This window comes from Enterobacter sp. PGRG2 (assembly GCF_030291195.1).
Lineage (GTDB): Bacteria > Pseudomonadota > Gammaproteobacteria > Enterobacterales > Enterobacteriaceae > Enterobacter_D.
In genome coordinates, this window is the sequence record NZ_CP127837.1 from 1,559,323 (window position 1) to 1,642,869 (window position 83,547).

General features: G+C 57.1%; 78 protein-coding genes and 3 tRNA genes. 54 read left to right on the plus strand and 27 right to left on the minus strand.

What is annotated here, in order from left to right:
- The 4 genes from QRD42_RS06735 to aspA all read right to left on the minus strand — a co-directional run.
- The coding region (locus QRD42_RS06735; RefSeq protein ID WP_321988469.1) for a protein-disulfide reductase DsbD domain-containing protein at positions 1-422 on the minus strand (422 nt) is incomplete at its 3' end.
- Entirely contained in the window at positions 398-721 is a 324-nt protein-coding gene (gene cutA / locus QRD42_RS06740) for a divalent cation tolerance protein CutA (protein WP_321988470.1), read from the minus strand. The genes cutA and QRD42_RS06735, both read right to left, overlap by 25 nt.
- Positions 722-814: 93 nt before the next feature.
- Positions 815-2,116 (minus strand): anaerobic C4-dicarboxylate transporter, encoded by a 1,302-nt coding sequence (locus QRD42_RS06745; RefSeq protein WP_318364131.1) that lies wholly within the window; start codon positions 2,114-2,116, stop codon positions 815-817.
- A gap of 111 nt (positions 2,117-2,227) precedes the next feature.
- Positions 2,228-3,664 carry an aspartate ammonia-lyase gene (gene aspA, locus QRD42_RS06750; RefSeq protein WP_072570240.1) on the minus strand — a complete coding sequence of 479 codons (1,437 nt, stop codon included), beginning with the start codon at positions 3,662-3,664 and terminating at the stop codon, positions 2,228-2,230.
- A gap of 337 nt (positions 3,665-4,001) precedes the next feature.
- Between aspA and QRD42_RS06755 the strand changes: the two genes are divergently transcribed.
- Entirely contained in the window at positions 4,002-4,472 is a 471-nt protein-coding gene (locus QRD42_RS06755) for an FxsA family protein (RefSeq protein WP_318375659.1), read from the plus strand.
- A 93-nt stretch (positions 4,473-4,565) separates the two neighbouring features.
- On the opposite strand, the gene yjeH is transcribed toward QRD42_RS06755, so the two are convergent.
- Positions 4,566-5,804 carry an L-methionine/branched-chain amino acid transporter gene (gene yjeH / locus QRD42_RS06760; protein WP_072570242.1) on the minus strand — a complete coding sequence of 413 codons (1,239 nt, stop codon included), beginning with the start codon at positions 5,802-5,804 and terminating at the stop codon, positions 4,566-4,568.
- Between the two features lie 251 nt (positions 5,805-6,055).
- Here yjeH and QRD42_RS06765 point away from each other — a divergent pair, with 251 nt between their 5' ends.
- The 4 genes from QRD42_RS06765 (at position 6,056) to QRD42_RS06780 (ending at position 11,826) form a co-directional block, all read left to right on the plus strand.
- Positions 6,056-6,349 (plus strand): co-chaperone GroES, encoded by a 294-nt coding sequence (locus QRD42_RS06765; protein ID WP_072570243.1) that lies wholly within the window; start codon positions 6,056-6,058, stop codon positions 6,347-6,349.
- A gap of 43 nt (positions 6,350-6,392) precedes the next feature.
- The gene (gene groL, locus QRD42_RS06770; protein WP_072570244.1) at positions 6,393-8,039 is read left to right on the plus strand and encodes a chaperonin GroEL; all 1,647 of its coding nucleotides are present in this window, start codon (positions 6,393-6,395) and stop codon (positions 8,037-8,039) included.
- 388 nt (positions 8,040-8,427) lie between these two features.
- Positions 8,428-11,355, plus strand: a complete 2,928-nt coding sequence (locus QRD42_RS06775; protein WP_321988471.1) for an autotransporter outer membrane beta-barrel domain-containing protein — start codon at positions 8,428-8,430, stop codon at positions 11,353-11,355.
- Between the two features lie 117 nt (positions 11,356-11,472).
- A complete protein-coding gene (locus QRD42_RS06780; RefSeq protein WP_321988472.1) occupies positions 11,473-11,826 on the plus strand; it encodes a DUF4156 domain-containing protein in 354 nt (117 codons plus the stop codon).
- Between the two features lie 46 nt (positions 11,827-11,872).
- On the opposite strand, the gene yjeJ is transcribed toward QRD42_RS06780, so the two are convergent.
- Together yjeJ and epmB are read right to left on the minus strand one after the other, a co-directional pair.
- A complete protein-coding gene (gene yjeJ, locus QRD42_RS06785; protein WP_321988473.1) occupies positions 11,873-12,694 on the minus strand; it encodes a YjeJ family protein in 822 nt (273 codons plus the stop codon).
- A 124-nt stretch (positions 12,695-12,818) separates the two neighbouring features.
- A complete protein-coding gene (gene epmB, locus QRD42_RS06790; RefSeq protein ID WP_321988474.1) occupies positions 12,819-13,847 on the minus strand; it encodes an EF-P beta-lysylation protein EpmB in 1,029 nt (342 codons plus the stop codon).
- A 40-nt stretch (positions 13,848-13,887) separates the two neighbouring features.
- Here epmB and efp point away from each other — a divergent pair, with 40 nt between their 5' ends.
- On the plus strand, positions 13,888-14,454 hold the full coding sequence (gene efp, locus QRD42_RS06795) for an elongation factor P (protein WP_072570249.1): 567 nt from the start codon (positions 13,888-13,890) through the stop codon (positions 14,452-14,454).
- A 148-nt stretch (positions 14,455-14,602) separates the two neighbouring features.
- On the plus strand, positions 14,603-14,749 hold the full coding sequence (gene ecnB, locus QRD42_RS06800) for a lipoprotein toxin entericidin B (RefSeq protein ID WP_039055654.1): 147 nt from the start codon (positions 14,603-14,605) through the stop codon (positions 14,747-14,749).
- Here ecnB and QRD42_RS06805 read toward each other — a convergent pair.
- On the minus strand, positions 14,733-15,380 hold the full coding sequence (locus tag QRD42_RS06805) for a helix-turn-helix transcriptional regulator (protein WP_321988475.1): 648 nt from the start codon (positions 15,378-15,380) through the stop codon (positions 14,733-14,735). The two genes, ecnB and QRD42_RS06805, sit on opposite strands and share 17 nt — an antisense overlap.
- 259 nt (positions 15,381-15,639) lie before the next feature.
- On the opposite strand from QRD42_RS06805, the gene sugE reads away from it, so the two are divergent.
- The gene (gene sugE / locus QRD42_RS06810; RefSeq protein ID WP_321988476.1) at positions 15,640-15,957 is read left to right on the plus strand and encodes a quaternary ammonium compound efflux SMR transporter SugE; all 318 of its coding nucleotides are present in this window, start codon (positions 15,640-15,642) and stop codon (positions 15,955-15,957) included.
- Here the strand turns inward: sugE and QRD42_RS06815 are convergent.
- The 5 genes from QRD42_RS06815 to frdA all read right to left on the minus strand — a co-directional run bounded on the left by QRD42_RS06815 (position 15,954) and on the right by frdA (position 19,888).
- Positions 15,954-16,484 (minus strand): lipocalin family protein, encoded by a 531-nt coding sequence (locus QRD42_RS06815; RefSeq protein ID WP_072570252.1) that lies wholly within the window; start codon positions 16,482-16,484, stop codon positions 15,954-15,956. The genes sugE and QRD42_RS06815 overlap by 4 nt on opposite strands.
- Positions 16,485-16,594: 110 nt before the next feature.
- Positions 16,595-16,954, minus strand: coding sequence for a fumarate reductase subunit FrdD (gene frdD / locus QRD42_RS06820; RefSeq protein WP_318377044.1), 360 nt, complete (start codon positions 16,952-16,954; stop codon positions 16,595-16,597).
- A 10-nt stretch (positions 16,955-16,964) separates the two neighbouring features.
- Positions 16,965-17,360, minus strand: coding sequence for a fumarate reductase subunit FrdC (gene frdC, locus QRD42_RS06825; RefSeq protein ID WP_321988741.1), 396 nt, complete (start codon positions 17,358-17,360; stop codon positions 16,965-16,967).
- Positions 17,361-17,370: 10 nt separating this feature from the next.
- Positions 17,371-18,105 (minus strand): succinate dehydrogenase/fumarate reductase iron-sulfur subunit, encoded by a 735-nt coding sequence (locus QRD42_RS06830; RefSeq protein ID WP_318372893.1) that lies wholly within the window; start codon positions 18,103-18,105, stop codon positions 17,371-17,373.
- On the minus strand, positions 18,098-19,888 hold the full coding sequence (gene frdA, locus QRD42_RS06835) for a fumarate reductase (quinol) flavoprotein subunit (protein WP_321988477.1): 1,791 nt from the start codon (positions 19,886-19,888) through the stop codon (positions 18,098-18,100). Before frdA ends, QRD42_RS06830 begins: the two co-directional genes overlap by 8 nt.
- A gap of 282 nt (positions 19,889-20,170) precedes the next feature.
- Between frdA and epmA the strand changes: the two genes are divergently transcribed.
- Positions 20,171-21,148: an elongation factor P--(R)-beta-lysine ligase gene (gene epmA / locus QRD42_RS06840; protein ID WP_072570257.1), complete on the plus strand. Its 978-nt coding sequence runs from the start codon at positions 20,171-20,173 to the stop codon at positions 21,146-21,148.
- A gap of 50 nt (positions 21,149-21,198) precedes the next feature.
- Here epmA and mscM read toward each other — a convergent pair whose 3' ends face one another.
- From mscM to rsgA, 3 genes are all read right to left on the minus strand, one after another.
- Positions 21,199-24,534, minus strand: a complete 3,336-nt coding sequence (gene mscM, locus QRD42_RS06845; RefSeq protein ID WP_072570258.1) for a miniconductance mechanosensitive channel MscM — start codon at positions 24,532-24,534, stop codon at positions 21,199-21,201.
- A gap of 18 nt (positions 24,535-24,552) precedes the next feature.
- Positions 24,553-25,515 (minus strand): archaetidylserine decarboxylase, encoded by a 963-nt coding sequence (gene asd / locus QRD42_RS06850; protein ID WP_072570259.1) that lies wholly within the window; start codon positions 25,513-25,515, stop codon positions 24,553-24,555.
- A gap of 98 nt (positions 25,516-25,613) precedes the next feature.
- Positions 25,614-26,666, minus strand: a complete 1,053-nt coding sequence (rsgA, locus tag QRD42_RS06855; RefSeq protein ID WP_072570260.1) for a small ribosomal subunit biogenesis GTPase RsgA — start codon at positions 26,664-26,666, stop codon at positions 25,614-25,616.
- Positions 26,667-26,773: 107 nt separating this feature from the next.
- Between rsgA and orn the strand changes: the two genes are divergently transcribed.
- From orn to QRD42_RS06875, 4 genes are all read left to right on the plus strand, one after another.
- Complete coding sequence (gene orn, locus QRD42_RS06860) at positions 26,774-27,319, plus strand: oligoribonuclease (protein WP_321988478.1); 546 nt, start codon at positions 26,774-26,776, stop codon at positions 27,317-27,319.
- A 192-nt stretch (positions 27,320-27,511) separates the two neighbouring features.
- Positions 27,512-27,587: transfer RNA gene (locus QRD42_RS06865), tRNA-Gly, on the plus strand.
- Positions 27,588-27,673: 86 nt separating this feature from the next.
- A tRNA-Gly gene (locus QRD42_RS06870) sits at positions 27,674-27,749 on the plus strand.
- Positions 27,750-27,786: 37 nt separating this feature from the next.
- Positions 27,787-27,862 (plus strand) — tRNA-Gly (locus tag QRD42_RS06875).
- Positions 27,863-28,131: 269 nt separating this feature from the next.
- On the opposite strand, the gene queG is transcribed toward QRD42_RS06875, so the two are convergent.
- Positions 28,132-29,271: a tRNA epoxyqueuosine(34) reductase QueG gene (gene queG, locus QRD42_RS06880; protein WP_321988479.1), complete on the minus strand. Its 1,140-nt coding sequence runs from the start codon at positions 29,269-29,271 to the stop codon at positions 28,132-28,134.
- Here queG and nnr point away from each other — a divergent pair.
- The 25 genes from nnr to rlmB all read left to right on the plus strand — a co-directional run bounded on the left by nnr (position 29,270) and on the right by rlmB (position 56,101).
- On the plus strand, positions 29,270-30,796 hold the full coding sequence (gene nnr / locus QRD42_RS06885; RefSeq protein ID WP_321988480.1) for a bifunctional ADP-dependent NAD(P)H-hydrate dehydratase/NAD(P)H-hydrate epimerase: 1,527 nt from the start codon (positions 29,270-29,272) through the stop codon (positions 30,794-30,796). The genes queG and nnr overlap by 2 nt on opposite strands.
- Positions 30,789-31,250 (plus strand): tRNA (adenosine(37)-N6)-threonylcarbamoyltransferase complex ATPase subunit type 1 TsaE, encoded by a 462-nt coding sequence (gene tsaE, locus QRD42_RS06890; protein WP_072570264.1) that lies wholly within the window; start codon positions 30,789-30,791, stop codon positions 31,248-31,250. The genes nnr and tsaE overlap by 8 nt, the downstream gene beginning before the upstream one ends.
- Before the next feature lie 16 nt (positions 31,251-31,266).
- Positions 31,267-32,613: an N-acetylmuramoyl-L-alanine amidase AmiB gene (gene amiB, locus QRD42_RS06895; protein WP_072570265.1), complete on the plus strand. Its 1,347-nt coding sequence runs from the start codon at positions 31,267-31,269 to the stop codon at positions 32,611-32,613.
- A gap of 9 nt (positions 32,614-32,622) precedes the next feature.
- On the plus strand, positions 32,623-34,491 hold the full coding sequence (mutL, locus tag QRD42_RS06900) for a DNA mismatch repair endonuclease MutL (protein WP_321988481.1): 1,869 nt from the start codon (positions 32,623-32,625) through the stop codon (positions 34,489-34,491).
- Positions 34,484-35,434 carry a tRNA (adenosine(37)-N6)-dimethylallyltransferase MiaA gene (miaA, locus tag QRD42_RS06905; protein WP_072570267.1) on the plus strand — a complete coding sequence of 317 codons (951 nt, stop codon included), beginning with the start codon at positions 34,484-34,486 and terminating at the stop codon, positions 35,432-35,434. The genes mutL and miaA overlap by 8 nt, the downstream gene beginning before the upstream one ends.
- Positions 35,435-35,530: 96 nt before the next feature.
- On the plus strand, positions 35,531-35,839 hold the full coding sequence (hfq, locus tag QRD42_RS06910) for an RNA chaperone Hfq (protein WP_072570268.1): 309 nt from the start codon (positions 35,531-35,533) through the stop codon (positions 35,837-35,839).
- A 75-nt stretch (positions 35,840-35,914) separates the two neighbouring features.
- Complete coding sequence (hflX, locus tag QRD42_RS06915) at positions 35,915-37,195, plus strand: ribosome rescue GTPase HflX (protein WP_072570269.1); 1,281 nt, start codon at positions 35,915-35,917, stop codon at positions 37,193-37,195.
- 67 nt (positions 37,196-37,262) lie between these two features.
- A complete protein-coding gene (gene hflK, locus QRD42_RS06920) occupies positions 37,263-38,519 on the plus strand; it encodes an FtsH protease activity modulator HflK (protein WP_072570270.1) in 1,257 nt (418 codons plus the stop codon).
- A 2-nt stretch (positions 38,520-38,521) separates the two neighbouring features.
- Positions 38,522-39,526: a protease modulator HflC gene (gene hflC, locus QRD42_RS06925; RefSeq protein ID WP_072570271.1), complete on the plus strand. Its 1,005-nt coding sequence runs from the start codon at positions 38,522-38,524 to the stop codon at positions 39,524-39,526.
- 81 nt (positions 39,527-39,607) lie between these two features.
- On the plus strand, positions 39,608-39,805 hold the full coding sequence (locus tag QRD42_RS06930; protein WP_072570272.1) for a DUF2065 domain-containing protein: 198 nt from the start codon (positions 39,608-39,610) through the stop codon (positions 39,803-39,805).
- Between the two features lie 102 nt (positions 39,806-39,907).
- Entirely contained in the window at positions 39,908-41,206 is a 1,299-nt protein-coding gene (locus QRD42_RS06935) for an adenylosuccinate synthase (protein ID WP_072570273.1), read from the plus strand.
- Between the two features lie 166 nt (positions 41,207-41,372).
- On the plus strand, positions 41,373-41,798 hold the full coding sequence (nsrR, locus tag QRD42_RS06940) for a nitric oxide-sensing transcriptional repressor NsrR (RefSeq protein WP_072570274.1): 426 nt from the start codon (positions 41,373-41,375) through the stop codon (positions 41,796-41,798).
- 38 nt (positions 41,799-41,836) lie between these two features.
- Positions 41,837-44,305, plus strand: a complete 2,469-nt coding sequence (gene rnr / locus QRD42_RS06945; protein ID WP_318364484.1) for a ribonuclease R — start codon at positions 41,837-41,839, stop codon at positions 44,303-44,305.
- Positions 44,306-44,482: 177 nt separating this feature from the next.
- Positions 44,483-45,484 carry a D-cysteine desulfhydrase gene (locus QRD42_RS06950; protein ID WP_318376454.1) on the plus strand — a complete coding sequence of 334 codons (1,002 nt, stop codon included), beginning with the start codon at positions 44,483-44,485 and terminating at the stop codon, positions 45,482-45,484.
- Positions 45,481-46,197 carry an aspartate/glutamate racemase family protein gene (locus QRD42_RS06955; protein ID WP_321988482.1) on the plus strand — a complete coding sequence of 239 codons (717 nt, stop codon included), beginning with the start codon at positions 45,481-45,483 and terminating at the stop codon, positions 46,195-46,197. Before QRD42_RS06950 ends, QRD42_RS06955 begins: the two co-directional genes overlap by 4 nt.
- 90 nt (positions 46,198-46,287) lie before the next feature.
- Positions 46,288-47,295, plus strand: a complete 1,008-nt coding sequence (locus QRD42_RS06960) for a glycine betaine ABC transporter substrate-binding protein (protein WP_083580979.1) — start codon at positions 46,288-46,290, stop codon at positions 47,293-47,295.
- Positions 47,292-48,062 (plus strand): ABC transporter permease, encoded by a 771-nt coding sequence (locus tag QRD42_RS06965; protein ID WP_088220546.1) that lies wholly within the window; start codon positions 47,292-47,294, stop codon positions 48,060-48,062. Before QRD42_RS06960 ends, QRD42_RS06965 begins: the two co-directional genes overlap by 4 nt.
- A complete protein-coding gene (locus QRD42_RS06970) occupies positions 48,062-48,841 on the plus strand; it encodes an ABC transporter ATP-binding protein (RefSeq protein ID WP_321988483.1) in 780 nt (259 codons plus the stop codon). The genes QRD42_RS06965 and QRD42_RS06970 overlap by 1 nt, the downstream gene beginning before the upstream one ends.
- A 37-nt stretch (positions 48,842-48,878) precedes the next feature.
- Positions 48,879-50,096, plus strand: coding sequence for a M20 family metallopeptidase (locus QRD42_RS06975; RefSeq protein ID WP_321988484.1), 1,218 nt, complete (start codon positions 48,879-48,881; stop codon positions 50,094-50,096).
- A 23-nt stretch (positions 50,097-50,119) separates the two neighbouring features.
- Positions 50,120-51,679 carry an ABC transporter substrate-binding protein gene (locus QRD42_RS06980; RefSeq protein WP_321988485.1) on the plus strand — a complete coding sequence of 520 codons (1,560 nt, stop codon included), beginning with the start codon at positions 50,120-50,122 and terminating at the stop codon, positions 51,677-51,679.
- A gap of 12 nt (positions 51,680-51,691) precedes the next feature.
- On the plus strand, positions 51,692-52,651 hold the full coding sequence (locus tag QRD42_RS06985; RefSeq protein ID WP_321988486.1) for an ABC transporter permease: 960 nt from the start codon (positions 51,692-51,694) through the stop codon (positions 52,649-52,651).
- Entirely contained in the window at positions 52,648-53,499 is an 852-nt protein-coding gene (locus tag QRD42_RS06990; protein ID WP_072570283.1) for an ABC transporter permease, read from the plus strand. The genes QRD42_RS06985 and QRD42_RS06990 overlap by 4 nt, the downstream gene beginning before the upstream one ends.
- Positions 53,492-54,487 (plus strand): ABC transporter ATP-binding protein, encoded by a 996-nt coding sequence (locus QRD42_RS06995; protein WP_321988487.1) that lies wholly within the window; start codon positions 53,492-53,494, stop codon positions 54,485-54,487. Before QRD42_RS06990 ends, QRD42_RS06995 begins: the two co-directional genes overlap by 8 nt.
- Positions 54,484-55,293, plus strand: a complete 810-nt coding sequence (locus QRD42_RS07000; protein WP_321988488.1) for an ABC transporter ATP-binding protein — start codon at positions 54,484-54,486, stop codon at positions 55,291-55,293. The genes QRD42_RS06995 and QRD42_RS07000 overlap by 4 nt, the downstream gene beginning before the upstream one ends.
- Positions 55,294-55,369: 76 nt before the next feature.
- Positions 55,370-56,101 (plus strand): 23S rRNA (guanosine(2251)-2'-O)-methyltransferase RlmB, encoded by a 732-nt coding sequence (rlmB, locus tag QRD42_RS07005; protein ID WP_072570286.1) that lies wholly within the window; start codon positions 55,370-55,372, stop codon positions 56,099-56,101.
- Between the two features lie 62 nt (positions 56,102-56,163).
- Here rlmB and glgX read toward each other — a convergent pair whose 3' ends face one another.
- The 3 genes from glgX to treZ are packed head-to-tail and all read right to left on the minus strand — an operon-like array spanning position 56,164 to position 62,558.
- The gene (gene glgX, locus QRD42_RS07010; protein ID WP_318364483.1) at positions 56,164-58,239 is read right to left on the minus strand and encodes a glycogen debranching protein GlgX; all 2,076 of its coding nucleotides are present in this window, start codon (positions 58,237-58,239) and stop codon (positions 56,164-56,166) included.
- A gap of 15 nt (positions 58,240-58,254) precedes the next feature.
- Entirely contained in the window at positions 58,255-60,774 is a 2,520-nt protein-coding gene (treY, locus tag QRD42_RS07015) for a malto-oligosyltrehalose synthase (RefSeq protein ID WP_321988489.1), read from the minus strand.
- Positions 60,771-62,558, minus strand: a complete 1,788-nt coding sequence (gene treZ / locus QRD42_RS07020; protein WP_321988490.1) for a malto-oligosyltrehalose trehalohydrolase — start codon at positions 62,556-62,558, stop codon at positions 60,771-60,773. Before treZ ends, treY begins: the two co-directional genes overlap by 4 nt.
- Positions 62,559-62,801: 243 nt before the next feature.
- Here treZ and QRD42_RS07025 point away from each other — a divergent pair, with 243 nt between their 5' ends.
- Positions 62,802-64,421, plus strand: a complete 1,620-nt coding sequence (locus tag QRD42_RS07025; RefSeq protein ID WP_321988491.1) for an isovaleryl-CoA dehydrogenase — start codon at positions 62,802-62,804, stop codon at positions 64,419-64,421.
- Here the strand turns inward: QRD42_RS07025 and QRD42_RS07030 are convergent.
- The 3 genes from QRD42_RS07030 to bsmA form a co-directional block, all read right to left on the minus strand.
- Positions 64,418-66,343, minus strand: a complete 1,926-nt coding sequence (locus QRD42_RS07030) for a methyl-accepting chemotaxis protein (protein ID WP_321988492.1) — start codon at positions 66,341-66,343, stop codon at positions 64,418-64,420. The two genes, QRD42_RS07025 and QRD42_RS07030, sit on opposite strands and share 4 nt — an antisense overlap.
- A 165-nt stretch (positions 66,344-66,508) precedes the next feature.
- Entirely contained in the window at positions 66,509-66,784 is a 276-nt protein-coding gene (yjfN, locus tag QRD42_RS07035) for a DUF1471 family protease activator YjfN (RefSeq protein ID WP_072570292.1), read from the minus strand.
- 152 nt (positions 66,785-66,936) lie between these two features.
- Entirely contained in the window at positions 66,937-67,266 is a 330-nt protein-coding gene (bsmA, locus tag QRD42_RS07040; protein WP_072570293.1) for a biofilm peroxide resistance protein BsmA, read from the minus strand.
- Positions 67,267-67,452: 186 nt separating this feature from the next.
- Here bsmA and yjfP point away from each other — a divergent pair, with 186 nt between their 5' ends.
- Positions 67,453-68,175, plus strand: coding sequence for an esterase (gene yjfP, locus QRD42_RS07045; protein WP_072570294.1), 723 nt, complete (start codon positions 67,453-67,455; stop codon positions 68,173-68,175).
- On the opposite strand, the gene ulaR is transcribed toward yjfP, so the two are convergent.
- Positions 68,172-68,927 carry an HTH-type transcriptional regulator UlaR gene (gene ulaR / locus QRD42_RS07050; RefSeq protein WP_072570295.1) on the minus strand — a complete coding sequence of 252 codons (756 nt, stop codon included), beginning with the start codon at positions 68,925-68,927 and terminating at the stop codon, positions 68,172-68,174. The genes yjfP and ulaR overlap by 4 nt on opposite strands.
- 121 nt (positions 68,928-69,048) lie before the next feature.
- Positions 69,049-70,113 (minus strand): L-ascorbate 6-phosphate lactonase, encoded by a 1,065-nt coding sequence (gene ulaG / locus QRD42_RS07055; protein WP_072570296.1) that lies wholly within the window; start codon positions 70,111-70,113, stop codon positions 69,049-69,051.
- 347 nt (positions 70,114-70,460) lie between these two features.
- Between ulaG and ulaA the strand changes: the two genes are divergently transcribed.
- The 11 genes from ulaA (at position 70,461) to QRD42_RS07110 (ending at position 77,579) form a co-directional block, all read left to right on the plus strand.
- Entirely contained in the window at positions 70,461-71,858 is a 1,398-nt protein-coding gene (ulaA, locus tag QRD42_RS07060; protein WP_321988493.1) for a PTS ascorbate transporter subunit IIC, read from the plus strand.
- Positions 71,859-71,871: 13 nt separating this feature from the next.
- Positions 71,872-72,177: a PTS ascorbate transporter subunit IIB gene (gene ulaB, locus QRD42_RS07065; protein ID WP_072570298.1), complete on the plus strand. Its 306-nt coding sequence runs from the start codon at positions 71,872-71,874 to the stop codon at positions 72,175-72,177.
- Between the two features lie 9 nt (positions 72,178-72,186).
- Positions 72,187-72,654 carry a PTS ascorbate transporter subunit IIA gene (ulaC, locus tag QRD42_RS07070; RefSeq protein WP_321988494.1) on the plus strand — a complete coding sequence of 156 codons (468 nt, stop codon included), beginning with the start codon at positions 72,187-72,189 and terminating at the stop codon, positions 72,652-72,654.
- Positions 72,655-72,666: 12 nt separating this feature from the next.
- Positions 72,667-73,317: a 3-keto-L-gulonate-6-phosphate decarboxylase UlaD gene (locus QRD42_RS07075; RefSeq protein WP_072570300.1), complete on the plus strand. Its 651-nt coding sequence runs from the start codon at positions 72,667-72,669 to the stop codon at positions 73,315-73,317.
- Between the two features lie 9 nt (positions 73,318-73,326).
- Positions 73,327-74,181, plus strand: coding sequence for an L-ribulose-5-phosphate 3-epimerase (locus QRD42_RS07080; protein ID WP_072570301.1), 855 nt, complete (start codon positions 73,327-73,329; stop codon positions 74,179-74,181).
- Entirely contained in the window at positions 74,181-74,867 is a 687-nt protein-coding gene (locus QRD42_RS07085; RefSeq protein WP_321988495.1) for an L-ribulose-5-phosphate 4-epimerase, read from the plus strand. Before QRD42_RS07080 ends, QRD42_RS07085 begins: the two co-directional genes overlap by 1 nt.
- A 180-nt stretch (positions 74,868-75,047) precedes the next feature.
- Positions 75,048-75,443 carry a 30S ribosomal protein S6 gene (gene rpsF / locus QRD42_RS07090; protein WP_072570303.1) on the plus strand — a complete coding sequence of 132 codons (396 nt, stop codon included), beginning with the start codon at positions 75,048-75,050 and terminating at the stop codon, positions 75,441-75,443.
- 6 nt (positions 75,444-75,449) lie between these two features.
- The gene (gene priB, locus QRD42_RS07095; RefSeq protein ID WP_072570304.1) at positions 75,450-75,764 is read left to right on the plus strand and encodes a primosomal replication protein N; all 315 of its coding nucleotides are present in this window, start codon (positions 75,450-75,452) and stop codon (positions 75,762-75,764) included.
- Positions 75,765-75,768: 4 nt separating this feature from the next.
- Entirely contained in the window at positions 75,769-75,996 is a 228-nt protein-coding gene (gene rpsR, locus QRD42_RS07100) for a 30S ribosomal protein S18 (protein WP_000135199.1), read from the plus strand.
- Between the two features lie 41 nt (positions 75,997-76,037).
- On the plus strand, positions 76,038-76,487 hold the full coding sequence (gene rplI, locus QRD42_RS07105) for a 50S ribosomal protein L9 (RefSeq protein WP_072570305.1): 450 nt from the start codon (positions 76,038-76,040) through the stop codon (positions 76,485-76,487).
- 156 nt (positions 76,488-76,643) lie between these two features.
- Positions 76,644-77,579, plus strand: a complete 936-nt coding sequence (locus tag QRD42_RS07110; RefSeq protein WP_318364471.1) for a DMT family transporter — start codon at positions 76,644-76,646, stop codon at positions 77,577-77,579.
- 29 nt (positions 77,580-77,608) lie between these two features.
- Here the strand turns inward: QRD42_RS07110 and QRD42_RS07115 are convergent, their stop codons facing one another.
- Positions 77,609-78,256 carry a LysM-like peptidoglycan-binding domain-containing protein gene (locus QRD42_RS07115; RefSeq protein ID WP_321988496.1) on the minus strand — a complete coding sequence of 216 codons (648 nt, stop codon included), beginning with the start codon at positions 78,254-78,256 and terminating at the stop codon, positions 77,609-77,611.
- A 232-nt stretch (positions 78,257-78,488) separates the two neighbouring features.
- Between QRD42_RS07115 and fklB the strand changes: the two genes are divergently transcribed.
- Both fklB and cycA read left to right on the plus strand, forming a co-directional pair.
- Positions 78,489-79,109, plus strand: coding sequence for an FKBP-type peptidyl-prolyl cis-trans isomerase (gene fklB / locus QRD42_RS07120; RefSeq protein WP_199775950.1), 621 nt, complete (start codon positions 78,489-78,491; stop codon positions 79,107-79,109).
- A 317-nt stretch (positions 79,110-79,426) separates the two neighbouring features.
- Positions 79,427-80,839, plus strand: a complete 1,413-nt coding sequence (cycA, locus tag QRD42_RS07125; protein WP_072570309.1) for a D-serine/D-alanine/glycine transporter — start codon at positions 79,427-79,429, stop codon at positions 80,837-80,839.
- Between the two features lie 95 nt (positions 80,840-80,934).
- Here the strand turns inward: cycA and ytfE are convergent, their stop codons facing one another.
- Positions 80,935-81,597: an iron-sulfur cluster repair protein YtfE gene (ytfE, locus tag QRD42_RS07130; protein WP_321988497.1), complete on the minus strand. Its 663-nt coding sequence runs from the start codon at positions 81,595-81,597 to the stop codon at positions 80,935-80,937.
- Positions 81,598-81,857: 260 nt separating this feature from the next.
- On the opposite strand from ytfE, the gene QRD42_RS07135 reads away from it, so the two are divergent.
- Positions 81,858-83,507, plus strand: a complete 1,650-nt coding sequence (locus tag QRD42_RS07135; protein ID WP_321988498.1) for a methyl-accepting chemotaxis protein — start codon at positions 81,858-81,860, stop codon at positions 83,505-83,507.
- Positions 83,508-83,547: the final 40 nt, after the last annotated feature.

The window sequence follows — 83,547 nt, forward strand, 5'->3', positions numbered from 1 at the left end:
ATTTCCGTCAGCGGCACCGTTTTGGTTTCCGGCGGATAGCACAGCCCGGCCTCGGCGCAGCCCTGGTAAGTCACGGTGAGCGTGGCATTTTTACCCGCGGCATTCACCGTCACCGGCACATCCAGGCGCTGGCGATACACTTCGCTTTTACCGAAGAACTCATCTTCGTGCATCTCGCCCGCAGGCAGTTGCGGCGGAGCGATCTCCGCACCGGCAGGGGTGATTTTGATCTGCTGGCGATAGAGGTAGTAGCCCTCTTTCACCTGCCAGTGCAGCGTCAGGTCGTGCTGGTTTTGCTGAAAATCAAAGGCAAAGGCCTGGTCGGCAGGCACAAAAGTAGAGCGGCCAGGCGCGTCAAACAGTCCGGCGAAGACTGAGGTGCTGCACAGCAGCAGGATCAGCGTAAGGAAGCGTTGAGCCATGAGAGGTAATCACTATCTCCGTGTGTAACCGGTAAAACCAGTAATTCGGGGGTCTGATAAGGGTGGTGCGATTTCAGGCAGGCGAGCAGCGCCTTCTGATGGGCGAGATCGCTTTTCAGCAGCATCTGCACTTCATATTCCTGCTCCAGTTTCCCTTCCCAGTAATAGAGCGAGGTCGCGCCCGGCAACAGGGTGACACAGGCAGCGAGTTTATCCGCAAGGACTTTGGCAGCCAGATCCTGGGCAGTGGCTTCATCCGGGGCGGTACAGAGCACAACAACAGCGTCAGGCGTGTTCATCGTCAATCTCGACTCGGCGAAAACAGGCACTATAGCAGGTGACGGGCGGGGATTCATGCAACGGGCCGCGAGACGGCCCGTTTTTAACGAGATTTACAACAGGATGCCGCCGACGATAAAGCCGAGGATCACGCACAGCGTGATGGCAATAACGCCGGGGATCAAAAAGGCATGGTTAAAGACATATTTGCCGATACGGGTGGAGCCGGTGTCGTCCATTTCCACCGCAGCCAGCAGCGTTGGATAGGTGGGCAGCACAAAGAGCGCCGACACCGCCGCGAAGGACGCGATGGCGGTGAGCGGGCTGACGCCCAGCAGCAGGGCGGCAGGCATCAGCGCTTTGGTGGTCGCCGCCTGGGAGTAGAGCAGCGTGGCGGCAAAGAACAGCACCACCGCCAGCATCCACGGGTAGTTATGCAGCAGATCGCCCGCCACCATCTGAATATCTTCAATGTGATGTTTCACGAAAGTGTCGCCCAGCCAGGCCACGCCCAGTACGCAGACGCAGGCGCTCATGCCGGATTTAAAGGTGCTGGCGTTAAGGATCTCGCCGGTATCAATTTTACAGGTCAGGCAGATGAGCGTGGCGATGGTCAGCATAAACACCACAATGGCTTCGTTACGCGGCAGCACCGGGTTGGCGATAAGCCCTACCGTCGGGCTGATGGCGGTGGCGTAAACCATAACCGCGACGATGCCGATTAAAAACAGCATCAGCGAACGCTTCGCATGAGGTTTGATGTTAAACACCTGGCTGCCGCGCAGGCTGACTTCGCCTTTCGCCAGTCGCTCCTGATACACCGGATCGTCTTTCAGCTCGCTGCCGAGGAAGTTACACACCACGGCGGTAAGCATCACCGCAACCAGCGTGGTGGGGATACAGATCGCCAGCAACGTCAGATAGCTGACGCCCAGCGGTTCAAGGATGCCGGCAAAGAACACCACGGCGGCGGAAATCGGCGAGGCGGTGATGGCGATCTGCGAGGCGACCACGGCGATGGATAATGGGCGGGACGGGCGGATGCCCTGTTCTTTCGCCACTTCGGTGATCACCGGCAGCGTGGAGAAGGCGGTGTGCCCGGTGCCCGCCAGAATGGTCATAAACCAGGTGACCAGCGGCGCTAAAAAGGTGATGTATTTGGGATGCCGACGCAGCATTTTTTCGGCGAGGCTGACCAGGTAATCCATGCCGCCTGCGACCTGCATCGCGGCGATGGCGGCGATAACCGCCATGATGATTTCGATAACGTCAAAGGGGATCGCGCCAGGCGGGATTTGAAAAAAGAGCGTCAATACGAGTACGCCCAATCCTCCGGCCAGCCCAATGCCGATCCCGCCAAGTCTTGCCCCTAAATAAATCGCCAGAAGGACGATAACAAGTTCTGCACCAAACATAGTTGCCTGCCTTGTTTATTAACAAGTTGATATTAGATTGTTGTATTTTAGTAACTCTTAAAAAGCAAAAAGGCACGTCATCTGACGTGCCTTTGTTTGCGTGGCGAACAATTACTGCTCGCTTTCATCGGTGTAGCGTTTGGCCTTATAGACCGGATGCATCAGGTTATGCGGCGAGAAGATGTCATCCAGTTCTGCTTCAGTCAGCAGACCGCGCTCCAGCACCACTTCCCGTACGCTCTTACCGGTCTCCGCACAGATCTTACCAACAATATCACCATTGTGGTGGCCGATAAACGGATTGAGATAAGTGACGATGCCGATGGAGTTGTAAACGTAGCTTTCGCAGACGGCGCGGTTAGCGGTAATGCCGTTGATGCATTTTTCCAGAAGGTTGTAACAGGCGTTGGTCAGGATGTGGATGGATTCAAACATCGCCTGGCCAATCACCGGCTCCATCACGTTCAGCTGCAACTGACCCGCTTCGGAAGCCATGGTCACGGTGGTGTCGTTACCGATCACCTTGAAGCATACCTGGTTTACCACTTCCGGCACCACCGGGTTCACTTTGGCTGGCATGATCGAGGAGCCTGCCTGCAGTTCCGGCAGGTTGATCTCGTTCAGACCTGCACGCGGCCCGGAGGAGAGCAGACGCAGGTCATTACAGATTTTGGAGAGTTTCACCGCCAGACGTTTCAGCGAGCTGTGCACCATTACGTAAGCGCCGCAGTCGGAGGTGGCTTCGATGAGATCTTCCGCCGGGACGACCGGCAGGTTACTGACTTCCGCCAGCTTCTGCACCGCCAGCTGCTGGTAGCCGTCCGGGGTGTTCAGACGGGTGCCGATGGCGGTTGCGCCGAGGTTCACTTCCAGCAGCAGTTCCGCAGTACGACGCAGGTTTTTGGTCTCTTCGTTCAGCAGCACGTTAAAGGCATGGAACTCCTGGCCCAGCGTCATCGGCACCGCGTCCTGCAACTGGGTGCGGCCCATTTTCAGTACGTCCTGGAACTCAACGGCTTTATTCTGGAAGCCTTCGCCGAGCTGGTGGATGGCATCGATCAGTTTTTCGATCGAAGCGTATACCGCGATACGGAAGCCGGTCGGATAGGCGTCGTTGGTGGACTGGCATTTGTTAACGTGATCGTTCGGGTTGAGGTACTGGTACTCACCTTTCTGGTGGCCCATCAGCTCAAGGCCGATGTTCGCCAGCACTTCGTTGGTGTTCATGTTGACGGAAGTGCCCGCGCCGCCCTGATAAACGTCAACCGGGAACTGATCCATGCATTTGCCGTTATTCAGGACTTCATCACATGCGGCGATAATGACATTAGCCACGTTCTTCGGGATGGTCTGCAACTCCTTGTTGGCCATTGCTGCCGCTTTCTTAACCATCACCATGCCGCGCACAAACTCAGGGATGTCACTGATTTTGCTGTTACTAATGTAAAAGTTTTCAATCGCTCTCAGAGTGTGGACGCCATAATAGGCATCCGCTGGTACTTCCCTTGTGCCCAACAAATCTTCTTCGATACGAATGTTGTTTAACATGTGAACCTTCTTAAATTAAAGCTACGAATGAATGCACCAAACACACAGGAGATCTGTGGTTATGTGTGATTACTGACCGACGATTATTTCCTTAATCAGCCACGTAACCGGGATCATATGCTGATCATAGCGAATTGCCGTAACCTGGATCACTTATTATCTTAGCTGATACGGTACTTTTATTGATTTGTGAAATACATCACCGGATCAATCATTGCCAAAAAATAGTCGCGCATTCCGATTGAATTCTGGCATGAAGCCTCCATTACAGGATCATGCGTGTCGCAAAATTACACTGACCGTGGCGCGAAAGCCGCGGTTTACACAGGAGAAGCCAGTGCGCTGGATACCGTTAATTGCCGTATTTTTATATGTTTACATTGAGATTTCGATTTTCATTCAGGTCGCCCAGGTCTTAGGCGTCCTGTTAACTCTGGTGCTGGTGATCTTCAGTTCCGTGGTCGGGATGTCGCTGGTGCGTAACCAGGGCTTCAAGAATTTACTGCTGATGCAGCAGAAAATGGCGGCGGGTGAAAGTCCGGCAGCAGAAATGATCAAGAGCGTGTCGCTGATCATCGCCGGGCTGTTGCTGCTGTTGCCGGGCTTCTTTACCGATTTCCTCGGTCTGTTGCTGCTGTTGCCGCCGGTACAGAAACTGCTGACCCTGCGCCTGATGCCGCATCTGCGTTTTTCCCGTATGCCGGGGGGCGGTTTCAGCGCCGGTACCCAGGGCGGGCAGACCTTTGATGGCGAATACCAGCGTAAAGACGATCAGCGTGACCGTATCGAACATAAAGACGATCAATAATTACTTTTGCCCGGTGGCGCTGCGCTTACCGGGCCTACAAATTACCCGTTCCAGCAATTGTAGGCCGGGCAAGCACAGCGCCGCCCGGCATGTTTAATCCACGCGCCGTTTGGGTAAAAACAGCCACAGCGCCGCCAGCATGATGATGGCGTAAAGGCTCTTCCAGCCGACCATCGCCAGCAGCAGTAAACAGAGCACCCCGCCAAGCGCTGCCAGCGCACGATAACGCCCGGTCAGCAGCCGACATCCCGCCAGCATACACAGCAGATAGATCATGATGAAAATGCCGTTGGCATAGACAATCAGCGCATCCAGATTGATATCCAGCAGATAGATACCCAGCGTGCTCAGCATGCAGCAGCCGATCACCGCGCTGAGGGCGTTACGCGGAATGTGGTTTTTCGAAAGGCGCGCCAGATAGCTGTCCGGCAGGTGCTGCGCCTGCGACCACACCAGCCGCGCGAAGCTCTGGATATAAATGTTCAGACTGGCAAAGCAGGCCAGATAACCAATGACGCAGGCGATCCACAGGGCTTTCACGCCAAACAGCTGCACGACGATGCCCGGCAATGAAGTCGCGGCGGCGCGATCGGCGCTGTAGGCATTAAAATGCAGCACCAGCACGGTACAGGCCCAGTATACGGTTCCCGCCAGCAGCAGGCCAATCATCAGCGCGCGGGGAAAATCGCGCTCCGGCTGTTTGAATTCTGACGCCAGATGCGCAAAAGCCTCAAGCCCGACGAAGCACCAGAACATCACCGACAGCGCGGCGAACAGCTGCGGGGTATCCACCTCCGGCAGCGCCGGGAAGGGAATGGCCGCGAGGGTAATATCGCCATAGATCCAGATCGCTACAATCAGGGCGACGATCAAAATCGCCACCAGGGTTTGCAGGTTGGCGCTGGAGCGCGCGCCCCGGGAGCCAATCCACCAGATGATGGCGAGGGTGCCCAGCTCCGCCAGCAATAACTGGCTGTCGTGCCAGCCGAACAGCGACTGCCCAAAACCGGTGGCGATGTGCAGCGCGGCGGGTAATCCCACCGGGATCACCGACAAAAATAGCCAGCCGGTGACGCGCGCCAGCCGGGGGCCAAAGGCCAGGGCGACAAAATGCGCCACGCCGCCTGCGCTGGGAAAATGTCGGCCAAGCAGGGCAAAAACAATGGCGATGGGAAACACCAGCACGATCAGCGCAGGCCAGGCCCACAGGCTGTTGTCGCCTGCTACCAGCGCCGCCAGCGCAGGAACGGCAAACACGCCGGTGCCTAATAATGAAGTAGAGAGTAAGCCCACCCCTTGCGCTAATCCCAGTTCCTGTTTTAATCCGCTCATTACCCTGTCCTGCCGCCATCAAAGAGCGGCGATAGTAGCATAAGCAGGCCTTATCAGCGCCGCGCGTTCCCTCCCCACTTCTTGCAGGACGTTGTTTCAGGCAACTTTTTATCGCCCTTAAGAAAATTTTTTTCTTTTTGCCCCTTGAAGGCTTGATCAAGCACCCCCATCTCTGACGTCACCAGCCGGGAACCACCTTTAGGCCGGCGTCATCCATAACCGATACTGACTTTCTCAAAGGAGAGCTATCAATGAGTATTCGTCCGTTGCATGACCGTGTCATCGTCAAGCGTAAAGAAGTTGAGTCCAAGTCTGCGGGCGGCATCGTACTGACCGGAAGCGCTGCTGGTAAATCGACTCGTGGCGAAATCATCGCTGTCGGTAAAGGCCGCATCCTGGAAAACGGTAGCGTGCAGCCACTGGACGTTAAAGTTGGTGACATCGTCATTTTCAACGATGGCTACGGTGTGAAATCTGAAAAGATTGACGATCAAGAAGTGCTGATCATGTCCGAAAGCGACATTCTGGCAATTGTTGAAGCGTAACCCACCCGCGAACTGAACCTACGAATTTAAGGGAAAGAAGAAAATGGCAGCTAAAGACGTAAAATTCGGTAACGACGCTCGTGTGAAAATGCTGCGCGGCGTAAACGTACTGGCAGACGCAGTGAAAGTTACCCTTGGCCCGAAAGGCCGTAACGTTGTTCTGGATAAATCTTTCGGTGCACCGACCATTACTAAAGATGGTGTTTCTGTAGCACGTGAAATCGAGCTGGAAGACAAGTTCGAAAACATGGGCGCGCAGATGGTGAAAGAAGTTGCCTCTAAAGCGAACGACGCGGCAGGCGACGGTACCACCACTGCAACCGTACTGGCACAGTCCATCATCACCGAAGGCCTGAAAGCTGTAGCGGCTGGCATGAACCCGATGGATCTGAAACGCGGCATCGACAAAGCGGTTATCGCTGCGGTTGAAGAACTGAAAGCCCTGTCTGTACCTTGCTCCGATTCCCGAGCCATTGCTCAGGTTGGTACCATCTCCGCTAACTCCGATGAAACCGTGGGTAAACTGATCGCGGAAGCCATGGAGAAAGTGGGTAAAGAAGGCGTTATCACCGTTGAAGAAGGCACCGGCCTGCAGGACGAGCTGGACGTGGTAGAAGGTATGCAGTTCGACCGTGGCTACCTGTCCCCGTATTTCATCAACAAGCCGGAAACTGGCTCCATTGAACTGGAAAGCCCGTTCATCCTGCTGGCTGATAAAAAAATCTCCAACATCCGCGAAATGCTGCCAGTACTGGAAGCCGTTGCGAAAGCCGGTAAACCACTGCTGATCATCGCTGAAGATGTGGAAGGCGAAGCGCTGGCAACCCTGGTGGTTAACACCATGCGCGGCATCGTGAAAGTGGCTGCGGTGAAAGCACCGGGCTTCGGCGACCGTCGTAAAGCTATGCTGCAGGATATCGCTATCCTGACCGGCGGTACCGTGATCTCTGAAGAGATCGGTATGGAGCTGGAAAAAGCGACCCTGGAAGACCTGGGTCAGGCTAAACGCGTTGTGATCAACAAAGACACCACCACCATCATCGATGGCGTGGGTGAAGAAGCGAGCATTCAGGGCCGTGTTTCTCAGATCCGTCAGCAGATCGAAGAAGCGACCTCTGACTACGATCGTGAAAAACTGCAGGAGCGCGTAGCTAAACTGGCTGGCGGCGTTGCGGTAATCAAAGTCGGTGCTGCTACCGAAGTTGAAATGAAAGAGAAGAAAGCCCGCGTAGAAGATGCCCTGCACGCAACCCGTGCTGCGGTTGAAGAAGGTGTGGTTGCAGGCGGCGGCGTTGCGCTGATCCGTGTTGCTTCTAAACTGAGCGAACTGCGTGGCCAGAACGAAGATCAGAACGTCGGTATCAAAGTTGCGCTGCGCGCAATGGAAGCACCGCTGCGTCAGATCGTGCTGAACTGCGGCGAAGAGCCGTCTGTTGTGGCTAACACCGTTAAAGGCGGCGACGGTAACTACGGTTACAACGCAGCGACCGAAGAATACGGCAACATGATCGACATGGGTATCCTGGATCCGACTAAAGTGACCCGTTCTGCTCTGCAGTACGCGGCCTCTGTTGCCGGTCTGATGATCACCACCGAGTGCATGGTGACCGACCTGCCGAAAGCTGATGGCCCTGATTTAGGTGCTGCTGGCGGTATGGGCGGCATGGGTGGTATGGGCGGCATGATGTAATCATGTTGTTCTGCATCCCGCAGAAATAAGAAAACCCCCGGTCAGCAATGTCCGGGGGTTTTTCTTTGCGCGGCGTATAACTTCTCTAAATATATATCATTATTATAATATTGGATTTGTGATTATTAACAGATGAACCCATAATTCCAGGAACATATTTTGACAAACACAGAAATGCCAACAAAATGAATGTGCTAACTCATTATTTTAAGGATGTTCTTAAATTAAAGTGAGTGCTACGGTAAATTCATATATTCTGAAATGATTCATATTGTCTATAACATTTTATGTTAATACACGCATCCTTCATGCTAATAACCTTTTGCAGCTAATAATATGCGTTTGCTTATTTATACCACTCGCAAATATATTCAGGAGAAGGGATGCAATGAAAACGAATTATCTCGCCATGTGCGTCGCGCTGGCGTTGGGCGGCACGGCGCACGCGAATGCGCTTTACGATTATACCAGCGGTAATAACGGCAACATTTATGAATATTACAATGGTGGCGGATCGGCTGAAATGAAAATTTCAGGGAGTGTGACTTATGATAGTCGCGTCGACACCGACGTCGACAATAACAATATAGGTATCTATTTCGGCCGGAACGTTCCCGATTCCGAAGAACCCGGAATACTTATTATGAATGTTGACTCGGCGAATATTGAATTAGCTGAAACCCAAATAGGTATCTACGCTGGGGGCGACGATGGCGGTGGCGCTATAGTGAATGTTAACGATAGCGTAATGAATATTACCAGTGATAACGATTATGCGGCAGGTATTGACATCGCTGATGATAAAATTGCGGAGTTACACATTGATAATACTGCTTCTGATATTACGCTGACGGGTACTGGTAGCATCGGTATTACTGCCTACGGCTATCAGTCTTTGACGGTAGATATTGACTCTCCGGATTTATTCATTAATGTTGGCGACGCGTCTGCGGGCAATAGTATTGGCATAAAAGCCGAGGCATTAGGGGCATTCGCTTCAGAGCCAGCTAACACAAATATAGCTTTGGATGTGCTGGCCAACATCAATGTGCAGGGCTTTAATGCAATCGGTATGTCCGCTTATGCAGCGGAAGGTCAAAATAATAATGTGGCAATTAACAGTTCAGGGGTAATTACTGCGCAGGGAACGGGGGCAAAAGGTATTCAGGCCCAAGTCTATAACGATGTTCTCAACGACGGTAATAGCGGTATTACCATTGACACCTTAGATCTGCAATTAACCGCTTCCGGGGAAGGGGCGCAGGGTATTAACGCATTCAGTGAAAATAGCGGCGATATTGTTATTAATCTTGGGGGCAATACCCAGACCAGCGGCGGTTGGGGAGCGGATGCCACGGGCGTCAGCGCCACTAGCCAGAAAACCGTGACGATGAGCATAGAGGATACTGCTACGCTCGGCGCGATGAATGACAGCGCGATGGTCATTACCGCGCCGACGGTGACGGTCACCAACAAGGGCACGCTCACTGGTAATCTGACCCTCAGCGGCGATGACGTCACCCTGAATAACAGCGGCAACCTGCATTTACGCAATTGGCAGGATACTGACGGCGACGGTACACGCGATACCAAAGCCGTGGCAGTGTCCAGTTTTGGCGGTAACGGGGTATTTAATAATACCGGCACGATCGTGCTCGACAGCGTGGCAGACAGCGACGTCACCAGCACCAACACCTCAAACGAATATGCCACGGGTTACAGCGTTAACAGCACCAGCAACGACGGCATTATGCAGGCGCAACTGCTGGGCCTCAGCACCTTTACCAACAGCGGCACCATTGATATGAGCGCTAATGGTAAAGCGGGGGATACGCTCGTTATCAGCAGCAGCACTGACGCCGGGGTTGCCGGTAACAGTACGTATGTCTCCAATGGCGGCACCATCGCCATGGATGTGGTGCTCAACGAAGGTGGCGCGAATTCGCAGAGCGATATGCTGATTGTTGATAACGTCGAAATGGGCAGCGCGAAAACCGATCTGCTGTTTACCAATACCGGCAGCGACAGTGATGCGGCATTGACCACCGGCGACGGTATTAAAGTGGTGGATGTGCGCGGCAGCACGTCGGAAGATGCCTTTGAACTGGCGGGACAAACTCACACCATGAGCGCCGGACAGTATATTTATCGTCTGGAGCAGAATACCGCCGATACCGACTGGTATCTGGTCAGCGATGAGGCAAATCCTGAACCAGCGCCGGATCCTGAGCCGACACCGGATCCCGATCCCACGCCCGATCCAGCCCCCAATCCTGATCCTACCCCCGATCCGACACCAGATCCGGATCCCGCCCCTTCACCAGACAATGGTGATGATAATGGGTCAATGATCCGCCCGGAAGTGGCCGGTTATCTGGCGAACCAGACGGCGGCAGTCGAAATGATGATCCAGACATACCACGATCGCCATGATGGACAACAGCCGGGCGGTGAAGGCGCGCCTGCGCTCTGGGGACGCATTACCGGCGGTCAGACTAACCATAACAGCGCAGGCGGTCAGTTCAATGTCGATCAGGAAAGCGTCCGGGTACAGCTGGGCGGCGATCTCTTACGCCTGACCAGCAACGGCAGCGATGATATACGTTTTGGCGTGATGGGCAGCTGGCAGCGCAGCGATGCAGACAGTGATAAATACTATCGCGTCAGCAATGGCGCAGGAAAAACGCGCTTTAACATGGATGCGAGCGTGGAAGGCTACAGCGTCGGTCTCTACGGCACCTGGCTGAGTGACGTGAAACAGCCGGAGCACTTGTATGTCGACAGCTGGTTACAGTATGGCTGGTACGATAACAGCGTCAGCAGCAGGCAGTCAGGCGTCGGGGATGATGAGTACGACTCCAGCGTCTGGAGCGGTTCGCTGGAAGCGGGTTACGGCTTTGTGCTGTCGGAAAACGCCGCGCAGCAAAGTCAGGTGATCCTGCAACCGCAGGCGCAGATCATTTACAGCGCCTACGATGCTGACAGCCACAGCGACGGCGCGGGTATGTCCGTCAGCGGCTACGATGCCGACGGCGTAACCAGCCGCCTCGGGGTGCGTCTGTGGCGGCAAAGCCCGCAGCAGGTGGTGCAGCCCTTTATGGAAATCAACTGGTGGCATGGCACGGCGGATAACAGCCTGGAAATTGACAATACCCGTTATGACGATGATACACCTGCTGATCGCTATGAAATGAAAATGGGACTGTCAGGCAATATTACGCCGGGCCTGAAGGCGTGGGGCAGTCTGACGATGGCGACCGGTGACAACAGCTATGACAATTATGGCGGCATGATCGGTGTGAAATACAGCTTCTGACGTGATATGACCAACAAACCCCCGGACAGAAATGCCTGGGGGTTTTTCTTTTGGTCATCTTTTTAGTATAAGGTTCAGACACGGACAACGTTGTCCAGCTATTACATGAGGAATAACATGCGCGTTTACGTCGGTGCAGGGATTGTCGGAACAGCGTTGCTGCTGGCGGGTTGTAGCGCCAGCAACGATCTGACCGCGGGTGGGCAAAGCGTTCGTTTTGTTGAAGAGAAACCGAGTGAGCAGTGTCGTTTACTGGGCACCGCAACCGGTACGCAAAGCAACTGGTTGTCGGGTCAGCATGGCGAAGAGGGCGGCTCAATGCGCGGCGCGGCAAATGCCCTGCGTAACGAAGCGGCAAAAATGGGCGGCAACGTGATTTTCAATGTCAGCAGCCCGACCCAGGGATTCATGTCGAGCTTTGTGCCGACCGCCAGCGAAATGAGCGGCCAGGTATACAAGTGCCCGAACTGATCGCCGGCATCTGATAAGATGAACCCCGCGCAGGGGTTCACTGTTTTCAGGCCGCCGATTTCTCCACATGTAACCGCAGATTATGCACCGCATGCAGGCACTGCGCCTGTGTCAGCGTGACCTTATTTCCCGCCGCCAGTGTTCTGACAAATACCTTGCAGGGTGTGTCATCCAGCTTGCGCAGACGCTTGCTGAAGCGCAGCAGACGTTTCACGATGCCCTGGGTTTCTTGTGACGCGGAAGGGGATCGCGTTTTAATGACCGAGCCGCTGGTATGTAATTCTCCTGCGGTATTTTTATACTGATAGATCACCACCAGATGATGGGTGAACAGGCGGTATTTCCACTCAGGATGCTGATAAGCGTCGTATTCCAGCTGTGCGTTATCCCGGCTGTCCACGTCATACAGCGGCAGGAAATCCAGCACAGAAGACACGCTTTCCACCAGCGCTCGTAGCCCGGCATTGTTCATTGCATGAATAATCAGTTTCACCAGCGCCGGGATTTGCGTATCCGCAATATTCAGGGTCAGCGTCTCGCCCGTATTCAGGGTGAAGGCTATCGTCAGGCTGTTGCCTGTATCATCAAGTAGCGTAACGCCTTCCACCCGCAGGCGCACATCCGCATTTCTCAGTTCATCTTCGACCAGCGCCGGCGCGTTGCTGTGCAGCGTGCTGCCAGCGTCATCGGGTACGCTTTTCACGGGAAGATGATATTCAAGACACAGCAGCAGATCTTTCAGGGGTAACAGCGGAAGAAACAGCAGGCTGTCATTATTCGCCTCGTGTTTAATTTTCAGGGCCAGCGCAGCAAAATCATTGTCATGACGAATAACGCCAGCGTTCAGTCCATGAATAGTTAAGGGCATTTATATTCTCCATGAGGGGCGGCAATATACCGGATGAAGGGCACAGATTTGGCAAGAAAACGCGGGGCAGTATAAGGGGAGATGAGGGGTAAAAAGAGTCCGAATGCGGACTCTTGAAGAAGGCTTATTGCTGGCGCAATTGCAAATCCAGCGGCGTTTTACTCGGCTCGCCGCCGATTTCACGCGCCAGGCGCGGCACCATATAGCCGGATACCAGGGTCAGCAATTCACGCACAATCTGACGCGCTTCGTCATCGCTCACCATAAAATGCGCCGCGCCCTGGACTTTATCCAGTACGTGCAGGTAATAGGGCATCACACTCGCATCAAACAGGGCATTGCTGAGATCCGCCAGCGTCTGCGCGTTGTCGTTCACGCCGCGCAGCAGCACGCTCTGATTGAGCAGCGTGACGCCCGCCTGCCGCAGCTGCGTCATGGCCGCGCGGAAAGCGTCGTCAATTTCCCGGGCATGGTTGATATGGTTCACCAGCAGGATCTGCAATGAGGATCGCGCCAGGCGGGCCGCCAGCGTATCGGTAATGCGCGCCGGGATCACCACCGGCAGACGGCTGTGAATGCGCAGACGCTTAATATGCGGGATCGCCTCCAGCTCGCCGATCAGCCAGTCCAGCTCATGATCTTTCGCCATCAGCGGATCGCCGCCGGAGAAAATGATCTCATCCAGCTCCGGATGCAGCGCAATATAGTCGAGCGCGGCCTGCCAGTTACGCTTATTGCCCTGATTATCGGCGTACGGGAAGTGACGGCGGAAGCAATAGCGGCAATTTACCGCGCAGCCGCCCTTAACAAGCAGCAGCGCCCGGTTACGGTATTTATGCAGCAATCCCGGCACCACGCTGTGCTGTTCTTCGAGCGGATCGGTGGTAAAGCCGGGGGCGGCGATAAACTCTTCCTGCGCGGTAAGTACCTGACGCAACAGCGGATCGTTCGGGTTGCCTTTTTCCATGCGCGCCGCAAATGCGCGGGGGACGCGCAGGGCGAACAGCCGACGGGCTTCGCGTCCCGCGAGCAGCTCTGCGCTGGCGTCTATATTTAAAAGCTGCAGAAGTTCATCAGGATCGGTTATTACATCGGCAAGTTGCAATAACCATTCTTCTCTGGAAGGGGTGTTTAGGGTTACAATGTGTGCCATTTTTTGGCTAATACCAGTTAACAATATTTCAGAGGGCCTTATGGCGACTTACTATAGCAACGATTTTCGTGCCGGTCTTAAAATCATGTTCGAAGGCGAACCTTACGCGGTTGAATCCAGTGAATTCGTTAAGCCGGGTAAAGGTCAGGCGTTCGCACGCGTTAAGCTGCGCCGTCTGCTGACCGGTACTCGCGTTGAGAAAACCTTCAAATCCACCGATTCCGCTGAAGGCGCTGACGTTATCGATATGAACCTGACTTACCTGTACAACGACGGTGAGTTCTGGCACTTCATGAACAACGAAACCTTCGAACAGCTGTCTGCGGACGCTAAAGCCATCGGCGACAGCGCCAAATGGCTGCTGGATCAGGCTGAATGCATCGTAACCCTGTGGAACGGCCAGCCGATCGCCGTGACCCCGCCGAACTTCGTTGAACTGGAAATCGTGGAAACCGATCCAGGCCTGAAAGGCGATACCGCGGGTACCGGTGGTAAACCTGCCAAACTGAGCACGGGCGCCGTGGTTAAAGTACCGCTGTTCGTACAGACCGGCGAAGTCATCAAAGTGGACACCCGCTCTGGCGAATACGTTTCCCGCGTTAAGTAATTCCTGCCTTATCTTCAGCGGTGTGGCGCGATGCCATGCCGCTGACTTCAAATCGTCCTAAAATATCGCCTTTTTCTCCACAGCCCGGAATTTTGTCTATGCTTAACAGGCTATACACAAATAACACTGGCTATAAAAGGAATATATTATGGTTAAGAAAACAATTGCTGCGATCTTTTCGGTACTGGTTCTTTCTTCTGTGTTGACCGCGTGTAACACCACGCGTGGCGTAGGCGAAGATATTTCTGATGGCGGCAGCGCGATCTCTGGTGCAGCCACTAAAGCTCAGCAGTAACAGCAGCGTACGGTACGGCCTCTGCCGTACCGTTGCTTCCGCTTTCCGGCAGTGACAAAAACGGCGTAAAACGATTCCCCATGCCCAGCTTCATGCGGATATTTCGTTTATAGGTATAAACCGTTTTGCCATTAATACCGAGCCGGTGAGCGATACAATGGTTATTAGTGCCGTCCATCCACAGTGATAATACTTTCTCTTCCTGCCGCGTCAGCAGCGGTGTCACCGTCTGATTCACATCTTCTGTTGGTCGTGAGCACAGCGCCCCGTTAATGCTACGGGCAAGCGCGTCAAGCGGTACAGACTTATCTAATCGACCCCAGAGCGGGAACTGCTGGCAATAGCTTTCCATCTGCGCATCATGCCCGGAAGATAATAACAGCAGCGGGCTTTGGCTACAGATGTGTAATAACGAGGCTAATTGCTGCACGTGATGTAATTCACTCGCAAAACCATAGAGATCGGCAATCACCAGATCCGGCTGCCATTGGGCGGCATGTTCTTTGGCGAGCATTAAATTGTTCAGCCCGGTTATCACCACCGGCCCCGGAAAGATCTCACTTTGATTGAGCCAGCTCTCAAGCCCGAAGCGGGCGAAGCAACAACGGTCAATCAATAAAATTTTGAACATGTTTGGTTTCGCAGTCAGAATGGGTGACGGCTTTCATTTATCTGAAAGTACACCATCATAGTGGGAAGACAAAAAAGGTAAATGACGGAACTCCGCTGCGAACTGCACCTATTTCTTGCTTTAAGCCGTTAAAATTTTGGATAAATAAAAAAGTTGAAATAGTAATGCCTGACGGTAAGAATACGCTTCTACATAAGCCTTGCAGGACGACCTGTAAGCGCCATCTTCAACGGGGACGGCCCCATCTCAGGAGCCAACTATGTCCTGGTTCGTTTTACTTATTGCGGGTTTACTTGAAGTTGTCTGGGCCATCGGCCTGAAATACACCCATGGTTTCACCCGTCTCACGCCCAGTATCATCACCGCCAGCGCCATGATCGTCAGTATTGTTATGCTGTCGTGGGCGATGAAAACGCTGCCGGTCGGCACCGCGTATGCGATCTGGACGGGAATAGGCGCGGTCGGCGCGTCCATTACCGGCATGATATTGCTGGGTGAATCCACAAGCCCGGCGCGCATCATCAGCCTGGTGCTGATTGTCGCCGGGATCATCGGGTTAAAACTCAGCACCCATTAACGGTTTTGCGCCACCCAGATGAGTTTCTCCACCGCAAAGCCCTGTTGTTTTGCGGTGTTCACCAGATCCTGTTTCACGTTATCCGGAATAGTGCGGGTGCGGGACAGGATCCACAGGTAATCGCGGTCCGGTCCGCAGACCAGCGCGTGGCGATAATCTTTATCCAGCGCAATGACGTTATAGCCGCCGTAAAAGGGGCCAAAAAACGATACCTTCAGCGCCGCACGGTTTTTAGATCCCGTAAAGTAAGCCCTGCCATCCGTGGATTGCCACATACCCCGCGACGGGTTATAGCCTTTGTTAATGACGTTCAGCCCGCCGTCTTCCCGCAGGCTGTAGGTGGCGGTGACGTTATCCAGCCCGCGCTCAAAACGGTGATCCAGACGGGCGATTTCATACCAGGTACCGAGATAGCGTGTGGTATTAAAATTTTCCACGACGGTGACGCCGGGAGGAGGAGTGGGAGACTGGCAGGCCACCATCAGAAGCGCGGCGGAAACGACGGCAACGACAGGCAATATACGCATGGTATTTTCCTTCCAGGATTTACAGATAAGTGTAAAGCGTCACCGGAAGTTTGCCCGGCTTGCCGTTGCGAAGCGTGACCGGGTCTGCAACATCAGACCCGGCGCTGTACTTAAAGGAAAATCACCCCGACCAGCGTTACCACGCTCAGGATGGCGGCAAGGCCGTAAAACACCCATTTACCGTTGGGTACGTGGATTTTCAGGTCATGCATCAGGTGATGGATGCGGTGCAGGCCGCACCACAGCGGCAGCACAATCATCAGGAAGATAAAGGCGCGTCCGATCAGGCTCTGGGCAAAGGCCAGTACCCGCTCAAAGCCGAGCGCGTCGCCGGGATACAGCCCCAGCGGCAGCAGCACGCCAACCAGCAGCACGATGACCGGCGCAAAGAACGCGCCCCACATGCCGCCTGCGCCAAACAGCCCCCAGAAAACAGGTTCGTCAGAGCGTTGTGGATTTGGATTAATCATTCTTGCCTCCTTACCAGTACAGGGCGACAAACAGCACCACCAGCGTCACCAGCGCCGTGACAACCCACAGCCCTTTGATGATCGGCTGCGGTCCCATTTTCTCGTCTTTGACGATGATATTCGCGGCTTTCGGCGCCAGCTCAAACCAGGTTTTGGTGTGCAGCAACGCCCCTGCCAGCGTGATGAGGTTAAGGATCACCACCACCGGGTTTTGCAGGAAGCTCACAAACCCCGCCCAGCTTTCAGCGCCATGCTTCAGCGCAAACAGGCCATAAATCAGTACGATGCTGAACCACACGGTAGTGATTGCCGTGCCTTCGCGCAGCATATAAAAGCGATAAAACGGCAGGTTTTTCCACCAGTTTGACGGCACCGGCCGCACGTAAGGTTTACGTTTCGTTGTCATCATGCGCTCCTTAGCGTGGTTTCAGGGTGGCGATAAGAAAGTCTTTCGAACTTTCCACTTTCCCCTGCTGAATGGCCGCCGCCGGATCGACGTGCTTCGGACAAACGACAGAGCAATAGCCCACAAACGTACAGCTCCAGACGCCGTTCTGGCTGTTAAGCTGCGCCATACGCTCTTTCTTGCCGCGATCGCGGCTGTCTTCGTTATACCGGTGCGCCAGGGTGATCGCCGCCGGGCCGATGAATTCCGGATTCAGACCGAACTGCGGACAGGCGGCATAGCACAGACCACAGTTGATGCAGCCGGAGAACTGATGGTATTTCGCCATCTGCGCCGGGGTCTGGGTATTTGTCCCCTGATCCGGTGTGCGCGGATTGCCGATAATGTAGGGTTTAATGGCTTCCAGGCTTTCGATAAAGTGCGTCATATCGACCACCAGGTCGCGCTCAATCGGGAAGTTCGCCAGCGCCTCCACCTTCATGCCTTGTTCGTATTCGCGCAGGAAAGTTTTACAGGCCAGCTTCGGCACTTTGTTGACCATCATGCCGCAGGAGCCGCAAATCGCCATGCGGCACGACCAGCGGTAGCTGAGATCCGGCGCGAGGTTATCCTTGATATAGCCCAGTGCGTCCAGCAGTGAGGTTTGCTCATCAAAGGGCACCTCGTAAAACGCGCTGTGCGGGGCGCTGTCCACTTCCGGGTTATAGCGCACCACCTCGATTTTCAGGGTTTGTAGCTCAGCCATTCGCCTTCTCCTTATTCTCGGCTGCTTCCGCTTCGCCGCCATACATGCGTTTCGCCGGCGGCAACGTGGTGATCTTCACGTCGCTGTATTCCAGACGCGTCGTGCCGTCAGCATCGCGATAAGCGAGCGTATGTTTGAGGAAGTTGACGTCATCGCGTTCGGTACAACCTTCATCCAGACGCTGATGCGCGCCGCGCGACTCTTTACGGGCCATTGCCGAGTGCGCCATACACTCCGCCACGTTCAGGCCATGCTTTAGTTCAAGGGTATAGAGCAGATCGGTATTGAACACGCTGGAGGTGTCGGTGATGCGCACGCGTTTGAAGCGCTCCTGCAACTCCGCCAGCTTATCGATGGTTTTCTGCATCAGTTCCGGCGTACGGTAGATGCCGCAGCCTTCTTCCATCGCCATGCCCATTTCGTCGCGCAGATGCGCCCAGTTTTCACTGCCTTCCTGGTTAACGAGATCTTTCAGGCGCTGTTCCACATCACCGGCCTGGGCGTTCAGCGCCTTATCGTCAGGCTGATGTGCGCCCATGGCATGTTCCATGGCTTTTTCACCGGCGAGGCGGCCAAAGACCACCAGTTCGGCCAGCGAGTTCGAGCCAAGACGGTTCGCGCCGTGCAGCCCGACAGACGAGCATTCGCCCACCGCGAACAGGCCTTTGATGCGGGTTTCGCAGTTTTGATCGGTTTCGATGCCGCCCATGGTGTAGTGCGCGGTCGGGCGTACCGGGATCGGATCTTTCACCGGATCGACGCCGACATACGCTTTGGCAAGCTCACAGATAAACGGCAGACGTTCGAGCAGCTTTTTCTCACCCAGATGGCGGAGATCCAGATGGACCACGTCGCCGCGTGGCGTCGAAATGGTGTTGCCCTTGCGCCACTCATGCCAGAAGGCCTGGGAGACTTTATCGCGCGGCCCCAGCTCCATATATTTGTTTTTCGGCTCGCCGAGGGGCGTTTCCGGGCCCATGCCGTAATCCTGCAGATAACGGTAACCATCTTTATTCACCAGAATACCGCCTTCGCCACGGCAGCCTTCGGTCATCAGAATGCCGGATCCCGGCAGGCCGGTCGGGTGGTACTGTACAAACTCCATGTCGCGCAGCGCTACGCCATGGTTCAGCGCAATGCCCATGCCATCGCCGGTGACGATGCCGCCGTTGGTGTTGAAGCGGTACACGCGCCCGGCGCCGCCGGTTGCCATGATCACCGCATTGGCGCGGATCTGCACCAGCGACCCTTCCATCATATTCATGGCGACAAGGCCGCGCACCGCGCCGTCATCCACCAGTACATCGAGGACAAAATGCTCGTCAAAGCGCTGGATCTGCGGAAACTGCAACGAGGTCTGGAAAAGGGTGTGTAGCATGTGGAAGCCGGTTTTGTCGGCGGCAAACCAGGTGCGCTCAATCTTCATGCCGCCGAAGCGACGCACGTTGACGGAACCATCCGGGCGGCGGCTCCACGGGCAGCCCCACTGTTCCAGCTGGATCATTTCGGTCGGGCAATGGTGCACGAAATAATCCACCACATCCTGCTCGCAAAGCCAGTCTCCACCGGCGACGGTATCGTGAAAATGGTAATCGAAGCTGTCATGATCCTGCGCGACGGCGGCAGATCCCCCTTCCGCGGCCACGGTATGGCTGCGCATGGGGTAGACTTTTGAGATCAGGGCGATTTTAGCGTTGGGATTCGCTTGCGCCGCAGCTATCGCGGCGCGTAATCCGGCACCACCTGCGCCAATTACGGCAAGATCGGCTTGAAAGGTTTGCACGACATTCCTCCAGGTTTTAGTTATTCCGCTTCGCGTTTAACGGGCGTCGCGAAAGCATGTCCACTGCTCCATTATGGGGAGGCAGTATAACCTTGCGGGAGGAAGGGAAATTTGATGCGTTCGATTTTTTTGCCGATCTTCCGCGTGATTTATCACTCTGTTTGATGGATCCGGCCCTTTGTCTTATTTGTCCGCCGCGAGCAACAAATTACTGTGCAAAATTTGTCTCTCTGGCGGGTTACGGGTAGACTTCGTGCCCTTATCAGCATACGGAGAATTACCATGAGCGAGACGGCAACCTGGCAGCCGAGCGCGTCCATCCCCAATTTACTGAAACGCGCCGCGAAGATTGCGGAGATCCGTCGTTTCTTTGCCGACCGCGGTGTACTGGAGGTGGAAACGCCCTGCATGAGTCAGGCGACGGTGACGGATATTCATCTGTTCCCGTTCGAAACCCGTTTTGTAGGCCCCGGCCATTCTCAGGGGATGAACCTCTATCTGATGACCAGCCCGGAATACCATATGAAGCGTCTGCTGGTGGCGGGCTGCGGTCCGGTGTTCCAGCTGTGTCGCAGCTTCCGCAATGAAGAGATGGGGCGTCACCACAATCCGGAATTCACCATGCTGGAATGGTATCGTCCGCATTACGACATGTACCGCCTGATGAATGAAGTGGACGATCTGCTGCAACAGGTGCTTGAGTGCCCGGCAGCAGAATCCCTGTCTTATCAGCAGGCTTTCCAGCGCCATCTGGAAATCGATCCGCTCTCTGCCGATAAGCAACAGCTGCGCGACGCGGCGGCGAAGCTGGATCTGAGCAATATTGCCGACACGGAAGACGATCGCGACACGCTGCTGCAATTGCTGTTTACCATGGGCGTCGAGCCGCACATTGGTAAAGATCGCCCGGCCTTTGTCTATCACTTCCCGGCAAGCCAGGCTGCGCTGGCGCAGATCAGCACTGAAGATCACCGCGTGGCGGAGCGCTTTGAGGTCTATTTCAAAGGGCTTGAGCTGGCGAATGGTTTCCACGAGCTGACGGACGCCCGCGAGCAGCAGCAACGCTTTGAGCAGGATAACCGCAAGCGCGCCGCCCGCGGCCTGCCGCAGCAGCCTATTGATGTGAATCTGCTGGAAGCGCTGAAAGTAGGGATGCCGGATTGCTCCGGCGTGGCGCTGGGCGTTGACCGCCTGATCATGCTGGCACTGGGCGCGGAAAACTTAAGTGAAGTGATCGCCTTTACCGTCGACAGAGCGTAAGGCTTAACGGTCCCGGCCCTCTTTCTGAAAAGAGAGCCGGGGTGAGGGGTTTACAAACTTCCCGCCGGGCGGCCACGTCCGGCAGAGGTCAGCGTTCTGTTCGTTGCTTTACCGCCCAGGGTTTCCAGACGCATCTGGAACGGCGGGAACGGCATATCAATACCGTGTTCACGGAAGCCCGCCAGGATCAACTGATGGATCTCATGGCGCAGCGGCATCCGGTGTCCCATCTCCGCAGCGTAAATACGCAGTTCAAACAGCTGAATGCCCTGCTGTAAATCCACCAGGAACACTTCGGGCGGCGGGTTATCGATCACCAGCGAGCAGCGTTCCGCAGCGGTATACAGCAACTGCGTCACTTCCTCACTATTGGCATCCGCCGGCGCAGGCACCGTCAGCACCACACGGGTTACCGAATCCGACAGCGACCAGTTGATAAACTGCTCGGTGATAAACGCCTTGTTCGGCACGATGATCTCTTTGCGATCCCAGTCGCTGATCGTCGTGGCGCGGGTATTGATTTTGGTGATGCTGCCGGTCAGATCGCGGATCGTTACGGTATCGCCGATGCGGATCGGTTTTTCGAACAGAATGATCAGGCCCGAGATGAAGTTGGCGAAAATCTCCTGCAAACCAAACCCGAGCCCGACACCGAGCGCGGCCACCAGCCACTGCAATTTTGACCACTCAATACCAATCATCGAGAAGCCCACCAGACCGCCAAACAGCATCAGCAGATATTTGGTGATGGTGGTAATGGCGTAGCCGGTGCCCGGCGTCAGATCGAGGTGCTGCAACAGCGCCAGCTCCAGCAGGGCAGGGAGGTTACGCACCAGCTGCGTGGTGATGATAAACACCAGAATCGCGATCAGCACCGCGCCAAGGGTAATCGGCTCAAGGCTTTCCACGCCCTGCACGGTGGAGGTGACATCCCACAGGGAAATATTTTCCAGGAAGCCAAACGCGGAGTGGATTTCCGACCACAGCACAATCACCGACAGCAGGGCGATCAGCATCAGGATGGAACGCACCAGGCGCAGCGACTGGGTACTGATGGTATCCAGATCCACTTCGCTCTCGTCCACTTCCACCAGCCCTTCGGTGCTGGTAGTGTGATGCGGATCTTCTTCCCCCCGCGCACGCTGGGCAAGGATCTCGGCGCGGCGATGTTTGGCGCGATCAAAGGCCAGCCGACGACGCTGGATCAGCATCCAGCGGCGAATGATGTGATACACCACCAGCAGCAGGAACCAGATGGCCACCGAGGTCTCCAGCCGCGCCAGCAGTGCCTGCGCTGTCGCCAGATAACCGACCATTGCCGCCAGCATCGCCACCAGCGGGGCGCTCAGCAGCAGGTTCCACAGCAGATGGTTGCCCATGTTGTCGCTGCTGCCAGTTTTGTCGACATACAGCGGGATCCCGGCGCGTTTCAGGCTCAGGGTGACCATCGCCAGCGCGCCGCAAATCAGCATAAAGCACAGTCGTCCGAGGGAGCCGGAGAACTCACGGTCATTAAGATTATCGAACATGATCAGCGCCATAATCAGCGGCACGATCAGGCCAATACACAGCAAATAGTTGCGCATACCGCGCGCCACACGCGCCCGCGGCCACGCAAAATGCGCGACAAACAGACCGTTGGGGCGGGCAAAGGTGGCGCAAATCATCACCGCCCACAGCATCGGCACGGTCGCGGTGACGCCATCGCCAATCGCCACCGCCAGCGGATACGGCCAGGCCTCACGCAAACCATAACCCAGGGTAGCCCACAGCACCGGCAGCGGCGAGGCCACCAGAATCGACCAGAATACCGTGCGCAGCGTCAGCCAGAAGTGATCCTGAGTCACCTTGCCGACGCGGGCGGACGAACGCTCCAGAAAGCGGGTAAAGTGCTTACGCGAGTACAGGCTGAAGCCGACAAGGAACAGGGCGGCAAACAGCGGCAGCAGCGTTTCTTTGGTGGTCAGCATCATCAGCGTGGCTTTGCCCAGCTGGCTGAAGGTATCCAGCGAGATCAGACGGCGCAGATCCTGCACGATGTCGATCGGCCAGCTGAGATTGATGGGGCTGACGTCCGAGGTCCAGAACAGGTAACGGTGCGTCGCCTCGTTCACCTCTTTCAGCGCGTCCTCCAGCTGCGTGTGCGACACCTTGAGTTTGGTGAGTTCAAGGATCAGCGTGTCGCCGCCCTGCAACAGCGACGTCAGCAGTTCGCGCTGAGTGCGCAGCTGGGCGTCAAGAATACGGCTCTGTTCGCGGGTCAGCGGCTGGCCGTCAACCTGACGGATCTGCCGCAGTTGCGGCTGCTTGTTCAGCAGATCTTCATAGCGCATACGGTGCACGCGCAGCTGCGCCATTTCGGTGTCCAGCTGCTGTGGTTTCGGCATTTCCGGCAGACGGGCGACCTGCGCGCGCAGCGCTTCGCCAAGCATGTTGGATGCCCCCAGCCACTGGGACTGCTCGCGCAGGGTGTTGAGCGCCTGACGTACCTGTAACGTCTGACCGGTGGCCTGCCGTTGCTGAGAGGCGACCAGATCCATCCGCTGCGCCTGCTGGTTGAGCGCCTGGGAGAGTTCGCGGTTGATTTTAAACTGATCGACAATGCCGACCGGCAGGTTGGCGCTGTTTTCCGCCAGCATTTCGGTGCTTTCCAGCGCCTGCTCGGCTTCACGCTGCCGCTGGCTGTTGAGCTGATTACGCAGCGCCTGTAAGTAAGTATCCAGCTGCGCCGCCTGCTTTTGCGCCAGCTCGGAGCGCATACGCGCCAGTTCCTGGCGGTTGTTGGCGGACAGTTGCGCCAGCTCCAGTTCATCCACCAGCGCTTTCAGCCTGGCAGATTCCGCCTGAGCGCTGAGCAGCTGCGCCTGGGCCAGCGCGGTGGTACCGGCTGGCGTACCGGCGCGGCGTTCCACCTCATTGAGCTGGCGGCGGGCATCGGTTTGCTGCTGCGGCAGCTGGCTTAAGGAATCGCTGATTTCACGGGCGCGCTCCTGCTCCTGCTGCGCCAGGCGCGTCTTATCCAGCAGTTGGCTGCTGACCTGCAAAATTTCCTGATTGAGGGCGTCAGAACTCAGGTCGGTGGGAATGGCGCGCGGCTCGTCGCGCATACTGTTCAGCTGTGCGCGTAAGGTCTGGGAGGTTTTGGCGAAGTCGTCAATGACCTGCTGATACTGCTTTGCGCGCTCAAGCGAGCCGTTACGCTCGTCGAGCGCGTTCAGCGCGGCCTGGAGCACCTCAACGGTTTCGGCCTGATCCGGGGCATTTTTCGCCCCTTTAGCCTGCTCCAGTTCCTGCGCGATTTGTTTAGCGTCGGGGGCCGTCGCAGCGGACGCCCCCATACTGAGACTGAGGCACCAGGCCATCAGAAAAGCGATAATCAGGCGCACATCAGTTACCTTTTAAAATCAGACAGGGTCTTTCTTGTCGTCCACCAGCGGGTTGGCGTCGTGCTCGGCGTCGATCTCTTCCTGCGGCAGCGGGGTCGGCTCCGGCATCACAATGGCCTCGGTGGAGACCGCCAGCGGTTCGCCGATTTTGGTCACCGACAGGCTTTGCAGCTGTTCAACCAGTTCCACTTTGCCCGGCGCGAACAGGTTAATCACCGTAGAACCAAGCTTAAAGCGGCCCATTTCCTGGCCTTTCAGCAGGGCGACAGCGCCATCGCTTTCACCCGCGGGCCAGGTCCAGCGTTTGATGATGCCTTCGCGCGGCGGTGTGACGGTGCCCGCCCAGACGGTTTCGATGCTGCCAACGATAGTCGCGCCGACCAGGATCTGCGCCATCGGGCCGAACTCGGTATCAAACAGGCAGATCACGCGCTCGTTACGGGCAAATAAGTTTGGCACATTGCGCGCGGTCAGGTGGTTGACCGAGAAAAGATCGCCCGGCACGTAGATCATCTCACGCAGAATACCGTTACACGGCATATGGACGCGGTGATAGTCGCGCGGCGACAGGTAAGTGGTGACAAAGGAGCCGTTGCGGAACAGATCCGCCATCAGGTAATTCCCGGCCAGCAGCGCTTCAAGGCTGTAGTTATGGCCTTTTGCCTGCAACAGTTTGTCGTTTTCGATGCTGCCCAGCTGGCTGATCACGCCGTCGGCAGGCATCACCAGCACGTTCGGATCGGTATTGAGCGGACGCACTTCATCACGCAGCGGGCGGACAAAGAAGTCGTTAAAGGTGCGATAGCTGGCGGTATCCGGCTTTTGCGCCTCGTTCATATCGACCTTGTAGTATTTGACGAACAGATCGATAACCAGTTTGGTCAGCCAGCCTGCGCGTTTTCTTGCGCCCCAGCCCGCGAGGCGAGTCAGCCACAGTTTAGGCAGAATGTATTGAAGCGAAAGTTTAAATGAGTCTAACAAGGTAGCCTCCAGGCTAATATTTTTTACCGTTCCCGATCCCCGTATTACCGGCGGATCTTTTAAAAGGGTGACAATTCTGGCGATGCTTAGCTTAAATGTCAGCTATCGGTATCAGAAAAGTTTTTACGCGTTTTTACCTGCGACATGCTTTCCAGAATGCGATGATAATTTTCGAAGCGTGATTCGGCGATTTTACCTTGCTCAACCGCCTCGCGGATAGCGCATCCCGGATCGGTATCGTGCTTGCAGTCACGATATTTGCAGTGGCCTAAATAATCATGGAAGTCGATAAAGCCCCGGGTAACCTGCTCAGGCTCCAGATGCCACAGACCGAACTCACGTACGCCAGGAGAGTCAATAACGTCGCCGCCGTGCGGGAAGTGGTACAGGCGTGAGGCGGTGGTGGTGTGCTGACCAAGACCGGAGTTATCGGAGACGTCGTTAACGAGGATCTCCGTCGGCAGGCCTAAGAGCGAATTCAGCAGGCTGGATTTGCCCACGCCGGACTGGCCGGCAAAGATGCTGATACGATCGGTCAGCGCCTCTTCCAGCGGTTTCAGGCCGTCCTGGGTGTAGCTGGACACCATCAGCACGCGATAACCAATGTGGCGATAGATATCCATCTGCTCATTCACAAACGCCATGCCTTCCGCATCCAGCAGGTCGATTTTATTCAGCACGATGATGGGTTCAACGTCCAGGGTTTCGCATGCCACCAGGTAGCGGTCGATGATGTTAAGCGACAGCTCCGGCAGGATAGCCGAGACGATGACAATCTGATTGATGTTCGCCGCGATGGGTTTTACCCCGTCGTAAAAGTCCGGGCGCGTCAGAACGGAAGTGCGCTCATGCACCGCCTCGACGATCCCTTTCACGTTAACGCCTTCCGCGGCGGCTTTACCCGGACGCCAGACAACGCGGTCGCCGGTGACCAGCGAACGAATCGTGCGACGAATGTTACAGCGGTGAGTTTCACCGTCTGCGGATTCCACGTCGGCATGCATGCCAAAACGGCTGATTACGATGCCTTCAGCCGCTTCGCCAAACAGGTTGTCGTCAAGGTCCGGTTTCTCCACAGACGTTTTTAGCCGCCGCTGGTGATTGGCGTTGACGCGGCGCTGCTGGCCTTTGGAGAGTTTATTTTTACTCAATCGTGCTGACTCCTGGTCGCCCCTGGTGGGCAAAACCTCTATGATACACGCTATTTTATACTAGTTAACCAGATGTGGCTGGTTATGCGAGAAGGGTGGAAAATAGCATGAGTGCAAATGAAAACAACCTCATTTGGATCGATCTGGAAATGACCGGCCTCGATCCAGAGCGCGATCGAATCATCGAAATCGCGACGCTGGTCACCGATGCGAACCTGAACATTCTGGCAGAAGGTCCGGTTATCGCCGTGCACCAGTCAGATGAACAGCTGGCGCTGATGGATGACTGGAACGTACGTACCCATACCGGCAGCGGTCTGGTGGATCGCGTGAAGGCCAGTACCCAGGACGATCGCGCCGCAGAGCTGGCGACGATTGAATTCCTGAAACAGTGGGTGCCGGCAGGCACATCGCCGATTTGCGGTAACAGTATCGGCCAGGATCGCCGTTTCCTGTTTAAATACATGCCGGAGCTGGAAGCGTATTTCCATTACCGCTATCTGGACGTCAGCACCCTGAAAGAGCTGGCTAAGCGCTGGAAGCCGGAGGTGCTGGCCGGCCTGAAAAAGCAAAACACGCATCAGGCGCTGGACGATATCCGCGAATCGATCGCGGAACTGGCCTATTACCGCGAGCATTTCATCAAACTGTAACTTTTTTTTGGCCCCTGTCTTTCGCAGGCGAGGGGCCATAATGCGGATTTTGATGGGAAAATAATCATCTTGCCGATTAAAGCAGCACTTGAACAAAAAATTTAAATTTTTCAGTTTCAGGGCTTGCAGCTAAAATGAATTCTCGTATAATGCGCCTCCCGTACCGATGCAGAAATTGCAAAGTTACGCAGAGCGGGAATAGCTCAGTTGGTAGAGCACGACCTTGCCAAGGTCGGGGTCGCGAGTTCGAGTCTCGTTTCCCGCTCCAAAATTTGAAATGGCTTTTACAGCCACGCAGTATCCAGATTCAAGGATTTCATGTTGCAACCAGGCAGCCTGAAAGACGACGAATATGCGGGAATAGCTCAGTTGGTAGAGCACGACCTTGCCAAGGTCGGGGTCGCGAGTTCGAGTCTCGTTTCCCGCTCCAAAATTTGATTGGCTTTTTACAGCCACGCACCACCCAAGCGGGAATAGCTCAGTTGGTAGAGCACGACCTTGCCAAGGTCGGGGTCGCGAGTTCGAGTCTCGTTTCCCGCTCCAAATTTCTTCTCTGAATAAATTATCCACAGCGGGATCCCTTGCCGCAGACGATTTGTTTCCGCTTTGACATATTCTTGTGAACAGACTTATCCACAGGTTTGTTATTTCTGCCTGTCCCGGTAAATGATTCAGGATGTGAATGAATTTCTGATAACTGCCTGATATGTTTCACAAAAATTTCATTTCAAAATGTTAATCCTGTCCCTTGACGAACATCTCCGCCTTGATTAGCAATGTGTTTTTATTTTTATGCACAAGCTGTGGAAAGGTCAGGCGTCGCGTTTCAGCCCTTTTTCAATTACCCGCACCAGCCGCAATTTCTGCGGTAATTGCACCTCGACAACACAGGCATTCCGCTTATCAATTTGCTGCGCAATCGCCCATTCTATGTGCTCATCAAGAAGTGGGTGCTCACCTCTGCGCTGTTCCAGCGCGCGAATGTTAGCTTCATCCCATGGCGCGTTCCCCAGCGCGACGGCGATATTTCTCAGCCAGCGTAAATGACCGATACGGCGGATCGCCGATCCTTCGGTGACTTTCAGGAAGTGGGTTTCGCTCCAGCCGAACAGCATAATAAGCTCGGGCGCGTGCAGCGCTTTGCGCGGGCTGAAGTCCTCTTCGTCCGTCAGTTGCGAGTAGCGGTTCCACGGGCAGATTAGCTGACAGTCGTCGCAGCCGTAGATGCGGTTGCCCATCAAGGGGCGAAATTCTTCCGGGATCGCGCCTTCCAGCTCAATCGTCAGGTAAGAGATACAGCGGCGCGCATCGACCGTATAGGGCTCGACAATCGCGCCGGTCGGACAGATGGTCATGCAGGCCACGCATTTACCGCAGCCTTCTTCCACCGGCTGATCAACCGGCAGCGGCAAATCGATCAGCAGCTCGCCAAGGAAGAAAAACGAACCGGCTTCGCGATTAAGAATAAGTGAGTGCTTACCTGTCCAGCCAAGCCCGGCTTTTTCCGCCAGCGGGCGTTCAAGAATGGGCGCAGAATCCACAAAGGGTCTAAAATTCAGCGATACGCACTGTTCCTGGATCTTTTCACCGAGCTTTTTTAAGCGGTTACGCAATAACTTATGGTAATCGCGGCCCAGCGCATAGCGGCTGACATAGCCCAGCGACGGGTTTTTCAGCGTGCTGGCGAAGGCGGCGTTAGCGGGCAGGTAATTCATGCGCACGCTGATCACGCGCAGTGTACCGGGTAAAAGCTCATGCGGACGGGCGCGCATCATACCGTGACGCGCCATCCAGTCCATTTCGCCGTGATATTGCTTATCCAGCCATGCCTGCAGTTTGGGTTCGGCGGCGGTGAGATCGGTGTCGGTGATACCGACCTGCTGAAAGCCCAGTTCAGTGCCCCACTGTTTAATGTTTTGCGCTAACTGATTGAGATCGAGGGGCTGTGACATGACGGACCATACATTGAAGAAAAACCCCGCAAGTATACCACACTCCATCTGGCCTGCGGATGAACTCAAACGCGCGGAACAGGAGGCGGCCGACAGCCTCGGCATCACGCTGTATGAACTGATGCAGCGCGCTGGTCAGGCGGCCTTTACTGTCGCGCGGGAACATTACCCCGGGGCGCAGCACTGGCTGATCCTCTGCGGCCACGGTAACAACGGCGGCGATGGCTATGTGGTGGCGCGTCTGGCCGCCGCTGCGGGCATTGAGGTGACGCTGCTGGCGCAGGAAAGCGATAAACCTTTGCCGGAGGAGGCCCATGCCGCGCGTGAGGCGTGGCTTGATGCCGGGGGCGCCATTCATGCGCCGACGCTGGCCTGGCCGGAAGGCGTGGATCTGATTATCGACGGTCTGCTGGGCACCGGACTGACCGATGCCCCGCGGGAGCACATCGCCGCGCTTATTGAACATGCCAATCAACATCCCGCGCCGGTGCTGGCGCTGGATATCCCGTCTGGCCTGCTGGCACAAACGGGCGCGACGCCTGGCGCGGTGATCAACGCCGCGCATACCCTGACTTTTATCGCCCTTAAGCCTGGCCTGCTGACCGGTAAAGCGCGCGATATGGTAGGGCAGCTGCATCATCATGCGCTGGGACTGGAAAGCTGGCTGGCGGGACAGGAAACTAAAATAACCCGTTTCGATGCCACACAGCTGGCAGACTGGTTACCCCCCAGACGACCAACCTCGCATAAAGGCGATAACGGACAGCTGGTGATTGTCGGCGGCGATCACGGTACGGCGGGGGCTATCCGTATGACCGGAGAAGCCGCGCTGCGTACTGGCGCAGGGCTGGTTCGCGTACTGACGCGCAGCGAAAATATCGGCCCTATCATCACCGCCCGCCCGGAACTGATGGTGCATGAACTCACGGCGCAAAGCCTGGATGAAAGCCTCGAATGGGCGGACGTGGTGGTCGTGGGGCCGGGTCTCGGGCAACAGGCGTGGGGCAAAGACGCCCTGCGTAAAATTGAGAATTTTCGCAAACCCATGCTGTGGGACGCTGACGCACTGAACCTTCTGGCAATCAATCCCGATAAACGTCACAATCGCATCCTGACGCCGCACCCCGGCGAAGCCGCACGGCTACTGAACTGTAGCGTTGCAGAAATTGAAAGTGATCGCTTACTTTCAGCCCGACGTCTGGTAAAACGTTACGGGGGTGTTGTGGTGCTGAAAGGCGCGGGCACGGTTATCGCCTGCGAAAACGGCGAGACGGGCATCATTGATGCCGGAAACGCCGGGATGGGCAGCGGCGGCATGGGCGATGTGCTCTCTGGTATTATTGGCGCGCTCGCAGGGCAAAAATTCTCCCTGTACGATGCCGCCTGTGCAGGCTGCGTAGCACATGGCGCCGCTGCCGACAGGCTCGCGGCGCGTTATGGCACGCGCGGCATGTTAGCGACCGATCTTTTTTCCACGCTTCGGCGTGTAGTTAACCCGGATGTGATTGACGTAAACCATGATTAATCGAGTGATCCCTTTACCTGACGAAGAAGCAACCTTAGATCTTGGCCAGCGCGTGGCGCAGGCCTGCGATGGCGCGACGGTCATCTATCTATATGGCGATCTGGGGGCGGGTAAGACCACGTTCAGCCGGGGCTTTTTGCAGGCGCTCGGGCATAACGGCAACGTGAAAAGCCCGACCTATACGCTGGTCGAGCCTTATACCCTCGACAAACTGATGGTCTATCACTTTGACCTGTACCGGCTCGCCGATCCGGAAGAACTGGAATTTATGGGTATCCGCGACTACTTTGGCCGCGACGCGATCTGCCTTGTCGAATGGCCGCAACAAGGCGCGGGCGTGCTGCCTGAACCGGATATCGAAATCCATATGTCATACCAGGCACAAGGGCGTGAGGCGTGCATTTCTGCCGTTTCCTCATCGGGTAATTCGTTACTGGCGCGACTGGCCGGTTAACTGTAGGAATGGCGGGATGATCAATCGCGTTAAAAGCTGGTTCGCGACAATACTGCTGCTGGCCTGTACCCAGGCAGGAGCAGCAACCTTATCCGATATTCAGGTGTCCAATGGCAATGATCAGGCGCGCATCACCCTGAGCTTTATGGGCGATCCGGAATACGCCTTTTCCCAGGACAGCAAACGCAGCGTGGCGCTGGACATCAAACAGACCGGCGTGATCCAGGGGTTGCCGCTGCAATTTAGCGGTAATAACCTGGTGAAGGCTATCCGCTCTGGTACGCCGAAAGATAATCAGTCCCTGCGCCTGGTGGTCGACCTGACGCAGAACGGTAAAACCCGTGCGGTGAAGCAGCAAAACGGCGCCAGCTATACCGTGGTCTTTACCATTAACGCCGATGCACCACCGCCCCCTCCGCCTCCGCCGCCGGTTGTGGTGAAGCGCGTCGAGACGCCAGCCGTTGCGCCCGCTATTGCGCCGCGTCCGGCAGAGCCTGCCCGCAATCCTTTTAAAAATGAAAACGACCGCGTAACGAGCGTGACCAGCAGTAATACGGTGACCCGCCCGGCCATGCGTTCGCGCAGCGCGTCCGGTGACAAAGTGATCATCGCCATTGATGCCGGACACGGCGGCCAGGATCCGGGCGCTATCGGCCCTGGCGGCACGCGTGAGAAAAACGTCACCATGGCGATTGCCCGCAAACTGCGCGCGTTGCTTAATGACGATCCGATGTTTAAAGGCGTGCTGACCCGCGACGGCGATTACTTTATTTCGGTGATGGGCCGCTCCGACGTGGCGCGTAAACAGAACGCGAACTTCCTGGTGTCGATCCATGCGGATGCCGCGCCGAACCGTGACGCCACCGGCGCGTCCGTGTGGGTGCTGTCTAACCGTCGCGCCAACAGCGAAATGGCCAGCTGGCTGGAGCAGCATGAGAAGCAGTCCGAGCTACTGGGCGGAGCAGGGGATGTGCTGGCGAACAGCCAGTCCGATCCCTACCTGAGCCAGGCGGTGCTGGATTTGCAGTTCGGTCATTCCCAGCGTGTCGGGTATGATGTCGCCGTGAATATGCTCGGTCAGCTACAGCGCATTGGTTCGCTGCATAAACGCCGCCCGGAACATGCCAGCCTCGGCGTGCTGCGCTCGCCGGATATTCCATCGGTGCTGGTGGAAACGGGCTTTATCAGTAACAACAGCGAAGAGCGCCTGCTGGGCAGCGATGACTATCAGCAACAGCTGGCGGAAGCGATTTATAACGGTCTGCGCCAGTACTTCCAGGCGCATCCGATCCAGTCGGCCCCGCAGGGCGGTGCCGGCCAGACGGCGAGTGCCGCCTCCTCGGGCGGCGCGTTCTTTAATTAAGGAGATTTCATGCCGATTCAGGTTTTGCCGCCACAGCTTGCGAACCAGATCGCCGCAGGCGAAGTGGTGGAACGTCCTGCGTCGGTTGTGAAAGAGCTGGTGGAAAACAGCCTTGATGCCGGGGCGACCCGCATTGACATTGATATCGAACGCGGCGGCGCGAAGCTTATCCGCATCCGCGATAACGGCTGCGGCATCAAAAAAGATGAGCTGGCGCTGGCGCTGGCGCGTCATGCCACCAGTAAAATCGCCTCCCTCGACGATCTGGAAGCCATTATCAGCCTTGGCTTTCGCGGCGAGGCGCTGGCCAGCATCAGCTCGGTATCCCGCCTGACGCTGACCTCGCGCACAGCAGATCAGCCCGAAGCCTGGCAGGCTTACGCCGAAGGGCGCGACATGGACGTAACGGTCAAACCCGCCGCGCATCCGGTGGGGACGACGCTGGAAGTGCTGGATCTCTTTTATAACACCCCCGCCCGCCGCAAATTTATGCGTACCGAGAAGACCGAATTCGGACATATTGATGAGGTGATCCGCCGCATCGCGCTGGCGCGTTTTGACGTCACCATCAACCTGAATCATAACGGCAAAATGGTGCGCCAGTATCGCGCCGTCCCACCAGGCGGGCAGAAAGAATGCCGTCTGGGGGCGATCTGCGGCGTGCCTTTTATCGAGCAGGCGCTGCAAATAGAATGGCAGCACGGCGATCTGGGGATGCGCGGCTGGGTGGCGGATCCGCAATCCACCACCTCCGCCTTCGCCGAGATCCAGTACTGCTACGTCAATGGCCGCATGATGCGCGATCGCCTGATCAATCATGCGATCCGCCAGGCCTGTGAGGATAAACTCGGCGCCGATCAGCAACCGGCGTTTGTGCTCTATCTGGAGATCGATCCGCATCAGGTGGACGTCAACGTCCATCCGGCCAAGCATGAAGTGCGTTTCCACCAGTCGCGGCTGGTACATGATTTTATCTATCAGGGCGTGTTGAGCGTCCTGCAACAACGGCTGGATAAGGCGCTGCCGCTGGCCGACGCGCCGGAACCGCGCAGTATGCCGGAAAACCGCATCGCGGCGGGTAAAAACCAGTTCGCCAGCCCGGCGGTCGCCCGCGAGCCTGCGCCGGAGCGTTATACCGCACCGGCTGCCACGCCACGCGGTGGACAGGGTAGCGGGCAAAGCAGCGGCGGCGCAGGCTGGCCGAACGCTCAGCCGGGCTATCAGAAACAGCAGGGGGCGTTGTATCGCCAGTTGCTGGAGACGCCAGCCGTTGAGCGTAGCGCGCCAGCCCCCGAACCCACACCCTCCGCCGTTGACGCGCACAGCCAGAGCTTTGGCCGCGTGCTGACGATTATCGGCCAGGATTGCGCCCTGCTGGAGCGCGACGGGGCGTTATTCCTGCTGGCCTTGCCGGTGGCGGAGCGCTGGTACAAACAGGCACAGCTGACGCCGGGTAATACAGCGGCCTGCGCACAGCCGCTATTGATCCCGGTTCGCCTGAAAGTCAGCGCTGACGAGCGCGCGGCGCTGCAACGTGCACAGGCAATGCTGGCCGACATGGGCATCGAATTTCTGTCCGATGCCCATCATGTGACCATTCGCGCCGTGCCTTTACCCTTACGCCAACAAAATTTACAAATCTTGATTCCTGAACTGATAGGCTACCTGGCGCAGCAAACAACGTTAGACGCGGCGAACACCGCCCAGTGGATTGCCCGTAAGCTTGAGAGCGTCCACCCGCAGTGGAGTGTGGCCCAGGCCATCACGGTGATCGCTGATGTCGAACGTCTTTGCCCGCAGCTGGTGAAAACCCCGCCGGGTGGCCTGGTTCAACCTGTTGATTTACATTCGGCGATGAACGCCCTGAGACATGACTGACCAGAGTATGGCGAGCCTGCCTAAGGCAATTTTTTTAATGGGGCCAACAGCCTCCGGCAAAACGGCGTTAGCCATTGAGTTGCGTAAAGTTTTGCCAGTAGAGTTGATAAGCGTCGATTCTGCCCTTATTTATCAGGGAATGGATATCGGCACCGCAAAGCCGGATGCCGACGAATTACGCGCGGCGCCGCACCGGTTGCTGGATATTCTCGACCCGGCGCAGGCCTATTCTGCGGCTGATTTTCGCCGCGATGCCCTGGCGCATATGGCAGAGATCACCGCCGCCGGGCGTATTCCGTTACTGGTGGGCGGCACCATGCTCTATTTTAAGGCGCTGCTGGAAGGGTTATCTCCCTTGCCGTCAGCGGATCCGGCGGTAAGAGCTAAAATTGAACAACAGGCGGCCGAGCTAGGATGGGACGCACTGCACAGGCAACTGCTGGAGATAGATCCGGTGGCCGGTGCGCGAATTCATCCAAATGATCCGCAAAGGCTTTCCCGGGCACTGGAAGTTTTTTTCATTTCGGGTAAAACTTTAACGGAACTGACGCAAACGTCAGGAGAGGCTCTGCCGTATCAGGTGCATCAGTTCGCCATCGCCCCGGCGAGCCGTGAACTGCTCCATCAGCGAATTGAGCAGCGTTTTCATCAGATGTTGGCTTCAGGTTTTGAAGCAGAAGTGCGGGCGCTTTTTGCCCGTGGAGATTTGCATACGGACATGCCTTCCATTCGTTGTGTGGGATACCGCCAGATGTGGTCTTACCTTGAAGGCGAGATCTCATATGATGAAATGGTTTATCGAGGAGTTTGCGCCACGAGACAGTTAGCGAAGCGTCAGATCACCTGGCTGCGTAGCTGGGACGGGGTTCACTGGTTAGACAGCGAATCGCCCGAACAGGCAAGAGATGCGGTATTACAGGTAGTTGGTGCTAACGCAAACTGAATGTGTACAATTACATCGTATCGTGCGCAAAATTTTACGCAGTTTTCAGGGCCTCCGGGTTCTAAGTACAAAACAAGCATATAAGGAAAAGATAGAATGGCTAAGGGGCAATCATTACAAGACCCGTTTTTGAACGCACTGCGTCGTGAACGTGTTCCGGTTTCTATTTATTTGGTGAATGGTATCAAGCTGCAAGGTCAAATTGAGTCTTTCGATCAGTTCGTGATCCTGTTGAAAAACACGGTCAGCCAGATGGTCTATAAGCACGCAATTTCTACTGTTGTCCCGTCTCGTCCGGTTTCTCATCACAGCAACAACACGACCGGCGGCTCCAGTAACTATCATCATGGCAGTAACGCGCAGGGGTCCTCTGCGACGCAACAAGACAGCGACGACGCCGAGTAAGGTTAGTTGTTGTTAATCCATGCCGGGGAGCCAGATTATCTGAGTTCCCCGCTGGTATTTTAAGAGGGTTTACGCTTGTTTGACCGTTATGACGCCGGTGAGCAGGCGGTTCTGGTACACATCTATTTTTCGCAAGACAAAGATATGGAAGATCTCCAGGAGTTTGAATCCCTGGTCTCTTCAGCTGGTGTCGAAGCAATGCAGGTGGTTACCGGTAGCCGTAAAGCACCGCACCCAAAGTATTTTGTTGGTGAAGGTAAGGCAGTTGAAATAGCGGAAGCCGTTAAGGCAACAGGGGCATCGGTCGTACTTTTTGATCATGCGCTGACCCCTGCTCAGGAACGTAATCTTGAACGGTTATGCGAATGTCGTGTTATTGACCGCACCGGCTTGATTTTAGACATTTTTGCCCAACGTGCACGTACCCATGAAGGTAAGTTGCAGGTTGAGCTGGCGCAGCTGCGCCATATGGCTACGCGTCTGGTGCGTGGCTGGACCCACCTTGAGCGACAGAAAGGCGGGATTGGTTTGCGTGGTCCGGGGGAAACCCAGCTCGAGACCGACCGTCGTTTACTGCGCAATCGTATTATGCAGATCCTCTCGCGGCTTGAAAAAGTTGAAAAGCAGCGTGAGCAGGGACGTCGCTCCCGTCAGAAAGCCGATATTCCGACCGTATCCTTGGTGGGATACACCAACGCCGGCAAATCGACGCTGTTTAACCAGATCACCGAGGCCCAGGTTTACGCCGCAGACCAGCTGTTTGCGACCCTGGATCCGACGCTGCGCCGTATCGACGTGGCGGACGTGGGCGAAACCGTGCTTGCGGATACCGTAGGGTTTATCCGCCATTTGCCACATGACCTGGTGGCCGCGTTTAAAGCCACGTTGCAGGAAACCCGTCAGGCCACGCTGCTATTGCACGTTGTCGACGCAGCGGATGTCCGCTTGCAGGAAAATATCGCCGCGGTGGATACGGTGCTCGAAGAAATCGACGCGCACGAAATCCCCACGCTGATGGTCATGAATAAAATCGATATGCTCGACAGCTTTGAGCCGCGTATCGATCGTGACGATGAAAATAAACCGATTCGGGTCTGGCTTTCTGCCCAGACCGGCGTCGGCGTACCACTGTTATTCCAGGCGTTAACCGAACGGCTTTCCGGAGAAGTCGCGCAGCACACGTTGCGTCTGCCTCCCGAAGAAGGGCGTTTGCGAAGCCGGTTTCACCAGCTTCAGGCGATAGAAAAAGAGTGGATGGAGGAAGACGGCAGCGTGGGTATGCAGATACGCATGCCGATTATTGACTGGCGTCGACTCTGTAAACAAGAACCGGCATTGGTGGACTACGTGGTCTAACCGGCGTATCACCTGAAGACATTTCCCCTCTGGGGATATCACCGCATAACAAATATGGAGCACAAACATGGCGTGGAATCAGCCCGGTAATAACGGACAAGACCGCGACCCGTGGGGGAGCAGCAATAAGCCCGACGGTAACTCTGGGGGAAATAAAGGCGGTCGCGAACAGGGGCCGCCTGATTTAGATGATATTTTCCGTAAGCTGAGCAAAAAGCTCGGCGGCCTGGGCGGCGGTAAAGGTACCGGTTCAGGCGGCGGAAGTTCCGCGCCAGGCCCTCGCAGTCATATGGGAGGACGAGTGGTCGGTATCGTCGCTGCGGCCGCCGTCATTATCTGGGCTGCCAGCGGTTTCTATACCATTAAAGAAGCCGAGCGCGGTGTGGTCACCCGTTTCGGTAAATTCAGCCATCTGGTGGAGCCGGGCCTTAACTGGAAGCCGACGTTTATTGATAACGTGACGGCGGTAAACGTCGAATCCGTGCGTGAACTGGCGGCTTCCGGCGTGATGCTGACGTCCGACGAAAACGTGGTGCGTGTGGAAATGAACGTGCAGTACCGCGTTACCGATCCGCAGCACTATCTGTTTAGCGTGACCAGCGCGGACGACAGCCTGCGTCAGGCCACCGACAGCGCCCTGCGTGGCGTGATCGGCAAATACACCATGGACCGTATCCTCACCGAAGGCCGTACCGTTATTCGTAGCGATACCCAACGTGAACTGGAAGAGACCATTCGTCCGTACAACATGGGTATCACCCTGCTGGACGTCAACTTCCAGGCCGCGCGTCCGCCGGAAGCCGTACAGGCCGCCTTTGATGATGCGATTGCCGCGCGTGAAAACGAACAGCAATCTATCCGTGAAGCGGAAGCCTACGCGAACGAAGTCCAGCCTCGTGCGAACGGTCAGGCCCAGCGTATTCTTGAAGAAGCCCGCGCATACCGCACGCAGACCATCCTGGAAGCCCAGGGTGAAGTGGCGCGTTTTGCCAAACTTCTGCCGGAATATAAAGCCGCACCGGAAATTACCCGTGAACGTCTGTATATCGAAAGCATGGAAAAAGTGCTGAGCCACACCCGCAAAGTGCTGGTTAACGATAAAGGCGGCAACCTGATGGTGCTGCCCCTGGATCAAATGCTGAAGGGCGGTAACGCCAGCGGAGCAAAAAATGAGACCAGCGGAGCCAACAATCTGTTGCGCCTGCCGCCTGCCTCAAACTCCGGCAGCAATGCCAGCACCGCACCGACTGCCAGCCAGGGTGACATTATGGACCAACGCCGTGCCAACGCGCAGCGTAACGACTCACAGCGTCAGGGGGAATAACGATGCGTAAGTCTATTATTGCGGTAATTATTATCGTGCTGGTCGTGCTCTATACGTCTATTTTCGTGGTGAAAGAAGGCGAGCGCGGCATTACCATGCGTTTCGGTAAAGTCCTCCGTGACGATGAAAACAAACCGCTGGTCTTTGAGCCGGGTCTGCATTTCAAACTGCCGTTTATCGAAGCCGTGAAAATGCTCGACGCCCGTATCCAGACGATGGATAACCAGGCTGACCGCTTTGTGACTAAAGAGAAGAAAGACCTGATTGTCGACTCTTACATCAAGTGGCGCATCAGCGACTTCAGCCGTTACTACCTGGCAACCGGTGGTGGCGATGTCTCTCAGGCGGAAGTGCTGCTGAAACGTAAGTTCTCTGACCGTCTGCGTTCTGAAATCGGCCGTCTTGATGTGAAAGACATCGTGACTGACTCCCGCGGTCGTCTGACGCTGGAAGTGCGCGATGCCCTGAACTCCGGTTCTGCCGGCACCGAAGATGAAGTGGCCACGCCTGCTGCCGATGACGAAATCGCGAAAGCCGCGAAACGCGTTACGGCGGAAACCAACGGTAAAGTGCCGGTGGTGAACCCGAACAGTATGGCGGCCTTAGGTATTGAAGTTGTCGACGTGCGTATCAAGCAGATCAACCTGCCGAACGAAGTGTCGGAAGCGATTTACAACCGTATGCGCGCTGAGCGTGAAGCGGTTGCCCGTCGCCACCGTTCACAGGGTCAGGAAGAAGCGGAGAAGCTGCGCGCGGCCTCCGATTACGAAGTGACCAAGACGCTGGCGGAAGCGGAGCGTGAAGGTCGTATCCTGCGTGGTGAAGGTGATGCCGAAGCGGCTAAACTCTTTGCCGACGCCTTTAGCCAGGATCCTGACTTCTACGCCTTCATCCGTAGCCTGCGTGCTTACGAGAACAGCTTCCAGAGCAACCAGGACGTTATGGTGCTCAGCCCGGACAGCGATTTCTTCCGCTACATGAAGACGCCGGGCAACGCCGTACGCTAACCCCGGTCAGGCTGTTTAATCTGCTAAAAACCACCGTGTTCCTCAGGAGCCGGTGGTTTTCTCATTCAGGGACATCTAAAAATGAACACCACCATCTGGCTGGCACTGGCCCTCGTTCTGGTACTGGAAGGCCTCGGACCAATGCTTTATCCTCGTGCATGGCGACGTATGATCGGCGCGCTCATTCAGCTTCCTGATAACATTTTACGGCGTTTTGGCGGCGGTCTAGTGGTTGCTGGCGTCGTTGTCTACTACATGTTGAGGAAAACGATTGGCTGAAGACAAAGCACGCCGGTTTGCCGAAATTAGGCGACAAAAAGTGCTGATTATCAGAAAAAGCGATGGTAGAATCCTTTTTTAAGCAAACGGTGATTTTGAAAAATGGGTAACAACGTCGTCGTACTGGGCACCCAATGGGGTGACGAAGGTAAAGGGAAGATCGTCGATCTCCTGACTGAACGGGCTAAATTTGTTGTACGCTACCAGGGCGGTCACAACGCAGGCCATACTCTCGTAATCAACGGTGAAAAAACCGTTCTCCATCTTATTCCATCAGGTATTCTCCGCGATAACGTCACCAGCATCATTGGTAACGGCGTGGTGCTGTCTCCTGCTGCGTTAATGAAAGAGATGAAAGAACTGGAAGACCGCGGTATCCCGGTTCGCGAGCGTCTGCTGCTGTCTGAAGCCTGCCCGCTGATCCTCGATTATCATGTGGCGCTGGACGTAGCGCGTGAAAAAGCGCGCGGCGCGAAAGCGATCGGCACCACCGGTCGTGGCATCGGTCCGGCCTATGAAGATAAAGTAGCCCGTCGCGGTCTGCGCGTTGGCGACCTGTTCGACAAAGACACCTTCGCTACCAAACTCAAAGAAGTGCTGGAATACCATAACTTCCAGCTGGTTAACTTCTACAAAGTTGACGCTGTTGACTACCAGAAAGTGCTGGACGATGTGATGGCGGTTGCCGACATCCTCACTTCCATGGTGGTGGACGTCTCCGATCTGCTCGACCAGGCGCGTAAACGTGGTGATTTCATCATGTTCGAAGGCGCGCAGGGTACGCTGCTGGATATCGACCACGGTACCTATCCGTATGTAACCTCCTCCAACACCACCGCCGGTGGCGTGGCGACAGGTTCCGGTATCGGTCCGCGCTATGTGGATTACGTGCTCGGCATCATCAAAGCTTACTCCACCCGCGTTGGCGCAGGTCCGTTCCCGACGGAGCTGTTTGACGACATCGGCGAGTTCCTGTGCAAACAGGGTAACGAGTTCGGCGCTACCACCGGCCGTCGCCGTCGTACCGGCTGGCTGGATGCGGTTGCCGTGCGCCGTGCGGTGCAGATCAACTCCCTGTCTGGCTTCTGCCTGACCAAGCTGGACGTGCTGGATGGCCTGAAAGAAGTGAAAATCTGCGTGGCCTACCGTATGCCGGACGGCCGCGAAGTGACCACCACGCCGATGGCTGCCGACGACTGGGAAGGCATCGAGCCGATCTACGAAACCATGCCGGGCTGGTCAGAAACCACCTTCGGCGTGAAAGAGCGTAGCGGCCTGCCGCAGGCTGCGCTGAACTACATTCAGCGTATCGAAGAATTAACGGGCGTACCGATCGATATTATCTCTACCGGTCCTGACCGTTCTGAAACCATGATCCTGCGCGATCCGTTCGACGCATAATCACGCCAGGGGCGCCATCACAGCGCCCCTTGTTTTGCCTTTATTACTTCTTCCCATCACCGTTCATTTCTAAATAAATTAGCAGCCTGACTGGTGGCTGGTTTATCATCAATAGTGTCAATACACCACGGGTGTCCCGCGTTTTTTCTTATTTCCTGAGGTTGATGTGCAGTTAACGAGTTTCACCGATTACGGATTGCGAGCCTTAATCTATATGGCGTCGCTGCCGGAAGGACGAATGACCAGTATTTCTGAAGTGACAGAAGTGTACGGTGTGTCCCGTAATCACATGGTCAAAATCATCAACCAGCTGAGCCGGGCAGGCTACGTCACGGCCGTCAGGGGCAAAAACGGCGGGATCCGGCTGGGTAAGCCAGCCCGTGCTATATGTATAGGTGATGTAGTGCGTGAACTGGAGCCGCTGACGCTGGTCAATTGCAGCAGCGCATTTTGTCATATCACGCCCGCCTGCCGCCTGAAAAAGGCCCTTTCCCAGGCCGTGCAGAGCTTTCTTAAGGAGCTGGACAGCTACACGCTGGCAGACCTGGTTGAAGAGAATCAACCGCTTTATAAATTATTGCTGGTGGAATGACAGACTTTTCCGCCAGAGCTGACAACGGAGGAACCGCAATGTCACAAGATCCTTTCCAGGACCGCGAAGCTGAAAAGTACGCCAACCCTATTCCCAGTCGTGAATTCATTCTCGATCACTTATCCAAACGCGAAAAACCCGCTAACCGCGAAGAACTGGCGGTTGAACTCAATATCGAAGGCGAAGAACAGCTTGAAGGGCTGCGTCGTCGCCTGCGCGCCATGGAGCGCGACGGGCAACTGGTCTTCACCCGCCGCCAGTGCTATGCGCTGCCGGAGCGCCTCGACCTGCTGAAAGGCAAGGTAATCGGTCACCGCGACGGCTTCGGCTTCCTGCGCGTGGAAGGCCGTAAAGACGATCTCTATCTCTCTTCTGAACAGATGAAAATGTGCATGCACGGCGATATCGTGCTGGCGCAGCCGCTCGGCGCTGACCGTAAAGGTCGCCGCGAAGCGCGTATTGTGCGCGTGCTGGAGCCGCGTACCGGGCAGATCGTCGGCCGCTACTTCACCGATGCCGGTGTGGGCTTTGTGGTGCCGGATGACAGCCGCCTGAGCTTCGACATCCTTGTGCCGCCGGAAGAAGTCATGGGCGCGCGCATGGGCTTCGTGGTGGTGGTTGAACTCACCCAGCGTCCTACCCGCCGCACCAAAGCCATTGGTAAAATTGTTGAAGTGCTGGGCGATAACATGGGCACCAGCATGGCTGTCGACATGGCGCTGCGCACCCACGAAATCCCTTACGTCTGGCCGAAAGCGGTGGAAGACGAGATCGCCAGCCTCAGCGAACAGGTGCCGGAAGCGGCGAAATCAGGCCGCGTTGACCTGCGTAACCTGCCGCTGGTCACCATCGACGGCGAAGACGCCCGCGACTTCGACGATGCGGTTTACTGCGAGAAAAAACGTGGTGGCGGCTGGCGTCTGTGGGTGGCCATTGCGGACGTCAGCTACTACGTGCGCCCTGGCACCGCGCTGGACGACGAAGCGCACAACCGCGGCACCTCGGTCTACTTCCCGTCGCAGGTGGTGCCTATGCTGCCGGAAGTGCTCTCCAACGGCCTGTGCTCGCTCAACCCGCAGGTTGACCGCCTCTGTATGGTCTGCGAGATGACCATCTCCACCAAAGGGCGCTTAACCGGCTACAAATTCTATGAAGCGGTGATGAGCTCCCACGCGCGTCTGACCTACACCAAGGTCTGGCATATGCTGGAAGGCGATCAGGAGCTGCGTCAGCAGTACGCTCCGCTGGTCAAACACATCGAAGAGCTGCACAACCTCTACAAAACCCTGAACCAGGCGCGCGAAGAGCGTGGCGGCATCTCTTTCGAGAGCGAAGAAGCCAAGTTCATCTTCAACGCGGAACGCCGTATTGAGCGCATCGAGCTGACTGAGCGTAACGACGCCCACAAGCTGATCGAAGAGTGCATGATCCTCGCCAACATCTCGGCGGCGCGTTTTGTCGAGAAAGCGAAAGAACCGGCGCTGTTCCGTATTCACGATCGTCCGACTAACGAAGCCATCACCTCCTTCCGCTCGGTACTGGCTGAGCTGGGCCTGGAGCTGCCGGGCGGCAGTAAGCCGGAGCCGGGTGACTACGCGGCGCTGCTGGAATCCATCGCCGATCGTCCCGATCATGAAATGCTGCAAACCATGCTGCTGCGCTCCATGAAACAGGCGATTTACGATCCGGAAAACCGCGGTCACTTTGGTCTGGCGCTGCAACAGTACGCACACTTCACCTCGCCGATCCGTCGTTATCCCGATCTGTCGCTACACCGCGCCATCAAATACCTGCTGGCGAAAGAGCAGGGGCACGAAGGCGACAGCACCGAAACCGGCGGCTGGCACTACAGCGTGGAAGCGATGCTGCAACTCGGTCAGCACTGTTCTATGGCCGAACGCCGTGCCGACGAAGCCACGCGCGACGTCGCCGACTGGCTGAAGTGTGACTTTATGCAGGATCAGGTGGGCAATACCTTCTCCGGGGTGATTGCCAGCGTCACCGGCTTTGGTTTCTTCGTGCGTCTGAACGAGCTGTTCATCGACGGTCTGGTGCACGTGTCCTCCCTCGACAACGACTACTACCGTTTCGACCAGGTTGGTCAGCGTCTGATCGGCGAATCCGGCGGCCAGACCTATCGCCTGGGCGACCGTGTGGAAGTGCGTGTGGAAGCGGTCAGCATGGACGAGCGTAAAATCGACTTCACGCTGATCTCCAGCGAACGCGCGCCGCGTAACGTCGGCAAAACCGAACGCGAAAAAGCCAAAAAAGGCGCGCCGGGACGTAACGCCAGCCGTCGTCGTCAGGTGGGCAAAAAAGTAAACTTCGAGCCGGATAGCGCATTCCGTGGCGAAAAAGGCAAATCAAAAGCCAAAGCTAAAAACCCGGACAGCGCGCAGCCGAAAGCGAAGAAAGAGAAAAAGCCAAAGGCGCCTTCTGCGAAAACGCAAAAAATCGCGGCGGCGACCAAAGCAAAGCGCGCAGCGAAAAAGAAAGTCGCTGAATAACGCAGGCTCTGCGCAATAAATAAAAGCCTCTTATAATAAGGGGCTTTTTTTTATTTTCGCGGTTAGTTAATTTTCAGCAATAGATATTTATTATTTGTCATTAGGCTCAAAGCCCGGCGGTGTAGAGTAGCTCAATAATTATTATTTTGCTGATGAGCAAATTCTCAAGGAGCTACTATGCATCTGGCCCGTTTTCCGCGCCTCTCGTTAGGTCATTTCCCCACGCCGCTCGAACCTTTAGATAATCTGAGTAAATTACTGGGCGGACCGAAAATATGGATCAAGCGCGATGACGCCACCGGACTTGCCACCGGGGGAAATAAAACCCGCAAACTGGAATTTTTGCTGGCCGACGCGCTGCAAAAAAACGCCGATGTGATTATTACCCAGGGCGCAACCCAGTCGAATCACGTGCGCCAGACTATTGCCGGCGCGGCAAAATTAGGCTTACCGGCGAAAGTGCTGCTCGAAAAGCGCGTCACCGATTTCGGCGAAGATTACCAGCGATCCGGTAACGTTTTGCTTGATGAACTGCTCGGCGGCGAGATAGTCGCCCATCTGCCGGGCGGCACCGACATGCAGCAGGCGATGGACGACTATGCCGCCAGGCTGCGCGAACAGGGCTTTAACCCTTATGTCATCCCCGGCGGCGGCTCTAACCCCATAGGCGCGCTGGGCTACGTGGCCTGTGCCGAGGAGCTGCTTTACCAGTCCTCCCAATTACGCTTACGCATCGATCACGTGGTGCACGCCACCGGCAGCACCGGCACCCAGGCGGGCCTTGTCGCCGGATTTACTGCGACCAATAGCCATGTGCCCGTGCTCGGCATCAGCGTGCGCGCGCCGAAAGAGAAGCAGGAAGAGAACGTATGGAACCTGGCCTCCCGCACCCTTGCGCTGCTGGGTGTGGCGGGCGAGCTGCCGCGTAACCGGGTGGTTGCCAACAGCGATTACGTGGGCGACGGCTACGGTTTACCTACTGACGGCATGACAGAAGCGCTGCGCCTGCTGGCACGTCACGAAGGCATTCTGCTGGATCCGGTCTATTCCGGGAAAGGCTTTGCCGGGCTGGTGGATCTGATCCGCAACGGTCATTTCCGCCAGGACGAAAACGTGGTGTTTATCCACACCGGCGGTTCGGCGGGGCTGTTTGGTTATCGTCAGGTGCTGGAAAAATGACACCCTTCCTGCTCGGCGTGCTGGGCGGCATGGGGCCGCTGGCCACGGTAGATTTTATGGCAAAGCTGCTGGAGGCCACGCCTGCGCAGCGCGATCAGCAGCAGATCCCGGTGCTGGCGTGGAACGTGCCGCAGATCGCCGACCGGCAACAGGCGCTGGCGGGCACCGGCCCGTCGCCCTTGCCGCAGTTGCTCAACGGTATCAACACTTTAAACGCCGCAGGGGCGAGCCACATCGCCATCCCCTGTAACACCGCCCATCACTGGTTTGCGGCATTGCAGGCGGCAAGCGCCGCGCCGCTGGTGCATATCGTTGAGGCCACCCTCACGCAGATCCGCCCTGAGCACGCTACGCGCGTTGGAGTGATCGCCACCAAAGGCACGCTCGACGCGGGCTGGTATCAGCAGGGGCTGCGCCGTCTGGGCATCACGCCGGTGCTGCCCGACACTCATGAGCTGGAAACGCTGTTTGTACCGGGCTGCTACGCGGTTAAACGCGGTGCGCTGCGTGAAGGCGGCGAGTTACTGGCGCGCCAGGCGCAGGCGCTGGTTGAACGCGGGGCGCAGCAATTAATCCTCGCCTGCACCGAAGTGCCGGTCGCCCTGAAGGCCATTGACTCCCCCTTTCTTTCCCACGCCGTCGATCCGGCGCAGGCGCTGGCGGAGCGCTGTTCCGCCCTCTGGCAGGATTATCGCCATTCCTGTTGTGAATAAATGCTTAGCAATAATCCGTATAAATAAATCAACGTCGGCTGAATATACTGGTCGGGCGCTAAATAATTAATTTCCTCACAGGATAATAAAATGAAAAAAAGTCTCTGCTTATTACTGGCAGCGGGTAGCTTATGGTCGCAGATTTCTTTTGCCGCCACGCCGGAAGAAGTCCGTATTGCTTATAGCGGCGGTTCGCAGGTATTAATGCTGGCAAAAGCCGATGGTTCTCTGGATAAAGCGTTAAACAGCAAAGTGAAATGGGTGCAATTTGCTTCCGGAGCCGATGCATTAACCTATTTCGCCAGTAATGCTATTGATATTGCCAATTTTGGCTCCAGCCCGGCGACGGCGGGTATTGTGCGTAAATTACCGGTGGAAATAATCGGCGTGTCCGGCGTGATCGCCAGCTACGAACGCTTAATCGGCAAAGAGGGCATCACCCGCATTAATGATATTGAAGGCAAACGTGTGGGCTATCCGCCAAACTCCACCGCGCAATATGCGCTGGAGGCGGCGATCAGCGTCAACAAACTCGACCGCAGTAAAATTACCCTGTTGCCATTGCGTCCGGCGGAAATGGTTGCCGCATGGAAGCGGGGCGATATTGACGCGGGCTACGTCTGGGCGCCCTTCGCCCAGGAGCTGGAGTCAGCTGGCGGGCACCAGGTGTTCGCCACCAAAGATCTGCAACAGGCGGGCTACCTGATCTACAACAACTATGTGGTGCGTAAAGCCTTTGCCGAACAGTACCCGGAGGTGGTCAGCGCCTTCCTGCGCGTGCATCAGGAAAAGGTCAATGAGTTCAAAAAAGATCCTGAACGTGCCGCCGCCATCGTGGCGAAAGAAGTGGGCGCGCCTGTGACCACCGCCGCCAATACGCTGGGCGGTCTGGAATACCCGACGCTGAGCGAACAGGGCACCGCCGCCTGGCTGGGCGACGGTACGCACAGCACCGACAGCGGCATCGGCAAAGCGCTGACCAAAACCTCAAACTTCCTCGCCGGAATTGGCGAGATCCGCAAGCGTGACATCCCCGCGAACTGGGACGCGGCCATCAACTCCCGTTACCTTCGCGATGCGGCGGTGAACGCAAAATGAGAGTAAGTCAGCACATCGCCATCAGCGTGCTGTCGGTGGCGATCTTTTTTATCCTTTGGCAGGTGGCGGCGACCCGGCAATGGGTGGATCCGCTGCTGCTGCCGTCGCTGACGGACATCGGTCTGACCACGGAAGAGCTGCTGGCTGACGGTTACCGGCAGGTTCCGCTCTGGCAGCATATCGCCGTCAGCCTCGCGCGGGCGCTCAGCGCCTTTGCGGTGGCGATTGTGATCGGTATTCCGCTCGGCCTGTTGATGGGCCTGTCCGACGGGCTGGCGGCAGTGCTTAATCCCTTCGTGCAGTTTCTGCGTCCGCTGCCGAAAATCGCGCTGATCCCGCTGGCGGTGGTATGGCTCGGCATCGGTGAAAGCTCGAAATTCTTTCTGATTTTCATCGCCACCTTCCTCAGCGTGGTGGTGGGGGCCAGCGCGGCGGTGGAGCGCATTGGTCGCTCGCGCATTCGCGTGGCGCAGACCCTCGGCGCTTCCCGACAACAAATTTTCCTGCGCGTGGTGTTGCCGGATGCGCTGCCGGATCTGTTTACCACCGTCAGGCTGTCGATTGGCATTGGCTGGACGTCGCTGATCGCCGCCGAAATGGTCGCCGCCAGCTCAGGTCTGGGCTGGATGGTGATCAACGCCAGCTCTTACTTACGCACCGATATCGTCATGCTGGGCATCCTGCTGCTCGGCGGTATTGGCTATCTCCTTGATTTACTTATCCTCGGCCTGCAACGCGTGTTTGTGCCCTGGGCAGGAAAAGAATAATGACTGTACAGATTGCGCTGGAGCAGGTGTCCCTGCAATTTGCGGCGAAACCGCATCCCTTTACCGTGCTGGAAGACGTCTCCCTGTCGCTTGCGAAGGGCGAATTTGTGGTGCTGTTGGGGCCGTCGGGCTGCGGCAAATCCACTATTCTTAATCTTGTGGCCGGCTTTACCCGGCCTGACCGCGGGCGGGTTCTGAGCGGCGGCGAGCCGGTACGCAAGCCCGGGCCTTCCCGCGGGATGATTTTCCAGCAGCCGAATCTGTTCCCCTGGCTGTCGGTGCTGGATAACGTCACCTTTGGCCCGCGCCTCGGCAGCCACCGCAAAGACGACGTGAACGCGAAGGCGCTGGACTGGCTGGCCCGCGTCGGGCTGAAAGGCTTTGAACATCACGCCCCCTGGCAGTTGTCGGGCGGCATGAAACAGCGCGTGGCGCTGGCGCGCGCCTGGCTGCCGGAACCGGAAGTGCTGCTGCTTGACGAGCCGTTCGGCGCGCTCGACGCCCAGACGCGCCTGATGATGCAGGAATTGCTGCGCAACGCCTGGCTGGAAACGGACACCACGCTGTTATTTGTCACCCACGACGTGGAAGAAGCGCTGTTCCTCGCCGATCGCATTCTGATCATGTCGGCAAAACCCGGCAAGATCGTGGAAGAAATTGCCAGTCCCTTCGGTCGCGAGCGCGACATTGAATCCCTGGTGGAACACCCGCGCTACGGCGAAATCAAGCATCACGTTCTGCATCGCGTCCGTCAGGAGGCAAAGCGTCATCTGAGTTAACCCCTTCATCAACCGACATCACAAAAAGGTGGAAGCAATGAGCAATAGCGAGTTAACCGCACGACTGGAACAGAGCCTTAATCAACACCGCGACGAGTACATCGCCATCTCAAAAGATATTCATGCGCACCCGGAAACCGGTAACAATGAATATTACGCCAGCGGCCTGCTGACCGCGCTGCTGGCGAAAAACGGCTTTACCGTCACGGCCAACGTCGCCGGTCACGAAACCGCCTTCTATGCGGTAAAAGAGAGCGGCAGGCCAGGACCGACCATTGCTTATCTCGCCGAATTTGATGCGCTGATCGATATCGGCCACGCCTGTGGACATAACATCATCGGCGTTTCCAGTATCGCCGCCGCCATTGCCCTTAGCCAGACGCTGGATAAAACCGGCGGCAAAGTCGTGGTGCTGGGCACGCCGGCGGAAGAGGGCGGGCTGCGCGGTAAAGGCGGCCCGAACGGCAATGTGAAAGCCCGCTTTGTTGAGCACGGATTCCTGCGGGATGTAGACGCGGCGATGATGGTGCATCCGGGCGGCAGAACACGCCTGACCGGGCCATTCCTCGCCAATAACCACCTCTACTTCCACTTTTACGGAAAACCCTCCCACGCGGGCAGCTCGCCGCACAAAGGGGTCAACGCACTGGACGCGCTGGTACTGCTCTATAACGGCATCAGCGTGCTGCGCCAGCAACTGCCGGACGGCGTGCGCATCCATGGCATCATCACCAATGGCGGCCAGGCGCCGAACGTGATCCCTGAATACGCCTCGGCGCATTTTTATATCCGCGCGGAAAGCCGTGAAGCCGTTGAAGCGCTGGAGCCACGCATCCGGGCGATTGCCGAAGGCGCTGCGCTGGCGACCGGCGCGACGGTGAAAATTGAGCATCAGGTCGGTCCGCGGGATTTCAACATCAATGACACGCTGAATAACCTGTTTCTTGAGGAGTTCACGGCCGTGGGCGAACCGGTGGATCTCAGCGCCAAAGAGGGCAAAGGATCGACGGACGTCGGCGACATCAGCCATGCGGTGCCCACTGCGCATCCGTCCATCAAGATTGGCCCGGACGATTTGATCGGCCACACGGTCGCCTTCCGCGAAGCCGCCAACTCCGAAAAAGGGTACGAAGCCTTAATCACCGGGGCGCTGGTGCTGGCGCGCGCCGGGCTACGGCTGCTCACCGAGCCTGCGCTGCTTCAGGCGGCGAAGGATGAATTTGCCGGACGACCTACCACCTCAAACGCGGCCTGATCGCCACCGGAGCCAGAAAAACAATGAAAATGACATTCTCTGCCGCCGCACTGCTGCTGGCGGCGGCTTTACCCTGGGGAAGCGCACTGGCCGAAGCCGTGAACCGTAATGCGACGCTGAACATCGCCTATGGTAACCGGCCCGGCACCCTCGATCCGTATCTCACCACCAATAACGCCACCTCTGATGTGGATCGCCATATCTTTGAAGAGCTGTTCACCATCAACGATAAGTTTGAGCCGGTGCCGGATCTGGTGGCGTCCTATACGCTGAGTGACGATCGCAAAACCTACACCTTCGTGCTGCGCGACGACGTGAAGTTCCACGATGGTCAGCCGCTCACCGCCGATGACGTGGTGGCTTCCATGACGCGCTGGCTGGCGGTATCGACGCAGGGTAAAGCTAACCTGCCGGGGGCGCAGTTCAGCAAGGTGGACGACAAAACCGTGCGCCTCACGCTGCCGGAGCCTTCACTGATCGCCCTCAACGTGCTGGCGGACGTGAAAAACATCGCCGCCATCATGCCCAAACGCCTGATCGACCAGGCCAACAGCAGCAAAAAACCGGTCACCGAGCTTATCGGTACCGGGCCATACAAACTCGCGGAGTTTAAACAGGGCGAGTATTTACATCTGACGCGCTATGACGGCTTTATGTCGCGCAAAGAGCCGTCCAGCGGACTTTCCGGCGCTAAGCCAGCCAACGTAAAAGACATCTGGTTCCGCTATATCACCGATGAGTCCACGCGGCTGGCCGGAGCGATGACCGGCGAATACGACATTGTGTTTAACCTGCCGAAAGACAATATCGATGCCCTTACCAACGCGCCGGATCTGAGCCTGGCGCGGCCCGAAAGCGGCGGTTCGCTGATCACCTATCTGTTCAACAAACAGCAAGGGCCGTTCGCTGACCTAAAGCTTAGACAGGCGTTTAACCTTGCGCTCGACGTGCACCAGACGCTGCTGGCGGGCTACAGCGATCCGCGTTTCTTTAAAGAAGATCCATCTCTGGGATTCCCGAATCAGGTGGACTGGTACAGCGAGGCGGGCAAGCCATTCTGGAACCAGCATAAACTCGAGGAGGCTCGCAAACTGGTTAAAGAATCCGGTTATAAGGGCGAAGAAGTGGTGATTATCGCCACCAAAGAGTATGCAGAGCTGTATAACCTGGCGATTGTCGCCCAGCAGGTGCTGAAACAGATCGGCGTCAAATCCCGGCTGGACGTCTACGACTGGCCGACGGTGCTGCAACGCCGTCAGGATCCGAAGAACTTCGATCTGTGCGCGCTGGAGTTCTCCATGCGTCAGGTGCTGCACCAGTATCCCTTCCTCGACTCGCGGGCGAAGTTTCCGGGTCTGAGCAACAGCCCGGAAATCGATGCGGCGCTTGATGGCATCAAGCAGGCGGCATCGCTGAAAGAAGCGCGGCCACTGGTGGATAAACTGAACGTGCTGACCTGGCAATATCTGCCGGTTATCGTGCTTGGTCACACCACGCCTGAGCCGGTCGCCCTGAAGAAAAACGTGCACGGCTACCATGATCTGATTGGGCCGGTGCTGTGGAATGTTACCGTCACGCCGTAACCGGAGACGTCTATGAAGTGGTTCTTGTTTCACCGGCTGATGGCGCTGCTGCCCGTGCTGCTGGTGGTATCGCTGGTGGTGTTTTGCCTGGTGCATCTTGCGCCGGGCGATCCGGTGCTGGTGATCCTCGGCAATGACGCCAGCCCGCAGGACATTGCCGCGCTGCGCCAGCAGATGGGGCTGGATCAGCCGCTGCTGATGCAATTTGTGCGCTGGGCGGGCGCGGTGTTGTCTGGCGATCTGGGCCACTCGCTGTTTCTCAATGCCAGCGTCAGCGAGCTGTTTTTACAGCATCTCACCCCGACGCTGGCCCTTGCGCTGTACGCGCAGCTGATCGCGCTGGTGCTGGGGCTGGGGAGCGGGGCGATCAGCGCCTGGCAGCATGGCGGCATGGCCGACCGGATCATTCGCGCGCTGGCCACCCTCGGTATGTCGGTACCGGGCTTTCTGCTTGGCCTGTTCCTGATCTTCTTTTTCGCCGTGCAGCTGCGCTGGTTCCCGGTAGTGGGCTATCGCTCCACCAACGAAAACGGGCTGCAAAACCTCTGGTATCTGACGCTGCCCGCCATTGCGCTCGGTTTTCGTATTGCCGCGCTGATCTCACGCATGACCCGCGCGGTAATGCTCGACGTGCTGCAGGAGAATTTTATTCATACCGCCCGCGCCAAAGGCGTGCCCGAGCGCATGGTGCTGCTGCGCCATACGCTGAAAAACGCCCTGATCCCGGTGCTGACCATCTGCGGGGAATCCTTCGCCTCGCTGGTCACCGGCACCATCGTCATCGAAAGCGTATTCGGCATTCCCGGCGTCGGCTCGCTGGTGGTGGACTCCATCGAGCGGCGGGATTTCACGGTGATCCAGGGCGTGGTGCTGCTGATCACCGTCTGTTACGTGCTGATTAATCTGGCGGTGGACGTGCTCAGCTATATGGTCGATCCACGCCTGTCCGTCGAGGGGAGTGAAAGCGCATGACGCGAAACAAACTCTGGCTATGGTGCGGCGTGCTGGCGGGCATTGTGCTGCTCTCGGTGTGCGGCACCTTTTTCAGCCCTTACGATCCTTATGCTATCGATCCGCTCAGCCGCCTGAAGGCCCCCGGCGCGGCGCACTGGTTTGGCACCGATAACTTTGGCCGCGATCTGTTTGTGCGCGTGGCGCTGGCGGTGCGGGTATCGTTTTCCGTCGGGGCGGCGGTGGCGGTAATAGCCGGGGCGATCGGCATGCTGACCGGGCTGCTCTGCGCCTGGTATCGCCCGGTGGATCGCATTCTGATGCGCGTCTGCGACGGGCTGTTCGCCTTTCCGTCGTTGTTGCTGGCTATCGCTATTGTCGGCGTGCTGGGGCCGAACATCGCTAACGTTGTGCTGGCGCTGTCGCTGGTATACGTGCCGTCCATTGCGCGGGTGATCCGCGGCGCGGCGCTGGTTATCAAAGAGAAAAATTTCATTGAAGCCCTGCGCGCGCAGGGGGCCTCCCCGGCGCGCATTATCTGGCTACATCTGCTGCCGAACGTGCTGTCGCCGCTGATTGTGCAGGTCACCTGGGTGTTCTCGGTGGCTATTCTGACCGAGGCCGCGCTGAGCTTTCTGGGTTCCGGCGTGCCTGCGCCCACGCCCAGCCTCGGCAATCTGTTGCTGGAAGGAAAAGCAGTGATCTTTACCGCCTGGTGGATGACCTTTTTTCCCGGCATCGCCATTGTGCTGCTGATCCTCGCGCTGAATATTATCGGCGACGACCTGCGCGACAGCGCCGAGCCGGGGCTGAAACCGCTGCCGCAGCGTGTCCTGCGCCTGCTGAAAAAAGGGGAGCAACATGGTTAATCCGCCGCCGCTGTTAAGCGTCAAAGATTTGCGGGTGAATTTCGCCACGCCGCAGGGCGTGGTGGCTCCGGTGCGCGGCGTCTCCTTTACCGTGCATCATCATGAAACGCTGGGCATCATCGGTGAATCCGGCTGCGGGAAAAGCGTCACCGCGCAGGCGCTGATGGGGCTATTGTCCCCGCGCACCAGCCGCACCGAAGGTGAAATCGCCCTCGGCGGCCAACGCCTCGACACGCTCCCGGCAACGGCACGCCGCCAGCGCAGCGGCGGCGAGATGGCGATGATTTTCCAGGATCCGCTCTCCAGCCTGAACCCGGTGCTGACTATCGGCTTTCAGATTGAAGAAAGCCTGAAGCTGCATACCGCGTTAAACCGGGCGCAGCGCCAGCAAAAACGGCTGCGCCTGCTGGAGCAGGTGGGCATTGCTGATGCCGCCCGCTGCGTCAACGCCTGGCCCCATGAGCTTTCCGGCGGCATGCGCCAGCGGGTGATGATCGCCATGGCGATCGCCAGTGCGCCGTCGCTGCTGATTGCCGATGAGCCGACCACCGCGCTGGACGCCACTATCCAGGCGCAAATCCTGCAACTGCTGGACGACATCAAACAGCAGAGCGGAATGGGGATCATCTTTATTACCCACGACCTGAGCGTGGTGGCGCGACTGTGTCAGCGCGTGGTGGTGCTCTACGCCGGGCAGGTGGTGGAAGAAACAGACGTGATGACGCTGTTTGAAAATCCCCGCCATCCCTATACCCGCGCGCTGCTGGCGGCGCGGCCCTCGCTGTCCCACACGCCAAAGACGCGGCTGGAGGAGATCCGCGGCAGCGTCCCGGCGCTGGATGCGCTGCCGGGCGGCTGTACCTTTGCCGATCGCTGTCCGCTGGCGACCGCCACCTGTCGCGCACAGCCGCCGCAACTGCGCCCGCTCGGCGGTCACGGTCATCAGGTGCGCTGCTGGCGCGCAGAAGAAACGGGAGTCATGCCATGAATCAGCCGTTGCTGAACGTACAGCATCTGTCCAAAACCTTTACCCGTCGCGGGCATAGCGTGCAGGCGGTGCAGGACGTCAGTTTTAACATCCATGCCGGGGAAACCTACGCGCTGGTCGGCGAATCCGGCAGCGGTAAAAGCACCACCGGGCGCACCCTTCTCGGTTTAACCCCGGCCTCCGGCGGGCGGGTGGATTTCAACGGCCAGTCGCTGCTGGATCTCAGTGCCGCCGGATGGCGCAGCGTGCGCAAAGACATTCAGATGATCTTCCAGGATCCGCTCTCCACGCTCGATCCAAAGCGCACCATTGGCTACAGCATTGAGGAGCCATTGATCATTCACGGCGAACGCGATGCGCAGCGTCGTAAAAAAGCGGTGGCGGCGATGCTGGAACAGGTCGGTCTGCGGGCGCAGGATGCCGGACGTTATCCGCAGGCGTTTTCAGGCGGACAGCGCCAGCGTATCGGCATCGCGCGGGCGCTGATCCTGCGTCCGAAGCTGATCATCTGCGATGAACCGGTGTCGGCGCTGGACGTTTCCATTCAGTCGCAGGTGCTGAATCTGCTGATGGATTTGCAGCGCGACTATGGCCTCGCCTACCTGTTTATCTCTCACGATCTCAATGTGGTGCGTCACGTGGCGGATCGGGTAGGCGTGATGTATCGCGGACAGCTGGTGGAAGAGGCGGCCAGCGCGCAGCTTTTTGCCCATCCGCAGCATGACTACACGCGCTGGCTGCTGTCGGCGATACTGCCTGCGCATCCCGCAGAAAAAAACCGGCTTCCTGCGGCGGTGAATGCGTAACGGGGAAGGACGTCCGGGGGCGTCGTGGGTTATAATGGGCGGGAAACACCCTTTTAACCTCTACTGAGTACCCTTCATGAGTGAAATGATTTATGGCATCCACGCGGTGCAGGCACTGCTGGAACGCGCCCCTGAGCGCTTTCAGGAAGTTTTTATTCTGAAAGGACGCGAAGATAAGCGCCTGATGCCGCTGATCCATGCGCTGGAAGCGCAGGGCGTTCCGGTTCAGGTGGCCTCCCGTCAGTTTCTGGACGAGAAAAGCGAAGGCGCGGTACACCAGGGGATCATTGCGCGCGTGAAGCCGGGTCGTCAGTATCAGGAAAACGATCTGCCGGATCTGATCGCAAGCCTGGATAAGCCATTCTTCCTGATCCTTGATGGCGTCACCGATCCGCACAACCTCGGGGCCTGCCTGCGCAGCGCCGATGCGGCGGGCGTCCATGCGGTGATCGTGCCGAAAGACCGCTCTGCGCAGCTGAACGCGACGGCGAAAAAAGTCGCCTGTGGCGCGGCAGAAAACGTGCCGCTGATCCGCGTCACCAACCTGGCGCGCACCATGCGCGTATTGCAGGAAGAGAATATCTGGATCGTCGGCACTGCGGGCGAAGCGGACCACACCCTGTTCCAGAGCAAAATGACCGGCGCGATGGCGCTGGTGATGGGCGCGGAGGGCGAAGGTATGCGTCGTCTGACCCGCGAGCATTGCGATGAGCTGATCAGCATTCCGATGGCGGGCAGCGTCTCCTCGCTGAACGTGTCGGTGGCGACCGGCATCTGCCTGTTCGAAGCGGTACGCCAGCGCGGCTAACTGTCTGCGAATAATAAAAAGGGCCATCAGATGATGGCCCTTTTTTCTGGCTGTAAAACGGCTTACGGCCTTCTGAACAGCGCGATACTGCGGCCTTCCAGTTCGAATTCCTTCTCTTTGGTAATGATCAGCCCGCGTTTGGCGGTATCGGACGTAGTCAGCTCCAGCATCCAGCCCTCATCCGTGGACTGCGGGATCAGGAAGGGCACGTTACCTTCGAACGGGTTAAACAGCACCAGCACTTCGTGCCACAGGCCTTCTTCATCATGCAAATCGTGGCGGGTCAGTGAAACGCCCAGCGTCGAGCCTTCATCCCACTGCTCCGGTTGCTGATAGCCGCCACCGGCGTTGAACCACTTGATCTCGGTGCCGTCGCGCCAGCTTTCACGGCGCAACAGCGGCTGCTTCGCGCGCATTTTGATCAGATGACGGGTGAACTCGCGCAGCGCCTCACTGCTTTCCGGCAGGTTATCCCAGTGAACCCAGGAAATCTCGCTGTCCTGGCAGTAGCCGTTATTGTTACCCATCTGACTGCGGCCAAACTCATCCCCTGCCAGCAGCATTGGCGAACCGTGGGACAGGAACAGCGTGGTGAGGAAGTTACGCTTCTGCCGTTCACGCACGTTGTTGATGCCTTCGTCGTCCGTCGGGCCTTCCGCGCCATAGTTGTAGGAGCGGTTATCGTTATGGCCGTCGTTATTGTCTTCGCCGTTATCGTCGTTGTGCTTCTCGTTATAGGACACCAGATCGTTAAGCGTGAAGCCGTCGTGGGCGGTGATAAAGTTGACGCTCGACCACGGACGGCGGCCGCGCAGATCGTAAATATCGCCGGAGCCTAACAGACGCGCAGCAAAGTCGGTGGAAACGTTGATACCTTTCCAGTATTCGCGCACCGTATCGCGGTATTTATCGTTCCATTCCGCCCAGCCCGGCGGGAAGCCGCCCACCTGATAGCCGCCCGGTCCGATATCCCAGGGCTCGCCGATTAGCTTCAGTTTCGACAGCACCGGATCCTGCATAATGGCGTCAAAGAAGCCGCCGCGCTGGTCAAAGCCTTCCGGCTCACGACCGAGAATGGTGCCTAAGTCGAAGCGAAAACCGTCGATATGCATTGATTCCGCCCAGTAACGCAGGGAATCCATGATCATCTGCAATACGCGCGGATGCGAGGTGTTAACGGTGTTGCCGGTGCCGGTATCGTTGATGTAATAACGATGCTGATCCGGCATGGTGCGGTAGTAAGAGAAGTTGTCGATGCCCTTAAAGGAGAGCGTCGGGCCGAGTTCATTACCCTCTGCCGTATGGTTGTACACCACGTCGAGGATCACTTCGATGCCCGCATCGTGGTACGCGCGCACCATGTCGCGGAAACCCTGAATACCGTTCGGGCCGAAATAGCGCGAAGCAGGCGCGAAGAAACCGAGGGTGTTATAGCCCCAGAAGTTCTTCAGCCCCTTATCCAGCAGATGCTGATCGTCCGGGAACCAGTGCACCGGCAGCAGTTCCACCGAGGTCACGCCCAGGCTCTTGATGTACTCCACCGTCGCCGGATGTCCCATGCCTTCATAGGTACCGCGCAGTTCTTCCGGAATCGCGGAATTGAGCTGCGTAAAGCCCTTCACATGGGTTTCATAGAGCACCGTTTGCGACCACGGAATGTTCGGACGGTTTTCATCTTTCCAGTCGAATTCATTGGGATCGATGACACGGCATTTTGGCGTAAAGGGCGCGCTGTCCTGGGTATCAAAGGTCAGATCTTTATCTTCATGCAGCAGCTCGTAGGCGAAATGCGCGTCATTCCACTCGATATCCCCCGCCAGTTCACGGGCATAGGGATCGAGCAGCAGTTTGTTGGGGTTAAAACGATGGCCGTTTTCCGGATCGTAGGGACCATAGACGCGATAGCCGTAGAGCGCGCCGGGTTGCAGGCCAGGCACGTAACCGTGCCAGATTTCATGGGTATATTCCGGCAGATCCAGGCGGGCGATCTCGGTTTTCCCGTCCTGATCAAACAGACAGAGTTCAACCCGTTCTGCGTGTGCAGAGAAAAGCGCAAAGTTGACACCCTCGCCATCAAAATTGGCGCCAAGACATTCGCTGGTTCCCGCCAGAATTTCAAAGCTATTATTGTTAGACATTTATTCCCTCTTATATCATATGGTTACGTATATGACAGACGAACAGCAATCGACATTTTCAAGGTGGATCTGGTCGGTAAGCGCCACTTCTTCTCCGGTAAGAAGATCGCGATAACGACGGTTAGCCAGGGCCGCAGCCAGGTTGACCGCCGTCTGTGGCCAGCGTTGCGGGGCAGTCAGCGCGTCGCCCGCCTGCTGCATTGGCAGCACCAGCCGCGGCGCGATAACAATCAACGCATCATTACCCTGCTGACGGGCGAAGGCGATCAGGTGATCGGCGTTATCGCCTTTTGCCGCCAGCGGCACATAGTCGCCACGGCGGAACAGATCGGGTTTACGCTGGCGATAATGCAGCACATGGGTGATCACCTGCTGCTTGAGCGCGCCGCTCATCCAGTCTGCTTCTGAGGTCGGCACAGGCTCGTCATCGCTGAACAGATGCTGCTCAAGGGCGGCAAAGTCCGGCTCGCGGCGGTTATCCGGATCGACGAGGCTGAAGTTAAGGGTTTCGCTGCCCTGATAAATATCCGGCACGCCGGGAGCGGTAAGCTTGATCACCGTCTGGGTCAGACTGTTGACAAGGCCCGCGCGGACAAAGGGTTGCAGCGTCTGGTAAAAATCTTCCAGGAAAGCCTGGTTGTCCGGGGAGAGCAGATGACGGGCATAGTCGAGCACCACGGTTTCATAGACGTCGTTGCTGTCGGCCCAGTCAGTGCGCAGCTTCGCTTCACGCAGCGCCTTTTCCACGAACGGAATAAAGCGTTCTTCCAGCGCCGCTAAACCGGCGGTGTCCTGGGGCGTCAGGGTGACCGGCCAGACGCCCGCCAGCGCCTGGTACAGCATCCAGGCGAGTTCCGGTTTTGGCGTCGGGCCATCGAACAGCACGGTGACTTTGCTGTCGTTCATCTGATGCCAGCGCGCTACGTGCGCCGCCCATTCCTCCGGCGCTTCGGTAAGGGTATAGAGCCGTGCGCGGGCATCTTCACCGCGTTTGGTGTCATGGGTCGAGGTGCCCGACAGCGCATCCGGCTGTCGTTCAAGACGGGTTTTCATCTCGGCGTGGAAACGGTCAAGGGAGAAGACGCGCGGCAACGGTTCAGCGCCCACTTCGTTAAGCGCCAGATCCAGGTGCTGACGGAAGAACAGCGTGTCTTCCACCGATTTTGCCATCAGCGGCCCGGTAAGCTGCTGGAAACGGGTGCGGAAAGTGGCAGCAGCCGGATCAGCGCTGGCAAGAATGCCCGCCACGAAATCAAGCGCTTCGGTATCCGGGGCGTAATCGCTGTTTTTTACCCGCGCAACCACTTTTTGCAGCAGTTGCTGACTGGCCTGCGGCAGGCCGCTGGCGGTGCCATAGGTACGGTAAACCGGGAAGGCCACCAGCAGTTCGCGCAGGGCCGCGCGCACCAGGCTTTCATCCAGCGTGCGGTTTTGCGTGGCGGCGATCTCCATCGCCAGGCGCAGCAGAGTGGTGAATTCCCCTTCGAAATTGCGATCCGCCATCAGCAGCTTGGCGGCGCGCAGTTCGGCTTTCATGTCCACCGGTTTGCCGACCGCCTCGTCGTAGGCCTGACGCAGCGCGTCCAGCTTATCGTCATCCACCAGCACGTCAGAGAGTGCGGCAATAAACTCATAGCCAGTGGTGCCGGAGATCGGCCAGTCTTCCGGAATGTGCTCGCCCTTGCCGAGGATTTTTTCGACGGTGATGTAGCACTCCGGTCCGGCGGTCTCACGCAGCCGCGCCAGATAGGCCTGCGGATCCGCAAGGCCATCCACATGATCCACCCGTAGTCCGTCCACCGCGCCGGAATGCACCAGTTCGAGGATCAGCCGGTGGGTATCATCAAATACGGTGTTATCTTCCACGCGCACACCGGCCAGCCCGGTGATCTCAAAGAAGCGGCGATAGGAGAGGTCGCGCGGCGCATCGCGCCAGGACATTAACCGCCACGGCTGCTGATCGTGCAGCGCGGCGATGTCAGCCTTGTCGGTCAGCGCCAGCACTTCCGCTTCGCGCCCCTGCCAGCTGGCGGGCGTCAGCGGGTAAAAGTTGTCGAAATAGGCCAGCGCCGGACGTCCGGTTTTCGGATCGGGCTTGACGCTGATCTCATCGTTCGCCAGCACCGCTTCAAAGGTATCGCCGAGGAACGGCAGGGTCAGGCGGCGCGACCAGTCGATATCGAAATGCCGCGCGTAACGGCTGTCTTCGCCATGTTCGATCACATCGCGCCACCAGGGATTTTCCAGCGAGGCGGCCATATGGTTCGGCACGATATCGAGGATCAAACCCAGACCGGCGGCTTTCAGCGCCTGCGCCATGCGGTCAAAGCCTTCGCGCCCGCCAATGGTCGGATCGATTTCGTTGGCGTCGGTCACGTCGTAGCCGTGGGTTGAGCCGCTGGTGGCGGTAAACACCGGTGAAGCATAGAGATGGCTGATGCCGAGCCGTTTCAGGTAGGGCACCAGCGCGGCGGCACGATCAAAGGTCATGCCGTTGCGGAACTGAATACGGTAAGTCGAGGTTGGGATACTCACGATATATCTCCCGGGGCAAGACGGACAATAATGGAATCAGGCGGCAGATCCGCCGCCGGGGAGCGCCAGACATAGATGGTCTCGCCGGGTTGATCCGGCAGCGGCTGATGCCGGTCGCTGATATTGAGCGCCATGGAGAGCGTACCCTGCGGGAAGCGCCAGCTGACGGCGAGATAACCTTCAGCCGTCTCCACCACCTTACCGCTGTTGCCGCCCGCCGTTGCCAGCAGCGGGACAATATACTGCTTACGCACATCCAGCAGCGCCTGGGTAAAGGCCAGCCACTCCTCGCCTTCCGGCGTGTCCAGCTTCTGCCAGTCAAGTTTTGAACGGGCAAAGGTCTGCTCCGCATTCGGATCCGGCACGCTTTCGCCTTCATGACCCGCATGGCCTTCAAACTCTTTCGCGCGGCCTTCCCGTACCGCTTTCGCCAGATCGCCATGGAAATCGGTGAAGAACAGGAACGGCCTGGTTTCGCCGTACTCTTCCCCCATAAACAGCAGCGGAATATGCGGCGATAATAGCAGCATCGCCAGCAGCACGCGGGTGCGCTCTGCGCCCGCCAGGGAAATCAGACGGTCGCCCTGGGCGCGGTTGCCGGTCTGGTCATGATTCTGGATGAAATCCACAAAGGCGGTCGGCGGCTGGCCGGTACTTTTCACGCCGCGCGGCTCGCCGGACTGCACCGAAACTTCACCCTGATAGGCAAAGCCTTCCGCCAGCGTACGCGCCACCAGCTTTTCCGGCTCGCGGGCAAAATCCTGGTAATAGGCGTGGGTTTCGCCGGTGGCGAAGACGTGCACGGCATTGTGGAAATCGTCGTTCCATTCGCCGGTAAACAGCGGCACCGAACCGTCTTTTTCGCGCGGATGCAGGAAGGTGACGTTACGGCAGTCTTCGGTGGTCAGATGCACTGGCCGATCGGTGATGCGCTCGCGGATGCGTTCAGCAATCTCAATCAGCAGATGTTTCTCTGAGGTATCTTCGATCTGATCGATGGCGTCAAAGCGCAGGCCGTCGAGGTTGTACTCTTCCAGCCAGTAGAGCGGCGCTTCCAGCATATAGCGGCGGGCGGCGTCCACATCATAGGCGATGCCTGCGCCCCAGGGCGTATGGCGCTCTTTATGGAAGAACTCCGGCGACAGCAGCGGCAGATAGTTGCCTTCCGGCCCGAAATGGTTAAGCACAATATCCAGCACCACCGACAGCCCGTGGCCGTGGGCGGCGTCGATAAAGGCCTTGAAATCGTCCGGCGAACCATAGGCCGCATGGGGGGCGTACAGCAGCACGCCGTCATAGCCCCAGCCGCGGTTGCCGCCAAACTGCGAGACGGGCAGCACTTCGATCATGGTGATGCCGGTTTGCGCGAGGTACGGCAGTTTGTCGATGGCGGCGCGGAAAGTGCCCTCCGGCGTAAAGGTGCCGATGTGCATTTCGTACACCACGCTTTCTTCCCATGCCCGGCCCTGCCAGTCGGTGTTCTGCCAGGCATAGTGTGCCGGATCGACGACCAGCGACGGGCCGTTCACATCGGCTTTTTGCGCGCGGGAGGCGGGATCCGGCACCGCCATGCCGTCAGGCAGCACATACTGGTATTCCGCGCCCGGCGCGACGCCCGGCACCGTCAGTTCAAACCAGCCGTCGCCCACCGCGTTCATTTCTTTGTCTTCCCCGGCAAGCCGGAGCATTACCCTCGGGTGACCGGAAGCCCACAGACGAAAACGCACGCCATTGGCCTCTGTGTATTCGGCCCCCCAACTCTTCGTAAAGGTCCTGGACGACATACAATTACCCCGTATAGCTCATCAGTGAGCACAGAATTGATGTGCAATGGTCACGTTCCCCACAGCAGTTGCAAATCAATCATAGTTCAGATACGGCAACTGAAAGGGCTTCTGATAAAGAAGAGATCCGGGCGGCCGGACGGCGTCTGTGGGGGCGGATGGCGCTTTTGTGATAAAGCTCCGGACCAAAAACCTTACCGCTATCCATACTTACCGGCGATGCCAATGAAGGAGGGACACAGAATGCGCTGGCAAACCCACACCGTTTTTAATCAGCCGTTGCCGCTCAATAACAGCAATCTTTTTCTTTCAGACGCCTCGCTGCGTGACGCCGTGGCCCGTGAAGGCGCGGGCTGGGACACCGAGCTGCTGGCAAGTATCGGTCAACAACTGGGCACGGCGGAGTCTCTTGAACTGGGGCGTTTAGCTAACGTTAACCCACCCGAACTGCTGCGCTATGACGCCACCGGCGAGCGGCTGGACGATGTCCGTTCCCACCCGGCCTGGCACCTGCTGATGCAGGGGCTGTGCGCCAACCGGGTACATAATCTGGCGTGGGAAGATGAGGCGCGGGCGGGATCGTTCGTCGCCCGCGCGGCGCGCTTTGTGCTGCATGCGCAGGTGGAGGCGGGCACCCTTTGCCCGGTAACCATGACCTTTGCCGCCACGCCGCTGCTGCAACAGACGCTGCCCGCGCCGTTTCGCGACTGGTTAAAACCGCTGTTAAGCGATCGCTACGATCCGCATGTCCTGCCCGGCGCGCAAAAACGTGGCCTGTTGATCGGCATGGGAATGACGGAAAAGCAGGGCGGATCCGACGTGTTGAGCAATACCACGCGGGCGGAAAAAAGCGGTGATGTTTACCGGCTGGTGGGCCATAAATGGTTTTTCTCGGTGCCGCAAAGTGATGCGCATCTGGTGCTGGCTCAGGCCAGCGGCGGTCTGTCCTGCTTCTTCGTGCCGCGTTTTCTGCCGGACGGCACGCGCAACGGCGTACGCCTTGAGCGGCTGAAAGACAAGCTCGGCAACCGCTCGAACGCCAGCAGCGAAGTGGAATTCCATGACGCCTGCGGCTGGCTGCTGGGCGAGGAGGGGGACGGCGTACGGCAGATACTCAAAATGGGCGGACTGACGCGCGTTGACTGCGCGCTGGGCAGCCACGGCCTGATGCGCCGCGCCTTTTCCGTGGCCCTCTATCATGCGCACCAGCGCCAGGCGTTCGGCAAAAATCTGGTCGATCAGCCGCTGATGCGTGACGTGCTCAGCCGGATGGCGTTACAGCTGGAAGGGCAGACCGCGTTTCTGTTCCAGCTGGCGGGCGCGCTGGATCACCGCACCGATCCCGAGGCGGCGCTGTGGGCGCGACTGTTCACGCCGGTGGCGAAATTCGCCGTCTGTAAGGCGGGCATTCCTTTTGTGGCGGAAGCGATGGAAGTACTTGGCGGCATTGGTTATTGCGAGGAGAGTGAACTGCCGCGCCTGTACCGCGAAATGCCGGTCAACAGCATCTGGGAAGGCTCCGGCAATATCATGTGTCTGGACGTGCTGCGCGTGCTGGCAAAACAGCATGGCGTGATGGATCTGCTGACGCAGGCGTTCGGGGAGGTGAAGGGCCAGGATCGGCATTACGACCGTGCCTGGCGGCAGTTGCAGCGGCTGCTGCGTAAGCCGCAGGAAGCCCGGGCCCGGGAGATCGCGCAACAGCTTTACCGGCTGGCGGCCGGGGCGCAGATGCTGCGCCACGCATCGCCGCCGCTGGCGCAGGCCTGGTGTCAGATGATGCTGGATACCCGTGGCGGCGCGCTGATAAACGAGCAGGTGCAGAATCACCTGCTGTCGCGCGCCACGGGCGGCGTGGGTTAAAGGCGGAACAGGCTGACCAGCTGGCTCAGATGGCTGCCTTTTTCCCGCAGCGTGCGGGCAATATCTTCACTGCGTGATGCACGATCGGCGGTGATGTGCGTGGCTTCGCCAATGTGCGTCATCGCCAGATTCACCTGGCCGATACCGGCAGACTGTTCCCGTGAGGCGTGGTTAATCTCGGTCACCAGCTGATTAATGTTGCCCATATGATCGATGATCGCCGACATCGCCTTCTGCGTCTGTTCTGACAGGGCGTGGCCTTCCGACACTTTCGCCAGCGTATCGGCGATCAGCTCCTCGATCTCTTTCACCGCCTGCGCACTGCGCGCCGCCAGCGCCCGCACTTCCTGCGCCACCACGGCGAACCCTTTGCCATGCTCGCCTGCCCGCGCCGCTTCCACGGCGGCGTTCAGCGCCAGAATGTTGGTCTGGAAGGCAATGGATTCAATGACCTGAGTAATGGCGGCGATACGCTGGGAGGCGTCACGAATATCGTTCATGGTCGCCACCGCGCGGCTGACGGTCTGGCCGCCCTGCTGCACAGCGCCAGAGGTGTCATGCACCAGACGCTGGGTCTGATCCATGTTTTCCGCGGTTTGCTGTACCGTGGCCGCCAGCTGTTCCATGCTGGCGGAGGTTTCTTCCACGCTGCTGGCCTGCTTGTTGATCTGCTCGGTGATCTCTCCGCTGTCGGCAGCCAGGGTGGTGGTGCCCTGATTAATCTCACCTGCGGCTTCGCGTACCTGATGCACCATGTTTTGCAGACCGTGACCGATGCCGTTAATGGCCTCGATCAGCTGGCCCACTTCATCCTTGCTTTTCACTGCCAGCGTGGCGCGTAAATCACCCGAGGCATAGTGCTGCGCCAGCTGAATAACATCCCGCAGCGGGCGGGTCAGCCAGCGGCGGATGATCACCACAAAGAGCGCGGCAAACAGCAGCGAGATCACCACGCCTGCGATCAGGAACTGGTTACGCATGGTGTTAACATCGCGTAGTAGCACGGCTTTGTCCACTTCCCCGACAATCGTCCAGTTCCAGCCGGGCAGGGCGATCCACGACATCATCAAAGTCCGGCCATCGGCATCAGTGCGCGCCAGCGTACCGGATTCGCTGCCGAGCAGCGCTTTCTGCGTGGCGTCATCCCACTGGGGGCGCTTTCCTTCTTCGCGCGGATGGAACAGGTAATTGCCATAATTTTTACCGGCGTTGCGATCCAGTACGTAGAAATGCCCGCTCTCGCCGAGACGGCGTTGCAGGATCTTATCGCGCATGATGCCCCAGGAACGGCTGATATCCACGCCGACGAAGAGAATGGCGATGATATTGCCGCTGGCGTCTTTTACCGGCTGATACTGGGTGATATAGCGTTTGCCGAACAGCAATGCCAGACCGCGATAGGCCTCGCCACGTATGACGGGAGCCAGCACCGGGCTGGCGCTGTCCAGCTTCGTGCCGATGGCGCGATCGCCGTTTTCTTTACGCAGCGAGGTCGCCACGCGCACGAAATCATCGCCGCTGCGCACGAACAGCGTCGCAATAGCGCCGGTACGGTTCAGAAAATCGTCCGGTACGGCATTATTTTCGTGCAGCTCAATCTCACCGCCTTTTAGCAGCGGCACCGTTATGCCCTGAATAGTGCGGGTTTGCGTGGTATCCACGCTGATCGGCTGCGGAATAAAACTGGTGAATAAACGCGTGTAGCTCTCAACTTCTTCACTGAGGCTGGTATTGAACATCTCGACCATATCCACTACACCGGTGGACTGACTGTGAAGATCTTCAACGGCGAGGGTTTCGAGCTGTTGGCTGGCGTTACGACTCATCAGGAAGGTGAACAACAGGAAAAGCACAGCAACGCTCACGCCTGTCATCAGAGAAAGCCTGGTGCCCAGACCGGCATGGCGAAAAGACGCGTTCATAAAATATCCATTGATCGAAAGGTGTGCGTCGTTCAACGGCAGCTACGCGCTAATATTTAGTGAATCTATGTAACAAAAAGTAACAAGAAATTATTGACTTAGTAACAGTAGGGTAATTAAAAACCAACAAAAAGAAAAGCCACCATTAAAGGTGGCTTCGGAGAGCTACGCATAAAGTATGGCCTGCACGCGCCAGTTATCGGCCCGTCGATCCTCCTGCATCGCAATAATGCGATACCAGGACGCGCCCTGCTCATCCGCCTTAAAGGCGATGACCCGTTCTACATCCTGTGCACTGCCATAAACATTATTTACTGAGATCAGGCCGATTTCATTCAGCCCGGTGACGCAATCGGCACTGGCGAATTCGGCGGACTGCGCCGTTGTGCTCACTAAACCCAGTGAGAGCAGCAGCGTGGTTAAGGCAAGCGATCGTTTCATTTGTCAGCTCCATTTAACGTTACCCTGAGTCATGGCAGGGCAATCCATCGCGTATAAATCCTCTCCCTTGCCGAAGCATCGAATTTATTGTGCACAGGAATACGTCTAAAGGTGCAAAGCAGTGTAAATCAACCTTAAAAAACAATGCGCCGTTACTGACGATACAAAATGGCCTGAGAATACCACTGGCCGGTAAAAACAGTATCGTCATTGAGAAGAATGACGTAATAATCCGCTTTAGCTGCGGCGGCTTTGGCTTTGATTTCCGCCTCCGCATCCATCGGAGAGCCTTTAACCATCACGCTGATGGTGCCTAAACGCTGTAAACCTTCAGTCTGATTGCGGCTGATCTCCTGCGGCTCACTCTTCGCCGGAGGCGGGGGCTGCGGTGTACCCTGTAATGCGCTACAGCCGCTCAGTAATAATGCCAGTACAACAGGGGCGAACCGGCTCATTGTTGTTTCTCGTTTCCTGATTGGCATAGTGTAGTTCCTCGTGAATTTCCCTTTGGGGGAATGTTCCCGAAATGTTATCTGAAACGTGATTTTTGACTAAAAATCACCCGAAAGCGTAATGGACGTCTCACCATTATGGCAAAACATCGTCGATCGTGGTTTGTGTGACGTCACCCTGCGTGGCATATCGGCAAAATAAAGCAGGAGAGCCTGATGATTGAACTGGAAACGCGGCAGTTTGCCGGCATTGAAACCCTTCACGCCACGCCTGCCGGACAGCGCGCTCAGCCGCTGCCGACGGTGGTGTTTTACCACGGCTTTAGCTCATCGAAACTGGTGTACAGCTATTTTGCCGTCGCGCTGGCGCAGGCGGGCATAAGGGTGGTGATGCCGGACGCGCGGGATCACGGCGCGCGCTTTAACGGCGACGCCACGGCGCGGCTCGGACAGTTCTGGCAGATCCTGCACAGCAATTTACGGGAGTTTGACCCGCTGCAAAGGGCGCTTTACGACGCCGGGCTGATTAAGGATGCCCGGCTGGCGGTGGGCGGCGCGTCGATGGGCGGCATGACGGCGCTGGGCATCATGACGCGGCATCCGGAAGTGAAATGCGTCGCCAGCCTGATGGGATCCGGCTATTTTACGACCCTTGCCCGCACGCTGTTCCCGCCTGCGGATCTGCAACAGGCCGTAGCGCCGCTTACCGACTGGGAAGTTTCCCGGCATTTACCCCGTCTGGCAGACCGGCCCCTGCTGCTGTGGCACGGCGAGGAGGACGACGTCGTTCCGGCAGTCGAAACCTGGCGATTACAGCAGGCGCTGACGCAGGCCGGGCTGGATCAGCAGCTAACCTGCGTATGGGAAGCAGGGGTGAAACATCGCATTACGCCCGTTGCGCTGGACGCTACCGTCGATTTCTTCCGCGCGCACCTTTAAACGCACATCACCTGCACGCCCTGGCTTTCAAGCTGTCTGATGATGTCAGGGTTAGCCTGTTTGCCGGTGATCACCATATCGATTTGATCGGCGCGGCTGAACAGCATCCCGGCACGTTCGCCTACTTTGCTGCTGTCCACCAGCACCACCAGTTTTCCCACCACGTTCAGCATCTTCTGCTCCGCCATGGCGGTCAGCATATCCGTTTTATACAGCCCGTCGGCGGCTAAACCTTTTCCGCTGGTAAACATCCAGTGTCCCGCATACAGGCTGTTTTCACTGCCCTGGGGACTGAGGGTGATGGCCTGGCTTTTATTGTACTGGCCGCCCATGATCACCACGCTTTCGTGCTCCTGATCGATCAGGTAATTTGCCAGCGGCAGGTAATTAGTGATGATCTGCACCGGCTTGCCGCACATTTCGCGGCCCAGTAAAAAAGCGGTGGAACCACAGTTGATCACCACGCTCTCCCCCGGATTAACCAGTTGCGATGCCGCTTTGGCGATCCGCACCTTCTCATCCAGATTTTGCGCCTGATGAATATTCATCGGCGTCCAGCGCGGGCGCTGCTGGCTGATGGCTTCCGCGCCGTTGCGCACCTTTTTCAGCTTGCCGCTCTCGTCGAGCTTGTTGATGTCCCGGCGCGCGGTGGCAGGGGAGACATCCAGCCGCGCCATCACCTGCTCGACGGTGATAAAGCCCGTCTGCGCCAGCAGTTCCAGTAAAATTTGATGTCGTTGCGCTTCTGTCATGAGCTATTCCGATTGGTAATGATTTTTTTAGATGATATTTGAAATAGCCTGCGATTACTAAGCGTTAATAAAAAAATGCCGGCCCGGCAGCACAGGCCGCCGGACGCGAAACCTGTGGCGATCACAGGAAGGATTTGAACGGTAAATCAGGCTCAATGGTAAAGCAGTCGTCAAAGCCGCGCGGGTAGTGATATTCAAATTTGTCTTTATCCAGCGGCCAGGTAAATTTACCGCCCACCTGCCAGATGAAGGGTTTGAAGCCATATTGCAGGCGATCCTTTTTCATCTCCCACAGCACGCGCAGCTCCTGCGGATCCGCCTGGAAATTCGACCAGATGTCATGATGAAAGGGGATCACCACTTTGGCGTTCAGCGCTTCCGCCATGCGCAGCAGATCCACGCTGGTCATTTTGTCGGTAATGCCGCGCGGGTTTTCGCCGTACGAGCCGAGAGCCACGTCGATCTGATGGTCATTGCCGTGCTTCGCATAATAGTTCGAGTAGTGCGAATCCCCGCTGTGGTAGAGCGAGCCGCCCGGCGTTTTGAACAGGTAGTTCACCGCGCGTTCATCCATGCCGTCCGGCAGGATCCCGGCGGCTTGCTGATCCGCGGGCAGGGTGATCAATGCCGTGCGATCAAAAGCGTCAAGGGCATGGATCTCAATATCTTTTATCTTCACCACGTCGCCTGGTTTCACCACGATGCAGCGCTCGTGCGGCACCCCCCAGCTAACCCACAGATCGACGCAGGTCTGCGGCCCGATAAAGGGCACCGTCTGCGGACAGTTTTGCATGACCGCCGCCGCCACGTTTACATCGATATGATCGTTATGATCGTGGGTGGCGAGCACCGCGTCGATCTCGCGGATGGCGAAAGGATCGAGCACGAAAGGCGTGGTGCGCAGATTCGGCTGTAGCTTTTTCACCCCCGCCATACGCTGCATCTGGTGGCCGGTTTTCATCAGCGGATTGCCGTGGCTTTGTTTGCCGGTACCGCACCAGAAATCCACGCAGACGTTTGTGCCGCCCTCTGACTTCAGCCAGATGCCGGTGCAGCCGAGCCACCACATGGCAAAGGTGCCCGGCGCCACCTGCTCCTGCTCGATTTCTTCATTCAGCCAGCTTCCCCACTCCGGAAAGGTGCTGAGGATCCATGATTCGCGACTGATGCTTTCCACTTTGCTCATTCTGTACTCCTCACTTTTTATGTCAAATGTAATCATAAAATGATTTGTTGTGATTCATGTTGTCACGCTTTTTTCAGCAATGCAACGAGGTGGTTTGCAGAAATTGTGCGAGGCGCGTTCAGGTTTTGCGCGGTTTATATCGTGGAAGAGCAGATTTGTTTTTTATATCTGTCTGTAAATGATATTAATTTTTCGCCATGATGAATAACCACTATTGGTGTGAGGAAATAAATTGCGCGGCGCATCACAAATAATCAAATGCAATCTTCTTGTGATTATTTTTGATTGTTAGAGTGTGCGCACGCCCGGTACCGATGCCCGGTGCCCTTTACCCTCCGGAGAGAGTTATGGAGATCCTCTACAGCGTCTTTACCGTTTTCTTTAACCAGGTCATGACCAACGCCCCGTTGCTGTTGGGTATCGTCACCTGCCTGGGGTACATCCTGCTGCGTAAAAGCGTCAGCGTGATCGTCAAAGGCACTATAAAAACCATTATCGGCTTCATGCTCTTACAGGCGGGATCCGGCATTCTCACCAGCACCTTTAAACCGGTGGTGGCAAAAATGTCGGAGGTGTACGGCATTAATGGGGCTATCTCGGACACCTACGCCTCAATGATGGCTACCATTGAACGCATGGGCGAGGCTTACAGCTGGGTGGGATATGCGGTGTTGCTGGCGCTGGCGTTAAACATTTTATATGTGCTGTTCCGCCGCGTGACCGGCATTCGCACCATTATGCTCACCGGCCACATTATGTTTCAGCAGGCCGGACTTATTGCCGTGTTCTTTTTTATCCTCGGCTACCCGATGTGGACCACCATTATCTGCACGGCGGTGCTGGTGTCGCTGTACTGGGGGATCACCTCCAACATGATGTACAAGCCGACGCAGCAGGTGACCGACAACTGCGGCTTTTCCATCGGCCATCAGCAACAGTTTGCCTCCTGGCTGGCGTACAAGCTCGCCCCATACCTCGGCAAAAAAGAGGAGAGCGTGGAAGATCTTAAACTGCCCGGCTGGCTGAACATTTTCCACGACAACATCGTTTCCACCGCCATCGTCATGACGCTGTTCTTTGGCGCGATCCTGCTCTCCTTCGGGCTGGATGTGGTGCAGGCGATGGCCGGTAAAATCCACTGGACCATTTATATCCTGCAAACGGGTTTTCAGTTCGCGGTGGCGATTTTCATTATCGTGCAGGGCGTAAGGATGTTTGTCGCCGAACTCTCCGAAGCGTTCAACGGCATCTCCCAGCGGCTGATCCCCGGCGCTGTGCTGGCGATCGACTGCGCGGCCATCTACAGCTTCGCGCCCAATGCGGTGGTGTGGGGCTTTATGTGGGGCACCGTCGGCCAGCTGATTGCGGTGGGTACCCTGCTGGTGTGCGGCTCCTCCATTCTGATCATCCCCGGTTTTATCCCGATGTTCTTCTCTAACGCCACTATCGGCGTCTTCGCCAACCATTTTGGCGGCTGGCGGGCGGCGCTCAAAATTTGCCTGGTGATGGGCATGATCGAAATCTTTGGCTGCGTATGGGCGGTAAAACTCACCGGCATGAATGCATGGATGGGCATGGCGGACTGGTCGATTCTGGCACCGCCGATGATGCAGGGCTTCACCCTCGGCCTGTGGTTTATGGGCGTCATTATCCTGATCGCGCTGGCGTACATGTTCTTTGCAGGACGGGCGCTGCGTGCGGAAGAAGATGCAGAACACCCTCTGGCAGAACCTTCTGCCCAATAAAAGGAGTAGAGCGATGACTGTACGAATTCTGGCGGTATGTGGTAACGGGCAGGGCAGTTCCATGATCATGAAAATGAAAGTGGATCAGTTCCTGACGCAACAGGGCGTGGACCACAGCGTGAACAGCTGCGCCGTGGGCGAATACAAAAGCGAGCTGGGCGGGGCGGACGTGATTATCGCCTCCACCCATATTGCCGGTGAAATCAGCGTCAGCGGCAACAAATACGTGGTCGGCGTGCGCAATATGCTGTCGCCCGCTGATTTCGGGCCAAAGCTGATGGAAGTGATAGCCGCGCACTTTCCCCAGGATCTGAAGTAAGGACGCGCCATGAAATTACGTGATTCGCTGGCGGAAAATAAGTCGATTCGTTTGCAGGCCGAGGCCAGCAGCTGGCAGGAGGCGGTGAAAATCGGCGTCGATCTGCTGGTGGCCGCTGACGTGGTGGAACCGCGCTATTACCAGGCCATTCTCGACGGCGTGGCGCAGTTCGGCCCCTATTTTGTCATCGCTCCAGGCCTTGCCATGCCCCATGGCCGCCCGGAAGAGGGCGTCAGGCGCACCGGGTTTTCGCTGGTGACGCTGAAAACCCCGCTGGTGTTTAACCATGAGGATAACGATCCGGTGGATATCCTCATCACCATGGCGGCGGTGGACGCCAACACTCATCAGGAGGTGGGCATCATGCAGATCGTTAACCTGTTTGATGATGAAGCCAATTTCGACCGCTTACGCGCCTGCCGCACTGCGCAGGACGTGCTGGATCTCATTGATGCCGCTGATGCGGCGGCCGTTTAAGAGGGACTTACTATGGCATTACCTATGTTGCAGGTGGCGCTGGATAACCAGACGCTCTCCCACGCCTATGAAACCACCCGTCTGATTGCCGAAGAGGTGGATATTATTGAGGTCGGCACCATCCTTTGCGTTGGCGAAGGCGTGCGCGCCGTGCGCGATCTCAAGGCGCTCTATCCGCACAAAATCGTGCTGGCGGACGCCAAAATCGCTGACGCCGGGAAAATCCTCTCCCGCATGTGTTTCGAGGCGAATGCCGACTGGGTGACGGTGATCTGCTGTGCGGATCTGAACACCGCCAGAGGCGCGCTGGATGTGGCGCAGGAGTTTAACGGCGACGTGCAAATTGAGCTGACCGGTTACTGGACCTGGGAGCAGGCGCAGGGCTGGCGCGATGCCGGTATCAGGCAGGTGGTGTATCACCGCAGCCGGGATGCGCAGGCGGCGGGCGTGGCCTGGGGCGAGTCGGACATTGCCGCCATCAGACGGCTGGCGGAGATGGGCTTTAAGGTGACGGTCACCGGCGGGCTGGCGCTGGAGGATCTGCCGCTGTTCCAGGGCATTCCCATCCATGTCTTTATTGCCGGGCGCAGCATCCGCGATGCCGCCTCGCCGGTGGAAGCCGCCCGCCAGTTCAAACGCACCATCGCACAGCTGTGGGGCTAAGGAGCGGCTATGTTGTCGAAACAGGTGCCGCTCGGCATCTATGAAAAAGCGCTCCCCGCCGGGGAGTGCTGGGCTGAACGTTTGCAGCTTGCCAGAACGCTGGGTTTTGATTTTGTGGAAATGTCCGTGGATGAAACCGACGCCCGGCTTTCGCGCCTTGACTGGAGCCGTGAGCAACGGCTGGCGCTGGTCAATGCCATTGCCGAAACCGGCGTGCGGGTGCCGTCCATGTGCCTGAGCGCGCACCGCCGCTTTCCCCTTGGCAGTGAAGATGACCACGTGCGTCAGCAGGGGCTTGCGATCATGCGTAAAGCCATCCAGTTCGCGCAGGACGTCGGCATCCGCGTGATCCAGCTGGCGGGCTACGACGTCTATTACCAGCAGGGCAGTGACGAAACGCGCCGCCGCTTTCGTGACGGGCTGAAAGAGAGCGTGGTGATGGCGAGCCGCGCTCAGGTGACGCTGGCGATGGAGATCATGGACTACCCGTTGATGAACTCCATCAGCAAAGCGCTGGGCTACGCCCATTACCTGAATAACCCCTGGTTCCAGCTCTACCCCGACATCGGCAACCTGTCCGCATGGGATAACGACGTACAGATGGAACTCCAGGCCGGGAGCGGACATATCGTCGCGGTACACGTTAAAGATACCCGCCCGGGTGAGTTTAAGAACGTGCCCTTTGGCGAAGGGATTGTGGATTTTGAGCGTTGCTTCGCCACCCTCAGGCAGAGCGGCTACTGCGGGCCGTACCTGATTGAGATGTGGAGCGAAACGGCCGCGGATCCGGCAGCCGACGTGATCAGGGCGCGGGACTGGGTACGTGAGCGCATGGCGCGGGCCGGTTTACAGGAGGCGGTATAATGGAACGACTCAGACAGCAGGTGTACGACGCTAATATGGCGCTGCCGCGCTACGGGCTGGTAACTTTTACCTGGGGCAACGTCAGCGCCATTGACCGCGAACGCGGCTGGGTGGCGATCAAACCGAGCGGCGTGGCGTATGAAGCCATGACGCCTGACGATATCGTCATTGTCGATCTCAGCGGCAAAGTGTTGCACGGGTGTCTTCATCCTTCCTCAGATACCGCCACGCATCTGGCGCTGTACCGCCGTTATTCTGCCCTCGGCGGTGTGGTGCATACCCATTCAACCCATGCCACCGCCTGGGCGCAGGCAGGACGGGCGATCCCGGCGTTGGGCACCACCCACGCGGATTACTTTGCTGCAGATATTCCCTGCACCCGCGCGTTAACTGAACAGGAAGTACGGGAAGAGTACGAACTCAATACCGGCAGGGTGATTATTGAAACTTTGGGCGACGCCGATCCGCTGCATACGCCGGGAATAGTGGTGTATCAGCACGGCCCTTTTGCCTGGGGAAAAGACGCCGCTGACGCGGTGCATAACGCGGTGGTAATGGAAGAGGTCGCGCGCATGGCGTGGATTGCCTGCGGCATTAACCCGCATTTAAAGCCCATCGACGACTACCTGCTGGAGAAGCATTTCCTGCGCAAGCACGGGCCGGACGCCTATTACGGGCAACGGTAATGACCGCGTAGACCCGTTTTACACGGTGTGCGAATTATTTGTGCAATTAGCTTGAGTTCGGTGGGCGTCGCAAGTATGATTACGCGTCAATTTTTCAGCCGCCTTTCAAACACGTTCCTTGCTTCCATGGGCCGCGGCTGACCCTGACAGGAGGCTGAATAATCCGTAAGGAGCAATTCGATGCGTCATTACGAAATCGTTTTTATGGTCCATCCTGACCAGAGCGAACAGGTTCCGGGCATGATCGAGCGTTACACTGGTGCAATCACTGCAGCAGAAGGTACGATCCACCGTCTGGAAGACTGGGGCCGCCGTCAGCTGGCTTATCCGATCAACAAACTGCACAAAGCCCACTACGTTCTGATGAACGTTGAAGCGCCGCAGGAAGCGATCGATGAGCTGGAAACTAACTTCCGCTTCAACGATGCCGTTATCCGCAGCATGGTTATGCGTACCAAAAACGCTGTTACTGAAGCATCTCCGATGGTTAAAGCGAAAGACGAGCGCCGTGAGCGTCGCGATGATTTCGCAAACGAAACCGCAGATGCTGATGATGCTGGGGATTCTGAAGAGTAATTTCTGATGACCAACCGTCTGGTGTTATCCGGCACCGTGTGCAGGATGCCCCTTCGAAAGGTCAGTCCATCAGGAATACCTCATTGCCAGTTCGTGCTTGAGCATCGTTCTGTGCAGGAGGAAGCCGGTTTCCACCGGCAGGCGTGGTGCCAGATGCCTGTAATAATCAGCGGGCACGAGAACCAGGCCATTACTCACAGTATAACGGTCGGTAGCGCAGTCACTGTTCAGGGGTTCATTAGTTGCCATAAGGCAAAGAACGGACTGACGAAAATGGTACTGCATGCCGAGCAGATTGATTTGATAGATTCTGGAGACTAGCCAAATGGCACGTTATTTCCGTCGTCGCAAGTTCTGCCGTTTCACCGCGGAAGGCGTTCAAGAGATCGACTATAAAGATATCGCAACGCTGAAAAACTACATCACCGAAAGCGGTAAGATTGTCCCAAGCCGTATCACCGGTACCCGTGCAAAATATCAGCGTCAGCTGGCTCGCGCTATCAAACGCGCACGCTACCTGTCCCTGCTGCCGTACACTGATCGTCATCAGTAATCGGTCACGGTCCATTAATACGACTTTGAGAGGATAAGGTAATGCAAGTTATTCTGCTTGATAAAGTAGCAAACCTGGGTAGCCTGGGTGATCAGGTTAACGTTAAAGCGGGTTACGCTCGTAACTTCCTGGTACCGCAGGGTAAAGCTGTTCCTGCTACCAAGAAAAACGTTGAATTCTTCGAAGCACGCCGTGCTGAACTGGAAGCCAAACTGGCTGACGTTCTGTCCGCTGCTGAAGCTCGCGCTGAGAAAATCAACGCACTGGGCACCGTTACCGTTGCGTCTAAAGCAGGCGACGAAGGTAAACTGTTCGGTTCCATCGGTACTCGCGACATCGCTGACGCTGTAACTGCAGCTGGCGTTGACGTGGCTAAGAGCGAAGTTCGTTTACCGAACGGCGTTCTGCGTACCACTGGTGAGCACGAAGTGAGCTTCCAGGTTCACAGCGAAGTGTTCGCTAAAGTTATCATCAACGTTGTTGCTGAGTAATCTGCAACCCACGTTTTGATAACAACGAAACGCCGGCCTTGTGCCGGCGTTTTGCTTTTCTGCCTTCTACTATTCTGATCCTGTACTGACTGGCTATTGCTTAACCTTTTCGCGATAATAGAAAAATAAAACATTATTTTATTTTTTGGTGAAGGAATGGACACAAGCCACCAGCCGCCTCTGTTTGCCCGCAAAAACGTCGTCTATATGGGCGCAGCGCTCTGCTGCCTGCTCTGGGGCAGCGCCTATCCGGCGATTAAGAGCGGCTACGAGATTTTTCAGATCGCCACCGACGATATCCCGTCAAAAATCGTTTTTGCCGGTTATCGCTTCCTGTTTGCCGGGCTGTTACTGCTGCTGTTCGCCATGATGCAGCGTAAACCCATCGCCCGTCTGAGCGGTCGCCAGTATGGGCAGCTCGCCGTGCTTGGCCTGACGCAAACGTCATTGCAGTACATCTTCTTTTATATTGGGCTTGCGTTCACCACCGGCGTGAAAGGCTCGATCATGAACGCCACCGGCACTTTCTTCAGCGTGCTACTGGCGCATTTCATCTACCAGAACGACAAGCTGAGCTACAACAAAACGCTCGGCTGCGTGCTGGGATTTGCCGGGGTGATGGTGGTTAACTTCAACAGCGGCATGGATTTCAGCTTCACGCTGATGGGCGACGGCTCGGTGGTGCTGGCGGCGTTTATTCTCTCGGCGGCCACGCTGTACGGCAAGCGCATTTCGCAAACGGTGGATCCGACGGTGATGACCGGCTATCAGCTGGGGATGGGCGGTCTGGCGCTGGTGGTGGGGGGCTATCTCACGGGCGGCTCGCTCACCCTGCACGGCTTCTCCTCGGTGGCCATTCTGGGCTATCTGACGCTGCTCTCTTCCGTGGCCTTTGCGCTGTGGAGTATTTTACTGAAATATAACCGCGTGGGCATGATCGCGCCCTTTAACTTCCTGATCCCGGTGTCGGGCGCAGTGCTGTCGGCGATTTTCCTCGGCGAAAACATCCTGGAATGGAAATATGCGCTGGCGCTGGTACTGGTGTGCTCCGGCATCTGGTGGGTGAATAAAGTCAAAAAGGGGAACGCCTGACGTTCCCTCTCTGTTCAACCCATTAATAATTAACGCGCACGGATAAAGCTGCCGTCCGTCTGGCGGGTAAACAGCACCTGCTGGTCGCCGCTGGCTTCGATGGTCAGCCCGGTGACCACGCCGTTGGCGTTCTGGCGGATTTTCACAATCTGCCCCGTTTGCAGGTTGCTGAGCGGCTTACCATTGCCTTCAACCTGCGCCATCGCATAGACATCCGTCGGCGGCAGATTATGGTCGCGGAACAGCTGAGCCAGGGTTTTACCCGGTTCGACGCGATAGGTGCGCCACTGCTGCTCAATGCCGGTCGGCTCCTGCAACGGCGCGCTATTCTGTGTGGTCGGCGGCTGTTCCTGCTCTTGCTCCTGGATTGGCTCCGGCGCAATGGGCGCTACCTGGCCGTCGTTTTGCGGCGACGAGACCAGCGGCGGCTGTTCGGGCTGCGCAGTCTGTTGCGACTGAGGCTGTGACTGCGACTGGAGATCAAGTTGCGCATCGCGGGTGGTGGACGACACCTCGCTGTCGTCGGTACCCGGCAGCAGGAACCCGATAACGATCAGCGCAGCGGCGAAAATAATGCCACGGCGATGGCCCGGCGGCAGCGGATCCATGATGCGCACGTTGTCCGGCGCGTGCCAGATCCTCGCCAGGGTTGGTTTCAGTTCAAATCGCCCGGGCATGGCTTTCCTCCTGCTCCGCGTCGTTAGTATCCTGTGTCACTGAGTATAGTTTGCTAACTGCCTGATGAGCGTAGTAAAGCACGCTTTCGTGACTTCAGTTCGGGAAAAATCTTACCGCCACCATTGTTTCTTTTTCCCTGCGATTTGTCATCAATCCCCGCGACAAAGTTTTACCCGTCGCAGCCTGACTGTTATGCTGCCCGCTACTTTAAATGCGATGAAAGGAAAACCCATGACAACCCCGACTTTTGACACTATCGAAGCGCAGGCAAGCTACGGCATTGGCCTGCAGGTAGGGCAGCAACTGAGCGAGTCTGGCCTGCAGGGGCTGTTACCGGAAGCGCTGGTAGCGGGCATTGCTGACGCGCTGGCAGGCAAACAGCCGGCGGTACCGGTCGATGTCGTTCACCGTGCCCTGCGTGAAATCCATGAACGCGCTGACGCCGTCCGTCGCGAGCGCTTCGAAGCGATGGCGTCTGAAGGCGTGAAATACCTGGACGAAAACCGTGAGAAAGACGGCGTGAACAGCACCGAATCCGGTCTGCAGTTCCGTGTACTGACTCAGGGCGAAGGTCCGATCCCGGCACGTACTGACCGCGTGCGCGTGCACTACACCGGTAAACTGATCGACGGCACCGTGTTCGACAGCTCTGTAGCCCGTGGCGAACCGGCTGAATTCCCGGTTAACGGCGTGATCCCAGGCTGGATCGAAGCGCTGACCCTGATGCCGGTTGGCTCGAAGTGGGAACTGACCATTCCGCAAAACCTGGCGTACGGCGAGCGTGGCGCAGGCGCGTCTATCCCTCCGTTCAGCACCCTGGTCTTTGAAGTGGAATTACTGGAAATCCTGTAATTTCCCGCAAAGTAACCCTCTCCCGTAACCGGGAGAGGGTATTTTCTCTCCGCACATATGCCGTTCTTTAGCTCAGAGTCGATATTTAATGTTGCAAATGCATTTGTTGCGTGTATTTTTGTGACCTGATTCGCACAGACGAAGTGATATAACACTCAGTTTAAACATAAATTTAACATCTCATTCAAAACACAGTATTCATCCCTCCGATTCTTACCTACTATCGATGAGTCAAAAAACCAAGGCATTGTCACGCACGTGACACTATGAAAGGCCAGAAGAGCCTCAACAACGCAGACAGGTACAGGAATAAATACATGGTAGATCAAACGAAGGTCGCCGCTGACCAGCAGGCTCCGGCGGAGCAATCGCTACGGCGCAATCTCACCAACCGTCACATCCAGCTTATCGCCATCGGTGGCGCTATCGGCACCGGCCTGTTTATGGGCTCAGGTAAAACCATCAGTCTGGCCGGCCCGTCGATCATATTTGTCTATATGATCATCGGCTTTATGCTGTTTTTCGTGATGCGCGCGATGGGCGAACTGCTGCTGTCAAATCTGGAATATAAGTCGTTCAGCGATTTCGCCGCCGATTTGCTGGGGCCGTGGGCGGGTTACTTTACCGGCTGGACCTACTGGTTTTGCTGGGTGGTTACCGGCATGGCCGACGTGGTGGCGATCACCTCTTATGCACAGTTCTGGTTCCCCAACTTATCGGACTGGGTGGCTTCGCTGGCGGTGATCCTGCTGTTGCTGAGCCTCAACCTCGCGACGGTGAAAATGTTCGGCGAAATGGAATTCTGGTTCGCGATGATCAAAATCGTCGCTATTGTCGGGCTGGTGGTGGTGGGCCTGGTGATGGTGCTGACCGAATTCACCTCGCCGAGTGGCGTACAGGCCTCTTTCGCGCATCTGTGGAATGACGGCGGCTGGTTCCCGAAAGGCATCAGCGGTTTCTTTGCCGGTTTCCAGATCGCGGTGTTTGCCTTTGTGGGGATCGAACTGGTCGGCACGACGGCCGCAGAAACGAAGGATCCGGAAAAATCCCTGCCGCGCGCCATCAACTCCATTCCGATCCGTATCATCATGTTCTACGTGTTCGCGCTGATTATTATTATGTCGGTGACGCCGTGGAGCTCGGTAGTGGCGGAAAAGAGCCCGTTCGTTGAGCTGTTCGTGCTGGTCGGCTTACCGGCGGCAGCAAGCATTATCAACTTTGTGGTGCTGACTTCGGCCGCGTCGTCGGCGAACAGCGGCGTGTTCTCCACCAGCCGTATGTTGTTCGGCCTGGCGCAGGACGGGGCCGCGCCGAAAAGCTTCGGTAAGCTGTCAAAACGCGCGGTACCGGCAACGGGTCTGACCTTCTCCTGCATCTGCCTGCTGGGCGGCGTGGTGATGCTGTATGTTAATCCGAGCGTGATCTCTGCCTTCACCATGATCACCACGGTATCGGCGATCCTGTTCATGTTTGTGTGGACCATTATTCTTTGCTCGTATCTGGTCTACCGCAAACAGCGCCCGCACCTGCATGAGAAGTCGATTTATAAGATGCCGCTCGGCAAGCTGATGTGCTGGGTGTGTATGGCGTTCTTCGTCTTCGTGCTGGTTCTGCTGACGCTGGAAGAAGATACCCGCCAGGCGCTGATCGTCACGCCGCTGTGGTTTATCGTGCTGGGTGTGTTCTGGTTCTTAGTGGGTAAGAAGCGTATGGCACGTATGCGCCGCTAGTCGCCTGTAATGCAGGATGGCGCTGCGCTTATCCGGCCTGGACAATAATCCCGTTCACGTAGGCCCGGTAAGCGTAGCGCCACCGGGCAACGCCATTACTCCCCGCTTAATGCCCGCGGAAACAGCACATTGTTTTCCAGACTGATGTGCTCCATCAGATCGTCAATCAGTTCATTAATGCCGTTGTACATCGCTTTCCAGGTGGTGCAGGCTTCCGGCGGCGGCGTCACGTTATTGGTGGTGTGCTTGATCACCTCCAGCAGTTCCCCCGCTTCATCATGCTCGCTCTCCATGACGTTAATCGGTCCGGCGGCGTGGCTGCCCATGCCCTGTTTGATCATCGGGAAGAGGATCTGCTCCTCTTTCATCATATGGCTGGAAAGCTCCTGATGCAGCATGGTCAGGTATTTGGTCAGGCCGCGCGGCACGTTGGGTTTATCGGCATGGACGCGCTCGACTTTGGTGGCCTGCAGGATCAGCTCCGGTAACTGCTCGCGGTGGCGATCGTGATAGCGCACGATGATATGGTCGATGATGTTTGCAAGCGGCTCCACGCGCCAGTCCTTCTCTACCGGCTGTTCAGCCAGTTTCGCCAGCTGCGCTTCAATGGCCGCCACATCCAGCTCTTTGCGCGCCGCGGCACGTGCCAGCGTTTGCTTACCCCCACAGCAGTAATCCATATCGTATTGACGGAACAGGGCAGAAGCGCGGGGGATGGACAGCGCCAGCTCACCTAAAGGTTGATCGCGAAAGGCCATGGCAGTTACCTCGTTAGTCAGAATATAAGATGCATTTTAAATGCATCTTTAAGCTGCGGCTATACCCCTTATGAGTGACGGGATTTATTTGCCCATTTTTGTGCGCTGAGTCACAAAAATTTACTGCTTATAACGTATTGAAACTACTTGCGAAAGTGAAGATTTGGTATCGAGTCTGCAATATCTTCGTTAAACAAGCGTTAAAACCTGCCGATATACCCCCGTCACATAAAAATCCTGCATCCGATAAAAGGTTCCCGATGTTTAAACGTGTAAAAGTTATAACCCTGTTGATAATGGTGCTTTTCGTGCTCGGCGCGATGCAACTGATTGCTGCGGCCGTGTTTATCAATGCGCTCAACAATGACAAACAGAATTTTAATGTCTCCCAGGTCTCCAGCCAGAACGTGGCGGAATTTACCGACGCCTGGATCAGCCTGAACCAGGCCCGCGTGACGCTTAACCGCGGGATGTTACGTCTGCAAAGCAGCACCGCGAGCCAAATCAACGGCGGCGAGCTGGGTGAGCTGGTGAAAACCGCGAAAAGCCTGCTGGACGATGCGCAAAAGCACTATGAAATCTACGATGCGTTGCCGGAAACGCCGGGCATGGATCCTCGCCTGCCGCCGGAGCTGGAAAAGCAATACGGCATCTATTCCACTACCCTGAACGAAATGAACCGTCTGCTGGCAGCAGGCGATCTGGAGGCGATGTTCAGACAGGGCGCAGAGAGCAAACAGGTTGCCATGCAGAGCGTTTATCGCGAATGGCGTGCCGCGCAGGCTGAGCTGGCGAACAAAGGCGTCATCGATAACGAAAATGATTATGTGCGCATCATGTGGATCCTCAGCGCCATCATGCTGCTGGTGGTGGCGGTGATCGTCGCCAGCTGGATCGCCATGCAGCGCGTGCTGCTGAAGCCGTTACATGAAGTGATGGCCCACATCCGCCACATCGCGGCGGGCGATCTGACCCATGAAATCGATGCGGAAGGCAAAAACGAAATGGCGCTGCTGGCGTCAAACGTACGTGAAATGCAGCAGGCGCTGGCGACCACCGTCAGCGTGGTGCGCGATGGCGCGGACACTATCTTTACCGGCGCGGGTGAAATCTCTGCCGGCAGCAACGATCTCTCTTCCCGTACTGAGCAACAGGCCGCTTCGCTGGAAGAAACCGCTGCCAGCATGGAACAGCTGACCGCTACCGTGAAGCAGAATGCCGATAACGCCCGTCAGGCGACGCAGCTGGCGAAAACCGCCTCTGAAACCGCGCAGAAAGGCGGCGCAGTGGTGGACGGCGTGGTGCGTACCATGGACGAAATCGCCACCAGCTCCAGCAAAATCGCGCAGATCACCAACGTCATCGATGGCATTGCTTTCCAGACCAATATTCTGGCGCTGAACGCCGCGGTGGAAGCCGCCCGTGCCGGTGAGCAGGGTCGTGGCTTTGCGGTGGTAGCCGGTGAAGTTCGTACCCTGGCGAGCCGCAGCGCACAGGCAGCTAAAGAGATCAAAGCGCTGATCGACGATTCAGGTAGCCGCGTAGATGCAGGTTCTGCGCTGGTGCATGAAGCCGGTGAAACCATGGCGGAAATCGTCAACGCCGTAACGCGCGTCACCGATATTATGGGCGAAATCGCTTCGGCTTCCGACGAGCAGAGCCGTGGTATTGACCAGGTGGGTCAGGCTGTGGCGGAGATGGATCGTGTGACGCAGCAGAACGCCTCGCTGGTGGAAGAATCCGCGGCAGCAGCAGCGGCGCTGGAAGAGCAGGCCTCCCTGCTTAACGATACCGTGGCGGTGTTCAAAGTGAAACGTCGCGCCCCGGCTGCCGTAGCAAACGCGCGTCCGGCGGCGGTGAAAATGAAGCCGGTTGCCGCGACTACAGACGCGAACTGGGAAACCTTCTAAGCCTGATGCCCGGCGGCGCATGCTTGCCGGGCCTGGATGG

Excerpts from the sequence above, each read along its gene's own strand:
- QRD42_RS06985 (WP_321988486.1), top strand. The coding sequence starts at position 51,692 with ATGAAGTGGTTCTTGTTTCACCGGCTGATGGCGCTGCTGCCCGTGCTG.
- fklB (WP_199775950.1), top strand. The coding sequence starts at position 78,489 with ATGACAACCCCGACTTTTGACACTATCGAAGCGCAGGCAAGCTACGGC.
- QRD42_RS06815 (WP_072570252.1), bottom strand. The coding sequence starts at position 16,484 with ATGCGTATATTGCCTGTCGTTGCCGTCGTTTCCGCCGCGCTTCTGATG.
- amiB (WP_072570265.1), top strand. The coding sequence starts at position 31,267 with ATGATCAATCGCGTTAAAAGCTGGTTCGCGACAATACTGCTGCTGGCC.
- QRD42_RS07000 (WP_321988488.1), top strand. The coding sequence starts at position 54,484 with ATGAATCAGCCGTTGCTGAACGTACAGCATCTGTCCAAAACCTTTACC.
- QRD42_RS06765 (WP_072570243.1), top strand. The coding sequence starts at position 6,056 with ATGAGTATTCGTCCGTTGCATGACCGTGTCATCGTCAAGCGTAAAGAA.
- queG (WP_321988479.1), bottom strand. The coding sequence starts at position 29,271 with ATGTCACAGCCCCTCGATCTCAATCAGTTAGCGCAAAACATTAAACAG.
- QRD42_RS07080 (WP_072570301.1), top strand. The coding sequence starts at position 73,327 with ATGTTGTCGAAACAGGTGCCGCTCGGCATCTATGAAAAAGCGCTCCCC.
- QRD42_RS06980 (WP_321988485.1), top strand. The coding sequence starts at position 50,120 with ATGAAAATGACATTCTCTGCCGCCGCACTGCTGCTGGCGGCGGCTTTA.
- QRD42_RS06955 (WP_321988482.1), top strand. The coding sequence starts at position 45,481 with ATGACACCCTTCCTGCTCGGCGTGCTGGGCGGCATGGGGCCGCTGGCC.
- QRD42_RS06965 (WP_088220546.1), top strand. The coding sequence starts at position 47,292 with ATGAGAGTAAGTCAGCACATCGCCATCAGCGTGCTGTCGGTGGCGATC.
- miaA (WP_072570267.1), top strand. The coding sequence starts at position 34,484 with ATGACTGACCAGAGTATGGCGAGCCTGCCTAAGGCAATTTTTTTAATG.
- mutL (WP_321988481.1), top strand. The coding sequence starts at position 32,623 with ATGCCGATTCAGGTTTTGCCGCCACAGCTTGCGAACCAGATCGCCGCA.
- ulaC (WP_321988494.1), top strand. The coding sequence starts at position 72,187 with ATGAAATTACGTGATTCGCTGGCGGAAAATAAGTCGATTCGTTTGCAG.
- ytfE (WP_321988497.1), bottom strand. The coding sequence starts at position 81,597 with ATGGCCTTTCGCGATCAACCTTTAGGTGAGCTGGCGCTGTCCATCCCC.
- sugE (WP_321988476.1), top strand. The coding sequence starts at position 15,640 with ATGTCCTGGTTCGTTTTACTTATTGCGGGTTTACTTGAAGTTGTCTGG.
- priB (WP_072570304.1), top strand. The coding sequence starts at position 75,450 with ATGACCAACCGTCTGGTGTTATCCGGCACCGTGTGCAGGATGCCCCTT.
- QRD42_RS07025 (WP_321988491.1), top strand. The coding sequence starts at position 62,802 with ATGCGCTGGCAAACCCACACCGTTTTTAATCAGCCGTTGCCGCTCAAT.
- epmA (WP_072570257.1), top strand. The coding sequence starts at position 20,171 with ATGAGCGAGACGGCAACCTGGCAGCCGAGCGCGTCCATCCCCAATTTA.
- QRD42_RS06930 (WP_072570272.1), top strand. The coding sequence starts at position 39,608 with ATGAACACCACCATCTGGCTGGCACTGGCCCTCGTTCTGGTACTGGAA.
- yjeJ (WP_321988473.1), bottom strand. The coding sequence starts at position 12,694 with ATGCCCTTAACTATTCATGGACTGAACGCTGGCGTTATTCGTCATGAC.
- rpsF (WP_072570303.1), top strand. The coding sequence starts at position 75,048 with ATGCGTCATTACGAAATCGTTTTTATGGTCCATCCTGACCAGAGCGAA.
- QRD42_RS07135 (WP_321988498.1), top strand. The coding sequence starts at position 81,858 with ATGTTTAAACGTGTAAAAGTTATAACCCTGTTGATAATGGTGCTTTTC.
- yjfP (WP_072570294.1), top strand. The coding sequence starts at position 67,453 with ATGATTGAACTGGAAACGCGGCAGTTTGCCGGCATTGAAACCCTTCAC.
- ecnB (WP_039055654.1), top strand. The coding sequence starts at position 14,603 with ATGGTTAAGAAAACAATTGCTGCGATCTTTTCGGTACTGGTTCTTTCT.
- QRD42_RS06975 (WP_321988484.1), top strand. The coding sequence starts at position 48,879 with ATGAGCAATAGCGAGTTAACCGCACGACTGGAACAGAGCCTTAATCAA.
- rlmB (WP_072570286.1), top strand. The coding sequence starts at position 55,370 with ATGAGTGAAATGATTTATGGCATCCACGCGGTGCAGGCACTGCTGGAA.
- ulaB (WP_072570298.1), top strand. The coding sequence starts at position 71,872 with ATGACTGTACGAATTCTGGCGGTATGTGGTAACGGGCAGGGCAGTTCC.
- QRD42_RS07030 (WP_321988492.1), bottom strand. The coding sequence starts at position 66,343 with ATGAACGCGTCTTTTCGCCATGCCGGTCTGGGCACCAGGCTTTCTCTG.
- ulaA (WP_321988493.1), top strand. The coding sequence starts at position 70,461 with ATGGAGATCCTCTACAGCGTCTTTACCGTTTTCTTTAACCAGGTCATG.
- hfq (WP_072570268.1), top strand. The coding sequence starts at position 35,531 with ATGGCTAAGGGGCAATCATTACAAGACCCGTTTTTGAACGCACTGCGT.
- hflC (WP_072570271.1), top strand. The coding sequence starts at position 38,522 with ATGCGTAAGTCTATTATTGCGGTAATTATTATCGTGCTGGTCGTGCTC.
- cycA (WP_072570309.1), top strand. The coding sequence starts at position 79,427 with ATGGTAGATCAAACGAAGGTCGCCGCTGACCAGCAGGCTCCGGCGGAG.
- tsaE (WP_072570264.1), top strand. The coding sequence starts at position 30,789 with ATGATTAATCGAGTGATCCCTTTACCTGACGAAGAAGCAACCTTAGAT.
- rpsR (WP_000135199.1), top strand. The coding sequence starts at position 75,769 with ATGGCACGTTATTTCCGTCGTCGCAAGTTCTGCCGTTTCACCGCGGAA.
- ulaG (WP_072570296.1), bottom strand. The coding sequence starts at position 70,113 with ATGAGCAAAGTGGAAAGCATCAGTCGCGAATCATGGATCCTCAGCACC.
- hflK (WP_072570270.1), top strand. The coding sequence starts at position 37,263 with ATGGCGTGGAATCAGCCCGGTAATAACGGACAAGACCGCGACCCGTGG.
- QRD42_RS06970 (WP_321988483.1), top strand. The coding sequence starts at position 48,062 with ATGACTGTACAGATTGCGCTGGAGCAGGTGTCCCTGCAATTTGCGGCG.
- groL (WP_072570244.1), top strand. The coding sequence starts at position 6,393 with ATGGCAGCTAAAGACGTAAAATTCGGTAACGACGCTCGTGTGAAAATG.
- QRD42_RS07085 (WP_321988495.1), top strand. The coding sequence starts at position 74,181 with ATGGAACGACTCAGACAGCAGGTGTACGACGCTAATATGGCGCTGCCG.
- yjeH (WP_072570242.1), bottom strand. The coding sequence starts at position 5,804 with ATGAGCGGATTAAAACAGGAACTGGGATTAGCGCAAGGGGTGGGCTTA.
- glgX (WP_318364483.1), bottom strand. The coding sequence starts at position 58,239 with ATGTCTAACAATAATAGCTTTGAAATTCTGGCGGGAACCAGCGAATGT.
- QRD42_RS06990 (WP_072570283.1), top strand. The coding sequence starts at position 52,648 with ATGACGCGAAACAAACTCTGGCTATGGTGCGGCGTGCTGGCGGGCATT.
- QRD42_RS06830 (WP_318372893.1), bottom strand. The coding sequence starts at position 18,105 with ATGGCTGAGCTACAAACCCTGAAAATCGAGGTGGTGCGCTATAACCCG.
- QRD42_RS06745 (WP_318364131.1), bottom strand. The coding sequence starts at position 2,116 with ATGTTTGGTGCAGAACTTGTTATCGTCCTTCTGGCGATTTATTTAGGG.
- bsmA (WP_072570293.1), bottom strand. The coding sequence starts at position 67,266 with ATGCCAATCAGGAAACGAGAAACAACAATGAGCCGGTTCGCCCCTGTT.
- nnr (WP_321988480.1), top strand. The coding sequence starts at position 29,270 with ATGACGGACCATACATTGAAGAAAAACCCCGCAAGTATACCACACTCC.
- QRD42_RS06950 (WP_318376454.1), top strand. The coding sequence starts at position 44,483 with ATGCATCTGGCCCGTTTTCCGCGCCTCTCGTTAGGTCATTTCCCCACG.
- QRD42_RS07075 (WP_072570300.1), top strand. The coding sequence starts at position 72,667 with ATGGCATTACCTATGTTGCAGGTGGCGCTGGATAACCAGACGCTCTCC.
- yjfN (WP_072570292.1), bottom strand. The coding sequence starts at position 66,784 with ATGAAACGATCGCTTGCCTTAACCACGCTGCTGCTCTCACTGGGTTTA.
- QRD42_RS07110 (WP_318364471.1), top strand. The coding sequence starts at position 76,644 with ATGGACACAAGCCACCAGCCGCCTCTGTTTGCCCGCAAAAACGTCGTC.
- treZ (WP_321988490.1), bottom strand. The coding sequence starts at position 62,558 with ATGTCGTCCAGGACCTTTACGAAGAGTTGGGGGGCCGAATACACAGAG.
- QRD42_RS06995 (WP_321988487.1), top strand. The coding sequence starts at position 53,492 with ATGGTTAATCCGCCGCCGCTGTTAAGCGTCAAAGATTTGCGGGTGAAT.
- frdD (WP_318377044.1), bottom strand. The coding sequence starts at position 16,954 with ATGATTAATCCAAATCCACAACGCTCTGACGAACCTGTTTTCTGGGGG.
- cutA (WP_321988470.1), bottom strand. The coding sequence starts at position 721 with ATGAACACGCCTGACGCTGTTGTTGTGCTCTGTACCGCCCCGGATGAA.
- QRD42_RS06935 (WP_072570273.1), top strand. The coding sequence starts at position 39,908 with ATGGGTAACAACGTCGTCGTACTGGGCACCCAATGGGGTGACGAAGGT.
- aspA (WP_072570240.1), bottom strand. The coding sequence starts at position 3,664 with ATGTTAAACAACATTCGTATCGAAGAAGATTTGTTGGGCACAAGGGAA.
- rnr (WP_318364484.1), top strand. The coding sequence starts at position 41,837 with ATGTCACAAGATCCTTTCCAGGACCGCGAAGCTGAAAAGTACGCCAAC.
- ulaR (WP_072570295.1), bottom strand. The coding sequence starts at position 68,927 with ATGACAGAAGCGCAACGACATCAAATTTTACTGGAACTGCTGGCGCAG.
- rplI (WP_072570305.1), top strand. The coding sequence starts at position 76,038 with ATGCAAGTTATTCTGCTTGATAAAGTAGCAAACCTGGGTAGCCTGGGT.
- QRD42_RS06805 (WP_321988475.1), bottom strand. The coding sequence starts at position 15,380 with ATGTTCAAAATTTTATTGATTGACCGTTGTTGCTTCGCCCGCTTCGGG.
- QRD42_RS06775 (WP_321988471.1), top strand. The coding sequence starts at position 8,428 with ATGAAAACGAATTATCTCGCCATGTGCGTCGCGCTGGCGTTGGGCGGC.
- frdC (WP_321988741.1), bottom strand. The coding sequence starts at position 17,360 with ATGACAACGAAACGTAAACCTTACGTGCGGCCGGTGCCGTCAAACTGG.
- QRD42_RS06780 (WP_321988472.1), top strand. The coding sequence starts at position 11,473 with ATGCGCGTTTACGTCGGTGCAGGGATTGTCGGAACAGCGTTGCTGCTG.
- QRD42_RS06960 (WP_083580979.1), top strand. The coding sequence starts at position 46,288 with ATGAAAAAAAGTCTCTGCTTATTACTGGCAGCGGGTAGCTTATGGTCG.
- QRD42_RS07115 (WP_321988496.1), bottom strand. The coding sequence starts at position 78,256 with ATGCCCGGGCGATTTGAACTGAAACCAACCCTGGCGAGGATCTGGCAC.
- epmB (WP_321988474.1), bottom strand. The coding sequence starts at position 13,847 with ATGGCACACATTGTAACCCTAAACACCCCTTCCAGAGAAGAATGGTTA.
- orn (WP_321988478.1), top strand. The coding sequence starts at position 26,774 with ATGAGTGCAAATGAAAACAACCTCATTTGGATCGATCTGGAAATGACC.
- efp (WP_072570249.1), top strand. The coding sequence starts at position 13,888 with ATGGCGACTTACTATAGCAACGATTTTCGTGCCGGTCTTAAAATCATG.